92 protein-coding genes, 1 tRNA gene and 1 rRNA gene are annotated in these 99,806 nt (G+C 63.0%); 48 read left to right on the top strand and 46 right to left on the bottom strand.

Annotation, left to right across the window (positions count from 1 at the left end; translation table 11 throughout):
• The 4 genes from rrf to GYB81_RS10970 form a co-directional block, all read left to right on the top strand.
• Positions 1-85, top strand: a 5S ribosomal RNA gene (gene rrf, locus GYB81_RS25200); the annotation flags it as partial.
• Positions 86-279: 194 nt separating this feature from the next.
• Positions 280-939: a paraquat-inducible protein A gene (locus GYB81_RS10960; RefSeq protein ID WP_161867487.1), complete on the top strand. Its 660-nt coding sequence runs from the start codon at positions 280-282 to the stop codon at positions 937-939.
• The gene (locus tag GYB81_RS10965; RefSeq protein ID WP_161867488.1) at positions 926-1,543 is read left to right on the top strand and encodes a paraquat-inducible protein A; all 618 of its coding nucleotides are present in this window, start codon (positions 926-928) and stop codon (positions 1,541-1,543) included. Before GYB81_RS10960 ends, GYB81_RS10965 begins: the two co-directional genes overlap by 14 nt.
• On the top strand, positions 1,536-3,839 hold the full coding sequence (locus tag GYB81_RS10970; protein WP_161867489.1) for a PqiB family protein: 2,304 nt from the start codon (positions 1,536-1,538) through the stop codon (positions 3,837-3,839). Before GYB81_RS10965 ends, GYB81_RS10970 begins: the two co-directional genes overlap by 8 nt.
• Positions 3,840-3,964: 125 nt before the next feature.
• On the opposite strand, the gene mksF is transcribed toward GYB81_RS10970, so the two are convergent.
• The 3 genes from mksF to mksB all read right to left on the bottom strand — a co-directional run bounded on the left by mksF (position 3,965) and on the right by mksB (position 8,811).
• Positions 3,965-6,796, bottom strand: coding sequence for an Mks condensin complex protein MksF (gene mksF / locus GYB81_RS10975; RefSeq protein WP_161867490.1), 2,832 nt, complete (start codon positions 6,794-6,796; stop codon positions 3,965-3,967).
• Positions 6,793-7,485, bottom strand: coding sequence for an Mks condensin complex protein MksE (gene mksE / locus GYB81_RS10980; RefSeq protein WP_148117509.1), 693 nt, complete (start codon positions 7,483-7,485; stop codon positions 6,793-6,795). The genes mksF and mksE overlap by 4 nt, the downstream gene beginning before the upstream one ends.
• A gap of 84 nt (positions 7,486-7,569) precedes the next feature.
• Positions 7,570-8,811 (bottom strand): Mks condensin complex protein MksB, encoded by a 1,242-nt coding sequence (gene mksB, locus GYB81_RS10985; protein WP_115290849.1) that lies wholly within the window; start codon positions 8,809-8,811, stop codon positions 7,570-7,572.
• 297 nt (positions 8,812-9,108) lie between these two features.
• On the opposite strand from mksB, the gene GYB81_RS10990 reads away from it, so the two are divergent.
• From GYB81_RS10990 to GYB81_RS11015, 6 genes are all read left to right on the top strand, one after another.
• Positions 9,109-10,137 (top strand): DUF6160 family protein, encoded by a 1,029-nt coding sequence (locus GYB81_RS10990; protein ID WP_161867491.1) that lies wholly within the window; start codon positions 9,109-9,111, stop codon positions 10,135-10,137.
• 2 nt (positions 10,138-10,139) lie between these two features.
• Complete coding sequence (locus GYB81_RS10995) at positions 10,140-11,195, top strand: hypothetical protein (RefSeq protein ID WP_178101902.1); 1,056 nt, start codon at positions 10,140-10,142, stop codon at positions 11,193-11,195.
• Positions 11,182-11,772, top strand: a complete 591-nt coding sequence (locus GYB81_RS11000; RefSeq protein WP_161867492.1) for a DUF6160 family protein — start codon at positions 11,182-11,184, stop codon at positions 11,770-11,772. Before GYB81_RS10995 ends, GYB81_RS11000 begins: the two co-directional genes overlap by 14 nt.
• A gap of 11 nt (positions 11,773-11,783) precedes the next feature.
• A complete protein-coding gene (locus tag GYB81_RS11005) occupies positions 11,784-14,111 on the top strand; it encodes a DUF6160 family protein (protein WP_161867493.1) in 2,328 nt (775 codons plus the stop codon).
• 215 nt (positions 14,112-14,326) lie between these two features.
• Positions 14,327-15,424 (top strand): carboxynorspermidine decarboxylase, encoded by a 1,098-nt coding sequence (locus tag GYB81_RS11010; protein ID WP_161867494.1) that lies wholly within the window; start codon positions 14,327-14,329, stop codon positions 15,422-15,424.
• A gap of 134 nt (positions 15,425-15,558) precedes the next feature.
• Positions 15,559-16,803 (top strand): saccharopine dehydrogenase family protein, encoded by a 1,245-nt coding sequence (locus GYB81_RS11015; RefSeq protein ID WP_161867495.1) that lies wholly within the window; start codon positions 15,559-15,561, stop codon positions 16,801-16,803.
• A 61-nt stretch (positions 16,804-16,864) separates the two neighbouring features.
• On the opposite strand, the gene GYB81_RS11020 is transcribed toward GYB81_RS11015, so the two are convergent.
• The gene (locus tag GYB81_RS11020; protein ID WP_161867496.1) at positions 16,865-18,490 is read right to left on the bottom strand and encodes a methyl-accepting chemotaxis protein; all 1,626 of its coding nucleotides are present in this window, start codon (positions 18,488-18,490) and stop codon (positions 16,865-16,867) included.
• 295 nt (positions 18,491-18,785) lie between these two features.
• On the opposite strand from GYB81_RS11020, the gene GYB81_RS11025 reads away from it, so the two are divergent.
• A complete protein-coding gene (locus GYB81_RS11025) occupies positions 18,786-19,589 on the top strand; it encodes an energy transducer TonB (protein WP_161867497.1) in 804 nt (267 codons plus the stop codon).
• 31 nt (positions 19,590-19,620) lie between these two features.
• A complete protein-coding gene (gene rimI / locus GYB81_RS11030; protein WP_161867498.1) occupies positions 19,621-20,073 on the top strand; it encodes a ribosomal protein S18-alanine N-acetyltransferase in 453 nt (150 codons plus the stop codon).
• Positions 20,074-20,145: 72 nt separating this feature from the next.
• On the opposite strand, the gene GYB81_RS11035 is transcribed toward rimI, so the two are convergent.
• From GYB81_RS11035 to hmpA, 3 genes are read right to left on the bottom strand one after another with little or no spacing between them, the layout of a single operon-like run.
• On the bottom strand, positions 20,146-21,321 hold the full coding sequence (locus tag GYB81_RS11035; RefSeq protein WP_161867499.1) for an NnrS family protein: 1,176 nt from the start codon (positions 21,319-21,321) through the stop codon (positions 20,146-20,148).
• The gene (locus tag GYB81_RS11040) at positions 21,308-21,559 is read right to left on the bottom strand and encodes a transmembrane sensor/regulator PpyR (protein ID WP_161867500.1); all 252 of its coding nucleotides are present in this window, start codon (positions 21,557-21,559) and stop codon (positions 21,308-21,310) included. Before GYB81_RS11040 ends, GYB81_RS11035 begins: the two co-directional genes overlap by 14 nt.
• A gap of 20 nt (positions 21,560-21,579) precedes the next feature.
• Positions 21,580-22,761, bottom strand: coding sequence for an NO-inducible flavohemoprotein (gene hmpA, locus GYB81_RS11045; protein ID WP_161867501.1), 1,182 nt, complete (start codon positions 22,759-22,761; stop codon positions 21,580-21,582).
• A 192-nt stretch (positions 22,762-22,953) separates the two neighbouring features.
• On the opposite strand from hmpA, the gene norR reads away from it, so the two are divergent.
• The gene (norR, locus tag GYB81_RS11050) at positions 22,954-24,504 is read left to right on the top strand and encodes a nitric oxide reductase transcriptional regulator NorR (RefSeq protein ID WP_161867502.1); all 1,551 of its coding nucleotides are present in this window, start codon (positions 22,954-22,956) and stop codon (positions 24,502-24,504) included.
• A 125-nt stretch (positions 24,505-24,629) separates the two neighbouring features.
• On the opposite strand, the gene GYB81_RS11055 is transcribed toward norR, so the two are convergent.
• From GYB81_RS11055 to GYB81_RS11065, 3 genes are read right to left on the bottom strand one after another with little or no spacing between them, the layout of a single operon-like run.
• Positions 24,630-25,556, bottom strand: coding sequence for a class I SAM-dependent methyltransferase (locus GYB81_RS11055; protein ID WP_161867503.1), 927 nt, complete (start codon positions 25,554-25,556; stop codon positions 24,630-24,632).
• Positions 25,549-25,887, bottom strand: coding sequence for an FKBP-type peptidyl-prolyl cis-trans isomerase (locus tag GYB81_RS11060; RefSeq protein WP_161867504.1), 339 nt, complete (start codon positions 25,885-25,887; stop codon positions 25,549-25,551). Before GYB81_RS11060 ends, GYB81_RS11055 begins: the two co-directional genes overlap by 8 nt.
• A 1-nt stretch (position 25,888) precedes the next feature.
• On the bottom strand, positions 25,889-26,317 hold the full coding sequence (locus GYB81_RS11065) for a group II truncated hemoglobin (RefSeq protein WP_178101904.1): 429 nt from the start codon (positions 26,315-26,317) through the stop codon (positions 25,889-25,891).
• 209 nt (positions 26,318-26,526) lie between these two features.
• Between GYB81_RS11065 and GYB81_RS11070 the strand changes: the two genes are divergently transcribed.
• The 3 genes from GYB81_RS11070 to GYB81_RS11080 all read left to right on the top strand — a co-directional run bounded on the left by GYB81_RS11070 (position 26,527) and on the right by GYB81_RS11080 (position 30,435).
• Positions 26,527-28,890: a DNA polymerase II gene (locus GYB81_RS11070; RefSeq protein ID WP_178101906.1), complete on the top strand. Its 2,364-nt coding sequence runs from the start codon at positions 26,527-26,529 to the stop codon at positions 28,888-28,890.
• A 198-nt stretch (positions 28,891-29,088) separates the two neighbouring features.
• A complete protein-coding gene (locus GYB81_RS11075; protein WP_161867507.1) occupies positions 29,089-30,075 on the top strand; it encodes a TerC family protein in 987 nt (328 codons plus the stop codon).
• 63 nt (positions 30,076-30,138) lie between these two features.
• Entirely contained in the window at positions 30,139-30,435 is a 297-nt protein-coding gene (locus tag GYB81_RS11080) for a hypothetical protein (protein WP_161867508.1), read from the top strand.
• A 27-nt stretch (positions 30,436-30,462) separates the two neighbouring features.
• Here GYB81_RS11080 and GYB81_RS11085 read toward each other — a convergent pair whose 3' ends face one another.
• From GYB81_RS11085 to GYB81_RS11105, 5 genes are all read right to left on the bottom strand, one after another.
• Positions 30,463-30,903, bottom strand: coding sequence for a hypothetical protein (locus GYB81_RS11085; protein WP_233787554.1), 441 nt, complete (start codon positions 30,901-30,903; stop codon positions 30,463-30,465).
• Between the two features lie 89 nt (positions 30,904-30,992).
• On the bottom strand, positions 30,993-31,247 hold the full coding sequence (locus tag GYB81_RS11090) for a cytoplasmic protein (protein ID WP_161867509.1): 255 nt from the start codon (positions 31,245-31,247) through the stop codon (positions 30,993-30,995).
• Positions 31,248-31,298: 51 nt separating this feature from the next.
• Positions 31,299-31,577: a Rho-binding antiterminator gene (locus tag GYB81_RS11095; protein WP_161867510.1), complete on the bottom strand. Its 279-nt coding sequence runs from the start codon at positions 31,575-31,577 to the stop codon at positions 31,299-31,301.
• A gap of 10 nt (positions 31,578-31,587) precedes the next feature.
• A complete protein-coding gene (locus tag GYB81_RS11100; protein ID WP_161867511.1) occupies positions 31,588-31,842 on the bottom strand; it encodes a DUF2024 family protein in 255 nt (84 codons plus the stop codon).
• Positions 31,843-31,897: 55 nt separating this feature from the next.
• Positions 31,898-32,128, bottom strand: a complete 231-nt coding sequence (locus GYB81_RS11105) for a thioredoxin domain-containing protein (protein ID WP_161867512.1) — start codon at positions 32,126-32,128, stop codon at positions 31,898-31,900.
• Positions 32,129-32,243: 115 nt separating this feature from the next.
• Between GYB81_RS11105 and GYB81_RS11110 the strand changes: the two genes are divergently transcribed.
• From GYB81_RS11110 to GYB81_RS11120, 3 genes are all read left to right on the top strand, one after another.
• Positions 32,244-32,810, top strand: a complete 567-nt coding sequence (locus tag GYB81_RS11110; RefSeq protein ID WP_161867513.1) for a MarR family winged helix-turn-helix transcriptional regulator — start codon at positions 32,244-32,246, stop codon at positions 32,808-32,810.
• On the top strand, positions 32,807-33,511 hold the full coding sequence (locus GYB81_RS11115; RefSeq protein WP_161867514.1) for an MOSC domain-containing protein: 705 nt from the start codon (positions 32,807-32,809) through the stop codon (positions 33,509-33,511). The genes GYB81_RS11110 and GYB81_RS11115 overlap by 4 nt, the downstream gene beginning before the upstream one ends.
• Positions 33,512-33,619: 108 nt before the next feature.
• Entirely contained in the window at positions 33,620-34,573 is a 954-nt protein-coding gene (locus GYB81_RS11120) for an AraC family transcriptional regulator (RefSeq protein WP_178101908.1), read from the top strand.
• Here GYB81_RS11120 and GYB81_RS11125 read toward each other — a convergent pair.
• Positions 34,560-34,943 (bottom strand): helix-turn-helix domain-containing protein, encoded by a 384-nt coding sequence (locus GYB81_RS11125; protein WP_161867515.1) that lies wholly within the window; start codon positions 34,941-34,943, stop codon positions 34,560-34,562. The genes GYB81_RS11120 and GYB81_RS11125 overlap by 14 nt on opposite strands.
• Before the next feature lie 215 nt (positions 34,944-35,158).
• On the opposite strand from GYB81_RS11125, the gene GYB81_RS11130 reads away from it, so the two are divergent.
• The 5 genes from GYB81_RS11130 to GYB81_RS11150 all read left to right on the top strand — a co-directional run bounded on the left by GYB81_RS11130 (position 35,159) and on the right by GYB81_RS11150 (position 40,123).
• On the top strand, positions 35,159-36,274 hold the full coding sequence (locus GYB81_RS11130; protein WP_161867516.1) for an SMP-30/gluconolactonase/LRE family protein: 1,116 nt from the start codon (positions 35,159-35,161) through the stop codon (positions 36,272-36,274).
• 145 nt (positions 36,275-36,419) lie between these two features.
• Positions 36,420-37,244: an alpha/beta fold hydrolase gene (locus GYB81_RS11135; RefSeq protein WP_161867517.1), complete on the top strand. Its 825-nt coding sequence runs from the start codon at positions 36,420-36,422 to the stop codon at positions 37,242-37,244.
• A 52-nt stretch (positions 37,245-37,296) separates the two neighbouring features.
• A complete protein-coding gene (locus GYB81_RS11140; RefSeq protein WP_161867518.1) occupies positions 37,297-37,866 on the top strand; it encodes a cysteine hydrolase family protein in 570 nt (189 codons plus the stop codon).
• Complete coding sequence (locus GYB81_RS11145; protein WP_161867519.1) at positions 37,863-38,597, top strand: hypothetical protein; 735 nt, start codon at positions 37,863-37,865, stop codon at positions 38,595-38,597. Before GYB81_RS11140 ends, GYB81_RS11145 begins: the two co-directional genes overlap by 4 nt.
• Positions 38,598-38,683: 86 nt before the next feature.
• On the top strand, positions 38,684-40,123 hold the full coding sequence (locus GYB81_RS11150; RefSeq protein ID WP_161867520.1) for a catalase: 1,440 nt from the start codon (positions 38,684-38,686) through the stop codon (positions 40,121-40,123).
• Between the two features lie 57 nt (positions 40,124-40,180).
• Here the strand turns inward: GYB81_RS11150 and rhlB are convergent, their stop codons facing one another.
• The 5 genes from rhlB to GYB81_RS11175 all read right to left on the bottom strand — a co-directional run bounded on the left by rhlB (position 40,181) and on the right by GYB81_RS11175 (position 46,725).
• Entirely contained in the window at positions 40,181-41,629 is a 1,449-nt protein-coding gene (gene rhlB, locus GYB81_RS11155) for an ATP-dependent RNA helicase RhlB (protein WP_161867521.1), read from the bottom strand.
• A 111-nt stretch (positions 41,630-41,740) separates the two neighbouring features.
• Entirely contained in the window at positions 41,741-42,904 is a 1,164-nt protein-coding gene (locus GYB81_RS11160; protein WP_161867522.1) for a dipeptidase, read from the bottom strand.
• Positions 42,905-43,010: 106 nt separating this feature from the next.
• Positions 43,011-43,949: a GGDEF domain-containing protein gene (locus GYB81_RS11165; protein ID WP_161867523.1), complete on the bottom strand. Its 939-nt coding sequence runs from the start codon at positions 43,947-43,949 to the stop codon at positions 43,011-43,013.
• A 190-nt stretch (positions 43,950-44,139) separates the two neighbouring features.
• Positions 44,140-46,041, bottom strand: coding sequence for an acyl-CoA synthetase (locus GYB81_RS11170; protein ID WP_161867524.1), 1,902 nt, complete (start codon positions 46,039-46,041; stop codon positions 44,140-44,142).
• A gap of 24 nt (positions 46,042-46,065) precedes the next feature.
• On the bottom strand, positions 46,066-46,725 hold the full coding sequence (locus GYB81_RS11175; protein WP_161867525.1) for an alpha/beta hydrolase: 660 nt from the start codon (positions 46,723-46,725) through the stop codon (positions 46,066-46,068).
• A 478-nt stretch (positions 46,726-47,203) separates the two neighbouring features.
• Between GYB81_RS11175 and GYB81_RS11180 the strand changes: the two genes are divergently transcribed.
• From GYB81_RS11180 to GYB81_RS11195, 4 genes are all read left to right on the top strand, one after another.
• Positions 47,204-48,232 carry an amino acid ABC transporter substrate-binding protein gene (locus GYB81_RS11180; RefSeq protein WP_161867526.1) on the top strand — a complete coding sequence of 343 codons (1,029 nt, stop codon included), beginning with the start codon at positions 47,204-47,206 and terminating at the stop codon, positions 48,230-48,232.
• A 96-nt stretch (positions 48,233-48,328) separates the two neighbouring features.
• Positions 48,329-49,513, top strand: a complete 1,185-nt coding sequence (locus GYB81_RS11185; RefSeq protein ID WP_178101910.1) for an amino acid ABC transporter permease — start codon at positions 48,329-48,331, stop codon at positions 49,511-49,513.
• Positions 49,514-49,522: 9 nt separating this feature from the next.
• Entirely contained in the window at positions 49,523-50,620 is a 1,098-nt protein-coding gene (locus GYB81_RS11190; RefSeq protein ID WP_161867527.1) for an amino acid ABC transporter permease, read from the top strand.
• Between the two features lie 156 nt (positions 50,621-50,776).
• The gene (locus GYB81_RS11195) at positions 50,777-51,538 is read left to right on the top strand and encodes an amino acid ABC transporter ATP-binding protein (protein ID WP_161867528.1); all 762 of its coding nucleotides are present in this window, start codon (positions 50,777-50,779) and stop codon (positions 51,536-51,538) included.
• 206 nt (positions 51,539-51,744) lie between these two features.
• Here the strand turns inward: GYB81_RS11195 and GYB81_RS11200 are convergent, their stop codons facing one another.
• Entirely contained in the window at positions 51,745-52,686 is a 942-nt protein-coding gene (locus GYB81_RS11200; protein ID WP_161867529.1) for a GlxA family transcriptional regulator, read from the bottom strand.
• 151 nt (positions 52,687-52,837) lie between these two features.
• On the opposite strand from GYB81_RS11200, the gene GYB81_RS11205 reads away from it, so the two are divergent.
• The 4 genes from GYB81_RS11205 (at position 52,838) to GYB81_RS11220 (ending at position 55,408) form a co-directional block, all read left to right on the top strand.
• Entirely contained in the window at positions 52,838-53,308 is a 471-nt protein-coding gene (locus GYB81_RS11205; RefSeq protein ID WP_161867530.1) for a nuclear transport factor 2 family protein, read from the top strand.
• A gap of 101 nt (positions 53,309-53,409) precedes the next feature.
• The gene (pcsA, locus tag GYB81_RS11210) at positions 53,410-54,129 is read left to right on the top strand and encodes a phosphatidylcholine synthase (RefSeq protein ID WP_161867531.1); all 720 of its coding nucleotides are present in this window, start codon (positions 53,410-53,412) and stop codon (positions 54,127-54,129) included.
• Entirely contained in the window at positions 54,126-54,407 is a 282-nt protein-coding gene (locus tag GYB81_RS11215) for a GIY-YIG nuclease family protein (RefSeq protein WP_161867532.1), read from the top strand. The genes pcsA and GYB81_RS11215 overlap by 4 nt, the downstream gene beginning before the upstream one ends.
• A 65-nt stretch (positions 54,408-54,472) precedes the next feature.
• On the top strand, positions 54,473-55,408 hold the full coding sequence (locus tag GYB81_RS11220; RefSeq protein ID WP_161867533.1) for a glutathione S-transferase family protein: 936 nt from the start codon (positions 54,473-54,475) through the stop codon (positions 55,406-55,408).
• Positions 55,409-55,426: 18 nt separating this feature from the next.
• Here the strand turns inward: GYB81_RS11220 and GYB81_RS11225 are convergent, their stop codons facing one another.
• The 10 genes from GYB81_RS11225 to yjeH all read right to left on the bottom strand — a co-directional run bounded on the left by GYB81_RS11225 (position 55,427) and on the right by yjeH (position 65,311).
• Entirely contained in the window at positions 55,427-55,747 is a 321-nt protein-coding gene (locus GYB81_RS11225) for a glutaredoxin family protein (RefSeq protein ID WP_161867534.1), read from the bottom strand.
• A gap of 75 nt (positions 55,748-55,822) precedes the next feature.
• Positions 55,823-56,830 (bottom strand): nucleoid-associated protein YejK, encoded by a 1,008-nt coding sequence (gene yejK, locus GYB81_RS11230; protein WP_017362552.1) that lies wholly within the window; start codon positions 56,828-56,830, stop codon positions 55,823-55,825.
• A 141-nt stretch (positions 56,831-56,971) separates the two neighbouring features.
• On the bottom strand, positions 56,972-57,670 hold the full coding sequence (locus GYB81_RS11235) for a hypothetical protein (protein ID WP_161867535.1): 699 nt from the start codon (positions 57,668-57,670) through the stop codon (positions 56,972-56,974).
• A gap of 4 nt (positions 57,671-57,674) precedes the next feature.
• Entirely contained in the window at positions 57,675-58,271 is a 597-nt protein-coding gene (locus tag GYB81_RS11240; RefSeq protein ID WP_161867536.1) for a hypothetical protein, read from the bottom strand.
• Positions 58,268-58,609, bottom strand: coding sequence for a hypothetical protein (locus GYB81_RS11245; protein ID WP_161867537.1), 342 nt, complete (start codon positions 58,607-58,609; stop codon positions 58,268-58,270). The genes GYB81_RS11240 and GYB81_RS11245 overlap by 4 nt, the downstream gene beginning before the upstream one ends.
• Positions 58,602-59,906, bottom strand: coding sequence for an AAA family ATPase (locus GYB81_RS11250; RefSeq protein WP_161867538.1), 1,305 nt, complete (start codon positions 59,904-59,906; stop codon positions 58,602-58,604). Before GYB81_RS11250 ends, GYB81_RS11245 begins: the two co-directional genes overlap by 8 nt.
• A 12-nt stretch (positions 59,907-59,918) precedes the next feature.
• Complete coding sequence (locus tag GYB81_RS11255; protein ID WP_161867539.1) at positions 59,919-61,814, bottom strand: KAP family P-loop NTPase fold protein; 1,896 nt, start codon at positions 61,812-61,814, stop codon at positions 59,919-59,921.
• A gap of 13 nt (positions 61,815-61,827) precedes the next feature.
• Positions 61,828-62,493 carry a hypothetical protein gene (locus GYB81_RS11260; RefSeq protein ID WP_161867540.1) on the bottom strand — a complete coding sequence of 222 codons (666 nt, stop codon included), beginning with the start codon at positions 62,491-62,493 and terminating at the stop codon, positions 61,828-61,830.
• A 90-nt stretch (positions 62,494-62,583) separates the two neighbouring features.
• Positions 62,584-63,912, bottom strand: a complete 1,329-nt coding sequence (locus GYB81_RS11265) for a TAXI family TRAP transporter solute-binding subunit (RefSeq protein WP_161867541.1) — start codon at positions 63,910-63,912, stop codon at positions 62,584-62,586.
• 145 nt (positions 63,913-64,057) lie between these two features.
• Positions 64,058-65,311, bottom strand: coding sequence for an L-methionine/branched-chain amino acid transporter (gene yjeH / locus GYB81_RS11270; RefSeq protein ID WP_161867542.1), 1,254 nt, complete (start codon positions 65,309-65,311; stop codon positions 64,058-64,060).
• Between the two features lie 123 nt (positions 65,312-65,434).
• On the opposite strand from yjeH, the gene GYB81_RS11275 reads away from it, so the two are divergent.
• Entirely contained in the window at positions 65,435-65,854 is a 420-nt protein-coding gene (locus tag GYB81_RS11275) for an Lrp/AsnC family transcriptional regulator (protein WP_024309293.1), read from the top strand.
• A 6-nt stretch (positions 65,855-65,860) separates the two neighbouring features.
• Here the strand turns inward: GYB81_RS11275 and GYB81_RS11280 are convergent, their stop codons facing one another.
• Together GYB81_RS11280 and GYB81_RS11285 are read right to left on the bottom strand one after the other, a co-directional pair.
• Positions 65,861-67,210, bottom strand: a complete 1,350-nt coding sequence (locus tag GYB81_RS11280) for an APC family permease (RefSeq protein ID WP_161867543.1) — start codon at positions 67,208-67,210, stop codon at positions 65,861-65,863.
• Between the two features lie 3 nt (positions 67,211-67,213).
• Positions 67,214-68,014, bottom strand: a complete 801-nt coding sequence (locus GYB81_RS11285) for a 50S ribosomal protein L11 methyltransferase (protein WP_161867544.1) — start codon at positions 68,012-68,014, stop codon at positions 67,214-67,216.
• A gap of 213 nt (positions 68,015-68,227) precedes the next feature.
• Here GYB81_RS11285 and sbcD point away from each other — a divergent pair, with 213 nt between their 5' ends.
• The 6 genes from sbcD (at position 68,228) to GYB81_RS11315 (ending at position 76,578) form a co-directional block, all read left to right on the top strand.
• Positions 68,228-69,442 (top strand): exonuclease subunit SbcD, encoded by a 1,215-nt coding sequence (gene sbcD / locus GYB81_RS11290; protein ID WP_161867545.1) that lies wholly within the window; start codon positions 68,228-68,230, stop codon positions 69,440-69,442.
• Between the two features lie 355 nt (positions 69,443-69,797).
• The gene (locus GYB81_RS11295) at positions 69,798-70,757 is read left to right on the top strand and encodes a quinone oxidoreductase family protein (protein ID WP_161867546.1); all 960 of its coding nucleotides are present in this window, start codon (positions 69,798-69,800) and stop codon (positions 70,755-70,757) included.
• A gap of 250 nt (positions 70,758-71,007) precedes the next feature.
• Entirely contained in the window at positions 71,008-72,105 is a 1,098-nt protein-coding gene (locus GYB81_RS11300; RefSeq protein WP_218573841.1) for a GGDEF domain-containing protein, read from the top strand.
• A 69-nt stretch (positions 72,106-72,174) separates the two neighbouring features.
• On the top strand, positions 72,175-72,540 hold the full coding sequence (locus GYB81_RS11305; protein ID WP_161867547.1) for a hypothetical protein: 366 nt from the start codon (positions 72,175-72,177) through the stop codon (positions 72,538-72,540).
• A 58-nt stretch (positions 72,541-72,598) separates the two neighbouring features.
• Complete coding sequence (locus GYB81_RS11310) at positions 72,599-76,033, top strand: AAA family ATPase (protein ID WP_161867548.1); 3,435 nt, start codon at positions 72,599-72,601, stop codon at positions 76,031-76,033.
• A 2-nt stretch (positions 76,034-76,035) separates the two neighbouring features.
• A complete protein-coding gene (locus GYB81_RS11315; protein ID WP_161867549.1) occupies positions 76,036-76,578 on the top strand; it encodes an isochorismatase family protein in 543 nt (180 codons plus the stop codon).
• 247 nt (positions 76,579-76,825) lie between these two features.
• Here the strand turns inward: GYB81_RS11315 and rlmF are convergent, their stop codons facing one another.
• The 9 genes from rlmF to GYB81_RS11360 form a co-directional block, all read right to left on the bottom strand.
• Positions 76,826-77,824 carry a 23S rRNA (adenine(1618)-N(6))-methyltransferase RlmF gene (gene rlmF, locus GYB81_RS11320; RefSeq protein ID WP_161867550.1) on the bottom strand — a complete coding sequence of 333 codons (999 nt, stop codon included), beginning with the start codon at positions 77,822-77,824 and terminating at the stop codon, positions 76,826-76,828.
• Between the two features lie 158 nt (positions 77,825-77,982).
• Positions 77,983-79,812: an SLC13 family permease gene (locus GYB81_RS11325; protein WP_161867593.1), complete on the bottom strand. Its 1,830-nt coding sequence runs from the start codon at positions 79,810-79,812 to the stop codon at positions 77,983-77,985.
• A 263-nt stretch (positions 79,813-80,075) separates the two neighbouring features.
• A complete protein-coding gene (locus tag GYB81_RS11330) occupies positions 80,076-80,372 on the bottom strand; it encodes a winged helix-turn-helix domain-containing protein (protein WP_161897824.1) in 297 nt (98 codons plus the stop codon).
• Between the two features lie 36 nt (positions 80,373-80,408).
• Complete coding sequence (nhaD, locus tag GYB81_RS11335; RefSeq protein WP_161867552.1) at positions 80,409-81,785, bottom strand: sodium:proton antiporter NhaD; 1,377 nt, start codon at positions 81,783-81,785, stop codon at positions 80,409-80,411.
• 185 nt (positions 81,786-81,970) lie between these two features.
• On the bottom strand, positions 81,971-83,401 hold the full coding sequence (gene nhaC / locus GYB81_RS11340) for a Na+/H+ antiporter NhaC (RefSeq protein WP_161867553.1): 1,431 nt from the start codon (positions 83,399-83,401) through the stop codon (positions 81,971-81,973).
• A 141-nt stretch (positions 83,402-83,542) separates the two neighbouring features.
• The gene (locus GYB81_RS11345; protein WP_161867554.1) at positions 83,543-86,374 is read right to left on the bottom strand and encodes a valine--tRNA ligase; all 2,832 of its coding nucleotides are present in this window, start codon (positions 86,372-86,374) and stop codon (positions 83,543-83,545) included.
• Between the two features lie 137 nt (positions 86,375-86,511).
• A complete protein-coding gene (locus tag GYB81_RS11350; RefSeq protein WP_161867555.1) occupies positions 86,512-86,964 on the bottom strand; it encodes a DNA polymerase III subunit chi in 453 nt (150 codons plus the stop codon).
• 60 nt (positions 86,965-87,024) lie between these two features.
• Complete coding sequence (locus GYB81_RS11355; RefSeq protein ID WP_161867556.1) at positions 87,025-87,444, bottom strand: DNA polymerase III subunit chi; 420 nt, start codon at positions 87,442-87,444, stop codon at positions 87,025-87,027.
• Between the two features lie 120 nt (positions 87,445-87,564).
• Complete coding sequence (locus GYB81_RS11360) at positions 87,565-89,052, bottom strand: leucyl aminopeptidase (protein ID WP_161867557.1); 1,488 nt, start codon at positions 89,050-89,052, stop codon at positions 87,565-87,567.
• Between the two features lie 143 nt (positions 89,053-89,195).
• Here GYB81_RS11360 and lptF point away from each other — a divergent pair, with 143 nt between their 5' ends.
• Both lptF and lptG read left to right on the top strand, forming a co-directional pair.
• Positions 89,196-90,314, top strand: a complete 1,119-nt coding sequence (gene lptF, locus GYB81_RS11365) for an LPS export ABC transporter permease LptF (protein ID WP_161867558.1) — start codon at positions 89,196-89,198, stop codon at positions 90,312-90,314.
• Entirely contained in the window at positions 90,307-91,371 is a 1,065-nt protein-coding gene (lptG, locus tag GYB81_RS11370; protein WP_161867559.1) for an LPS export ABC transporter permease LptG, read from the top strand. The genes lptF and lptG overlap by 8 nt, the downstream gene beginning before the upstream one ends.
• Before the next feature lie 63 nt (positions 91,372-91,434).
• Here lptG and GYB81_RS11375 read toward each other — a convergent pair whose 3' ends face one another.
• The 3 genes from GYB81_RS11375 to GYB81_RS11385 all read right to left on the bottom strand — a co-directional run bounded on the left by GYB81_RS11375 (position 91,435) and on the right by GYB81_RS11385 (position 92,673).
• Positions 91,435-91,932, bottom strand: a complete 498-nt coding sequence (locus GYB81_RS11375; RefSeq protein ID WP_161867560.1) for an RDD family protein — start codon at positions 91,930-91,932, stop codon at positions 91,435-91,437.
• A 104-nt stretch (positions 91,933-92,036) separates the two neighbouring features.
• Positions 92,037-92,249 (bottom strand): cold-shock protein, encoded by a 213-nt coding sequence (locus GYB81_RS11380; protein ID WP_003246255.1) that lies wholly within the window; start codon positions 92,247-92,249, stop codon positions 92,037-92,039.
• A gap of 339 nt (positions 92,250-92,588) precedes the next feature.
• Positions 92,589-92,673, bottom strand: a tRNA-Leu gene (locus tag GYB81_RS11385).
• 205 nt (positions 92,674-92,878) lie between these two features.
• Between GYB81_RS11385 and GYB81_RS11390 the strand changes: the two genes are divergently transcribed.
• The 7 genes from GYB81_RS11390 (at position 92,879) to GYB81_RS11420 (ending at position 99,781) form a co-directional block, all read left to right on the top strand.
• Entirely contained in the window at positions 92,879-93,664 is a 786-nt protein-coding gene (locus tag GYB81_RS11390) for a substrate-binding periplasmic protein (RefSeq protein ID WP_161867561.1), read from the top strand.
• A gap of 39 nt (positions 93,665-93,703) precedes the next feature.
• The gene (queA, locus tag GYB81_RS11395) at positions 93,704-94,747 is read left to right on the top strand and encodes a tRNA preQ1(34) S-adenosylmethionine ribosyltransferase-isomerase QueA (protein ID WP_161867562.1); all 1,044 of its coding nucleotides are present in this window, start codon (positions 93,704-93,706) and stop codon (positions 94,745-94,747) included.
• Positions 94,748-94,767: 20 nt separating this feature from the next.
• Positions 94,768-95,883, top strand: coding sequence for a tRNA guanosine(34) transglycosylase Tgt (gene tgt, locus GYB81_RS11400; protein ID WP_161867594.1), 1,116 nt, complete (start codon positions 94,768-94,770; stop codon positions 95,881-95,883).
• Positions 95,884-95,924: 41 nt separating this feature from the next.
• Positions 95,925-96,254: a preprotein translocase subunit YajC gene (gene yajC, locus GYB81_RS11405; RefSeq protein ID WP_024309267.1), complete on the top strand. Its 330-nt coding sequence runs from the start codon at positions 95,925-95,927 to the stop codon at positions 96,252-96,254.
• Between the two features lie 70 nt (positions 96,255-96,324).
• The gene (gene secD / locus GYB81_RS11410; protein WP_161867563.1) at positions 96,325-98,193 is read left to right on the top strand and encodes a protein translocase subunit SecD; all 1,869 of its coding nucleotides are present in this window, start codon (positions 96,325-96,327) and stop codon (positions 98,191-98,193) included.
• A gap of 9 nt (positions 98,194-98,202) precedes the next feature.
• Positions 98,203-99,120 carry a protein translocase subunit SecF gene (gene secF, locus GYB81_RS11415; RefSeq protein ID WP_161867564.1) on the top strand — a complete coding sequence of 306 codons (918 nt, stop codon included), beginning with the start codon at positions 98,203-98,205 and terminating at the stop codon, positions 99,118-99,120.
• A 118-nt stretch (positions 99,121-99,238) separates the two neighbouring features.
• Positions 99,239-99,781: a glycine zipper 2TM domain-containing protein gene (locus GYB81_RS11420; RefSeq protein WP_161867565.1), complete on the top strand. Its 543-nt coding sequence runs from the start codon at positions 99,239-99,241 to the stop codon at positions 99,779-99,781.
• The last annotated feature ends 25 nt before the right edge of the window (positions 99,782-99,806 follow it).

Consider the following 99,806-nt stretch of genomic DNA (forward strand, 5'->3'; position numbering starts at 1 on the left):
ATCCCATCCCGAACTCAGTAGTGAAACGACGCATCGCCGATGGTAGTGTGGTGCTTCACCATGTGAGAGTAGGTCATCGTCAAGCTCCTATACGAAACCCCAGATCGCAACCGCGGTCTGGGGTTTCTTCTTTGCGCAGCAGAAAAGTTTACGGGTAGGGCCGGCTGCACTGCCTGCACTGCCAATGAGGCGCGAACAGCCGTGCGCAGGACGCAACCTACGATATGTCGGCGTTTGGTTCTGCTCGGGTAGAATGCGCGAATTCTGCTGGGGACTTTCATGTCTGACTCGCCGCCCGAATCTTCCTTGCCTGTCTTGCCGATTGAGCAATTGGTCGCCTGTCATGAGTGCGATCTATTGATGCGCAAGCCGACGCTGCAGGATGGCGAAAGTGCCGAGTGTCCGCGCTGTGGTTATGAGTTGTTCAGCCACCGCCATCATGTGGTACGGCGCAGTCTGGCTCTGGTGCTGACGGCTCTGCTGCTCTATATACCGGCTAACTTCCTGCCGATAATGCAGCTCAATCTGTTGGGCCAAACCTCGCAGGACACCGTCTGGAGTGGCGTGCTGGGCCTTTATGAGAGCGGCATGCAGGGTATCGCCGTGGTGGTATTCCTTTGCAGTATGGCCGTGCCGCTGCTCAAGCTGCTTTGTCAGTTGCTGGTCCTGTTAAGCATCCGTCTCGATTTCGGGCGAAGCTACGGCCTGTTGTTCTACCGGATCTATCACCATATGCGTGAGTGGGGGATGCTCGAGGTCTATCTGATGGGCATTCTGGTGGCCATGGTGAAGTTGATGGACCTGGCCGATCTGAGCCTGGGCCTGGGGTTGTTCTGCTTCATCGCATTGCTTCTGGTGCAGGTGTGGCTAGAGGTGACCATGTCGCCGCATCAGATCTGGGAAGCGCTGTCCGGGGAGGACATCCATGCGGGCGATTGATGCAGGGCTGCTGGTCTGCCATGAGTGCCACCAGCTCAATCCGGTCGAAGAGGGAGTCAGGCATCAGTACTGCAGTCGCTGTGGCGGCCAAATACATGCACGTCGCCCCAATAGCCTCGTGCGTACCTGGGCCTTGTTGCTGACGTCGGCGATTCTCTATATCCCGGCCAACCTGCTGCCGATCATGACGGTCAACAGTTTGGGCAAGGGGGCGCCAGCGACCATCATGGGCGGTGTAGTGGAGCTCGTTCACCTCGGTATGCTGCCGATTGCGGCGGTGGTGTTCATCGCCAGTATTCTGGTGCCCACGTTCAAGCTGGTGGGTATCGCTCTATTGCTGTATTCGGTGCAGCGGCATCAGCCGATGTCCGCTCGCCAGCGTATTCTCATGTATCGCTTCATCGAGTGGATCGGCCGCTGGTCGATGCTCGACATCTTCGTCATCGCGATTCTGGTGGCGCTGGTGAATTTCGGCAGCCTGGCCAGTATCGAGGCTGGAGCGGGCGCCGCGGCCTTTGCCAGTGTGGTGATCCTGACCATGCTGGCGGCGCTGACTTTCGACCCTCGCCTTATCTGGGACAACACGGAAACCGATCATGACTGACCTTCCCCTGGCCAAGACGCGTCCCGCTTCTAACTGGTCGGCCATTTGGGTTCTGCCTCTGATTGCCCTGCTGATCGGCGGTTGGCTGGCCTGGCGCGCGTACAGTGACGCCGGCATTCAGGTCGAACTGATCTTCGCCAGCGGCGAGGGCATCCAGGCCGGCAAGACCGAGCTGATGTACAAGGGCATGGCGGTGGGCAAGGTTACCGCCATCAGTCTCGACGATAGCGAGAAGAACCGAGGCGTCGTAGCCAGGCTGGAGGTGAACCAGGAGCTCGAACAGTACCTGCGCAGCGGTACACGTTTCTGGCTGGTCAAGCCCAATGTCAGTCTTGCAGGGATCAGTGGTCTGGAGACGCTGGTCTCAGGCAACTACATCACCTTCAGCCCGGGCGATGGCGAGCCGAGCAAGAGTTTTACCGCGTTGGCTCATGAGCCACCGATGGGCGATGACGTGCCTGGCCTGCATCTCACGCTGAAAGCAGAGCGGCTTGGTTCGCTCAACCGCGATAGCCCGGTGTTCTATCGACAGATCCAGGTTGGACGGGTGAAGAGCTACACCTTGGGAGAGGACCAGAGCACTGTCGAGGTGAAGGTGTTCATCGAGCCCGCCTACGCCAACCTGGTGCGCAAACATACGCGTTTCTGGAATGCCAGCGGTATCAGTGTCGACGCCGACTTCTCCGGCTTCAAGCTGCGCAGCGAGTCGTTGGCCAGCATCGTTGCCGGTGGCATTGCCTTCGCGACCCCCGAGCACCGCAAGGACAGCCCGCCCACTGACCCTGCGCTGCCGTTCCGTCTGTACGAGGACTACGACGAGGCCCAGGCAGGCATCAAGGTCGTGGTAACGCTGACCGATTTCGAGGGCCTGCAGGAAGGCCGCACGCCAGTGATGTACAAGGGTATCCAGGTCGGTTCGCTGAAAACCATGAAGGTGGACCGTGACCTCAACAGCGCCACCGCCGAGCTGACCATCAATCCGCTCGCCGAGGAGTATCTGGTCGAAGGGTCGGAGTTCTGGGTGGTCAAGCCATCCATTTCCCTGGCCGGTATCACCGGCCTCGAAGCCTTGGTCAAGGGGAACTACATCGCTGTGCGTCCGGGCGAGAAAGGCAAGCCGCCAGCGCGCAACTTCGTCGCACGCAGCAAGGCTCCGCCCTTGGACCTCGGGGCGCCCGGCCTGCATCTGGTGCTGTTTACCGAACAGCTGGGATCCATCGAAGTTGGCAGCCCGGTGCTCTATCGCCAGATCAAGGTGGGCTCGGTACAGAGTTACCAGCTTGGCCGCGACAACAGCCAGGTCGTACTGGGGGTGCATATCGAGCCGGACTACGTGCATCTGGTGAATACCTCTACGCGGTTCTGGAATGCCAGCGGCATCACCCTCAAGGGGGGATTGTCCGGTGTCGAGGTCAAGAGCGAGTCACTGCAGACCTTACTGGCTGGCGGAATCGCCTTCGAGACGCCGGATCTACAGGCCGTCAGGTCGAACCGCCAGGTGCAGCGCTTCGCCCTGCATGCGGACCGCGAAAGCGCCTTGCAGCTGGGGCAGCAGATCAGCATCCGCGTCGCTGACGGCGATGGCCTGCAGCCCGGTACTCTGGTGCGCTACAAGGGCCTGGAGGTCGGCAAGGTGGAGAACCTGAGCCTGACCGATGACCTGCAGGCGGTGATCCTGAATGTGCGCATCACCCAGGCGGCCGAGCAGATCGCCCGTGAGGGGACGCAGTTCTGGGTAGTGAAGCCGGAGTTGAGCCTGACCCGTGCCGCGAATCTCGGCACGCTGGTCAGCGGTCAGTATCTGGAGGTGCAGCTGTCGGCGCACAAAGGCACGCGCCGTACCGAGTTCGTCGCCCTGGCCAGTGCGCCGAATCAGGCGGTGCGCGAGGAAGGCTTACGACTGGTGCTGAGCGCACCGCGACGCGGTTCGATCAAACCGGGCGTGATCGTCAGCTATCGTGAGGTACCGGTGGGCAAGGTGGTGGATTTCGAACTGGGGCCAACCTCGGATCGGGTGCTTGTCCATGTGCTGATCGAACCGCGCTATGCGCCGCTGGTGCGTTCGGGCAGCCGTTTCTGGAATGCCAGCGGCATCGGCGTGGATGCCGGGCTGTTCAAGGGCGTGAAGGTGCGCACCGAGTCACTGGAGGCATTGCTCGAAGGCGGCATCGCCTTCGCCACGCCGAACAATCCGGAGATGGGCGGCCCAGCCCAGCCGGGGCAGACCTTTGCGCTGTTCGAAGAGCCGCAGGAAGCCTGGATGCAGTGGGCGCCGAAGATCGTGCTGGAGCAGTAAGACGATCATGAAAACAAAAGGGGCCGCAGTGAGCGGCCCCTTTCATATTTGCGGTTATAAAAGCTCGCGGCTGAAGCCGCTCCTACACAAGATTGACCGTAGGAGCGGCTTTAGCCGCGATGGTGTTAGGCCGTTTCAGCGGTCTCTTGCTGCTTCGGCACCTCGACTTTGGCACTTTCGCGTGGCTTGATGAACTTCCAGTCCGCCTCGTCGATGTAGATGCCATTGGGGCCGCTGCCGCCTTCCAGGTCGATGGCCACGTGGGCCGAGACCTGCGGCTTGACCGAAGCCAGGATGGGCACGAAACCGAGCTGCAGGCTGGTTTCGATCAGCGCCTGCTGGTTGCGTTCGTCGATGTCTGCCGCCTCGTCGAGGTAGTAGGGCAGGCGCACGCGCCCGGCCTGCTCGCGGTCCATCAGGTGCAGCAACAGGTACATGTTGGTCAGCGCCTTGATGGTCATGGTGGTGCCGTTGGAGGCCGCACCATCGATATCGGTGTGAATCACCGGCTGGCCGTGCACCTTGGTGATCTCGAAGGCCAGCTCGAACAGGTCCTTCAGGCCCAGCTGGTTGCCATTGGCCGCCACCAGGCGTGACAGGTAGTCCTTGGCCTCTTCGTTCTTGGCGTCCTGCTCGGCCGACTGCGACAGGTCGAACACCGACAGGGTTTCGCCTTCCTCGTACTGGCCGGCGCTGTGGATGATCTGGTCAATATGACGCAGGGCTTCCTTGTTCGGCGCCAGGACGATGCGGAAGCTTTGCAGGTTGGAGACCTGGCGCTTGTTGATCTCGCGGTTGAACAGGGCCAGCTGATGCTCAAGGTTGTCGTAGTCGCTGCGGATATTGCGTAGAGTCCGGGCAATGTCGGTGACTGCCGCACGGCGTGCCTTGGCCAGGGTGAGGGCTTCGTCCTGGCGGTGGGCGTAGGCGTTGACCAAGAGTTGCAGGCGGCGCTCGACGTCGTCCTCGCTGTCGAACTTGGCCACGCCTTTCAGGCGTACCTGGGCGTACAACGCCTCGATCTGGCCGTCGATACGCTGCAGCGCCTGCCAGGTGTCCTGGTAGTCGTTGAGCAGTGGCAACAGGTTGTCCAGCGAGTCGTCCACCGGATCCATGAACGGCGTGCCGAAGGGCAGGTCAGCCGGCAGCAGCTGGCGACGACGCAGGGCGTCTTCCAGGGTGCGCTCCTTGGCTTCCAGATCGGCCAGTTGGCGGCTGACCAGTTGTAGCTTGGCGGAGAGTTGCTGTACGCGCTCGGCGAAGGCATCGCTGGCGCGCTTGAGTTCGTCCTGGGCGCCTTCCAGCTCGGCCAGGCGTTCGAGTTTCTGGGGCTCCTCGGCGGCCAGGGTCTGGCTCTTGCGGAAGTCTTCGAGAGCTTTCTGCGCATCCAGCACGGCCTGGTACAGCGTTTCGGCCTGGGCCTTGCTGGCGGCGCGGTCGGCGGCCACCGACTGCTGGGTCTTGAGCTGCTTGAGCTCGCGCTCCAGGCGATCCTTCTGGTCACGCAGGGCGGCGCGGTCGGCCAGTGCCTGCAGCGCCGGGGGCTCGATATGGCTGAGGTCGATGGACAGGCCCGGCACGGCGAAAGTATCGCCCTTGAAGCGATCCAGTACCGCTTCGACCGCCTTGACCCAGTCGTCGCCCTCGGCCTGGATGCCTTTCTCGCCCAGCGGCAGGCTGAACAACTGGCCGTTGAACAGGCGCATCAGACGGTCGACGTCCTGCTGGCTGAACTCCTCGCGCAGGCGCGAGTAGCTGTTGTTGTCGGCGTGGTCGAGCTGCTGCTTGACCGACTTGAGGCGTTTTTCCAAGTCGCGCAGGCGCTCGTCCAGGTCTTCACTGGAGAACTGGCGCGACTGCGCCAGGGCGCCGGCCAGTTCGTCGTGGGCGTCCTTGGCGGCGAGCAGTTGCTCTTCCAGCACCTTGGCATTCTCCACCAGGGCGAAGCGGTTCTTCAGCACGGAAAGCTCGCCCAGCCAGCGCTGGATTTCACTGATTTCCCGCTCCAGGCGCATCAGTTCGGCCGTGCCGCCGCGCTGCTCGTTCTGCAGGCCGTCCTGCTCGTTGCGGTAATGCTCGGCCTGGATCACCAGCTCTTCCTTGCGCGCATCGGCATAGTCGTGCCAGGTGCCCAGCAGGTTGTCGAGCAGCGGCGAGAGACGGTGTAGCTTGCCGCGCAGCACTTCGCGCTGGGCCACGCCCGAGGCCAGTGCCTCGATCAAGGGGCCGGCGGTGACCAGCGCCTGGTAGTCCTGCTCCATGCGGCGCACGTCGCGGAATGCTTCCTCGGTGGCGGCGATATAATCGACGCTGCCCGAGCGCAGGCTGTGCTCGAAGGCATCGAGGAATAGCTGCTTGAGCTTGGCCGCGGTGATCTCGCGCATGTGCAGCAGGTTGATGAACAGCGCGCGGAAGGTCTTCAGACTCTGTTCGCTGGTCGAACGCAGCGGGATCAGGGTCAGGTCCAGCGGGATGCTGGTGTGGCCGCCGACCAGCAGGCGACGCAGTTCGTCGGGCTTGAGTTCGTAGGCGGTGATGCCGGCCTGGCCAAGGTTCTTGAACAGTTCGCGCTGGCGCAGGCAGGTGCCGTTCTGCTGGTAGTGCTCCAGGTCCAGCTCGCCGGCGTAGGCGAAGAACTGGTGGCCGAAGCCGCCACCCGGGCCGCGACCGGCCACGCCGATCACGTGCGGGCCATGGGGCAGGGCGACCTCGACGAGGATGTAGCTGGTGTCGCTGGCGAAGTAGAACTTGCGCGAGGCCTCCAGGCTGTACTTGCCGAAGCTCATGTCCGACATGCGTGCCAGGATGGGGAACTGCAGGGCGTTGATCGAGGCGGACTTGCCCAGGTTGTTGGCGCCATAGACCGACAGCGGGTTTTCCAGCGGGAACAGGCCGAGGCTGTAGCCGGCGGTGTTCAGCAGGGCGAAGCGGCGGATGCCGTAGCGTTCCTGGCTCATGCGTCCATCTCCTGTGCGGCGCGTTCTTCAGCCATGGCGCGGGCCAGGGCGTCTTCCTCGGATTCGTCAATGTCCACGGCTGCGACCGGATCGGCATCGCCGTCATCGTCCAGCAGCACCGGCGCCGGTAGCGGCAGATCGCTACTGTGCAGGCTGGCGGCCAGGTCGCGGTCATGCTGCACCGACAGGCAGACGTCGAGGAAACGGTGCATCGGCGGCAGGAAGCGGTACACGCCGTTGCTGTCCTCGGCGAAGCCGAGCTGTACCAGGCGGCGGATGATCTTGTCCTCCAGCTCCTCGAAGGTGGTCACCTCGGCCTGAAGGAACAGGTCGCGGTACTTCTCCAGCAGCGCCGGCAGCTCGTCACGGCCGATGCTGCCGCCGTCGAGCACGGAGAGCGGGTCGCGGCCCTGGTCGGCCAAATGCTCGACCAGGATGAAGGTGAACAGCGCCAGGCGCTGGGCGGTCTTGTTCACCTGCGGGGCGACCTGCTCGGGGACGAAGTAGTAGAAACCGCGCGGGTCGCACACCAGCTCGAAGCCGAGGGCGCGGAACAGCGCGCGGTACTGGTCCTGCATGCTGGACAGCTGGGCGTAGCACTCCGGCTCGCTACGGGAGATGTGGTAGCCCTTGAACAGATCGCGGAAGGCGGCCGCGAGCTGGGTCATTTCTTTCAGATCGATGTTCATACGCAATGCTCACGGGCAGTCGTAGGGTGCGCTGTGCGCACCAGGTCGTCGGTTGCGGTGCGCACAGCGCACCCTACGGGCAGCTCAGCCATTGGGCTGGCCTACCAGGGCAAAGGAGGCGAGGCTGACCTCATGGTCGCGGGTCAGGTACTGGCGGCGCTCCAGGCGTTCACGCTGGAAGCGCGACTCGCGCGACAGGCGCGAGAACCAGTAGAGCAGCTCGTCGGTGGCGCCTTCGGGCTCCTGTTCCAGCAACCAGGTCATCAAATCCGGCAGCGGCAGGGCCTGCTCGCAGCGTTCGATCATTTCCCGCGCGGTCTTCGGCGCCTTGGGCGCGCCGCCCTTGCGGCTGCCGCTGGCCTTGGGGAAGTGCGCCGGCTTGGCTTCGAAGCGCGCCAGAGCGTAGACGTAGGCCTCGACCTGGCTGGCTGAGCCGAGGAAGTTGCTCTGCGGCCGGGTGAACAAGGGCATCGCCGCTTGCGGCACGGCGTCGATGCCCTTCTTGCGGATCACCGACAGCGCCAGTGCCGCGCCACGGGTCACGGCGTTGTGCCGGCGGGCTTCCTCGCGCAGCGGCAGCAGCAGCTCGCGAGCCTTGCGCAGGGTCAACTGGGCGGTGGTTTGCATCTCCAGGATGCGCGCGTGGGTGCGCAGCAGCAGGTCGTCGTCGACCAGTTGGCCGAGGCGCTGCTGGTCGCCGAGCAGGCGCAGCAGCACCTGTTCGACCCGGCGCACGCCCTGCTCGAAGGCGCCGTCGGCAGCGACCAGCTGGATCATCGGCTCGACGTACTCGTCCCAGGTGGCCAGCACCTCGGCGTAGCGCTGGCGCAGGGGGATCTGCCGATCGCTGGTCTTGGCCCGGTCGGCCACGCCGACCAGCGCCTGTTCGTCGTTGGCCAGCTTCTTCAGCACGTCGCGCACGCGCATATCGAGCAGGCGCAGCTGGCGCGCCAGGTCGTTGGCGTCGCGCACCTCGAAGGCGTCCTGGATATAGCCGGCCAGGCGCTCCAGATGGCGCAGGTAGGCTTCGATCTCCAGGCACAGGCCGAGGCGGTGCTCACGGCGCAGGTAGGCGAGAAAGTCGTGGATCTGCGCGTTGAGCTCGAAGCGGTTGGGGCTCTTGGCCACCGGCACCAGGATGTCCAGGCGGATCCAGGTATCGAGCAGGGCGGTGGTGTCGCTGGGCGTGGCGTCGGGCAACTGCGTGGCGAGCTGGCTGCGCAGCTCCACCAGGCTCAGGGTGCCGGCGTCGAAACGCTCGCAGAGCGGTTCGAGCAACGTCCAGTGTTCGGCGAGGGCGCGCAAAACGCGCTTGGGATCGATCATCGAGGCGCCGGGTCCAGGCAGGTTAAAAGAGGAGATTGTACTGCAAGCTGGATGCCTGTTTTGAGTCCCAGTCGATCAGAGGCAGGTAAGCCGATAGGCGAGGTGGCAAGACGAGGAGCGGTGTTACGCAGTTGTTGCGGCTGGTAACACCCGTCTCGCTTCGATGAGCGTGCTGGCGGCGCGGTAGTGGCGCTTTCTCGACTATGGGTCGGGCCGTTCTGGCGCTGATCTCCCTATAGTTGCCATAAGGATTCGAGCCGGAGTGCTCGACGTCACTATAAGAACAGGGGTTTCGCCATGCGCCAGTCCTTCCGCTTCGCCAAACATGCTCTGGCATTGGTATGCGCCGCGGCCTTGAGCGGCCCGGTCCAGGCCAGGATGGTCGAACTGGAGGACGGGGAACTGTCGGATATCACCGGGCAGGCATTCATCAACCTGACCACCGACAATAACGCCGGCATCAACTACACCCGCGTCAATTTCGGCGTGAACGTCGATACCCAGCTGAATATCAAGAAGTTGCAGCTGGGCCAGTACAACCGGGCCGGCGAGGTGGCAGGCTCCTCCGACATTATCATCAACAACTTTGCGCTGGGTACCGTGGGCGCCAACGACAGCATCAGCCCCTTCAAGATCAGCAACCCCTTTCTGGAACTGGCCTATGACGGCAATCGTGTGGTTGGGGTACGTATCGGTTTCGGTGAGGCGAAGGGCGTGCTTTCTGGCGACATTCAGAGCCTGACCGGCAACATCCCCGTGCACATCAAGGGCACCGGCGATGCTATCTACGACAAGTCGAATTTCCTGCAGCAGAGTGCCTTGTTCCTGGCGGGTGTGTACCGCAGCAGCATTGTCGAAGCCGATGCAACATTGGTCAGCTCCGGCGGGGCGGCGGACCCGGTGCGGGGCACCATGTCCGGTATCAAGAACGGTGACGGACTGAACTGCACGTCCGGATGCGCAGGCGGCTGGACCGATGCGTTGCTGGGCGCCTTTGCCTCCAACAACTGCAGCATTCTGGGGATCCAGACCTGTTTCAACCTGTCCCAGTTCCAGTCGCTGCCGGTGGGCAATACCAGCGACATGTCGAACATGCAGAACGCGGCCAAGGGGTTCTTCATCTCTCTGCAGACCCAGGACGTTGCCTGGCGCGACATGGACAGCAACGCCTTCGTCACCGCGCTGCAGGGGGCTTTCCTGAACCTGCCCAAATACCGTGACGCCAACGGCAACCTGGTTTCGCCGATCAATATCGACTTCAACCAGGCGTTCAACGGCATTCCTCGGCAGGACACCTGCCTCGGCACGGCTACCGCGGGGTGCTGAACATGAGCCGCTACCTGCTGCTGGCGGCCGCACTGCCGGCCACCATGGCCGGGGCCATGGAGCCCCTGAGCGATGCCGAGCTGTCCGATGTGCAGGGGGCAGGCCTGGGTTTCGTGCTCGATCAGGTAATGCTCGATGGTTCCGGCGCGCAGATCGTGATCAACGACATCACCGACGGCCAGGGGCGCAACGTGCCGATCTCCGTGAAGAACCTCTACCTCGGCGCTGCCGGCAGCAACAAGGGCAGCAACCTGAGTCCGGTGACCATCGGCAGCCTCGATCATCCCTTCGAGCTGGAACTGGCCAAGGGCGAGGAACTGCGCACCCTGCGCGACGACGGGCAGTGGGTACAGACCACCCCGAACAACATCACCGTACTGTCGTTCAAGTTTCCCGAGCGGCTGGTCGCTGGTGGCAATCCCTGCGTCGATGGTTATGCGGCGGCAGGCTCCAATTGCTCGACTTCCGCCAGCGGGCGCGCCGACCTGGGCGTGCGCTTCGATTTCCAGGTGGCAGCCGGGCGTACCGAGATGCTGGCGCTGGACTTCCACCAGCTGGTGATGGACGGCTCCTACCTGCGCCTGTGGGGCGACCCCGGGCAGAACGGCAACGGCGAGCTGGTCGGCGAGGCGCGCATCAACATCTTCGCCAAGACCCTGGAAGTGATGTCCTGCGCCCAAGCCAACTGCAATACCGCAGGAGAAACCGCCGCCCAGCGCGGCGCGCGCACCCTCTACATCACCAACGGCTACGCCAATATCGCCCTGGGCTATGGCAAGTCGCAGCCGCTGCGCCTGCGCTCCAGCGCCGACGGTCAGTTCGTCCTGGAGCTGCAGAATCCAACGGCGGGCGGCACCACGGCGGCGCAGCGCCAGGCCCTGGCCAGTGATTTCTATGCCAACGCGCCGCGTACCAATCTGGTGTTCGAGAACCTGACGGTCGGGGGAACGCGCAGCAGCCCGACCGCCATTCCCACCGGCGGCTACAACTTCGGTCGCAACGAGATTTCCGGACTGAGCTTCAACTACCTGAAGGTGAGCAGCTATGACCTGCGCTAGAACGGCTGGAGCTCTGCTATCGCTGTTGCCGGCGCTGGCCCTGGCGGAAATGCAGGCGCTGGACGACAGTGCTCTCAGCGAGATGAGCGGGCAGGGCGGGGTCTATCTGTCCGGCGAGTTCAGCATCAACAAGGACGGTGGTGTGCTCTGGGACACGCCCATCACCAACGATCCGGCGCAGTGGACAGCCAACCAGCGTAGCTGCGCCCTGGCCGGTGCGGCCAGTCCGGAAAGCTGCGGCATGCGTGTTGCCGTGCGCTCCGGCGCCAACTCCGGCTGGTACGTGCTGGACAACCTCAAGGGCATCTTCAGTTTCGAAGGCCTGACCCTGGATACTCGCACGCTCACCAGCGCCAGTGGTGAGCGCGAGGTGCTGGCGCTGGGGCTGCCCAACGAGATTCGCTTCAAGGATGGCAATTTCGCCTTCGGGGTGGCCAGCCAGGGCGGCTGGAAGAACAAGGCGCTAAGCGCCGCCAATGGCGGTGATCCGAACTATCAGCAGACCAATATCTTCTCGGCCAGGATCGACGGCGCCATCCGCATGCAGGGCAGCGTCCTGGTGTTTCCCGCGAACTGAGGAGGCGGATCATGCACCGTTACGGATGGCTTGCGGCGCTTGCACTTGGCAGTTCACCGGTGTGGGCCATGCAGGCGTTGGACGATGATGGTCTGGCCAGCGTCAGTGGCCGCGGTGGTATCAGCATCGAAACCTCCGGTGGCGGTTGGTCGGCCGAAAGCCTCGAATATCGTGAGGACGGCCGGAGCCTGCGCGTCGAGGGTATTTCCAACCGGCCGCAGCAGGCCGGCAGTGTGTCTACCACGAAGATCGACGTTATCGATGATCGCCTGCATGTGGAGCACCAGGGCCGCCCGAATGAGCTGGCAGTGAACAACATCGGTTTCGCTGGCAATGACAAGAGCTTCGGCGCCTTCCGTGCCTTCTATACCCTCGGCGCCAGCCTCAAACTCAGCGGGGGCGGTGCCAGCGGCGTGGCCGGTTTCAGCGTCGACGGTAGCCGCCTGAGCCTGGATGCGGTGACCTTCTATTACCGCGACAACGGCTTCGACCTGATCGTGCGCAACGCCTCTTTCGATGCCTACCTGAACAATGCCTATCTGGATATCGTCAGCGGCGGCGATGGTTCGGCGGTGCGTCTCGACCTCGGCGATACGCGTTTCGTCGCGCATGTCGGCGGTATCGGGCTGGACCTGGCGCACGGCGATCCGGTACCCGGTGTCGCGGTAACGCCCGGCGCGCCGGATACGCGGCATCCCGATCACGCGCGCAGTTTCGGCCAGCTGGACATGGATCTGCGTCTCGGCGGCAGCATCCGCATCGCCGGTGGCGGTGCCAGTGGCGAGGGGCTGCGCTTGATCCCGCAGATCACCATCGCCAACAGCCTGTTCCAGTACAAGGATGATGGCGTGTTGCGCGCCGAGAACTTCGCCGGCGTGCTCAGCAGCCAGAACGGCATCACCCTCGATCTGGGCGAGGACGGCAGCGGGCGCTACGCCCAGCTGGCCTTTCAGGATCTGAAACTCAACGCCAGCCTCGGCGGGCTGATCATCGGCAACCCCAACAATCAGAAGATCGGCAGCCTGGCGCTGGACCTCAACTTCCAGGACCAGGGTTCCCGGCAGAACTGGTTCAAGCTGCGTCCGGGCGGCGATCCCAATTCCGGACTCAAGGGCATCACTGCAGACCTGTCATGGAACATGGTCAGCAGTTCGCTGTCGCTCACCGATAATGGCAACAGCATGTGGTTCAGCGGCCTGCGCACCCACGGTAGCGGCCAACTGACGGTCGATCTGACCAAGAGCTGCGCAGGTGGTATCAGCGCCGGCTGTTACGCCGGCAGCGCCAACACCCAGCCCGGGAGTGGCGGCTACGACGGTCATTTCGATGGCCTGCGCCTGGGCCTGAACAACGTCAAGGGCAGCTACAGCTTCGACGGCCTGCGCGTCGGGCGCGCCGATGCACCACTGCAGGGCGGTACCGAGTTGCTGGTGTTGCTGGAAATCTTCCCGGCCTACGATTTCACCCTCAATGGCCAACTGACCCTGCGCCCCGGTGGCGCCAGTGGCGATGGCGTGCGCTACAACGCCGACTTCATCGTCTCCGACGCCAATGCCGCGATCACGGTCGACGAAACCGGCAGGGGTCTGTGGCTGGCCGGCACCCGCTACGACATGCACTTTCGCGATGGCTCGCTGGACGTGACGCAAAATGGCGTGCAGCTGAGCAAGGGCACCTACTGGTCGACCCTGGATGTGCACGATGTGCGTTGGGGCGACCGCAGCACGGGGCAGAGCCTCGGCCGTATCGTGCTGCGTCGTTACGAGCAGGGCTCCACGCTCAGTCTCAGCTCCGGTGGTGCAGGGGTGTTGTGCGTCGGTGGCAGTGGCGCCAGCGCATCGGCCTGCACGGCCAGTGGCGGGCGCTGGGAGGATCGTGGCAACGAAGGGCTGACGGCAGGGCTGAAGAACGTCTTCGTGCGCGATACCTCGGGCAACCCGGCCAGCAGCGTATCGACCAGCGAGAAGCGCAACCAACTGATCATCGAGACGGACCGTGTCGGTGGCGTCAACGGCACCGGTGCGCAGCTGGTGGTCGACAACTTCCATACCTCCGATGGCAACCCGGGCGATGCCAATGCCAACACCTACGGCGTGCGCGTCGATCTCAACCTGGACGTGGCGCCGACCAGGGTCTGCGACAAGGGCGCCAGCGGTTGCCCGCCCGTCTCGCCCGACCCGCTCGGGTTCGCCGTGAACGGCCGGGTGCACTTCAAGGAAATCAACATCGACCGCATCCAGAACGTGCACCCCACGGGCGGGGCGGTTACCTCCATGTACGGCATGAAGCTGCAGAATGCCGATATCCGCGCCAACCTGACCGCCACGCCGATCAACTGAGGTACCTTGGGGAAGGGCGCAGCTGCCTCGGTCATACCGATGTAACCGCCCTGTCTTAAGGTCTGCGTGTAGGCGGGCCAATCTCCGGTCATCACCGGTTGTACAAAAAATCTCCAATGCCCTTTCGATATGCGCCGGTTATCGGCACAATTCGCGTCCACTTTTTTCCGGGGGGCTGAAAACCCTCCATTGGCCGACCTTGCTGGGGCGACGAGATGATCCAGACGCCGTACTACCTCATCGACAAACAGAAGCTTCTGGTCAACCTGGAGAAGATCGCCTACGTGCGCGAGAACTCCGGTGCCAAGGCGCTGCTGGCGCTGAAATGCTTCGCCACCTGGTCGGTGTTCGACCTGATGCAGCAATACATGGATGGCACGACCTCATCGTCCCTCTATGAGTTGAAGCTCGGCCGACAGAAGTTCGCGGGCGAAACTCACGCCTACAGCGTGGCCTGGGCCGACGACGAGATCGAAGAGATGGTCGCCAACTGCGATAAGATCATCTTCAACTCCATCGGCCAGCTCGAACGCTTCGCCGAGCGTACCCAGGGCACCATCCGCGGCCTGCGCGTCAACCCGCAGGTGAGCAGCTCCGACTACCTGTTGGCCGACCCGGCGCGTCCGTTCAGCCGCCTGGGTGAATGGGACCCGGCCAAGATCGAGCAGGTCATGGGGCAGATTTCCGGCTTCATGTTCCACAACAACTGCGAGAACGGCAGCTTCGAGCTGTTCGACAAGATGCTGACCACCATCGAGGAGCGCTTCGGCCACCTGATCGCCCAGGTCGAGTGGGTCAGCCTCGGCGGCGGCATCCACTTCACCGGCGAGGGCTATCCGATCGATGCCTTCTGCGCGCGCCTGAAAGCCTTCTCGGAAAAATACGGCGTGCAGGTGTATCTGGAGCCGGGCGAAGCGGCGATCACCCTCAGCGCCTCGCTGGAAGTGACCGTGCTCGACACCCTGTACAACGGCAAGAACCTGGCGGTGGTCGACAGCTCCATCGAAGCGCACATGCTCGATCTCTTGATCTACCGCCTCAACGCCAAGATGGCGCCGAATGACGGCGAGCACACCTACATGGTCTGCGGCAAGAGCTGCCTGGCCGGGGATATCTTCGGCGAGTACCAGTTCGACAAGCCGCTCAAGATCGGTGATCGCCTGTCGTTCATCGACGCAGCTGGTTACACCATGGTCAAGAAGAACTGGTTCAATGGCCTGAAAATGCCGTCCATCGTGGTCAAGCAGCTCGACGGCAGTGTCGAGGTGGTTCGCCAGTTCGAGTTCGACGACTACCTGTCCAGCCTCAGCTGACAGGCTCATGTAAGGTGGACGGCGTTCATCCCTCCACCATTTGCCAAGCGCTGGTGGATGAGAAAGGCGTCATCCACCCTAGAGTTTCCAACGCAACCATTGTCTAAAAACGCGGTATCCAGGAGGTGGAACAATTGAAGAAGAATGTCCTGATCATTGGTGCAGGAGGTGTTGCCAAGGTGGTGGCCCATAAGTGCGCGCAACACAACGACGAACTCGGTCGTATTGCGATTGCGTCGCGCAACATCTCCAAATGCCAGGCCATCATCGACAGCGTACAGGCCAAGGGCAGCCTGAAGCAGCCCGGCGAGATCAAGGCCTATGCACTGAACGCCCTGGACGTGGAAGCGACCAAGGCGCTGATTCGTGAAACCGAGTCGCAGATCGTCATCAATGTGGGCTCCGCCTTCCTCAACATGTCCGTGCTGCGCGCCTGTATCGATACCGGTGTGGCTTATCTGGACACCGCGATCCACGAAGACCCGAGCAAGATCTGTGAAACCCCGCCGTGGTACGGCAACTACGAGTGGAAGCACCTGGCCGAATGCCAGGAAAAGGGCGTGACCGCCATTCTCGGCGTCGGCTTCGACCCGGGCGTGGTCAACTCCTATGCCGCTCTGGCGCAACAACAGTACTTCGACAAGATCGAGTCGATCGACATCCTCGACGTCAACGCCGGTTCGCACGGCAAGTACTTCGCCACCAATTTCGACCCGGAAATCAATTTCCGCGAATTCACCGGCACGGTCTACAGCTGGCAGAACAGCCAGTGGACCAGCAACAGCATGTTCGAAGTCAAACGCACCGACGATCTGCCGGTGGTTGGCGTGCAGAACCTGTACCTGACCGGCCATGACGAGGTGCACTCGCTGTCCAAGCACCTCGACGTACCGAACGTCCGCTTCTGGATGAGCTTCGGCGACCACTACATCAACGTGTTCACCGTGCTGAAGAACCTCGGCCTGCTCTCCGAGCAACCGGTCAAGACTGCCGAAGGCCTCGAAGTGGTGCCGCTCAAGGTGGTCAAGGCCGTGCTGCCGGATCCATCCTCGCTGGCGCCGGGCTATACCGGCAAGACCTGCATCGGCGACCTGGTCAAGGGCACCAAGGACGGCCAGCCGCGCGAGCTGTTCATCTACAACGTGGCCGACCACGAAGAAGCCTTCGCCGAGACCGACAGCCAGGGTATCTCCTACACCGCCGGCGTACCGCCGGTCGCCGCCGCGCTGCTGGTCGCGCGTGGCGAGTGGGATGCCAAGCGCATGGTCAACGTCGAGGAGCTGCCGGCCGAGCCCTTCCTCAAGCTGCTGGACGCGATGGGCCTGCCGACGCGCATCAAGGATGAGCACGGCGACCGCCCTTGGGATCAGCCTGCCTGATAGTGCCCGCAGCATGAAAAAGGATCGCCTCGGCGATCCTTTTTCTTTGCCTGCCTTTGGCTCAGACCCGGAAGCGGCTCACCAGTTGGTTGAGATCGGCCGCCAGGCGCGACAGCTCATGACTCGAGGCACTGGTCTGGTGCGCGCCGGTGGCGGACTGCAGCGACAGGTCGCGGATGTTCACCAGGTTGCGGTCCACCTCGCGAGCCACCTGGGCCTGCTGTTCGGCGGCACTGGCGATCACCAGGTTGCGCTCGTACATCTCGCTGATGCCCTCGGTGATTTCATTCAGCGCGTTGCCTGCGCTCTGCGCCAGTTCGCGGGTCGTGCGCGCCCGCTCGCTGCTCGACTGCATTGAGGTCAGAGCCTGGCTGGCGCCGTTGCGCATGCTGGAAACCATCTGCTCGATTTCCTGGGTGGAGTTCTGCGTGCGGTGGGCGAGAGCACGTACCTCGTCGGCCACCACGGCGAAGCCGCGACCGGATTCCCCGGCGCGTGCGGCCTCGATGGCGGCGTTGAGCGCCAGTAGGTTGGTCTGTTCGGCGATGGCGCGGATCACGTCGAGCACCTTGCCGATCTCCTGTGATTGCTCGGCGACGCGCTGTACCAGTGACGAAGTGCCTTCCACCTCGCCGGACAGGTCGCTGATCGCAGCGATGGTTTCTGAAACACGAGCCTGTCCGGCCTGCGCGGACTGGTTGGAGTGTTTCGAAGCCTCGGAGGTGGAGACGGCGTTGCGCGCTACCTCGTCCACTGCCGCGCTCATTTCGTTGACCGCGGTGGCGGCCTGCTCGATCTCGTCATTCTGCCGCTGAATACCGCGGCCGGCCTCTTCGGTCACCGCATTGAGCTCCTCGGCGGCTGCGGCCAGTTGAGTCGAGGAACCGCTGATTTCGGCCAAAGTGTCGCGCAGGCGCTGCTGCATCCGCGCCAGCGAGGTCTGCAGCTGGCTGACCTCGTCGCTACCGGCGACCTGGATGCGCTTCGTCAGATCGCCCTCGGCAACATGCTGGGCGGCCTCGACTGCACTCCTCAGCGGTCCGACGATGCTGCGCGTCAGCAGCCAGGCCAGCAGCACGGTGACCAGGGCGGCGAGGACGATCACGGCGATCACGATCAACCGCGATCGCGCGTACTCATCCGCCGAGACCTGGCCCTCCAGGGCGATGCCCTTGCTGTATATCTCGCCAAGTTCGGCGAGCTGAGCGCCGGTGCCGTCGACCACCGGCTTCATGTCCACCAGCAGTAGCTTGTAAAGTGCGTCGCGCTCACCCTTGCGGGCAAGTACGAAGGAGTCGGCCATACCGCGCTGGTAAGCAGCGAAGTCGCGGCGGAACTGGTCGTAGATGCGCTGTTCTTCGGGCGTGTCGACGAAGGGCTCGTAGTCGCGGATGTTCTGCTCCAGCACCTTGTTGCGCGCCTCGTACTGGCCCACATAGGTGCTGACGTTGGCAGGATCGGGGTCCAACGCTACACGCAGGGAAATGGTGCGGATGCGCAGCATGTTCTCGCGAATGGAATCTACGGCGCGGATGCTCGGCACCCAGTCCGTTTCGATGTTGGTGGCACGCTCGCGGATGTTGGACATGGTGACGAGCGAGAAGATGCCGAGAAAGGCGACCATCAAAGCGATCAGGGCAAAGCCAAAGGCAGCGCGGGGCGCGATGTTCCAGTTGCGTAGCAGCATGTAAGCCTCGTAGGCGGGCAGATGTCGGTGTTGTCGGTGGTGTTTGGCTGGTCATGCGACCATGCAAAGAATAGTTACACGGTTGTGTGATGACTGACCACTCAAAGCGCAGGGCGGCGGCATTGATTTTGAGCGCCAGCAACTGCCGTCTAGCCCGAGCGACGCGCGGCTGGATTTGCAGCTGATTTGGTGCGCGCTGAGCAAGGTCGAACAGCCGCGCCGATGGGGCTATCCGACCACGCCGATTCACGCGACAATTGCCGCCCTCGAAAATCGATGTGTCGAGTACTGACGTTTGAATACAGAGCTGCGCCGCCGCGCCTATCTGGATGCCATGCAGGTTGCGACCTGGCTGCCGCGTGCCGAGCTGCCGTTCGCTGCGCCGTCGCGCCCAGAATTGCTCGAGCTGCCGCAGCCTGAAGTGGCGCCTGTCGAGGTTCCGCCGCAGCAGGCTGCCTCCGCTGCGCCGGCAGCCCGTGAAGAACCGGCGCAGGCGCCGACCGAGCGGCCGAAGATCGAAATTCCACGCCCGGGCGCCCAGCCGCGCCAGGCGGCTGTCGAGCCGGTGGCCGAGGCGGAACCTGTCGAGGAAAAACCGGCCCGGGTCAGTGTGCCGCCGCCGCGCTTCGCCCTGCAGTTGCTGCGTGCCGGCGCTTGTGCCCTGCTGGTGGAACTGCCCACCGGCCAGCCGTTCCAGAGTCGCGATCCGGCCTACATCCTGCTCAAGGATCTGCTGCGCGCCGCCGGTCTGCCGGACAGCCCGCAACTGCTCGGCGAGCCGGTGCGTTGGCCGCTGCTGGTGCGCGGCAACATGGATCAGGGGCCGGAGGCGGCGCTGGAATTCGTGCAGAGCTTCGTGGCTGCACGTCTGGAGGAGCAGCCCAGCGCCTGCCTCTGGCTGGTTGGCTTGCCGGCCATTCGCTTCGCCGGCGAGGGTGACGAGCAAAGCTATAACCGCGAGCTGCAGATCGAAGGCCTTGGCGCCTGCTGGGCCTTGCCGGGCCTGGAGCTGCTGATGGAAGAGCCGACGCGCAAGCGTGAGCTGTGGCAGGCCATGCAGCGCGTGCGCCAGCGCTGGCTGGCGCCTACACATTCTTGAGAGCCCTGTTTTTGCGCCCGAGTGACGCCCGATGAGCGATGCGATTTCCTTCCGCCCGATGACCGAGGCGGATCTCGATGCCGTGCTGAAGATCGAATACGCCGCCTTTAGCCACCCCTGGACGCGCGGCATCTTCAGCGACAGCCTCAAGTCCTATAACTGCTGGCTGATGTTCGAGGGCAATCAGCAGGTCGGTCACGGTGTGATCAACCTGATTCTCGACGAAGCGCACCTGCTCAATATCACCATCAAGCCGGAAAGCCAGGGCCGTGGCCTTGGCTTGCGCCTGCTCGAACACCTGATGAAAGAGGCCTTTGAACTGGGCGGGCGCGAGTGTTTCCTCGAAGTGCGCGCCAGCAACCAGAGCGCCTACCGCTTGTACGAGCGTTTTGGCTTCAACGAAGTGGGGCGCCGTCGCGATTACTACCCGGCAGTCGGCGGGCGTGAAGATGCGTTGGTGATGGCCTGCACGCTGGTCGATTGATGTCATTACCTTGAAAGCGTTACCCGGATTGCATCCGGGCTACGGTCTGGCTGTTTGGTTGTACCAGGCGTTTCATCCCGGATGCCCATCCACTCGCGCCCGACACAGCATTGGCGCGTAATACCAGGCGAACAGGGCGAAGGCCACGGTCCAGCAGATCGCCGCCAGCCATAGCCAGCCGCCACCAGCCGTGACCCGAATCAGCGCGCCCAGATTGAGCAGACCGAAGGCCCAGGCCATTGCCTTCGGCGGTTGCAATGCGCGGCCGGTATGACCGAGGCTGACTCGCGCCATCATCGCCAGGATCAGCCCGCCCATCGCACCCACCGCCAGCGCGTGGCTGGCCAGGCTGGGTTGCGCCAGCCAACCCAGGTGCCAGGCGGCCATGCCGAGCGTGGCGAGCAACAGCCAGGCGTAGGCCAGGTGCAGCGACCACAGCAGCGGCACGCGCCAGATGCCGCGCAGGTGCCAGCGCCACAGGCGCAGGCCGTGCAGCACGCTCAGTACGATGAAGGGCACGGCCAGCCATGGGTTGTTTTGTAGGTTGTGCCCACTGGCGAACAGTGCGGCGACCAGCACGCCGCAGGCCAGCAGCAAGCGATCCAGCCAGGGATGGGCAGCGAAGGCCTCGACCCGCGCCAGGCCGCGCTGGGTGAAGAAGGGAATCACCCGACCGCCGATCAGGCTCAGCATCACGCCGATCAACCATAGCGCGGCCAGTACGCCACGGCGTTGCAGGTCGTCGTCGCCCAGCGCCAGGCCGGCCAGGGTGAGTGACTGGCACAGCGCGAGCAGGCCCAATACCAGCAAGATGGGATAGTTGTTGCGTTGCCGTGCCGCGACCAGTTGGCGCGCCATCTGCGCGATGAACAGGCCGTTGAAGGCCAGTTGCAGCACGATCAGCACTGCCAGCGGCACAGGGATGAGCCAGACCAGACGGGCCGCCAACCACAGCCCGAACAGCACGATCAGCGGGCGGCCGCTGAGCCCCGGACGACCCGTCCAGGTCTGCACCGCAGTGAGCAGGAAGCCGGCAATGATCGCCAGGCCGAAACCGAAGGGCATTTCATGACGATGCCAGGCCAGCATGCCGCCGGACACCGCAGGGCTTATCAGTCCGTGCAGCGCCGCCGCCCAGAGGGCGACAGCGAGCAGGGCGAACAGAGCGCCAGCGACAAAGAACGGGCGAAAGCCCAGGCGCCACAAGGGCGCGATGGCCAGAGCCCGCTTGCGATCAAGCAATTGCATGAGCGCTTGCTCTCTCTTTCAGGCGTTCCTGCGCGATCAGGCGCAGCACGTAGCCGATCTTCAGCACGCTGGGACCGATCAGTGTCAGGCTGTGTGCCAGCACCAACGTCGGTACGTTCAGGTGCCTCTCCAGGCCGTAGGCCGCCAGCACGCCCAGGAACAGGAGGACGAGTCCGGCCCAGAGCAGCTGGCTGGACAGATGCAGGATCTGCATGGGTGGGAGATTGAGCGGATACATGGTTCACCTCCTCATGTTGATCAGCTGTCCAGAGCCGAGGCCGGGCCGAAGAATTCGTAGCGGCTTTGCTCGGCCGGTACGCCCAGTGCCTGCAGGTGACGCTTGACCTGGGCCATGAAGGGTTTCGGGCCGAGGAAGTAGGCGTCCAGATCACGTTCGGCCGGCAGCCACTGCTCCAGCAATTCCTGGCTGAGGTAGCCGGTGGCATCCGCCAGATCGCCCTCGCGTGGTTCGCTGTAGCAAACGTAGTGACTGATCTGCGGGTGTTCGGCTGCATGCGCGTCGACCCAGTCACGGAAAGCGTGGACATCGGCGTTGCGTGCACAGTGGATGAAATGAATCGGGCGGCCCGAGTGCCGCGCGGCATCCAGCATGGCCAGCGCCGGAGTGATGCCTACACCTGCAGTGATCAGCGCCAGCGGCTTGTCCGATGGGCTCAGGGTGAAGTCGCCTGCTGGTGGGAACAGGTCCAGCACATCGCCTTCGTGGACATTGTCGTGCAGGTGGTTGGAGACGCGGCCGCCTGCTTCGCGCTTGACGCTGATACGGTACTCGCGGCCATCGGCCAGCGCCGACAGCGAGTAGTTGCGGCGCACTTCTTCGCCGTCCAGCAGCAGGCGCATGCCGATGTACTGGCCGGGCTGGTAATCGAGCAGGGCGCCGCCATCGACCGGTACCAGATGGAAGGAAGTGATCTCTGCGCTCTCGGCCACCTTACGGGCTACGCGGAAGGCGCGCGCACCGCGCCAGCCGCCAGGCGCCGTGGCGTTTTCCTGGTAGAGCTGCTCCTCGGCACCGATGAAGATATCGGCCAGTTGCTGGTAGGCCACGGCCCAGGCATCGATCACCGCGTCAGTGGCGATCTCGGCGCCCAGCACCTCGCGGATCGCGCGCAGCAGGCAGCTGCCGACGATGGGATAGTGCTCGGGAAGGATCTGCAGAGCGACGTGCTTGTTCACCACCTGGCGCACCAGCGGCCCGAGGGCTTCGAGGCGGTCGATATGGCGGGCGTACATCAGCACGCCATTGGCCAGTGCGCGCGGCTGGTCGCCGCTGGCCTGGTGCGCCTGGTTGAACAGCGGGCGTACTTCGGGATACTCGCTGAGCATCATCCGGTAGAAATGGGTCGTCAGCGCTTCGCCGCCGCTTTCCAGCAGCGGCACGGTGGCTTTGATCAGGTCACGTTGAGCATTGGTCAGCATAAGGGTATCTCCGCAAGACAAATAAAGACGCCGGTGTGGCTCGTCTGGCCAGTTATGGCGTGCTAGCGTTAGCGGTAGATACCTATCAGAAAGCGTGCCAGTTAAATAATCCTTAAATATCAATGGATTGCTTGTTTTGTAGTATTAATGACTCGCTTTGCGTGTGGGTCATAATGACGAAGAGTAGTCTGAATGACCGCTAACCCTCTGCTGGAAACCCTGATTCCCCTGGTGGCCGATCTGTCACGCGAGCTGGATGATGGCGAGCGTTACCGCCGGCTGCTCGCCGCCTTGCGCCAGCTGTTTCCTTGCGATGCCGTGGCGCTGCTGCGACTCGATGGTGAGGTGCTGGTGCCGCTGGCGGTGGAGGGCCTGAGCCCCGACACCCTGGGGCGGCGCTTCCGCGTCAGCGAGCATCCGCGCCTGGCCGCGTTGCTGGAGCATGCCGGGCCGACTCGCTTCGCCGCCGACTGCGGCCTGCCTGATCCTTATGACGGGCTGGTAGACGGCCTGCATGGGCATCTGGAAGTGCACGATTGCCTGGGTTGCCCGCTCTATCTGGATGAGCAGCTATGGGGCCTGTTGACCCTGGATTCGCTGGACCCGGCCAGTTTCGGCCGGCTCGATCTGGACAGTCTCGATGCGTTCGCCAGCCTGGCGGCGGCCACGGTCAAGGTCAGTCAGCGCATCAGCGGTCTGGCGCAGCGGGTCGAGGCCGAGCGCCAGCTCACCGAGTTGTACAAGCAGGCGCGCCAGCAACCGCGCGAGCTGGTGGGGCAGAGCACGGCGCTGCGCAAGCTGCAGGATGAAATTCGCCTGGTCGGCGACAGCCCGCTGACCGTGCTGATCACCGGCGAAACCGGGGTCGGCAAGGAGTTGGTGGCCGAAGCCATCCACGCCGCCTCGCCACGCGCCCAGCGGCCTCTGGTCAGTATCAACTGCGCGGCGCTGCCCGATGCGCTGGTGGAGAGCGAACTGTTCGGCCACGTGCGCGGCGCCTTCTCCGGGGCGATGAGCGAGCGCAGCGGCAAGTTCGAGCTGGCCGATGGCGGCAGCCTGTTTCTCGACGAGGTGGGCGAACTGCCGCTGGCGATCCAGGCCAAGCTGCTGCGCGTGCTGCAGAGCGGCCAGTTGCAGCGGGTCGGTTCGGATCGCGAGCACCGTGTCGATGTACGGGTGATCGCCGCCACCAACCGCGACCTGGCGGCTGAAGTGCGTGCCGGACGCTTTCGCGCCGATCTCTATCACCGCCTGAGCGTCTATCCGTTGCCGGTGCCGCCGCTGCGCGAGCGCGGCCGCGATGTGCTGTTGCTGGCCGGCTACTTCCTCGAGGAGAACCGTGCCCGGCTCGGGCTGCGCAGCCTGCGCCTGAGCGCGGAGGCGCAGAAGGCGCTGCTGGGCCACGACTGGCCGGGCAACGTGCGCGAGCTGGAGCATCTGGTCGGCCGCGCGGCGATCAAGGCGTTGGCGCGCCACGGCGAGCGCCCGCGCATTCTCAGCCTGGACGTGCAGGACCTGGACTTGCCGACGGCCGAGGCGCCGCCCCTGATCGACGAAGTGCTGGCGCCCGGTGAGGCTATGCCGACGGGTGTGGAGCTGCGCACGGCGGTGGACGCCTTCCAGCGCAGGTTGATCGAACAGTGCCTGGCGCGCCACCAGGGCAAATGGGCCGACGCGGCGCGTGAGTTGGGCGTGGACCGCGCCAACCTCAGCCGCCTGGCCAGGCGCCTGGGTATTCGCTAGCCGGATTGTGGGAGGGGCTTTAGCCGAGAACTGTTCATGTCGCGGCTAAAGCCCCTCCCACATCATCGGCATCTGCCCGTAGCCCGGATGCAATCGGGGCCAGCATTTCCCGGATTTCATCCAGGCTACAGTTGGAACACCAGCGCCTTCAGGCCGCTCTCGGGGGAGATATCGGGAAACTCCGGTGGGTTGTCCAGGCGCTGCACGAAGCGCAGTTGTGGCGCTTCGGCCGCCATCCCTTCGATAAGGAAGTCCGGGCCGATATCCGGATCGTTGACGCAGGCCAGCACCATACCGTGCTCGCTGAGCAGTTCCGGCAGGCGCCGGAGAATCTTGGCGTAGTCCTGGGTGAGGGCGAAGCTGCCTTTCTGAAAGCTCGGTGGGTCGATGATCACCAGGTCGTAGGGGCCGCTCTTGCGCACCTTGCCCCAGGACTTGAACAGTTCATGACCAAGAAACTCCACTCGGGAGAGGTCATGCCCGTTCAGGCGATGGTTGTCGCGACCGCGTGACAGCGCCGCGCGCGCCATGTCCAGGTTGACCACCCGCTCGGCACCGCCGGCAATGGCCGCCACGGAGAAGCCGCAGGTGTAGGCGAACAGGTTGAGCACGCGCTTGCCGGCGGCCTGCTCGCGCACCCACTGGCGACCCAGGCGCATGTCGAGGAACAGCCCGCTGTTCTGCTTGCTGCCCAGATCCAGCAGGTAGTGCAGGCCGTCCTCGATGATCGGCCATTGCGCCTGTGGCTCGCCGGCCAGCCATTCGCTCTCGCTGCCCTGTACATAGCGGTGCTGCAGCAACAGGCCGCGCGCGCCGCTGGCCTGCCACTGCGGTGTTGCCAGCAACTCGATCAGCAGCGGTCGCAGCGCTGGCGATGGCTCGCGGAACAGCATCACCAGAACGATGCCGGACAGCCAGTCGACGGTAATCTGTTCCAGCCCCGGCCAGCAGCGGCCACGGCCATGGAACAGGCGGCGGGTCTCGCTGCCGGGGTGGTTGTCCAGCGCCTGCAGCAGGTGCTCACGCAGGGTGGCGAGGGCGGCATCAGTCATCGCGGGTCAGCACTTCCAGCAGCTCGATCTCGAAGGTCAGATCGGAGTTGGGTGGAATCGAACCGACGCTGCGCTCGCCATAACCCAGATGGGCCGGCACCTGCAGTTTGCGCTTGCCGCCCACCTGCATGCCCATCAGGCCCTGATCCCAGCCCTTGATCACGCGGCCAGTACCGATCACGCACTGGAACGGTTTGCCGCGCGAGAAGGACGAGTCGAACTCGCTGCCATCGGCCAGCCAGCCGCGATATTGGGTGGTGATCAGGGCGCCCTTGACCACGGCCTTGCCGTCGCCGGGCTCTAGGTCTTCGATGATCAGTTGATCAGTCATGTCAGGTTTCCTTGCGATGACGGTTTTGGCTGGCCTGCACCGAGCGTTCGGCGGGGACGCGCAGCTGGGTCAGCAGGTAGTCGGCGAACGCCGGTGCATAGTTCTGTAGAGCGATGGCGCCGGTCATGCAGCTCAGCCAGCTTTCCGCCAGCGCCTGATCGATCGGCCACTGGGCATGGAAGGCCGGAATGCTGATGCTGCCGTATTTCTCGGCGAACAGCCGCGGCCCGCCCAGCCAGCCGCTCAGGAAGCACGCCAGCTTGTCGCGCGAGGCGCTTAAGGAGGTCGGGTGCAAGGCGCGCAGGGCGGCGGCTTCGGGGCGTTCGTCCATCAGGCGGTAGAAGTCGTCGACCAGGCGGCGCAGGCCGTCGATACCGCCAGCGGCCTGGTAGGAAGCATCGCCGGTGCCGTAGGGAGGTGTGTCGCTCATCGCGTTGTTCCGCGGAAAAGGCGCCATTGTAACCGCTGGCGTAGAATGCTCGGCCAGTTTGGTTTGAGGTAATGGGCAACTGCAGAGGCTGTTTTCTCCCCTCTCCCATTCATGGGAGAGGGGCCGGGGGAGAGGGGAATGCTTACACCCTCTCCCCAGCCTCTCCCGCAAGCGGGAGAGGGGGCAGATCGTGCTTGCCTGAAAAGATGATGACGCAACCCCAGCAAGGCTTCGTGCTCAGCCGCCATTGGCGCGATACGCCGGAGGGCACCGAAGTGGCCTTCTGGCTGGCGACCGATGCCGGCCCGCGCCAGATACGCCTGCCGTGCCAGGAGACGGTGGCGTTCATCCCCGCCGAGCAGCGCGCCTGGGCCGAGCCGTTGTTGCGCAATGAAAAGGGCGTCGAGCTGCGCGAGCTGGCCTTGCGCGATTTCAAGCGCCGCCCGGTGCTGGGGCTGTATTGCCGCCAGTACCGCCAGTTGCTGCAGTTGGAGAAGAAGCTGCGCCAGGTCGGTGTCGACGTTTATGAGGCCGATATCCGTCCGCCGGATCGCTACCTGATGGAGCGCTTTATCACCGCATCCGTCAGCTTCGAGGGTGCCGTTCAGGAAGATGGCAGCCTGCTCTGCAAGTCGCTCAAACCCGCTGCCGATTACCGCCCGGCGCTGCGTCTCGCTTCGCTGGATATCGAGACCAGCGCCCGCGGTGAGCTCTATTCCATCGCCCTGGAAGGCTGTGGCCAGCGCCAGGTGTACATGCTCGGCCCGGCCAATGGCGACGCCAGTATCGTCGACTTCGACCTGGAGTACTGCGACAGCCGCAAGGCGCTGCTCGAGCGCCTGAATGACTGGCTGCAGCGGCATGATCCAGATGCCATCATCGGCTGGAACCTGGTGCAGTTCGACCTGCGCGTGCTGCGCGATCACGCCGAGCAACTCAAGGTGCCGCTGCTGCTGGGGCGTGGCGGCGACGTGATGGGCTGGCGCCAGCACAACAGCGGCCAGCACTACTTCGCCGAGGCGGCCGGGCGGCTGATCATCGATGGCATCGAGGCGCTGCGCTCGGCCACCTGGAGCTTTCCTTCGTTCAGCCTGGAATCGGTGGCGCAGACCCTGCTCGGCGAGGGCAAGGCGATCGACACGCCCTATGCGCGGATGGACGAGATCCAGCGCATGTTCGACGAGGACAAGCCGGCGCTGGCCCGCTACAACCTCAAGGACTGCGAGCTGGTCACGCGCATCTTCGCCCACACCGATCTGCTCGCCTTCCTGCTGGAGCGCTCCAGCGTCACCGGCCTGGCGGCCGACCGCAGCGGCGGTTCGGTGGCGGCCTTCACCCACCTGTACCTGCCGCCCATGCACCGCCTGGGTTTCGTCGCGCCGAACCTCGGCGACATTCGCGGCGAGAACAGCCCTGGCGGCTTCGTCATGGATTCGCGCCCCGGCCTGTACGACTCGGTGCTGGTGCTGGACTACAAGAGCCTGTATCCGTCGATCATCCGCAGCTTCTTGATCGACCCGCTGGGGCTGGTCGAAGGCCTGCACCAGCCGGATGACGAACATTCGGTGGAAGGCTTTCGCGGCGCGCGCTTCTCGCGTACCCGGCATTGCCTGCCGGCCATCGTCGAGCGCGTCTGGCAGGGGCGTGAGGCGGCCAAGCGCGACGGCAACAAGGCGCTGTCGCAGGCGTTGAAGATCATCATGAACGCCTTCTACGGTGTGCTCGGCTCCAGCGGCTGTCGCTTCTTCGACCCGCGTCTGGCGTCGTCCATCACCTTGCGCGGGCATCAGATCATGAAGCGCACCCGCGAGCTGATCGAGGCCGAGGGCCATGCGGTAATCTACGGCGACACCGACTCCACCTTCGTCTGGCTCGGTGGCGCCCACGACGAGGAGGAGGCAGCGCGCATCGGCCGCGCGCTGGTAGCGCGTGTCAACGCCTGGTGGCGCGAGCATCTGCAGCAGGAATACGGCCTGACCAGCGCCCTGGAACTGCAGTTCGAGACCCACTACCGGCGCTTTCTCATGCCTACCATTCGCGGCACCGAGGAGGGCAGCAAGAAGCGCTACGCCGGCCTGGTGCGCGAGGCCTGCGGCAGCGAACGCATGGTGTTCAAGGGGCTGGAGACAGTGCGCACCGACTGGTCGCCGCTGGCCCAGCGCTTCCAGCAGGAGCTCTATCGCCTGGTGTTCGACGGCCAGCCCTACGAGGACTACGTGCGCGACTACGTGAAACGCACTCTGGCTGGCGAGCTGGACGAGTTGCTGATCTATCGCAAGCGTTTGCGCCGGCGCCTCGATGACTACCAGCGCAACGTGCCGCCGCATGTGCGCGCCGCGCGCCTGGCCGACGAGCACAACCAGCGGCTGGGTCGGCCGTTGCAGTACCAGCGCGGCGGCTGGATCAGCTACCTGATCACCACCGGCGGGCCGCAACCGCTGGAGCGCCTGCTGTCGCCGGTGGACTACGAGCACTACATCAGCCGCCAGCTGAAACCGGTGGCCGACGCCATCCTGCCGTTCGTCGGCGGCGAGTTCGAACGGCTGGTGGATGGGCAGCTCGGACTGTTCTGAAATCCGTTGGCGGCCGCTCTGGGTAGAACTTCCGCGCGAGAAACGGGCTAATTGCTTTGAAATACTTTGCAAAATTCGCCCCGTTGAGCGGCGTTCAGGGCCTGAATATATTTGCGCCCGTGATGCCGGGCCCCTCTGGCGGTTAACACCGCGATGTCGGAATCACAGTCTGTTCAATCTGACTGTTAGGAGGGGCTCATGACTGCCCTCGAACCGTTTCTCTTCGCCGACTTCCTCGGCACGGCCACCTGGTTGTGGCTGGTCTTCATCGCTGTCGTCATCTCCCTCTTGGCCTTCGACCTTGGCGTGCTGCATCGCGACAATCGCGAAATCGGCGTGCGCGAGAGCCTGTTGCTGTCGGGTGGCTACATCAGCGCCGGTCTGCTCTTCGGTGTCTGGGTGTTCTTCCAGAAGGGCGGCGACGCCAGCATGGATTACCTCACCGGCTTTCTGATCGAGAAATCGCTGTCGATGGACAACGTGTTTCTCATGGCCATGATCTTCAGCTTTCTCGCCATCCCGCGGCAGTACCAGCACAAGGTACTGTTCTGGGGAATCATGGGTGTGCTGGTGCTGCGGGCGATCATGATCGGCCTGGGCGCCGCGCTGATCCATGAGTTCGCCTGGATTCTCTACGTGTTCGGCGCCTTCCTGTTCTTCACCGGTGTGAAGATGCTGTTCGCCAAACTCGACGATGCCCCCGATCTGCAGAACAACGTGCTGGTCAAGTTTTTGCGCAAACACCTGCGCGTGACCGATGAGCTGCACGGCCAGCGCTTCTTCGTGCGCCAGGACGACGGCAAGGGGCGCACCGTGCTCTGGGTGACGCCGCTGTTCCTGGCGCTGATCCTGATCGAATGTGCCGACCTGATGTTCGCCATCGACAGCGTGCCGGCGATCTTCGCCATCACCCAGGACCCGTTCATCGTCTACACCTCGAACATTTTCGCCATCCTTGGCCTGCGTGCCCTGTACTTCGCCCTGGCAGCGCTGATCCACCGTTTCGTCTACCTGAAGTACGCACTGGCGCTGGTGCTGGTGTTCATCGGCGCGAAGATCTTCCTGGTCGGCATCATCGGCAAGATTCCGGCGGCCGTGTCCCTGAGCGTGACCCTGGGCCTGCTGATCGGTGGCGTGCTGTTGTCGCTGTACAAGACCCGTGGCCAGCCGCCCGCCACTATCTGACACAAGCACCTTGCCCGGCCTCGTCAACTGGCGAGGTTGGGTCTCGAAATCGGAGAAGCACAGATGTACGAATCCTGGAACAACCGTCTTGCTGCACTTGCCCTTGGCGCGGCGTTGATCACTCTGGCTGGCTGTGAGGCGGCCGAGCAGTCCGCGCAGAAACTGGCCGAAGAGGCGAAGAAGGAGGCGCAGGCGCTGATCGAGGAGTCGGTCGGCGAGGTGGTGAATGAGGTCAATCGACAGGTTGATTCCCTGCAGGAGTCCACCAATCGGGCGCTGGGCAAGGCCGAGCAGAACGAGGAAGCCGAAGCTGCGCAGGACAAGGCCGAGAGAGCATTGGAGCAGGGCGCCGAGACTTGATGCCACGCCGGGATGCCCACTTATCTTTCAACGGCGCAGGCGGTCGAATCGCTCCAGCAATGCCGCTACCGCCAGTCCCGGTAAGGAGGCCAGGCAAAGCAGCGGTAGCTGAGTGAGAAACAGCCCGCGAGCGATTTCGCCTGTTGTCCAGGTGTTGCCATAGGCACTGGCGAGCAGATTGACCGCGCAGTAGGCGGCGAAGGTTGCGCACAGGCCGAACAGTAGCAGCATGACGAGTGGGCCATGGCGGCGCAGCAAGCCGCCAGCGCCGGCCAGCAGAAACAGCACGAATGCCGGCAGGCAGGCCAGTGCCAGCTCCATGGCGACATGCCCGTCCGGCTCTACCGGCAGCGGCCAGGCCAGCCCCAGGCCTCTGTCCTGTAAGCGGTAGGTCAGCAGACCGATGAACAGCGCCGTGGTGGGGAGCAGGAGCGATGCCTGCAGCAGCCTGAGCAGCGCACTCAGCATGTCGATAGCCGGGCGGCAATGCCGGAGTCGAGGGCCAGGTAATCGCACGGTTGCATGCTGCGTTTCATCCATCGCACAAGTTGAGTTCTTCAGGTTTTGCGGCTCAGGTACTGCGTGAGGGGCTCCGGTTGGAACAGTGGCTCACGGCCGATCAGCCTTACGCCATCCGGGCCACTTTCCAGCAGGCGCCGTTCGCTGTGCGCCACCAGCAAGGCGAGACTGTACCCTGACTGGCTGAGGCAGGCCGAGATTTTCCTGATTGCCTCCGGTGCACCAGGAACATCGGACTCGAAGTGGCCCAGCAACTGATCGTCCTGGCTAATGTTGAGTCGGAAGGTGGGCATGAGTGGTTCTCCTTGATGGTGTCACAAACGGGGTTCATGCAGGCGAGCCGCTCAGAAGGTGCAGTAATTGCCCGCCAGCTCGACCCGGCCAAAGCTGGCGCCGGCATTGAGCGGGGTGATGGCCTTCAGCTGGTCCAGGCGCAGCTCCTGCTGGCCCGCGTCGCCTTGCACCAGCAGAAACTCCTCCTTGCTGGCGGCCGTGCGCGTGGTCAGTGCCCTGGCCTCGAAGTTCGAGCCGTCGAGCCGTTCGATGTGCAGGCGGTAGCCGTGCATACAGGCGATTTCCAGATAGTCATGCAAATCGCAGTTCAGAGGCTGGTACGCGTTCATGTTCTGTCTCCTAGCAACCTTCCAGAGGAATGATGAAGTAGCCTTTGTTGTCGATGGCTGCCGCGACTTCCGGGTGCGCGGGCTGGCTGTGGCAGAACTGGCAGCGGCTCTGCTCGATGGCATCGCCATGCAGCCCGCGCTCGGCCATCCAGTCCCTGGCGAACTGGCTGGCACGCGCCTGGTCGTTGCCTTCGATCAGTACGTCGAAGTGCAGATAGCGGCCGTCATGTGTACGCACGTGGGTGTCGAAAACATTCACTTTCATGATTTCCTCCTAAGCGGTTAGCGAGACGCCGTTGGGCGCCTCGCATGTTCTGGGATTACTTCAGGTCGTCGATGGAAGCGCCGAAGTTCAGGTGCAGCACCTGACCTTCAACGACCAGTGCGGGGACCGACTTGACGCCGGCCTGTTCGGCTTCCGCTACCCGTCCGGACTGCTCGCCGAGGTGAACGATCTCCACCTTGACCTCCGGAGCCAGCAGGTTCAGCAGGGTCTGTTCGGCCGATACGCAGACGGGGCAACCGGCGTGATAGAAGCGTGCTTGAGTCATGGTCAATCTCCTGTGGGTAATTAGTATCGATTCGATACTGATGCGCAGGCTACGCTCAAATTGGTCTTTGTCAATATGGTATTTAGTCGATACTATATTTCGACAGGAGTAATACATGACCGACACGACTCTCTTCGATCTGCTCGAACGGCTGTCCAGCCTGACCCGTATCTGGTTTCGCCAGCACCCGCTGCTGGCCGAGCTGCAGCCCATCCAGCTGAGCGCGCTGATGTACCTGGCGCGCTGCAACCGTTATTCGAATACGCCGCTGGGGGTGACCGACTACCTTGGCCTGACCAAGGGCACGGTGTCGCAGTCGCTCAAGGCGCTGGAAGGCAAGGGGCTGATCGTCAAGACCCAGGACGCGCGCGACAAGCGCAGCGTGCACCTGGCGCTGACCGATCCCGCCTGGCAGTTGCTAGAGGCTCTGCTGCCACCGGACTTTCTCGCCGCTGGCGAAGCCCGCCTGGGTGCACGAGGCGAGCAGCTCAAAGCCCTGCTGACCGATCTTCTGCGGGAAATTCAGCGCGACACCGATGTGCCTGGCTTCGGCCTGTGCGGCAGTTGTCGTTTTCATCAGCAGGTCGATGGGCAGCCGTTTTGCGCTCTGACCCGGGAGCCACTGCAACCGAGCGATGCCAGCCTGATATGCCGCGAGCACCAGCCCCCGGAGGCCGCATGAACGAACTGTTACTCAATGCCCTGCTGACGGGGCGTGCCCAACCTTTCACCCGGCCCGGCTCGCGCAGCGGCATCGCCAAGGCGCCACGCCAGGAGCCTCTGGCGGTGACCGCGCTGGGGCTGGCTGGCGACGAGCAGGGCGACTTGCGGGTGCATGGCGGCGTAGAAAAGGCCATCCACCATTACCCACGCGAACACTACGCCGCCTGGCGTCGCGAGCTTGGTGAACATCCCCTTCTGGAGCAGCCGGGTGCCTTCGGCGAGAACTTCAGCACCACGGGCTGGACCGAAGGCGACGTTTGTCTGGGGGATGTCATAAGGGCCGGCAGCGCCTTGCTGCAGGTATCCCAGGGGCGCATGCCTTGCTGGAAGCTGAGCGACCGCTTCGGCATTGCCGATCTGGCGCTGCGGGTGCAGGAGTCCGGACGCACGGGCTGGTACTACCGGGTCATCGAGGAGGGCACGGTTCGGGCGGGTGATCCTCTGCAACTGGTGGAGCGCGCGCATGCTGACTGGTCACTGAGCCGCCTTTCGGCTGTGCTGTTCGACAGGCGGGTGGAGCCGGAGCTGTTGCGTGAATGTCTGGCTCTGCCACTGGTGCCGTCCTGGCGCAGAACCCTGGAGCGGCGTTTGGAGAAAGCCGAGGTCGAGGACTGGGCGCCGCGGCTGCAAGGCGCAGGCGTGGCCCAACAAGGCTCATGACCTGCGGATAATCGGCACGGCGCGCGGATACGAATGCTTCTACACTGGTTTCTCTTGTTGATTCCAGGGTGTCGACACCAAGCGCGGCGCGCTTGCTGTGAGGGCAGGATGAGCAGGTTGATCTGCGCTGATTTCGATGAGTTCGAGGAGGCCCTGTACGGTGTGGAAGGGCGCTATCTGCTACGTTCCCGTCAGCAGCGCGACTGGCGTTTGCGAGTCGTCGAGCTCGATGGCGTGGCGCTGATGTTCGGCCGTGAGGGGGCGGGCACGGTCTACAGCGGCGTTGGTCTGCCGGGCTTCTTCAATATCTTTCTACCGCTTAGCCGGCACGAATGTACGGTATTGGGTGGCAAGCGCCTTGACCGCCGGTTGATTGGCTGGATGGTGCCGGACGCCATGTTCCATATCGATGCCAGCCAGCCCGCGAGCTGGATGACGGTGGCCATGTCATGCGAGCTGGTACTGCGCTGGGCGCAGCAACATGAAGACGAGTTCGACCTGTCGATACTTTCCCGCAACCTGGTCTGCGTGGCTCAGCAGGACCTCGCGCCGCTGGTGTGGCTGGCGCTGCGTCTGCTGCGTATCGATCATTGCGCATCGCAGGACCTGCATGCTCCAGCGGCCGAGCGTGCTGCGCAGAGCGAGTTGATGGAGTTGGTATTTCGTAGCCTGTTACCCGTGACGCCAGCTCCGCGAGATCACGTCGGGCATCAGCAGATTCTCCGTCGTGCCCTGGAACTGCTGGATGCGACACCGGATGCGCCGCTGCATATCTCCGACTTGTGTCAAGCGTGCGGCACCTCCGAGCGCACATTGCGCAATCTGTTCACCCGCTACCTGGGCATGAGCCCGCACCGCTATCTCATGCAGCATCGTCTTCATGCGATCCGCCGGGCAATCCTGCATGCGCACGCCAACGAGACCATCACCGAAATCTGTGCGCGTTTCGGGGTTTGGGACTTCGGTCGCTTCGCAGGTACATACCGGCTTTATTTCGGTGAGCTGCCATCGCAATCACTGCGCAATCGCCGCTCGTTCGCGGGGCCGCTTAGCCTGCGTTGAGCGGCCGCTGCAGCGTGGTGCTGGGATACTCGCCAACAATCTTGTAGTACTCCGCAGCCATGCGCCCGCAGTCGCTATAACCGAAACGCCGTGCAATAGCCGCGACGCAGCTCCGTTGCCCGTCGGCCACTGCTAGCGCAGCGCGTAGCAGGTGCAGGCGTCGCAAGCGCAAGTAACGTGCCGGCGCCATGCCCAGCGTGTCAACGAAGGCGCTGCGCAGGGTCCGTTCACTGACGCCCAGCCGACGACATAGCTCTCCAAGACGCGGAGGCCTGCCGCTGCCGACGGGCAGCAATTCCAGCACCTGCAGCAGCAGTTTCTCTTGTGAGATCTTGCGGGCGCGTTGGCGTGGCGTGATTCGTGTGTGCATGTTGGCTTTCCGGCCGTCTGGGACGTTCAGGCTGCACCGGTTCTTGATGGGGCACTACGTAAAACAGGCAAATCTACGGCTGGGAGAAGTTTGCCGATTTTACGTAGCGGGCATGGCTGACGAGGAAGAGTATCGGCGCAACGCTCGCCAGTCGCGGTTCGATCTGACGAGCCTTCATCGGCGCTCGATCTGGATCGACGCGAGGGGGAGGCTACATGGGACTGTCGTTATGCAGTGTTGGCGTGTGTCTGGCGCTGGCTGGGGCGTTGGCTGCTGCTCAGGCGCAGCCGATCGGACCGCGGATGCTCGATGTCGAGCCATTCATCGAGCTGCCGCGTGGGGTGCGCTATCCCGAAGGTCTGGCTGCCAACCCACATAACGGTGAAATCTACGTCGGCACGTTCGATGCCAGGCAGCCCGTCTCCGAGCGTAACAACCAACTGCTTCGTTATGCAGCTGATGGCCGCCTGCTGGCGCAACGAGCCTTCGGAGATACGCCGCTGACGGGGTTGGGCTACGCCGCTGGCCAGCTGTATATCCTCAATTTTGGTGCCGGTAAGCTGCAACGCATCGTGGCGGATTTCACTGCGGACAGCCCGCTGGAGGATGTGCTCGATTTCCCGCGGCTAGACCCGCCAGCGCCGGCGGCTCGCGTGGTGAACAACCCGGACGGCAGCCAGGACCGGATCGAGTTCGCTGCCAGTGGCATGCCTGCTCCCAACGGTCTGGTATTCGCCGGCAATGGCGACCTCTATGTGTCCGACTCTTTCCAGGGCGCGCTGTATCGAATCGCTGACGCCACGCGCTGCAGACCCTGTTCGCTTGAGGTGCTCTCGCGTGATCCGCTCCTCGCGACGGCGGGTTTTCTGCCCTTTGGCGCCAATGGACTCGCCCTCGCCGATGGCGAGCGCCATCTCTATATCAACAATGCTGGCGATGGCCGCCTGCTGCGCATGCCCCTGCCTGCCGGTGAATTGCAGGTGGTCGCCGAAAGCCTGCCCGGTGCCGATGGTCTGCTATTTCACGATGGTCTGCTGTGGTTGCTGGCCAATCAGGTGGACCTGCTGCTGGGGCTCGATGAGCAAGGGCTGGTGCGTATCCGTGCCGGAGGCTTCCAGGGCCTAAGCGCCAGCGGAGCACCGCTTGGCTTGCTGTTCCCAGCCAGCAGTGTCGTGCAGGGCGAGTGGATGGTGATCAGTAATCTGGCACTGCCCCTGACTCCCGACGAGGGCGATGAGTGGGAGGAGCAGGTGCAAACCTGGAACCTGGTGCGTCTGCGCCTGCCGTCGTCTTCGACCGAGGGAGTGCTCCGCCATGCCGCAACACCCTGAACAACCTCTGAATAACGGACGTCGCCAATTGCTGATCGGTTCTGCCGCGCTGGCAACGGTGATGTTGTTACCCCTGGGCGGCTGTGTTCGGGGCAATACCCTGAGCGTCGCTCGTTCGCAAAACGACACTGGAGGGCATAGAACCATGGGCACCATCACCACACGCGACGGTACACAGATCTACTACAAGGATTGGGGCAGCGGGCCGGTCGTGGTGCTTAGCCACGGTTGGCCGCTGAATGCGGACAGCTGGGAAGCGCAGATGATGTTCCTGGCCAGCAACGGCTATCGGGTGATCGCCCATGACCGGCGTGGCCACGGTCGTTCCAGTCAACCCTGGGATGGCAATGAAATGGACACCTATGCCGATGATCTTGCCGCACTGCTCGATCATCTGGATGTACGAGACGCTTCGCTATTCGGGTTTTCCACCGGTGGGGGCGAGGTGGCACGGTATATCGGCCGGCATGGTACCGCCCGGGTGGCCAAGGCGGGGCTGATTGCCGCGGTTCCACCGCTGATGGTCAAGACCGAGGCCAATCCCGGCGGGCTGCCTATCTCGGTGTTCGATGGTATTCGCGCGGCATCGCTCGCGGATCGTTCACAGCTCTATCGGGATGTCGCAAGCGGGCCGTTCTTTGGCTACAACCGGCCAGGAGCCAAGCCTTCGCAGGGGGTGATCGATGCCTTCTGGATGCAAGGCATGATGGCGGGTCACAAGAATGCCTATGACTGCATCAAGGCTTTCTCCGAAACCGACTTCACCGAAGACCTGAAGAAGTTCGATGTGCCGACGCTAATCCTGCATGGCGACGACGACCAGATCGTGCCCGTGGACGCTGCTGCCAGAGCTTCGGCCAAGTTGGTGCCACACGCCAAGCTGGTCATCTACCCCGGTGCGCCACACGGCATCACCGACACCCACAAGGAACAGCTGAGCGCGGACATGCTGGCGTTCCTGCGCAGCTGAGCCCTAAAAGCCCTTTATCCGGTGAAGGGCTCCATGCAAAAAGGAGAACGTCATGAGTGGCAAGAAGGCTTTGATCGTGGTGGATATCCAGAATGACTACTTCCCCGGGGGCCTATGGACCCTGAGCAAGGTGGAGGCTGCTGCCGCCAAGGCGGCGCAGGTGATCGCTGCGTTTCGCGAGAGCGGTGACCTGGTGGTGCATATCCGTCATGAGTTCACCAGCCAGGACGCACCATTCTTCCGCCCTGGCAGCGAAGGCGCCCAGCTGCATGCCAGCGTGATCAACCAGCCAGACGAGCCGGTGGTGCTCAAACACTTCATCAACTCGTTTCGCGAGACCGAGCTCAAACCGATCCTCGACCAGCATGGCGTCGACGAGGTGATCATCGTCGGCAACATGAGCCACATGTGCGTTGACGGTATTACCCGTGCTGCGGTGGACTTCGACTACCGCACCACGGTGCTGCACGACGCCTGCGCCACTCTCGATCTGGAATTTGATGGCGTGAAGGTGCCGGCCGCGCAGGTGCATGCAGCGTTCATGGCAGCGTTGAAGTTCGGCTATGCACCGGTGATCTCCACGGACGAGTACCTGAGCCAGCACTTCAGGAGCGCAGCATGAAAGCCCCGCTTGCGTTCGTGCTTGCCGCCGCCGCTGGGGTGGTCGGGGCTCATGGTCCAACGGGCATTCACAGTGAAAGGACCGAGAAGGTCGAGGCGGCTTTCGACCTGGTGCAGACCCGCGTGTTCAAGCAGGGTAGCGATCTGGTCTTCGAGCAGTTGGTCGATGGTGAAGCCGGCAGCCGTCTGCCGGCAGCCAAGGGCAGCTTTGCCGGCTCCGAGGTCTACAGCTACGTCTGGCCGACCAGTCTGGATAGCGGCGCGGTGGGCTTCGAGCAGGCGTCGGGCATTCTCGCGCTGGCGCTGACCTCGCACCCGGATTTTGACGATACGCCGCAGCTCGATGAAAACGGTGATGGCGACAAGGGCAACGATGGCGGCCTGTGGCACTCGCACTGGGTGGTACTGACCAAGGAGGCCAGCTGTGGGCCCAGTGGCCTGAAGGTACGGGATATTCCCGAGGGTGCCAAACCCAAGCTGCCCGCTACCTGGCCGGGGGTACCGCTGTACATCGATTCGCCAGGCTATGACCTGAGCGTTGAGAACGACGCGGCGCAGATTCGTGTTCCGCTAGCGGCTGTAGGGTTCCCCGCAAGTTTCAACTACGACGGCGTAACCGCTGCATTGAAGGTGAATGCGGATTTGCATGACCCACTGCTGTGCGTTGCCAGCGTCTGGGATATCGCCTCGGGTGACCTGTCTTTGCCCGCGACCTGGAAGACCTCGGAGTAATCCATCGTGAACGATTGTCGGCTGCCGTCCCGCTGGCAGCTGACGTTCGCCCCTTGTTTGGCGCATTCGTTTGAGGAGTACCTGTTATGTCCAAGCAGAAGCTGACCCATGCTACCGGGGCGCCGGTGGTAGACAACCTCAACATCCAGACTGCCGGGCCGCGTGGGCCAGCCTTGCTGCAGGACATCTGGCTGATCGAGAAGCTTGCCCATTTCGACCGCGAGGTGATTCCCGAGCGACGCATGCATGCCAAGGGAGCAGGGGCCTACGGCACCTTCACCGTGACGGGCGATGTCAGCCGTTTCACCCGCGCCAGTCTGTTTGCCTCGGTCGGCAAAGAGACACCGGTGTTCGTGCGTTTCTCCACGGTGGCCGGGGAGCGCGGTGCCGCTGATGCCGAGCGTGATATCCGTGGGTTTGCCGTGAAGTTCTACACCGATGAAGGTAACTGGGATCTGGTCGGCAATAACACCCCGGTGTTCTTCTTCCGTGACCCGATGCGTTTTCCCGATCTCAATCACGCAGTCAAGCGTGATCCACGCAGCGGCCTGCGCAGTGCCAGCAACAACTGGGACTTCTGGAGTCTGCTACCCGAGGCTCTGCATCAGGTCACCATTACCATGAGTGACCGGGGCATTCCGCGCAGCTACCGGCATATGCACGGATTTGGCAGTCATACCTTCAGCCTGATTAACGCCAGCAATCAACGGGTCTGGGTCAAGTTCCACCTGCGCTGCCAGCAGGGTATCGAGAATCTGAGTGACGCCGAGGCTGCTGGTGTGATCGGCGTTGACCGCGAAAGCCATTTGCGCGACCTCTATATGAGCATCGGGCAGGGTGACTATCCACGCTGGAAACTGTGCATCCAGGTGATGACCGAGGAGCAGGCCAACCGGCACCCGCATAATCCCTTCGACCTGACCAAAGTCTGGTCGCATGCGGATTACCCCTTGATCGAGGTGGGCGTGCTGGAACTCAATCGCAACCCGGACAATCATTTCGCCGAGGTGGAGCAGGCTGCATTCTCGCCGGCCAACGTGGTGCCCGGAATTGGTTTTTCGCCGGACAAGATGCTACAGGCGCGCCTGTTCTCCTACGGCGATAGCCAGCGCTATCGGTTGGGTGTCAATTTCAACCTGATCCCGGTGAACGCTCCTCGTTGCCCGTACCACAGCTACCATCGAGACGGGCAGATGCGCACCGACGGCAATCAGGGCTCGACCATCGCTCATTACCCCAACAGCCAGGGCGAGTGGGAGGATCGGCAGGAGCTACGTGAGCCGGCGCTGGAGCTGGAGGGCGCTGCGACCAACTGGGACCACCGGGTGGACAATGATCACTATCAGCAGCCCGGGGATCTGTTCCGGCTGATGAGCCCTGCGCAGCGGCAGGCGCTGTTCGAGAACACAGCCAGGGCGATGAGCGACGCACCCGAGCAGGTCAAACGCCGTCATATCGGTAACTGCAACAAGGCCGATCCGGCTTATGGCGCCGGGGTGGCCAGGGCGTTGGGTTTGGGGGACTGAACAGGGGAACATGAAAAAGGCGAAGCCACGGGCTTCGCCTTTTTGCTTGCTGCCGGCTCAGTGCCTGCGCGGCACCGGCTTGAGCAGTTCGTCCGGTGGCATCTCGCACTGGATCTTGCGGCCGATCAGCGCTTCGATCGGCGGCAGGGCGAAGGCGTCGTCCTCGCCGGCGAAGCTGATCGAGGTGCCGCTGGTGCCGGCGCGGCCGGTACGGCCGATGCGATGCACGTAGTCGTCCGGGTCTTCCGGCAGGGTGAAGTTGATCACGTGGCTGATGCCGTCGACATGGATGCCGCGGCCGGCCACATCGGTAGCCACCAGCACACGGATATGCCCGGCGCGGAAGCCTTCGAGCACCTTGATGCGCTTGTGCTGCGGCACGTCACCGGACATCTGCGCGGCGCTGACGCCGTCGCGGGTCAGGCGTTCCTCGATGCGGCGCACTTCGTCCTTGCGGTTGGCGAAGACCATCACCCGGTCCCAGGCGTTCTGCGTGATCAGGTTATAGAGCAGCTTGTATTTGTCGCTGGAGGCCACGGCGTAGACGTGCTGTTCGACGGTGTCGCTGGCAACGTTTTCCGGCTCGATCTCGACGATGGCCGGGTTGACCGTCCACTGCTTGGCCAGGTTCATCACGTCGTCGGTGAAGGTGGCGGAGAACAGCAGGGTCTGGCGGTCGCCCTTCATCGGCGTCTGGCGGATGATCTGGCGTACCTGCGGGATGAAGCCCATGTCGAGCATGCGGTCGGCTTCATCGAGCACCATCACCTCGACCATGTCCAGGTGCACTTCGCCGCGCTGATTGAAGTCCAGCAGGCGGCCCGGGGTAGCCACGAGGATGTCGCAGAAACGCGATTCCAGCTGCTTGAGCTGCTTGTCGAAGTCCATGCCGCCGACGAAGCTCATGACGTTGAGCTTGGTGTACTTGGTCAGCTCGGCGGCGTCCTTGGCGATCTGCACCACCAGCTCGCGGGTCGGCGCGATGATTAGCGCACGCGGCTCGCCCATGTAGCGCTCTTTCGGCGGCGGGGTCTGCAGCAGCTGGGTGATGATCGAGATAAGGAAGGCGGCGGTCTTGCCGGTGCCGGTCTGGGCGCGGCCGATGGCGTCCTGGCCCTTGAGGGTGTAACCCAGCACGCCGGCCTGGATCGGCGTGCAGTAGGGGAAGCCGAGGTCGTGGATGGCGTGCATCAGCTCGGGGGCGAGCTTGAAGTCATGGAAGCGCGTCTTGCCTTCGGCCGGTTCGACCACGAAATCTTCCAGCTTCCAGGTATCGACCGGTTTGGCCGGGCGCTCGCGGCGCGGCTTGTCGGCTTTCGGCGGGCGCGGCTGTTGTGGCGCGGGGCTGTCGCTCACGGTCTCGCTGGCTGGGCGGGCGGGCTTGTTCTTGCGGGGACGCTTGTCGTCGGCGCCACGGCTCTGGGCGGGCGCTGCTGCGGGTGACGGCGCTGGTTGCGGCTGCTCGTCTTCGGCTTTGCCGAACATTTTCTTGAGTGCTTTGAGCACGGGCTTCTCATCGACTGGTTAAGGAGTGAACGCTCGCCAGTGTAATGCAAGACGCGGGCGTGGCGAAGTGCTTCGCTCGCGTCTGTCAAGCGTACTGCGCGACGAGACCACTCATCGCTCCGGCAGGCTGGTCAACAGCAGGCGCTGGACATTGCCGCCCATGATCGCGGCGATGGCAGCGTTGTCGAATCCGGCTTCTTGCAGGCCTTCGGTGATCTGCGCCAAACCGGTGACATCGAAGGGTGTATGTACGGTGCCGTTGAAGTCCGAGCCCAGGGCGACATGCTCGATGCCGACCTTGTCTGCGGTGTAGCGGATGGCCTTGACGATGGCCGCCACCGAGGTGTCGCACACTGCGGTGCTCCAGTAGCCGATGCCAATCACCCCGCCTGTGGCAGCGATGGCCTGCAGGTGCCTGTCGCTGAGGTTGCGGGTACCGGGACAGGTGCCCTCGACCCCGGTATGGGAAACCAGCACCGGACGCTTGGCCATGGCCAATACGTCGTCGATCAGCGGGCGCGAGGCGTGGGCCAGGTCCACCAGCATGGATTTTTCTTCCAGCCGGGTAATCACCTGGCGACCCAGCGGGGTCAGGCCGCCTTTCCCCAGGCCGTGGGCCGAGCCACCGACTTCGTTGTCGAAAAAGTGAGTCAGCCCGGCGATGCGAAAGCCCGCGTCGTAGAGCACGTCGACATTCTTCAACTGGTTCTCGATGGGTTGCAGGCCCTCGGTGGCGAGCAGGGCGGCGACGCGGCGCGGGTCCTTCTCCCAGGCTTCGATGAAGTGGGCAAGATCGCCGTGGCTGCGGATCAGCACCAGGCGGCCGTCGCTGCCAGCGGCGGCGTCCTGAAGTTTCTGTGCCTGATACAGCGCGCGTTGCAGCAGGCTGTTCCAGGTTTCCCGCGGCCAGCGCTGAGCCATGGCCAGCAGGGTGATGTTGTCGCTGTCGGCGCCGTTGCTTTCCATGTTCAGGCCGCGCGGGGTCTTGGTCACGGTGGAGAACACCTGCAGGCCGAGGCGGCCTTCGAGCATACGCGGCAGGTCGGAGTGGCCGTAATCGTAGCGTTTGAGCAGATCGCGTTCCCACAGCAGGGCGTCGTCGTGCAGATCGGCGACGAACAGGCCCTGGTGGAGCTTTTGCGCGCTGGCGCTGGCCGGATAGGGTGGTGGGCTGGCGACACTATTCATCTGCGCATCGATCACCCGAGGCAGGCCGAGCACGGCGAGAGCAGAGAGGGGGACCAGCAGAAGCAGGGCGATCAGCAGTTTGCGCATGAGTAGCCATCCGGGCATGTTGTTATGCCGCGCACTCTAGCAGGGAAACGCGGCATTCTGCGCACCCAGCGCCGGGTTTTGCCTGGCGCCGCGACTTCAGGACGGCTCAGCCGCAGAGGCAGTTTCGCCCTTGCTGCTTGGCCTGGTAGAGCGCCGCATCGGCACGTGCGATCAGGCCCTGCAGGCTGTCCTGGCGCTGTATCTGTGCCATGCCGATGGAGATGGTGACGCCGGGCAACACGCCAACCGGTGAGTAGAACGAGGCGATCTGTTCCATGCTGACGCGCAGGCGTTCGCCAATGCCACGTGCGGCCTCGGCGGCAATCTCCGGGAGAAGGATGACGAACTCTTCGCCGCCGAAACGGATCAGGCTGTCCTTGGGTCTGAGCTGGCTGCTCAGGGTGTGCGCCACCATGCACAGCGCGTAATCGCCGGCGAGGTGACCATGCTGATCGTTGTAGGCCTTGAAGTGGTCGACATCCAGCATCAACAGCGACATGGGTTCATCGTTGAAGGCGCAGCGGGTACTTTCTCGCTCGAACACGTGTTCCAGCCAGCGCCGGTTGAAGCAGCCGGTCAGCGTATCGACGTTGGCGTTCTGCTCGCTGTCAAGAATCTTTCGATTGCCCTTGCGCACACGGTCGCAGAGCAGCTCCAGCAGGTTCTGCATCATCTGTGGGGATCGCTGAAACAGCGCCACCAGAGACTCCCGATGCAGGCGCAGCACGATGGAGGCGCGCTCCGCCACCACATAGGCAGAGGGATGTTCGTTATCGATGAAGCTGATTTCGCCGGCGCAGTCTCCGACTTCGAGAGTGCTGACGGCCTGGTTGTCCAGGGAGCCCAGATAGACGCGCAGCTGGCCCTCTATCAATAGATAAAGGTGCTGGTTGCGGTTGAATGGGGAGAGCAAGACTTCGCCTGCTTCCAGCTCGCAGGCGCGAAATTCCCGCAGCAACTGATCGAGGCTGCTGGTGGCGACGTTCTGAAAGAGTCGCAACTGCTGAACTTGCTGCAGGTCTGCCTGCCAGTGCGCCGGTTTCATCGCAATCTCGTCGGGCCTGGTCGGGCGAATGCGCCGGAGGGCACCACCGACGCTCCTTGTCGTGTCTACGGATGGCCTCGACATTATTCCCACGCTCAAGGCGTGGCAATGCCTCCCTGGAATCGGACCGACCAGTGGCGGCACGAAAGTGCAAAGTTGTTAACTGGTGCGCGTCCCTGCGCGCTCTGGATCACGTTGCGAAATGGATGCGATGGCCTACCGCGTAGCCTGCCAGGCGCTCACCGATGGCCTCAGCCAATGCCCGATCCTGGCTTGGCAGATGAATGTGAGCCAGTTGACCGGCCTTGTCGTCGCTCAGCACTTCGACCCGTGCGCCAGGATGCAGCTCGCCGACGGCGGCCTGGTAGACACGGGCGATGGCGTCGAAGCGCAACGCCGGTTTGAAGGTCTTGCCCACCGCGGTGAGCGGAATGGCGTCGATGATCCATGCATTCTTGGGGATTGCGGCGCGCTCGGGAATGTGTGCGGCGGCATGCTCCAGCAGTTCCGCTTCGCTGGCCTGGCTGCCTGGTTTGAGCTGCACGTAGACCACCGGCAGCTCGCCGGCCTTTTCGTCCGGCTTGCCGACGGCCGCCGCCATGGCCACGGCCGGGTGCTTGTGCAGGGCTTCCTCGATCATCTGCGGATCGATGTTGTGGCCGCCACGGATGATCAGATCCTTGCTGCGACCGGTCAGCCAGATATAGCCATCGGCATCGACGCGGCCGAGATCACCTGTGTTGAACCAGTCGCCATCGACCCAGATGCCGGCATTCTTGCTGGCCTGCAGATAACCTCTGAATACCGTGGCGCCACGGATGCACAGGTTGCCGATCTCGTTGGGCGCGGCGTCGCGCTGATAGCGACCCTGATCGTCGAGCATCTTGATGCGCACTTCACAGTAAGGCATCGGCAGGCCGATCGAGCCCGGACGGCGCTCACCGGCCGGCGGGTTGGCGCAGCTGCCGCAGGTACCTTCGGTCAGGCCGTAGCCCTCGATCAGGGTCAGGCCGGTCTTGGCCTCGAACTGGCGGATCAGCTCGACAGGCATCGGCGCGGCGCCGCACAGCGCGTATTTCAGCGAGGACAGGTCATGGCCCTCGCTGGGCACCTGCAGCAGGCCGGCATAGATGGTGGGCACGCCGCTGAAGAAGCTGACCTTGTGGCGTTCGATCACCTTCCAGAAATTGCCGATCAGCGTGGTGTTGCGGTAGCCCTGTGGGGTGGCCAGCAGCACCTCGGCGCCGCCGATGAAGGCCGCCAGGCCGGTGACGATCACGCCGTTGACGTGAAACAGCGGCAGGCCGCAGAGCGTCACGTCACCGACGCCGAAGCGGGTCACCAGGTTCATGCTGTAGGCCATGGCCACTTCGTTGCCGTGGCTGTGTGGCGCCAGTTTCGGCGTGCCGGTGGTGCCTCCGGTATGGAAGTAGCTGGCGATGTCCTCGGGCAGGATGTTACGGCCACTTTCCAGGCGGTCGGCGGGGCAGGCCGCGATGGCCTCGTCGAAGTCCAGCACGCCGTCGGGCAGGGGGCCGCGCTGGGCCTTGAGTGCACTGCGCTGGGGTTCCGGCAGCAGGTTGGCCAGGTCCACGCAGAGAATCGCCTTGAGCGCCGGTAACCGATCACGCAAGGCATCGACCTTGTCCCACAGGTCGGTGCCGGGGAAGGGGGCCAGGGTTACCAGCAGTTCGGAGTCGGAGGCGTGGATCAGTTCGGCGATGTGCTCGGGATCGAGCAGCGGGTTGATTGCATTGACGATCCCGGCCGCTTCGCCGCCCCAGATGGTGTAGTGGGTCTGCGGCAGGTTTGGCAGCAGGAAGGACACCGCCTTGCCCGGGCGCAAGCCCAGACGATGGAAGGCGTTGGCGGTTTGAGTGACCTTGCCGAGCAGCTCGGCATAGCTCAGGCGCAGCGGTGTTTCTTCCCCCGTACCCTGGAGGATGAACGACAGTGCCGGTGCATCCGGATAGGTCTGTGCCGTGCGGCGGATCAGCTCGAAGGTGCTGCTGGGTAGATCGCGCTCGCTCAACGGCGTGCTTTCGATCTGCTCGATATCCTGCAGGGTACGAATCAGGGGCGCTGTGCTCATTTATCGTGCATCTCTTCGGTTCGGTCAGTCGGCCAGCAATTGGCCCAACCATTCGGCGATGTCGCGAATCTCTTCCGGAATGACCTCATGGGCCATGGGGTAGTCGCGCCACTGTACCGGTACAGATTGGGCATGCAGGCGGTCGAAGGCGGCGCGGCCCATGTCGGGCGACACCACGTCGTCGAATCTGCCATGCAAACAAAGCACCGGCAGTTGTCTTTTTGTATCCGCAAGCGGCATGTCATCGCTGAAGGTCGGTGCGTAGGTCGACAGCGCCAGCACGCCACCGAGAGTCTGTGGATAGCGCAGGAAGGCGGTGTGCAGCACCACCGCGCCACCCTGGGAGAACCCGGCCAGAACAACGCGTTGAGCGGCAATGGCGCTTTCGCGCTCGGCTTCGATCAGCGCGATTACCTGGTCGGCGGACTCCTCCAGTTGCGCCTGGTCGATGGCGCGTGCCGGGCTCATGGCGAGGATGTCGTACCAGCTCGGCATGCTCCAGCCGCCGTTGATGGTCACCGGGCGGGTCGGTGCCTGCGGCAGGATGAAGCGCGTGGTGGGCAGGCGTTCCTGCAGCATCTCGGCGACCGGCAGAAAATCGTAGCGGTCAGCCCCCAGTCCGTGCAGCCAGATGACACTGGCGTCGGCGGTTTGCGGGGGCTGCAGAATCATGGGTGCGGTCATTGGTAGCTCCAGTGTGGTGCGGGCGCATCGATTTGGGGCGCGCCCCTGCTCAATGCTTGGCTAATCTGTGAATAAGTTGTCGCACGGGTGAATCTTTTGCTCTTGACCCTGCCGCATACGGCACTTCGCCATGTGCTGGTACGAGGCTTGCTATGGCTCATCCGAACTGACGACGCGGTGCGCCAACGGTAACACTGTGCCATTGCACGCCGCTCAACAGGCGGGAATCTGCTGTGTGGGGTTCCTAACCAGACCGTCGGGGCGATCCACGCCCAGACGGGTGACGATCCGTCTCAGGCCCGTTCAACCGATGGGCAGGGTAGGAGCAGTTGGCCAGCAGAGGGTAATGCCGACTAGACTCCTGCCTGACGTTCGCACTTCTCGTCGATACCGTTGCTGCCAGCGGATCGCGTGCCTCAAAAGGGTAGGGAAGGCGGACGGAGACTCCAACACAACAAGAGCAAACTGGAGGTTTTTGATGAAGATGGTGAAATCCACCCTGGCTGTGCTGACCACCGCAGCTGTGCTCGGTGTCAGTGGCTTCGCTCAGGCAGGCGCCACCCTGGATGCGGTGCAGAAGAAAGGCTTCGTGCAGTGCGGTATCAGCGACGGTCTGCCAGGTTTTTCCTACGCCGATGCAAAAGGCAATTACATGGGCCTCGACGTCGACGTCTGCCGCGCTGTTGCAGCCGCGGTTTTCGGTGATGCCAGCAAGGTCAAGTACAGCCCGCTGACCGCCAAGGAGCGCTTTACCGCGCTGCAGTCCGGCGAAGTCGACATCCTGTCGCGTAACACCACCTGGACCAGCTCGCGCGATGCGGCCCTGGGCCTGAACTTCACCGGCGTGACCTACTACGACGGTCAGGGCTTTCTGGTGAACAAGAAGCTGGGGGTTTCCAGCGCCAAGGAACTGGACGGCGCTACCGTGTGCATCCAGGCCGGTACCACCACCGAGCTGAACCTCTCCGACTACTTCCGTGCCAACGGCATGAAGTACACGCCCATTACCTACGATACCTCCGACGAGAGCGCCAAGTCGGTCGAAGCCGGTCGTTGCGACGTGCTGACCTCCGACCAGTCGCAGTTGTACGCACAGCGCATCAAGCTGGCCAACCCGGACGACTACGTCGTGCTGCCGGAAGTCATCTCCAAGGAGCCGCTCGGCCCGTCCGTTCGTCAGGGTGACGAGGAGTGGTTCGACATCGTGCGCTGGACCCTGTTTGCCATGGTCAATGCCGAAGAACTGGGCGTGACCTCGGCCAACGTCGAGGAAACCGCCAAGAACACCAAGAACCCGGACGTAGCCCGTCTGCTGGGTACCGAAGGTGAGTTCGGCAAAGACCTCAAGCTGCCGAAAGACTGGGCAGTGCAGATCGTCAAGCAAGTCGGTAACTACGGCGAGACTTTCGACCGCAACGTCGGTGCCGGCAGCGAGCTGAAGATCGAGCGTGGTCTCAACGCCCTCTGGAACAAGGGTGGTCTGCAATACGCACCGCCGGTGCGTTGACCGTCCACAGCGGCAGACCTAGGTCTGCCGCTGTCGTTTCCGATTAAGTGAACTCCGGCCTGATTGTGTGCGGCCGGGGCTTCCGTGAGGGTTGTCATGCATACGACTGCTAATGCCCCGCGCCCGCGAGGATCGCTTCTCAACGATCCGCAGGTGCGCGCCTGGGCTTTCCAGATCATTGCCGTTGTCGCTGTCGTGGCGCTCGGCTGGTTTCTCTTCCAGAACACCCAGGCCAACCTGGAGAAGCGCGGGATCATTTCCGGCTTCGCTTTCCTCAACAACAGCGCCGGTTTCGGTATCGCCCAGCACCTGATCGACTACAGCGAAAGCGATAGTTACGGGCGCGTGTTCCTGATCGGCCTGCTCAATACCCTGCTGGTGTCCTTCATTGGCATTGTGCTGGCCTCCATTCTCGGCTTCGCGCTGGGCGTGGCACGGCTGTCGCCGAACTGGCTGATCAGCAAGCTGGCCACCGTCTATATCGAGATCTTCCGCAACATTCCGCCGCTGCTGCAGATCCTCTTCTGGTACTTCGCGGTCTTCCTGGCCCTGCCTGGGCCGCGGCAGAGCCTGGATGTCGGTGAAACCTTCTTCCTCAACAGCCGCGGTCTGTACATGCCGGCGCCGAGTCCTTCGGAGAGCTTCGGGCTGTTCACCCTGGTCCTGCTGGCCACCATCGTCGGCATCATCGCCCTGGGGCGCTGGGCCAAGCAGCGCCGCGAAGCCACCGGCAAGATATTCCCGCTGCTGTGGACGTCGCTGGCGCTGATCGTCGTCGTTCCCGGTCTGACCGTGCTCGTCGCCGGCAACCCGCTGGTGTGGAGCGTGCCGGAACTGACCGGTTTCAACTTCCGCGGCGGCTGGGTGATGATCCCGGAGCTCATGGCGCTGACCCTGGCGTTGACCATCTATACCGCGGCCTTCATCGCCGAGAACGTGCGCTCGGGGATCATGGCGGTCAGCCATGGCCAGACCGAAGCCGCGCGCTCGTTGGGGCTGCGCTCGGGCGTCACCCTGCGCCTGGTGATCATCCCGCAGGCACTGCGCGTGATCATCCCGCCGCTGACCAGCCAGTACCTCAATCTGACGAAGAACTCCTCGCTGGCTGCCGGTATTGGCTACCCCGACATGGTCTCGCTGTTCGCCGGCACGGTGCTCAACCAGACCGGCCAGGCGATCGAGGTGATCGCCATCACCATGAGCGTCTATCTGGCCATTAGCATCAGCATTTCCCTGCTGATGAACTGGTACAACAAGCGCATCGCGCTGACCGAGCGGTAAGGAGCAGCCATGCAGACTCATACATTCAAACCGGACCTGCCACCGCCGCGCATGAGCGTTGGCGTGCTGGGCTGGCTCAAGGCCAATCTGTTCTCCAGCTGGTTCAACAGCCTGTTGACCCTGTTCGCGCTTTACCTGATCTGGCTGGTTGTGCCGCCGCTACTGCAGTGGGCGATCATCGATGCCGACTGGGTCGGCAGTACCCGCGCCGACTGTACCCAGTCAGGCGCCTGCTGGGTGTTCATTCAGCAGCGCTTCGGCCAGTTCATGTATGGCTTCTATCCTGGCGAGCTGCGCTGGCGGGTGGATGCTACCTTGTGGTTGGCCATTATCGGTGCGGCCCCGCTGTTCGTTCCGCAAATGCCGCGCAAGGCGCTCTACGGCTTGGCATTCTTGGTGATCTATCCGGTAATCGCCTGGTGCCTGCTGCATGGCGGCGTGTTCGGCCTCAGCGTGGTGCCCACCAGCCGCTGGGGGGGCCTGATGCTGACGTTGGTGATCGCCTACGTCGGTATCACCGGCGCCTTGCCGCTGGGTATCCTGCTGGCGCTGGGGCGACGTTCGAACCTGCCGGCGATCAAGGTCATCTGCGTCACCTTCATCGAGTTCTGGCGCGGTGTGCCACTGATCACCGTGCTGTTCATGTCGTCGGTGATGCTGCCGTTGTTCCTGCCCGAAGGCATGCACTTCGACAAGCTGATGCGTGCACTGATTGGAGTGATCCTGTTCCAGTCCGCCTATATCGCCGAGGTGGTGCGCGGCGGTCTGCAGGCCATTCCCAAGGGCCAGTACGAGGCGGCTGCGGCGATGGGCCTGGGCTACTGGCGGATGATGGGCCTGGTGATCCTGCCGCAGGCGCTCAAGCTGGTGATCCCGGGCATCGTCAACGTCTTCATCGCCCTGTTCAAGGACACCAGTCTGGTGATCATCATCGGCCTGTTCGATCTGCTCAACAGCATCAAACAGGCGACCACCGACCCGGCCTGGCTGGGTATGGCCACCGAGGGCTACGTGTTCGCGGCGCTGGTCTTCTGGATTTTCTGTTTCGGCATGTCCCGCTATTCGCTCCATCTGGAGCGGAAGCTGGATACCGGCCACAAGCGTTAGGAGTTGATCAGTATTTGCTGCGCGTCGGCCAGGCGGCGTTGAAAACATTCTCGGAATGCTCACGTACAACAGTACGCCCCGCTCCCTCGAATGTTTTCGCCTTGCCTGGCTCTAGCTCGCTAAATCCTGAATCGAGCCCTCGAGAGGAATGAATTTATGAGTGAAGCAATCAAGCAGCCCAGCGCCGAGCCGATGATCCTGCTGCAGGGCGTGAACAAGTGGTACGGCCAGTTCCACGTGCTCAAGGACATCAATCTCAGCGTGCAACCGGGTGAGCGCATCGTGTTGTGCGGGCCGTCCGGCTCGGGCAAGTCCACCACCATTCGCTGCATCAACCGTCTGGAAGAGCACCAGCAGGGGCGCATCGTGGTCGATGGCACCGAGCTGACCAGCGACCTCAAGCACATCGAGGCGATCCGCCGCGAAGTGGGCATGGTGTTCCAGCACTTCAACCTGTTCCCGCACCTGACCGTGCTGCAGAACTGCACCCTGGCGCCGATGTGGGTGCGCAAGATGCCCAGGCGTCAGGCCGAGGAAATCGCCATGCACTTTCTCGAGCGTGTGCGCATTCCCGAGCAGGCCCACAAGTTTCCCGGGCAGCTCTCCGGTGGTCAGCAGCAGCGTGTGGCGATTGCCCGTGCGCTGTGCATGAAACCGAAGATCATGCTGTTCGACGAGCCGACCTCGGCTCTCGACCCGGAGATGGTGAAAGAGGTGCTCGACACCATGATCGGTCTGGCCGAAGACGGCATGACCATGCTCTGCGTGACCCACGAGATGGGCTTCGCCCGGACCGTGGCCAACCGGGTGATCTTCATGGACAAGGGCGAAATCGTCGAGCAGGCCGAGCCCAACACCTTCTTCACCAACCCGCAGAACGAGCGCACCAAGCTGTTCCTCAGCCAGATCCTGCACTGAGTCGGCGTTGCGTTGTGGATCGGGGAGCCTTCGGGCTCCCTTTTTCTTTGCAGGTGCGGCTCTATCCGGCGGCTATGCCGCCAATCTGTAGGAGCGGCGCCCCCGCCGCGAACCGGGGCGGCGCTGACAGGAAAAGCTTCGCCCCGAGGCGGGGCTCCTACGAAAAGTCGCTTTGATTGGCATCAGCCTTCGGACACCTTGGGTGCCTAGTGGCGTCGCATGCGCTTGCGAAAGGCGCCGGGCGTCTCGCCGCACAGCTGTTTGAAACGCTTGGCGAAGGTGGCGCGGTCGGCGAACCCGACTTCGCTGGCAATCTGCTCCAGCGACTGCGTCGAGTCGGCCAGCGCCTGTTGCGCGACGCTGACGCGCAGGCGCTGCAGATAGTCGCCTGGCGTCAGCCCGGTGGCCTGCTTGAAACGGCGCAGCAGGGTGCGCGCCGAGCAATGGGCCTGCTGCGCCAGGCGATTGAGGTCGATGGCCTCGGCATGGTGCTCGCGTAGCCAGGCCAGCAGCGGTGCCAGTGTCTTGTCTTCGCTGCTGGGTAGCAGCGGAGCGAAGCGTGTCTGCGTGCCGCGCTGGCGCTCGATCACCATGGTGCTGGCCACCTGTTGCGCCAGCCATTCGCCGGCATGCCGGGCGATCAGGTGCAGGCACAGGTCGAGCCCGGCCTGGGCGCCACCGGAGCAGAACAGCGGCCCATCTTCGGTCAGCAGCAGGTCGCTGCGCAGTTTCACCTGGGGAAAATGGCGGGAGAAGGCCTCGGCCAGTGCCCAGTGGGTGGTCGCCTGGCGACCATCGAGCAGGCCGGCGGCGGCGAGCAGGAAGGCGCTGCTACACAGGCTCGCTACCTGTTGCCGGTCGCGTCGGGCCAGCCAGGGCAGGAGCTCGGCGTTGCTTTCGAGGGTCTTGCTGATGGCGCTGCCGGTGGCCGGCACGATCAGCAGGTCGGCCTGTTCGGCCAACTGCAGACCGCCGTCGACCCGGATCTGGGCGAACTCCAACTGCACCGGCTGGCCATCGAGGCTGAAGCGCTCCAGCCTGAAGCAGGCTGTGCCGGCCAGGCGATTGGCCAGGCTGAAGGCGTCCTGCGCCATGCTCAGGCTGGAGCAGACGGTTTGCGGGCAAACGTAAAGGGCGATGCGCAGCATGGAAATGGCTCTTACATGGATTGGCGATTATTGACACAAAGTTGTCTTTGTAGCCAATCGCCATCGTACCCTCCGGCGCACACACTAGGCGGCATTCACCGACGCAGCGCAGTCACTGCCGTCATCACCGACAGTCACGCAGGAGCGAATCATGAACCACCCCAACGCCGATCTACTCCAGCGTTTCTACAGCGCCTTCCAGAAGCTCGATGCCGAAACCATGGCGGCCTGTTACGCCGAGGATGTGCGTTTCTCCGACCCGGTCTTCACCGGCCTGCGCGGCGACGAGGCAGGGGATATGTGGCGCATGCTCTGCAGCCGTGCCGAAGACTTTTCGCTGACGTTCGACTCGGTGCACGCAGACGGCCATGCCGGCAGCGCGCGTTGGATCGCTCGCTACCGTTTCAGCGCCACTGGTCGTCAGGTGATCAATCACATTCAGGCACGCTTCGTGTTTCGCGACGGGCTGATCGTCGAGCACCGCGACCACTTCGATCTGTGGCGCTGGGCGCGTCAGGCGCTCGGTGGCAAAGGGCTGCTATTGGGCTGGGCGCCACCGGTTCAGGCGGCCATTCGTCGACAGGCGGCACGCGCTCTGGCCCAATTCCGCGCTTCGCGCTGAGGCGGGCGAAGGAACGCAGTGGTAGGCTACTCGGTCTTAGCCTTCAATAACGAGAGTGCGCACATGGGGTGCCGCACCTCCACTGCCAATCGAGACCTGCCGTGACCGAACTGATCGTTGCCGTAAAACAGGCCAAGGCCTGGGGGGTCCATGCCGTTACAGCCAGCGGCGTGATCCTTGCGCTGCTGGCATTGCTGGCTGTACTCGACGGCCAACCCAAGCAGTGCCTGATGTGGCTCGGCCTGGCGCTGCTGGTCGATGGCCTGGACGGATCGCTGGCGCGACGCTATGACGTCAAGGGCGTGCTGCCGCATTTCGATGGTTCGACACTCGATCTGGTGATCGACTACCTCACCTACGTGTTCATCCCCGCCATCTTCCTCTACCGCTTCATTCCATTACCGGATTACACGCCGCTGTTCGCCGTAGGGCTGATTCTGCTGTCCTCGCTGTTCTGCTTCTGCAATCTGAACATGAAGAGCAAGGACAACTACTTCGTCGGCTTCCCGGCGGCCTGGAACGTGGTGGTGCTGTATTTCTACATACTCGATGTCCATCCCTGGATCACCCTGGGCATGATCGTGCTGCTGGCCGGCCTGACCCTGACCAAGATGAAATTCCTGCACCCGTTCCGCGTACGTCAGTTCATGCCGCTGAACATCCTGGTGACCTTCGTCTGGATGTTTTCCAGTGCGCTGCTGATTTTGCAGTACCCGGCCAACCCGTTCTGGCTGCTGGCGCTGTGGTGGCTGGCTTCGGCCTATTTCGTCGGCATGTGCCTGTGGCGCTCGGCGCGTGAGTGGTTCCCTGCACGCGGATGAACGCGGCCGTCGAAAAGGCCTGGTTCGTCTATCTGGTGCGTGCGGCCAATGGCGCCCTGTATTGCGGTATCAGTGATGACCCGCAGCGGCGTTTCGCCCAGCACCAGAGCGGCAAGGGCGCCCGTTTTTTCCACACCAGCCCCGCGCTGGCGCTGGCCTATGTCGAGGCCTGTGCCGGCAAGGGCGATGCGTTGCGGCGTGAGCGGGCGATCAAACGCCTGAGCAAAAGCGCCAAAGAAGCGCTCATTCTGGCCGTTGATGGCGTCGCATCACCCTGAGACGGTGGGCGTAGCGAGGCGCTGCGGTTAAGCTGAGGTCTTTCGATCCTGCCACGGAGCGCGCCATGCACGAGCTGATCCTGCACCATTACCCGACCTCGCCGTTCGCCGAGAAGGCCCGCCTGATGCTGGGCTTCAAGCAGCTGTCCTGGCGTTCGGTGATGATTCCTCCGGTGATGCCCAAGCCTGATCTCACCGCACTGACCGGTGGCTACCGCAAGACACCGGTGCTGCAGATCGGCGCCGACATCTACTGCGATACCGCGCTGATCGCTCGCCGTCTGGAGGCCGAGAAGGCCACCCCGGCGCTGTTCCCCGAAGGTCAGGAATTCAACGTCGGCCTGCTCTCGCAATGGGCCGACTCGGTACTGTTCCAGCACGTCGTGGCGCTGGTGTTCCAGCCCGAGTCGATGGCGCTGCGCTTCGCCAAGGTGCCGCCCGAGTTCGCCAAGGCCTTCGCCGCCGACCGCAGTGCGCTGTTTTCCGGTGGCAGCGCGACCCGTCTGCCGCTGGAGCAGGCCAAGCACCAGTGGCCGGCGCTGATGGGGGCATTGCAGCGCCAGCTGCAGCGCGAGCAGGGCGATTTCCTCTTCGGTGAGCCATCACACGCCGATTTCTCCGTGGCCCATTGCCTGTGGTTCCTGCGCGGCACGCCGGTGACCTCGCCGCTGGTCGATGATTATCCCGAGGTCGCTGCCTGGCTCGCCCGGGTGCTGGGCTTCGGCCATGGCTCGTTGAGCGAAATGAGCAGCGAGCAGGCGATCACCGTGGCGCGTGAGGCGGCGCCGGCAGCGCTGCCGGACGAAGCCTTCGTCGACCCCAACGGCTTCGAGGCCGGCCAGGCGGTGAGCATTGCGGCGGTGGACTACGGCGTCGACCCGGTGCAGGGTGAATTGGTGCATGCCGGGCATGATGAGCTGATCCTGCGTCGCGAGGACGATCGCGCCGGCATCGTGCACGTGCACGTCCCGCGCCTGGGCTTCCGGATCGAGGCGCGTTGAGGCCCGCTGCGCCGCCTGTCAGTAGGCGGCGCGGATGGCGCGCACGTCGTAGCCATGGATGACCTGCCCGCGCAGGTCGATCACCGGCACACCGCGGCCGCCAAGCGCCTGGTATCGGGCGCGGCCGGCGGCATCGGTCTCGATATTCACTTCGCGATAGGCGATGCCGTCCTCGGCGAACAGCTCGCGCGTCTTCGCGCAATAGCCGCACCATTGCGTGGCGTAGAGCACCACTTCACCGCTGGCGTTGCCGGCCTGTGGCGGGGCGATCCAGCGCTCGATCTTGTCCCAGTGTTGCCACAGGGCTAGGGCGGCGAGCAGCAGCACAAGCGTCTTCATCGTGTCGCGTCCTTGTGTGATGGCACGGTCGTGTCAGGGTAAACCGCGCCGGGTCATCCCGCCAGCCGTGCGCTATCAGTCCTGGCGACGCTTGAGCTGGTCCTTGAGCTGGGTCGGCAGCTGGCGAATGATCAGCATGTCACGGCCCTCGTCGTACTCGACCTTGGAGCCCAGCAGGTGTGCTTCGAAGCTGATCGACAGCCCCTCGGCGCGGCCGGTGAAGCGCTGGAACTGGTTGAGGGTGCGTTTGTCCGCCGGAAATTCCGGGGCCATGCCGTAGTCCTTGTTGCGAATGTGCTCGTAGAACGCGCGCGGACGGTCTTCGTCGATCAGCCCGGAAAGTTCGTCGAGGGTGATCGGCTCGCCCAGCTTGGCCTGGCTGGTGGCGTAGCCGACCAGCGTCTTGGTTTTCTCGCGGGCCTGCTCTTCGGGCAGGTCCTCGCTTTCCACGAAATCGCTGAAGGCCTTGAGCAGGGTGCGTGTCTCGCCCGGGCCGTCGACACCTTCCTGGCAGCCGATGAAATCGCGGAAGTAATCCGAGACCTTCTTGCCGTTCTTGCCCTTGATGAAGGAGATGTACTGCTTGGACTGCTTGTTGTTCTGCCACTCGCTGATGTTGATGCGCGCAGCCAGGTGCAGTTGGCCCAGGTCAAGGTGCTTGGCCGGAGTCACGTCCAGTGCGTCGGTCACCGCCACGCCTTCGCTGTGGTGCAGCAGGGCGATGGCCAGGTAGTCGGTCATGCCCTGCTGATAGTGAGCGAACAGCACATGGCCGCCAGTGGACAGGTTGGACTCTTCCATCAGCTTCTGCAGCTGCTCCACGGCCTGGCGGCTGAAGGCGGTGAAGTCCTGCTCGCCATCGAGATAGGCCTTGAGCCAGCCGCTGAAAGGGTAGGCGCCGGATTCCTCGTGGAACAGGCCCCAGGCCTTGCCCTGCTTGGCGTTGTAGCTCTCGTTGAGGTCGGCCAGCAGGTTTTCCATGGCTTGCGACGTGGCCAGCTCGCTGTCGCGGGCGTGCAGCACGGCCGGGCTGCCGTCGGGCTTCTTGTCGATCAGGTGGACGATGCAGTGACGGATCGGCATGGCGGTCTCGTGGGCAATGAAACAGGAGGCGAAGTTTACCCGAAGGTGGCGGATACGCCTTATTCGACCTCGGTAAGCCGCTTCTAAACACGGTTTGGTTCAAGCGCAGATCTGAAGTCTATCTTCAAAGAAGCCTTGTCTTCAGGCGGCCTCCAGCTGGAGTGAATAGTGACCGTGGATATACCGGCTGTAGAACAAATAGGCTCCACCGCCCAGGCAAATTGCCACGGCGCTGGCTAGTGCCATGGCTCCGTAGAGCGGGAAAGACACGGCAGGCAGATAATCACCCAAATTTCGCAGTACCACTCCATGCAAGGTTATAGCGGAGGATGGCATCAGAATCGAACCGTAAGCCAGGCACGTTACATAAGTAGAAATAGCCCAGCGGAAACCAAGCAGACGTGACAATGGAGCAGACCACTCCCGCAGGCGTTGTTCGGGGAGTTGCCAAAGCTCATGACAGATGGATTGGCAATCACTGCGCTCCTCTGACAGTGCGGCGATTTCCGTGTTCAGCCGGGCACCTAGTGCGCTACCCGCATGGAACAGGCCATCCTTACGACGTCGCAATTTTCGTCCCTCTATTTCTATCTGTTCTAGTCGAGCGTCTATTGCGCGGGTGCGGGCCTGATTTTCGGACAGTTCCTGTTGTTCCTCCTCGTCGAGTAGTATTTCCGCCTCGTCTGGAGTACGGGGATGTTTTGCATAGAGAAACTCGCATATCAGCCAGCCCAGCCAGATGAAGGAGGTGGCGAGAATGGTTAGTAGAAATACTATCCAGCCCAGTAGCCACAGCAACAGCCCTGCCGGATTACCTTCCTGTTTCTTCTTTCTGCTCATGGGATTAATACTCGGGGAAGGCGATATTGGCGTCGCGTGATGGCGCTCGACCTTTGACTCGACTCATGACTTGCACGAGCAATGCCCGACACTCGTCACGCTTCTGTTTGTGGCTGAACATCAGTTGATAGGAGCCGAAGTCGCCGGACAGATTCAGCCCGTATTGTCTGCGGTTGCTCTTACCACGTCGGATGCGCTGGGTATCGTTATCCAGTCGTTCTATATCGTTGATGGCGACCCGAATACGTCTGGCATGATCGAAAAAGCGCCGGAGGCTGAGAATGTCATGCAGGCTGTTTTCTAGGTCGTCGGCGCTGAAGGTAAGAGTATTAGATACCGGATCGATTCGGATGCCGGCGGACTGCGCCTTCCAGACTCGCCAGGCAAACAAGCTGGCCGAAAACAGACTGCCGTAGAGACACAGAGAGACCCATATCTCCGGGCGAAAATCGCTCAGCAGCAGCCAGATCAGCAGACCTCCCGATAGTAGGAGGCTGAAGAACATACTCAGCCAGCAGGCGGCAGTGACTCTTATGGCGTGCCAGATGTCCACGATCATATAGGCTTTGCGATGCAGTGAGCGGCGATGTCTGTTACTCATGAAAGCCAGCCTCGAAATAAAATTACCGCAACAGCTACGCCGCCGAGGATAGCCGGCAGATAAAAATGCCAGTTGGCGAGTGTTTCTAGGGCGTTTTCTTGAATTATGGGGCGCTCCTCGTGTGGCGGTTGCGCTGCTTGAAAGAGGCTTGGAGGCGGTTCGGCAGGCGCGTCGAAGTGGATCGCGACATCTGCCTGCGTGCTTTCCGTGGGGGCCTCATCAACTTGATCCAGAGCCTGGCGGAATAAACCTTCCACATCTGCTAGCAATTCAACGTCATAGGCTTCTATGTAGGCGTGGGTGTGGCGCAGGCTGGTTTTCAACTGCTCGCTACTCACTTGGGATGTCCTCCACGGTCAGCGTGCGCAGTTGGTCGCGGCTGGGATTGTCGATTTGTGCCAACCGGTTGGCGTGGGCCTGCATTACCTCCTCGAAGAAAGTGCGGACTTCCCGCGCGTTGCCGAAATGCTCGCCGCGCCTAATCCAACGGTTCTTGATGACCTGTGCGCTCTTTTGCCAAGCCTCGGCACGAAAGCGCAGTTCGTGTCTGTCGCATAGGCGGCGGAAAATCCGCAAGAGATCCGCAGGTTCGTAGTCGTCAAAATGTATATAACGTGTGAAGCGCGACTTAAGACCGGGATTGGACTCGATGAACGTCCGCATCTCCTCGGTGTAGCCGGCAACTATCACGATCAGGTCGTCGCGGTGGTCTTCCATCAATTTGAGCAGAACGTCCACTGCTTCATAGCCGTAGTCACTATCGGTTCGGCCTTTCACTAGGGCATAGGCTTCGTCGATGAACAACACGCCGCCGAAGGCGCCTTCGACGACTTCGCGAACTAACCCAGGCGTCTCGCCCAAAAACTTACCGACCATTCCCGAGCGATCTGTTTCTACTAGATGGCCTTTGCGCAACAGGCCGATATCGCGGTAAATATCGGCGATCAGTCGCGCCACAGTGGTCTTGCCCGTACCGGGGTTGCCGGTGAAGACCATATGCATGGAGATCGGTGGTACCGGCAGACCATTTTCTTTGCGATTGAGGGTGTAGCGAACGAAGTTGACGCTGTTACGCACCTCGCGTTTGACGCTATCCAGCCCCACCAGAGTTTCCAGTTCCTTCAACGCTTCGCCGGGCGCTAGAGGCGAGTGGCTGGAACGAGGCCCGGTTTCGAGCTCGAAGTGCTTGCGAATCGGCTGCAGTACCTGTTCCGCTCGATCCATGTCATCCGGTGTTTTTTCGCCGTCCCAGGCAATGGCCGCCTGGATCAACTCGTCCAAGCAGGGATAGGCTTCTTCGCAAAAGCCCGGCTGTAGGCGCTCGGCTATCAGCAGGAAGGCCGGCAGTACCTGTGGGTCGAACGCCATGTTACGGTCGCGCAGGGCGCCATCGGCCAGGTTCAGCGTCCTTGCACTGAGGCTGTTGACCAAGATGGTGTTGATGAACTCTCGATGCTGCGAGCCGATCTGGCGGTCGCCGGTCATCACAAAGTCGAGCATCGGGAACAGCCAACCCAAGGTAAGCCGCACTAGCGAGTGCGGCAGCTTGGGATTGGCACGGGTAAATCGCTCATCCAGCCCGCCTGCAATCAGTAAGTTGAGCAGGTGCATCATGGCAATTTTGGCTTGGTTCAAATGCATGCACGTTCAGCCCAGAATATCCAATAGTTTGCGGATGCGTGGCAGGGTTTCGTTGTGAAAGCCCTCTATATTGGGCTCCAAGCCACTTGATGGATTTTGGGGGAGGTTGATGCCAAACCATCCAGCCAAACCTGGTTCATAAAAACCTGCGTCGGATATGTGCTTGAGCAGAGTGGGATTGAGTTTGGCCTTTGGGATAAGGAAATAAATTGTAAAGCGAGGTAGGGTATTCTCCGTATGTAGAACGATATCTATTTGTTCAAGACCGTCTGGACGAATTGGATAGTTTACTTTCCCGGTATGTTCGAGTGTCCATTCATCTTCGTTCTCTTTAGTGGTTTTGCGGCCGTGTATGCGGCCCAAACGGTCCTCGCCGATATGTTCTAGTAGTGTATCTAGTATATTTCGGCAATGCTTGTGAGCGTCTTCCTTGGTTATTTCAGGACTCGGGACTTGGTTGTCGGCGCTGTCGGTCTCGGTGATGTTGGTTGAACGTAAAGTTTTTCGCAGCGCTTGCAGGCCACCAGGTTCGGCAGCTAGATCGTTCAGCTCCCAGATGATGTCCCGAATTTCAATAGCTTTCGCCGTCAGTTCATAATGAAGTATCAATTCCAGAAGTGGTGACTGCCAGCTACATTCATCGTAGTTGAATTCGTCTTCCAAAATTTCACGCTGCTGGTCGTGCTCTTCCATCGTAGATAGTTGCCAAATAGTACGAGGTGCCTCGTCGTCCCACATCTCTATGTTTGGCAGTCTGGATAAGGCTTTGTGAATATCGGGGAAGGAAACCTGCAAGCAGACGACAGCCAGTAATATCTTGAACTGTAATTCTTTTGAGGCCGTTGCAGTATGTGAAGTCTTGTCTGTGTCTTCTTGTGGGCTGCTGTCGATGATGCTCAGTAACGAAACGGTATTGACGATACGCTTGATACTTCTTGGGACGCCATCGGTTGCTGATACGACTATATCAGTTACGCTTTTTATGAAAAGCTCTCGGTTAGCGGTTTCAACTGTACCTGGTAGCACCGTTTCGATCAGTCGTTCGAGTAGATGCGGTATATTGCGGTGGTAGTTGCCGACCGGCATAGAAAATGGAATCTGGATGATTTTGTCGAAATATTGACGGAATTCTCGTTGGTTTTTACCTTGTTCTCCAAATTTTTTGCGCAGCCCCTTGATCACGACGTCATAGTCGATGGCTAGGACGGAAATGCAATGTTCAATGTCAAATACATTTTTGAGTACATCTAGAACCTCCACTGCCGTTTCAGGTTGAATCCTGTCAAGATCGTCAACGAAGATAACTATTCTTTCGAGTCTGTTTGATTTATCTGAGATCAACGAGCGAATGGCATCACTCATATCCTGCCTGAGGCGTTTGAACGCCCTTGATGGGCGTTGTTGTGTTTTTTCAGCACTTTCACCGCTGGCGGGTAATGGTATACCGGCAAACGCAGCCGTTAGGCGGACGACGGTAGAGCCCAAGCGTATGATATTTTGTTTTTGTTCTTCGTTTATTTTTAGCTTTCCACTTTTTCCTTTTTCAATAATCTGCTCTTTGAGTTCTTCGTATGCACTGTCAAGCAGGGATAGTGCAATTTCTCCACTTTTTCCGGAGTTTGCAAAAAGTGACTGCTGCCAAGCATTGACGTTTATACAAAGGCTATCGCCACTTTTCTCAAGTTCATGTTGCAGTAGGTTTATCAGGCTGGTCTTGCCGCTTCCCCAACCACCTTGGATGCCAATAGTGATGGGTGCATCGGCAATCTTGATAAACTGCAACAGTCCTTTAGCGTATTGGTTATTTTTAAGGTGATCATCTTTGTGAGACGTAATGGGTTGGTCGTTAAAGCAACTGCGTTTTTGGGGTTCATTATGTGGGGCTAATATGTTTTGAGTCATTTTCTAGATTTTTCTAATTGGCCCAGGCCTTTTCGATTAATGCCTGGGTAATATTTTCTGGGAACCGTTTGTACTTGGCACGTTGAATCAGGCTGATACAGTCGGATAGGGACTCGCCATTTTCACCGACCGGCGTCATCGGATTGAATTTGTTCAGTGCGTGGGCGAATAGCTTCAGCAATTCTTCCCGGTCATCCGCATAGTTCTCGGGGGCTAGGGCCAGTTCTTCGAGGATGGCCAATTCAATCAACTGGGTGGTCAGCCAGTCGACGGAATGACGATAGGCGAATGCCCAGCGGGTCTTGTTGACCAGCAGGGGAAACCAGAGGTTGGAGTCACGCGCGCCGACTAGGCAACTGCTGACGATGACGCCTTCGATCTTGTCGCCATACAACGCGACCTTTTCCAGAATGGTGCTGGCTCGGCCATTGGCGATTCGGTTTTCGGTGCCATGGGCGCCAATATAGAGAAGTTGGCGTTTCTCCTCTGTATGAATCAGGTCTTCCGCCAAGGCTCTTTCGAACCCTGCTGTGTCATAGAAGGTTGAGTAGTAGATATTGAAGTAGTCGTGCAGGCGCTCCAGGCTCTGAAAGAAAGGAAGCGCAGAAGCACGAGTGGGGTTCGACTTCGGAGTCCACCATGGGGACTCGAGCAGCAGAAGGGCAAAATCTTCCGACATGGCAATCCTGGCCTTTTGTAAATCCAAGCAGCTTGATAGCACATTGCCCTTTGGACGTCACTACTATGACCAAGCTTGTCCCTCTTTAACTCACTTTGTGATACGCCGCTGCTGTAACTCGCGCAGTCGCTCGATCACGTAGCGTACGTGAAGGTGCAACTCGTACAGCTGGTTGGAATACGACAGCGGCACTTCCACGGATGCCAGCTCGTCCTCCAGGTGCTCAAGGCGGGCGATCTCGTTATCCAGCTCGTCGGGCAGCGAGCCTGCGTGCAGCTTGCGGTCGATCTCGCGCAGGTATTTGTACCAGCGATAGATGCGCGCGCGGATGCGCCACTGGTAGAGCGGCCCGACGGCCTTGAGCAGCGGGATCATCACGACGATCAGCGGGATCAGCAGGATGATGTAGCGGTCGGCCAGCGAGGCAATGCGAAACGGTACATAGCGCTGCAGAATCGGCAGGCCTTTGTCGTAGTAGTGCCTGGCGTCCTTGTGCAGGTCGAAGGTGCGCGGTTCGGCGCTGGGGAAAGTGCCGGCAGCGTCGAGCAGCGTACCCTTTCTCATCACTTCGCGGCTGGCCTCGAGGAACAGCGGCACCAGACCGGGGTTGAACTCATCGTTGACCACCAGCGTCGCGACCGGAGCCAGGGTGACGATGTCGCGATCCGGCGCGTTGCTGGCCAGGTCGAGCAGGCCTTCGCCGACCTCTACCCGATTGAAGAACGGCAGGCGCGCCTCATAGGCGGCAGCACGGCGAAAATGCGCCAGGACGATATCCGGGCTAGCTGCCAGTTGCTGCACCAGGGCGTTCTCAGCCGGACCGACGAAGAACGCGGCGTCCAGTTCGCCGGCCAGCAGTGCGCGGGCCGCCTTGCCGCCGCCGATGCTTTGCCAGCTGTCCGGATACTGCTCGGGGGCAATGGCATTGGCGCCTAGGATGGCATCGCTGGCGGCGCGGGTGCCACTGCCGTCGCCGCCCAGACCAAGGCGCAGTGAGAGCAGGTCGGCAATGCGATCAAGCTCCACATCGCGTCGGTAGAACAGCCACAGCGGCTCCTGATAGATCGCTCCCAGGCTCTCCAGCTGGCGCTGCTCTTCGGCCGTCAGTTGGCGCTCCAGGCCGCTCTGTACCAGGGCGATCTCCACTTGCGGGTTCCTGGCCAGCAAACGCTGCAGGTTGTCACGCGAGCCGGAGGTCGGTACGAGATGGAGTTCGAAACCTTCCTTGGCCAGCTCTTCCTTCAGGCGCTCGGCGAACTGCTGGTAGGCCCCGGTCGGAGTGCCGGTGGCCATGCTCGCGCTCATCGGCGGCGGTGGCGGGACGAATTGGAACAAGGCCCAGACGAGTGCCCCGACCACCGGGACTATCCACAGGTTGGTCAGGATCATGATTTTCAGGTCGTTCAGTACGCGGCGCATTGGGCATCCTTTCGGCGTTATCGATTCAAGGATAGAACCCCTGAGCGACGAAGGTCACGCCCGACTGCGACGCTACATGGGTTACGCCGTTTTTGACCCTGAACTGCCGCGCAGGTGCAGGTTGCGTGGCGCGCGGGCCGCTGCGCTAGGTTATGGCCTTGTGCATGACGCGCAGGCGATCGAGCAGCAGCAACGCGCCGAGCAGCGCCACGGCATACAGCGCATCGCTGCCGAGCGTCAGTAACAGACCGGCGCAGAGCACCGCACTGAGCCCGGCCAGCAGGCGCCAGATACCTCGTAGCAGCACCCAGCCGGCCGCCATGCTCAGCAGATAGATCAGCACGAAGTTGCCGTTGGCATAGCGAATCAGGTCGTCCACCGACAGGTTCAACGCCGCCGAAAGCGTGGTGCACAGTGCGCAGCTGATCACAACCAGTAGCAACGCTCTGCCGGGAACGCCATGGCGATTGCGCGCAGCCATTCTGGCCGGCAGGCGGCCCTCGTCGGCCAGGCTCCAGATCAGCCGGGCAAAACCCTGGATATAGACGTTCATCGAGGCGAAGCAGGCCAGATAGCCGAGCACCGCCACCAGTACGCGCGCCTGCTCGCCAAGCAGCAGGGAGAACAGGCGGGGCAGGGCAGTGGTGTCGCTGTGCACGTCGCCATAGGTGGCAAAGCTCAGTACAGCCACCGAACAGGCCCAGTACACCAGGCCGGCCAGCAGCACGCCGAGCAGCAGTGCCAGCGGGAAGTCACGCTCGGGGCGCTTGAACTCCTCGCCCAGATGGGTGAATGCCTCGATGCCGACGAAACACCAGAACATCACCCCCAGCGCCATCGGCAACAGGTGCCATTGGCCGTCCATCACCGGCAGCAGCGGTTGGCTGGCGTGCGGCAGATCACCGACCCACCAGATCAGCGCCACGCTGGCGACGATGGCCACGGCGATCAGCCCCTGCAGCATGCCCGAAGCTTTCGGCGGGCGCTGGCCAAGCAGGAGGATGGCGCCCAGCGTAGCCAGTTCGATCAGCAGCAGGCCGCTGCGATCAAGGTCGAACAGGGCCAGCCAGAAACCGCTGGCGATATGCAGGGCAGCCGGCAGGCCGACCGGCAGCACGGCGAGAAACAGCAGGGCGCTCACGCCCTCCATGCGCAGACCGAAGGCGCGACCGATCAGGTGCGGCGCGCCACCGGCGTGCGGGAAGCGCTTGCCCAACTGAGCGAAGGTGAAGGCCACCGGCAGCACCAGGGCGATCAACAGCAACCAGGCCCACAGCGAGGCCGCACCGGCAGCGGTGGCAGCCAATGCCGGCACGACGAAGATGCCGGTGCCGAGCAGCGAAGTGCTGAGCAGGGCGATGCCCTGCAGCAGGCCCAATTCCTTGTTCAAGCGACTCATGGGGTATGCTCATCCTTTTTGCGATACCGCCATGGTAGAGCGCCGGCCGCTTGCAGGCTGTCGCCTTTTGCCGACGAATTGGCGGTTTTCTCCGTCAAACTGATTGCCGCCCGAGAAGCCCCCGTGGACAAGTTCGATCGCCAGATCCTCGCCCTGCTGCGCAGCGATGCGCGCACCTCCGTCAGCCAGATCGCGCGTGAGGTGAATCTGTCACGTTCGGCGGTCAGCGAGCGGATTCGCCATCTGGAAAGCAGCGGGGTGATTCGCGGTTACCACGCGCAGGTGGCCGAGGCTGGCGAGACGGGGGTCAAGGCATTCCTCGAGCTCTTCTATCAGGGCCGGCGCTGCGAGGAGTACGTCGAGCACATGCGCGCGCTGCCCGAGGTGCGCCATTGCAGCGGTATCAGCGGGGAAACCGACATGCTGGTGTTCATCGAAGCGCCGAGCATGACGCGCCTGAGTGAGGTGCGCAGTGTTATCGAGGCGTTCCCCGGCATGCAGAAGGTCAAGACCCACGTGGTGGTCAAGGACTGGGCGATGTAGCGCAGCTCATTCGGCATGCTCGCCTTGCCGGGCCGGTAGTGGGCGCTGCAGGACCAGCAACGGCAGGCCGGCCCCCAGTACCAGCAGCCCCAGCAACGCGCCACTGCCGGCATAGAGCGTGCTGGAATAGAGCAGGCCGAGGCAGGTGGCGGCGAACAGAATGGGCGTCAGCGGATACAGCGGCACGCTGAACGGCCGGCGTACCCAGGGGTGGCGCTGGCGCAGGCGAATCAGCGCCAGGGCGACGAGGAACATGAACAGCCAGAACACCGGAGCGGTATAGGCGACCATGGTCTCCACGCCGTTCGCGCTCAGCGCGCCGAACAGAATCAGCGGCAGGGTCAGCACGCATTGCAGCAGCAAGGCGCGCACCGGCGTGGCGCCGCGCTCGTTCCAGCGGCCGATGAAGGCCAGCAGCGGCACGTCGCGGCCCAGGGCGTAATACACCCGTGCGCCGGTGAACAGGGTGGCGTTCAGCGTGCTCAGGGCGGTCAGACAGACGAACACCGCCAGCAGTGCCTCGGCCCTCGGCCCGGCGACGATGCTCATCAGATCCGCTGCCACGGCGTCGCTCTGGCGCAACCCGTCGAGGCCGAAAATGTTCAGGAAGACCAGGTTCGCCAGCAGGTAGATGGCGGTCACCAGCGCCGTACCGATCAGCAGTACGCGGCTCATGTTGCGCGCCGGGTTGCGCAACTCGCCGGACAGGTAGGCCGCCTCGTTCCAGCCGCCATAGGTGAGCAGCACGAAGACCATGCCCATGCCCAGCATCCCTGCCAGGCTGCCGCCGGCAGGGGCGCTGCTGGCACTGGTCTGTTGCGGTTCGGCCAACGCCAGACCGGCGAGCACCACCGACAGCAGCGCCAGCACCGTCACCCCGGTGAAGAACACCTGAGCGCGTCGTGATTCGCGTGTGCCGAGCACATTGAGCAGGGTCAGCGCCACCACCACCGAGGCTGCATGCCAGGCGCTGCCATGCTCGCCGAGCGGCAGCAGGCGCTGGGCGTAGTCGCCGTAGATGAAGGCGACCACGGCGATGGCGCCGGTCTGGATCACCGTACCGCGCGCCCAGGCGAACAGCAGGGCGATCTGCGGGCCCCAGGCCAGGCTCAGATAATGGTATTCGCCGCCCTGATCCGGGTGCGCTGCGCCCAGCTCGCCATAGCACAGGGCGCCGATCAGCATCACCAGACCGCCCACCAGCCACAACGCCAGGTACAGCTCGGCGCTGCCGGCGTGCTGCGCCACCAGCGGCGGCAGACCGAAGATGCCGACGCCGATGACCACACCGACCAGCATGGCCACTGCATCGACGACCGACAGCCCGGCACGCCGGGAGGGGGCTGGCGAGGTCATGGTTCAGCTCCTGTATGCGACCCAACCCTGCTGCGCGCCGTCCGCCGGCACGGCCTCGATGCGGTCGCCATTGAGCTGGCCGACATACAGCCGGTCGTCGAGGGTGAAGTGCAGTTCGTTGCCCTTCAGCTGGCCCCTGAGCCCGGCGGGATGACCTTCGACCGTACCCGTGACTCTCTGAAAGCGCTGATCGAGTTCGACCTGATAACGTTTGCCGTCGAGTTCGAGGGTCCACTGACCCGCCACCTTGGCCGGCACGATCCACAGAAATACCGAGCTGCCGTTGATCACGTCGCTCTGATCGGGCTCCCAGTCACCGAGGCTGAAGGCGTGCGACACCACTCGGGTGCCGGGTTTGAGGGTGTCTAGAATCACCGGGCGCAGGCGCATGTTGACCGTGGAAAGCAGGTACATGGTCAGCACGTCGGCCTCGGAAATATCCTTCTGGAACAGGTCGCCCTGCTCGAAGGTGACCTTGTCGGTCACGCCCTCGCGCTCGGCGTTTTCCCTGGCTTCTCTGACGCGCTCGGGGTCCAGATCGATGCCGAGTGCGGCCTTGGCGCCGTGATCCTGCACTGCAGAGATGGCAATGCGACCATCGCCCGAACCCAGATCGATGAGGTAGTCGTCCGGGCCGACTTCCGCCAGCTTGAGCATGTGCGCGACGACAGGCTCCGGCGTCGGTACGTAGGGCACGTCGAGACGCGGTGGTTGCTGGGCCTGCGCGGGGCCGATCAGCAGACCGGCCAGCAATCCGGCGGGCAGGGTGAGGGAGGCGAGGCTGCGTAGGGATGGAACGCTCATCGGGAAGGGCTCCTCACGGGTGGCGGTTTTTTTCCGACTGGCGAGTGGGGCCTAGGTTCGTCTCGAGATGCGGCAGGATCGGGCAAGAATGCCCTTCAGGCCCGTAGCCGCAACGCCTGCGGCTGTGTAACGGGATGTAATGCCGCGCTCGGCATTGCCAGTATCTGGCCGTGCAGGCACTGTAGGCGGGTTTTTCGCTTTGGTTGTTTTCGCATGCGCATCCTGCACACTTCCGACTGGCATCTGGGCCAGCATTTCATGGGCAAGACCCGTCAGGCCGAGCATCAGGCCTTCTGCGCCTGGTTGCTGGAACAGGTGCGCGGGCATGAAGTGGATGTGCTGCTGATTGCCGGCGACGTGTTCGACACCGGGGCGCCGCCCAGCTACGCCCGCGAGCAGTACTACCGGCTGGTCGTCGACCTGCGCGATGCCGGCTGTGCCCTGGTGGTGCTCGGCGGCAACCACGATTCGCCGGCCATGCTCGGCGAGAGCCGCAGCCTGTTGGCGCAACTGGGTACCCAGGTGGTGCCAGGCGTGGGTGTCGATCCGGCCGAGCAGGTGCTGGTGCTGCGTGATCGCACAGGCGTGCCGGGCGCGATTCTATGTGCCATCCCCTTCATCCGCCCGCGCGAGGTCATGGCCAGCCAGGCCGGGCAGAGCGCGCAGGACAAGCAGCAGTCGCTGCAGCAGGCCATTGCCGAGCATTATCAGGCCTTGTACCAGCTGGCCCTGAGCCAGCGCGAGGCGCTTGGTTCGGCGTTGCCGATCATCGCTACCGGCCACCTCACCACGGTGGGCGCCAGTGCCAGCGAATCGGTGCGGGAAATCTACGTCGGCAGCCTGGAGGCCTTCCCCACCAGCGCCTTCCCGCCTGCGGATTACATCGCCCTCGGCCATATCCATCGCCCGCAGAAGGTCGGCGGCCTGGAGCACATCCGCTACAGCGGCTCGCCGATCGCGTTGTCCTTCGACGAGGCGCGCCAGCAGAAGGAGGTGCTGCTGCTGGACTTCGGTGCTGCCGCGCTGCAATCGATCACGCCATTGCCCGTGCCGGTGTTCCAGCCCATGGCCAGTCTGCGCGGTTCGCTCAAGGAGCTGACCGGTGCCATCGCCACGGCCGCAGAGCAGGGTACTCCCGAGTGTCCGGTCTGGCTGGAAGTGCAGGTGAGCACCGACGACTACCTGAGTGACCTGCAAAGCCGCATCAACGCGCTCTGCGAGGGGCTGCCAGTGGACGTGCTGCGCATTCGCCGCGAGCGTGGCACGGCGACCGCCAGCCTGGCCAGCGAAGCGCGGGAGACGCTGGACGAACTGTCCGTGGAAGATGTCTTCTCCCGCAGACTGCAACAGGAAACGCTGGATGAGGACGATAGCCAGCGGTTGCAAGAACTGTATCGGCAGGTACTGGAAGCGCTGCCGCAGGCTTAGAGGCCTGGCGCGCTTGCTCGCTGGCGCGCGACCTGTGCCGACACGCTCCTGACCCGGTTCATCCGCCACTCAACGCCAAGCGCAAGATGGCGAACCTGTTCCGATCAAATCGTCGCCTGAAAGCGGCACGGGAAGTCGGGCCAGAATGACGGGCCAGTTTCCTGCGTAGGCTCACTTATCCAAATCCGATGGAACAACGTCGAGAAGTCGACGTTCTGAATCAGTGTCGTTTCGTTACCGGAATACGGTAGCCGGAGCGGATCTTGAGGCCGACTTGATGCCGACAACTTGCTCCAGTCGAAGCAGGTTGAGCGCAGTCATCCACAGCTTGATTCGGACGAGGAGTAGATAAATTGTGAAAGCAGCAGTCTACGATACACCCGGCGCCCCTAGTGTTCTGAAATACATCGATCTTCCAACACCCGCAATTGGACCCGGCGATGTGCTGATTTCCGTTGAGGCCATTTCGCTCGAGGGTGGTGACCTGATCAACCGTCGCTCTACACCGCCGCCCCATCCATCCTGGGTGGTCGGTTATGCGGCATCCGGCACTGTGATCGAGATCGGTGCGCAGGTCAGAAACCGCAAGGTCGGGGACAGGGTAGTCGCCTTCAGTATGCAGGGTTCGCATGCGGAACTCTGGTCTGTGCCGGAGTCACGAACCTGGCGCATACCCGATGAGTTGGATGCCTCGGATGCTGCAGTTGTCCCGATCTCCTTTGGAACCGCTTACCACTGTCTGTTCACGCGAGGCGCACTTGAACCGGGAGAGACGGTTCTCATCCACGCGGCTGCCGGTGGAGTAGGGGTTGCAGCTCTTCAGCTCGCAGCACGATCGGGCGCGAGGGTTATCGCGGTAGCAAGCGGGGTACAGCGCCAGGATCGCCTGATCGAACTCGGCGCTGACCACGTAATAGACCGCGCTAACTGTGACGTGGTGGAAACCGTTCAGAAACTCACGGAGGGCGCAGGCGTCGACCTGGTGATCGATCCGGTTGGAAAGACTCTGCAGGCCTCCCTTTCCTGTCTCGCGCATGAGGGCCGTCTTGTCTTTGTCGGTAATGCGGGGGGCGGCAGCCTGACAGCTGACCTGTGGCCACCGATGCAGGCCAACCAGAGCCTCCTGGGCGTGTTCATGGGGACCCTTTTCGAGAGACCCTCCGTACGTTCGAGTGTTGACGACATGTTGAAAGCCATCGCTACGGGCAGTCTTCGCAGCGTCATCGAGCGAACTTTCAAGTTATCGGAGGTTGCCGCAGCCCATGAATATGCCGAGAAGGAGAAGCCGCTCGGGCGCATCGTCATCACACCGTGAAACCCGTTCTGAGCAGGAATTCGAACGCTCATTCACAGCGGTGAACCGCGCTTCTCCCAGTTTTGCCCTGTCTGGCCAGTGCCGAAGCCGCTTCGTTGTGACCAATTGGGTTGGCCGTTCCAGTTGCCGAGGCGTGGATTCGGCCCACCTGCGCTCCTCCCTCCCCGCAGCCCTCAGGCCTCGTCTTGTGGTCTGTTCCGCTGCAGGCGTTCTATGCTGTGGATGATGGCCATTTGGCAGAGGTGCAAAGGTGCCGTTGTTGAATTCCTTGATACGTGCGCTGAACCCCCTGCACGGGGCGCCCGAGACGACTCGGCAGGCGTTCGTCAGCTGGTATCTGCAGGCGAAGATTCCGCAGATTCGCTACGTCGCATTCCTGACGATGGCGCTGTACCTGATCTATGCCGCCATCGAGCAGAACGTGGCGAGCGAGCAGGTATGGGCTCGTTTCATCGTGCACGGGCTGATGGTGCCCGGAGCGCTGCTGGCAGTTGGGTTGTTGAGTTTTCAGCCGAACCGCCAGCGCACCATGTTCGCCATTCTCATGGTGGCGCCAGTGTGTACGGCGGCAGCCAATCTCTATTTCAATTACGGCACACCGCTGTTCGTCCATTACGCACCGGAGATCTACCTCAATCTGATGTGGACCTTCGCCGTTTCCGGGCTCACCCTGCGTCAGGCCAGCGCAACGGCCTCGGCGTCGGTGCTGGTGATTCTCCTCGTCACTCTCGGCGATTCGCTGCAGCCGGGCATGCAGCGCCTGCACCTGATCTGGATTCTCGCCTCGTTCTCCTTCGGCCTGCTCAGCGCATTTCTGCTGGAAAAGGCATACAAACGCATGTTCCTGCATCAGGACAGCCTGGTCCTGAGCGCCAGCATCGACAGCCTGACCGGGTTGTGGAATCGCGCGCGTACCCTGCACTTTCTCGTCGAAGAAGCTGCACGGGCCAATCGCTACGGCACGCCATTCTCGGTGGTGCTGATCGATATCGACCACTTCAAGACGGTCAACGACACGCACGGTCATGCGATCGGAGACAGCGTGCTGCGTCAATTCGCCGGATTGCTGCGCGACGGTGTGCGGGTCGTGGATAAAGTCGGCCGACTCGGCGGCGAAGAGTTTCTCATCGTCCTCCCCGAGACCGATGCAGAGCATGCGATGCGGGCCGTGCAGGCGCTGCAGAAGCGTATCAACGGCTTCTCGTTCGACCGCGTTGAGCGCAACAGCGCAAGCTTCGGCATTGCCGAATACCGCACGGGTGAAAGCCTCGACAGCCTGATGGAGCGTGCGGATCAGGCCATGTACCGGGCCAAGGCCAATGGCCGCGACCGTATCGAGATCCTTTGAGTACAGACCTGAACCGGCCATGAGCCGCTCTGGTCGAAAGCGACTACCCCCATTGCTGTGGAGACCCTCATGCAAAGACCTGCGCATTTTCTTCTCGCGACTGCTGCCGTTTCCCTCTTGCTCACTGGCTGCGCCAAAGGCTCCAGCGAGCAGGACGCCAGGCTGACCGAGCAATGGCTGGGGCGCTGGAACGGCCCGGAGGGCACCTATCTGGAGATCAGCGGTACGCCCGCCGACTACCGGCTGACCATCGCCAACCTCGACGGCCCGCGACGCTTCGTTGGCCGTGCGCAGGGAGCGAAGATCGTCTTCGTTCGCGATGGCGTAGTGGAGAGCATTCGTGCCACCGACGGTGAGGCCACTGGCATGAAATGGCTGCTGGACAAACAGAACTGCCTGACCGTACGCAGCGGCGAGGGTTACTGCCGCGATTGAGCCGTTACGCCACACGGATATGCCAGAATGAACGCCTTCAACGGCTTACGACCTGTGCATGAAAATCCTCAGCCTGCGCCTCAAGAATCTCAACTCGCTCAAGGGCGAATGGAAGATCGATTTTGCCGCCGAGCCCTTCGCCGGCAGCGGCCTGTTCGCCATCACCGGGCCGACCGGCGCGGGCAAGACCACCTTGCTCGATGCCATATGCCTGGCCCTGTACCACCGCACACCGCGCATGAGCACGCTGTCGGCCAGCGGCAACGAGCTGATGACCCGGCACACCGCCGACTGCCTGGCCGAGGTGGAATTCGAGGTGAAAGGGCAGGGCTATCGCGCCTTCTGGAGCCAGCGCCGCGCGCGGGACAAGGTTGAAGGCGCGCTGCAGGCGCCCAAGGTCGAGCTGGCGCGCATTGCCGACGGTGAAATCCTCACCGACAAGATTCGCGAGAAGGAACACCTTACCGCCGAGCTGACCGGCCTGGACTTCGAGCGGTTCACCAAATCCATGCTGCTGGCCCAGGGCGGCTTCGCGGCCTTCCTCGAGGCCAACGCCAACCAGCGTGCCGAGCTGCTGGAGGAACTGACCGGTACCGAGGTGTATGGACTGATCTCGCAGCAGGTCTACGAGCGCACCAAGGCGTCCGAGCAGGCGCTGAACCTGCTGAAAAGCCGTGCTCAGGGCATGGAGCTGCTGGACGAGGCGCAGCGCGCCGAATTGCAGGCCGAGCATCAGCGCCTGAATCAGGAGGAGGCGCCGCTGTTGGCGCAGCAACAGGCCCTGCAGGGCCAGCGCCGCTGGCGCGAAGCTCTGCAACAGGCCGAGCAGCAATGCGAGCGGGCGCGGCTGAGACTGGAGCAGGCGCAGCAGGCACGCAATGACGCTGCCGATGATTTACAGCGCCTGGCCGCCAGTGAACCGGCCGCTCGCCTGCAGCCGTTGTATCAGAGCTGGCAACAGCTGCAGCAGGACCAGCAGCAGGCGCAGCAGGAGCTGGACGACCTGCAGGCGCAGCAGCGCCACAGCAGCGAGCGCGAACACCAGCAACTCTGGCTGGCCAGCCGCTACGCCCGGCAATGCCTGAGCCTGCACCAGAACGAACAGCAGCGTCTGACCGAGCAGCGTGAAGCGCTGCAAGCGCGCCTGAGCGATGCGCCACAGCGAGCGCGGTTGGGCGAGTTGCTAGGCGGCTGGCGTGCTCAGTTCGATCAGCGCGGGCAGCTGCTCATGCGGCAGCAGACGCTGCGCGAGGGCATGGCGCGGGAGCGCGAGCAGCTCGCTACCTTGCAACAGCAGCGTGATCAGCTCGCCGCGCAGCAGACGGACGCGGCGACGCGGCTGGAGCAGGCGCAAGCCCGCGAAGCCGGACAACACAGCGAGCTGCAGGCGTTGCTCGGCGCGGACGACGAGGCCGGGCTGCGGCAGCGCTGGCAGCAGCTGCAAGTGCAGGGACGGGCGCTGGATCGCCTGGAACAACTGGCGCAGAGCCGCGAGCAGACGGCCGAACAGATCGCCGAGCTGACCCCGCGCCTGGCGCAGCTGCAAACGCAGCACGCCGCCAAGAGCGATGAAATCACCGGTCTGCGCGAGCGCTACAAGGTGTTCAAGCAGCAGGCCGCCGACAAGGAAAAGCTGCTGGAGCAGGAGCAGCGCATTCAGGATCTGGAAGCCTATCGTGCTCAGTTGCAGGCAGGTGAAGCCTGCCCGCTGTGCGGCTCGCACGAGCATCCGGCGGTCAGCCAGTATCAGGCGCTCAACGTCTCCGCCACGCGCCAGGCGCTGGAGCAGTGCCGCAGCGAGCTGGCGCAGCTGGAAAGCCAGGGCGGCACCCTGCGCGATGAACTAACCCGTCTGGCCACGCAGATCGCCCAGCTGCAGCAGCAACTGGAGCAGGCCCAACAACTGGCCACTCAGCAGGAGGCGCAGTGGCGGCAGCAACTGGCCGAACAGGCCTTGCAGGTCGCCGATGGCGCCGCGCTGCGTCAGTTGCAGCATGAGCATGAGCAGCATCTCGGGCAGCTGCAGCAGCGTCTCGCCCAGGTCGAAACCCGCCAGGCCGAGCTGACGCAGGCGCGTAGTGCCCGCGAGATTGCCGAACGGGCGCTGGCCGATATGCAGCAACGCCAGGCGTTGCTGGCGCGCGATGAAGAAAACCTGCAGGCGCGTCAACGCGAACAGGGCGAGCGTCTGCAGGGGCTGGAGCAGGAACTGCGGCATCACGATCAGGCGCTGCTGGCCAGTCTCGAGGGCTTTGCCCCGGAGTTGCCGGCGCACGCCGACACCTGGCTGGCCGAGCAGGCCAGCGCCTGGCGCGACTGGCAGCAGGCCCAGGTGCAAGACCAACAGCTGCAGGAGCAGCTGCGCGAAATCCAGCGTCTGCTCGTTGAAGCCGAGGCCCGGGCCGAGCAATGGCAACAACGCTGGCAGGGCGAACAGGCGCAGGCGCTGATCGAGCCCGAGCCAGTTGCGCAGCCCGAGCAGGCCCTGCAAGGTGCCATCGACAGCCTGGCCAGCGCGCAGCGCGAAAGCGATGCCCTGCGTGGCCGGCAGCAGAGCCAGCAGAGCCTGCTGCAGCAATTGCAGCAGCGCCTGAGCGAAGCCGAGCAGCGCTGGCAGCAGGCGCTGGCGGCCAGCCCCTTTGTCGATCTGCAGGCTTTTCTCGCTGCACTGCTGGACGAGGACGAGCGCGAGCGTCTGACGAGTTTGCAGGCGCGTCTGCAGCAAGCCCTCGCCGAGGCGACGACGCTGCTGGCTGCCGCCGATGTGCAGCTGCAACAACTGAGTACGACACCGCAGACCGAGCTGACGCTGGCCGAGCTGGACGAGCAGCTGCAGGCGCTGCAGCTGGCCTTGCGTGAGCTGAGCCAGCGCCAGGGCGAGCTGCGCGCCCAGTTGCAGGCTGACGATGCGCGGCGCAGCAGCCAGCAGGCGCTGTTCGCCGAGATCGCTGCCCAGGAGAGCGAGCACGCGTTGTGGCAGCAGCTCAACGGCCTGATCGGTTCGGCCGATGGCGCCAAGTTCCGCAAGTTCGCCCAGGGCCTGACCCTCGATCACCTGATCCACTTGGCCAATCGCCAACTGACCCGCCTGCACGGTCGCTATCAGCTGGCGCGCAAGAGCAGCGGCGAACTGGAGCTGGAGGTGTGCGACACCTGGCAGGCCGACGTGGCGCGCGACTGCCGCACGCTGTCCGGCGGTGAAAGCTTCCTGGTCAGCCTGGCGTTGGCCCTGGCGCTGTCGGATCTGGTCAGCCACAAGACCAGTATCGACTCGCTGTTTCTCGACGAGGGCTTCGGTACGCTCGATGGCGAAACCCTGGAAGTGGCGCTCGATGCCCTCGACAACCTCAACGCCAGCGGCAAGACCATCGGCGTGATCAGTCACGTCGAGGCGATGAAAGAACGCATCCCCGTACAGCTGCGGGTGCACAAGGGCGTCGGCCTCGGCTACAGCCGGCTCGACGCGCGTTTTGCAGTGAAGGAAGGAGCGTAGCGATGCTGATGCGAGCGAAGGATTCCACCCTGCTGGTGATCGACCTGCAGGAGCGGCTGCTGCCGGCCATCGACGACGGCGCGGCGGTGGTCGAGCAGGCCGCCTGGCTGGTGCAGGTGGCGCAGCACCTGCAGGTGCCGGTGATTGCCACCGAGCAATATCCCAAGGGCCTCGGCGCGACCGAGGCCGGTCTGCGTGCGCTGCTGCCGGGCGAGGGGCTGCGCGAGAAGATTCATTTCTCGGCGACTGGCGGGGCCGGGCTGTTCGATCTGCCGGGCGGCGAGCGCCGGCAGTTCATCGTCTGTGGCACGGAAACCCATGTCTGCGTGCTGCAGACCGTGCTCGGTCTGCTGGCGGCCGGGCGCGAGGTGTTCGTGGTGGACGAGGCCGTCGGCTCGCGCCGGCTGCGCGACAAGGCGTTGGGCCTGGCGCGCATGGAGCGCGCCGGGGCGGTTATCGTCTCGCGCGAAATGGTCGCCTTCGAGTGGCTCGAGCAGGCGGGGACGGAGGTGTTCCGCGAGGTCAGCAAGGGGTTTATTCGCTGAGCGGGCGGGGAATTTCGCGGCTGAAGCCGCTCCTACGGAACCATAGCCCGGATGCAAGCCGGGACTCGCGGCGGCAGGCCCCGGATTGCATCCGGGCTACGAGGTTTGCGGAGTCAACTGTCGTGGGAGGCGCTTTAGCGGCGGTGGTTTGTCGCGGCTAAAGCCCCTCCCACGGTTTGCGGCGGTTTTCTAGGCTGGGCATATCGCGGCTGAAGCCGCTCCTGCAGAACAACGCTGTAGGGCGGACTCAGGCGCCTGCCTGGCGCCAGGCGCAGCGCTGCCCGGCATCCTTGAAGGTCCAGGCCACCAGGCGGCTCTGCTTCTGTCCCTGGGACATGCCGAGGATGCGTACCTCCGCCGCGCCAGCACTGGCCAGCCAGCCTTGCAGCAACTCCACGTTGCTGCCCTTGGATACCAGGCTGCTGAACCACAGCACCTGCCCGGCTACCTGGGCGCTCTCGCTGGCCATGCGCTTGAGAAAGGTGGCCTCGCCGCCCGGGCACCACAGTTCGGCGGCCTGACCTCCGAAGTTGAGCACCGGCAGTTTGCGTCTGGGGTCGAGCTTGCCGAGGTTGCGCCATTTGCGTGTGCTGCCGCGAGTCGCCTCCTCGGCACTGGCATGGAAGGGCGGGTTGCACAAGGTCACATCGATGCGTTCGTCCGCCTGCAGCAGACCGAGGAAGATATGCTCGGCATTGGCCTGCTGGCGCAGCTCGATGCCCCCCGTCAGTTGCGGGTTGGCCGCCACGATGGCGCGCGCCGAGGCCAGCGCGGCCGGGGCGATATCGGCGCCGATGAAACGCCAGCCGTATTCACAGTGGCCGATCAATGGGTAGATACAGTTGGCACCGACGCCGATGTCCAGCGCACGAATACCGGCACCACGGGGAATCTGCCCGTCATTGTCGGTTGCCAGCAAATCGGCGAGGTTGTGCAGGTAGTCGGCGCGGCCGGGAATGGGCGGGCACAGGTAGCCATCGGGAATGTCCCAGTGGCGAATGCCATAGTACTGCGCCAGCAGTGCGCGATTGAACACCTTGACCGCCGCCGGATTGGCGAAGTCGATGCTCGGCTTGCCATAGGGATTGGTGATGACAAACCGGCCCAGCTCGGGGCTGGCCTCGATCAGCGCAGGAAAGTCGTAGCGGCCCTGGTGACGGTTGCGTGGATGCAGCTCGCCCTTGGCCGGAGCGGTTTTCACGGCGGCGGAGGAGGGCTTGCGCGGGCGTTTCGGCGGCTGGGGCATGAACGGGTATCGGTGAGTCGGGCGCGGGATTTTCCCATAGTCGGGCCGGGCTTTGTAGGAGCGAGCTCTGCTCGCGAATTCGTTGACCTTCAGCGAAGCTGGCCGGCGGCAAAAGCTTCGCGAGCAGAGCTCGCTCCTACACTTGATGATCTTCCGCGTTACAGCGGAAAGATCAGCGGCACCAGCAGCACGCTGATCATCATCACCAGCAGGGTAAAGGGCACACCGATGCGCACGAAGTCGCCGAAGCGGTATTGGCCGGGGCCGAGTACCAGGGTGTTCACCGGCGAGGAGATCGGCGTCATGAACGCTGCCGACGCCGCCAGTGCCACGGTCATGGCGAAGGGCAGCGGCGAGGCGCCCAGCGCCTGCGCCGTGGCGATGGCCACCGGGGCCATCAGCACCGCCGTGGCGGTGTTGGAGATGAACAGGCCGATCACCGCGGTGAGGACGAACAGGCTGGCCAGGATCAGATGCGGCCCGGCATCGCCCAGGCCGCCGACCAGGCCCTGCACGGCCAGCTCGACGCCGCCGGTCTGCTGCAGCGCCTGGGCGAAGGGCAGCATGCCGACGATCAGGATCAGCGTCGGCCAGTGAATGGCGCGGTAGGCGCTGTCCAGATCGATGCAGCGAAACGCGCCCAGCAGCAGGCAGGCGATCAGAGCGGCCTGTACGTTGGGCACCAGGCCGCTGACCATCAGCCCCACCATCACCGCCAGGCTCAGTAGCGCGTACGGCGCCTTGCGCGCGGCTGGCGCCACCTCGGCTACTTCCGCCGGCAGGCTGAGCACCAGAAAATCGCGGCTCAGCCCCTGCAAACGGTGGATGTCGCGCCAGGCACCGGCCACCAGCAGGGTGTCGGAGGCCTTGAGTTTCTCGTCCACCAGCACGCCTTCCAGCGCCTGGCCCTGGCGGCGCAGGCCGACCACGTTGAGCTTGTGCCGCGAGCGAAAGCCCAGTTCCTGAATGGTCTTGCCGGGTAACTGCGATTCCGGCGGCAGCGCCACCTCGGCCAGGCCCAGTTCGTGGGCATGCAGGCTGAAATACGAATGCGGCAGCGGCATGGGCTCCAGCCCCAATGCCTGGTAGCTGCCGAGCAGGCCGATGGTCGGGCTGGCGATATCCACCAGCAGCACGTCGCCCGGCTCCAGCAGGGTATTGCCGCTCGCCATCAGCAGCAGGGTGCGCAGGCGCTGGCGGCGTTCGATGGCGATGACATTGATGCCGTGGTCGCGGCGCAGTTGCAACTCGTTGAGCACCTGATTGGCCAGGGGCGAGTCGGTGCGCACCCGCAGGCGCCGCTCGCGTTCGCTCAGGCGATAGCGCTCCGCCAGGTCGGCCAGTGTCAGGCGCGGCGGCTCGGCGTTGCCGTCGGCCTCATTGCGCACCAGCCAGCGGCGAGCGACCAGCATATAGCCGACGCCGAGCACCAGCACGGCCAGGCCGATGGGGGTAAAGGCGAAAAAGTCGAAGCCGTCCAGGCCGGCGCGACGCAGCTCGGCGTGCACCACCAGATTTGGCGGGGTGGCGACCAGCGTGAGCATGCCGCTGATCAGCCCGGCGAAAGCCAGCGGCATCATCAGCCGGCCTGGGGCGATGCGCAGGCGCGCAGCCACGCCCAGCACCACCGGGATGAAGATCGCCACCACGCCGGTCGAACTCATCACCGAACCCAGCCCGGCCACTGCCAGCATCAGCAGAACCAGCAGCCGCGTCTCGCTGCTGCCAGCCTTGGCCACCAACCAGTCGCCCAGGCGGTAGGCGATGCCGGTGCGCACCAGGCCATCGCCAATAATGAACAGCGCGGCAATCAGGATGACGTTGGGGTCGCTGAAACCGGCCAGGGTCTGCTGCAGGTCGAGCACGCCGGTCAGCGGCAGGGCGACCAGCACCAGCAGGGCCACCACGTCCATGCGCGGCTTGCCGATGATGAAGAGAGTGATGGCGCCGGCCAGCAGGCCGAGCACCCAGAGCAGGTCCGGATTCATCGCATATCCCATGAAGGGCGCCTCTAAAAACTACCGGCGTTGTCATCACTGCGTTAAAAACAAGCTCGTGCGCGAGTCCGATCAAAATGCTCATTTACAGCTCGTAAAGTCGAGCGCGACTCCGACCGTTTTTCGCTTGCTTGACTCGCTGGCGCTCGCCCTTCGGGCCAGCCTTCGGCTGTTACTCCCGCTGGTCGTTGCGCCTTGTCCTGACTGCCTCGCCTAGGTTTTTAGAAGCGCCCTGAAGTAAAGGCGCGATTATCTCAGGGATAACCGAGCGTCGCCTTGATCTGCTGCAGGTTGGCGGCGATCCAGCGTTTGTCGATCGGCCCCCAGTCGTGAATCCGGTAGTGGCCGGCGTTGTTGCGCTCACCTTGGTTATGCTCGAACTGGCAGTCGATATCCAGCTCGGCGAGTGCGGCGAGGGTGTCCTGCGCGGTGCGCCGCGGCATGCCGGTGGCCTCCATCAGCGCGGGGACGCTGACGGCCTGGCCGCTGTCGATCAGCCAGGCTACGTAAAGGCGACGATAAAAGCTGGTGCGGGTCTTGCTCGTCTGCATGGCGACTCCCTGTACCTGTTGGTGTGCCGCCGCGGGTCAGGCGGCGAACAGCAGCATGTAGGTGGCAGCACCGGCCAGGTAGCCGGCGAAGGCCAGGCCGGTGATCTTCTTCAGATACCAGATGAAGTTGATCTTCTCCATGCCCATGGCCGCCACACCTGCGGCCGAGCCGATGATCAGGCAGCTGCCGCCCGTGCCGGCGCAGTAGGCGAGCATTTCCCAGAAGTTGCCGTTGACCACGAAGTTGCGCAGCCAGGGCAGTTCTTCCGCCGCAGCGGTAGCCAGCGTTTCGGGGCTGATCAGGGGATACATCTTCATGGCGCCGGCGACCATCGGCACGTTGTCCACCACGGCCGAGAGCATGCCGATGGAAATGGCGATGCTGTAGACGCTGCCCAGGCTGTCCTTGAGCAGCGTCGCCACCTGGATCAGGTGACCGGCGCTGGACAGTGCCGAGACCGCGAGCAGGATGCCAAGGAAGAACAGCACGCTGGTGATGTCGATTCGGCGCAGCACGCCGACCACCGACAGCGGGTCCTTCTCTTCGCTGTTCTTGCTGCGGTGGATGATTTCGGTGGTGATCCACAGCAGGCTGAGGCCGAACAGGATGCCCATGTACGGCGGCAGATGAGTGATGGTCTTGAAGATCGGCACGAAGACCAGCGCCCCCAGTCCGAGAGCGAACACCAGGTTGCGTTCGAATGGAGTGGTCGGGTCACGGCGGCTCTCGGCGCTTTCCTTGATGCGCGGTTCGGCTACGTCACCCTTGAGGACGAAGCTCATGATCAGCAGCGGCACCAGCAGGCAAACCAGGCTGGGCAGGAACAGGGCAGCGCTGATGCCGGTGGCGGTCACCTGATTGCCGATCCACAGCATGGTGGTGGTGACGTCGCCAATCGGCGACCAGGCGCCGCCAGCGTTGGCGGCGATGACCACGATTCCGGCGTAGAACCAACGCTCGTGTCGGTCGGCGATCAGCTTGCGCAGCAGCGAGATCATCACGATGGTGGTGGCCAGGTTGTCCAGTGCGGCGGACAGGAAGAAGGTGATCAGCCCCACCAGCCACAGCAGGTGCACGCGCTTGTGCGTGCGAATGCGGTCGGTAATGACCTTGAAACCTTCGTGGGCGTCGATCAGCTCGACGATGGTCATGGCGCCCATGAGGAAGAACAGGATTTCGGAGATTTCACCCAGGTGGTGGCGCAGTTCCTCGACCACGTGATGAGTGTTGGTGCTGGCCCCGGCCGTGCCGGTTCCGAGCATCGGCAGAATGCTGTCCGCACCGAGCACCAGCAGGGTCCAGGCGATCACGGCCGTGAGCAGGGCTGAGGCTGCCTTGTCGATCTTTAACGGGTGCTCGAGTGCAATGCACAGGTAGCCGAGAACGAAGACGAGTGCCATCAACGCATACATGTTCGGAGTTCCGCTCTGATTCTTATTGGGGGGACATGCCGGGGGGATGCTGCCAGGCGGGTGAAGATGCCTGAAACAATTGGAAAAAGGGAAGATTTTTATAGCGAAAGGGGCAAAGAGATGAACGCTTTGCTACCTATTGAGGAGGTTCGGGCCGGCGCACCGGCCGGCCCGAGGGTACAAGGTCAGAGTGCGGTTTGCCGCTTGGGTGGCAACAGGTAGGCGAGGGCGATGGCCAGCACCGGCATGATCAGGTTGAAGAAGCAGTACGGCAGGTAGCTCAGCGTGGCCACGCCCAGGGTGGCGGCCATGTAGGCGCCGCAGGTGTTCCAGGGCACCAGTACCGAGGTCAGGGTGCCGCCGTCTTCCAGTGCGCGCGACAGGCTGGTCGGCGCCAGGCCGCGATTCTCGTACTCGGCGCGATACATACGGCCCGGCAGAACCAGGGCGATGTATTGATCGGCGGTGATGATGTTGGCGCCGATGGTGGTGGTGATGGTGCTGGCAACCAGGCCGCTGTCACTGCGCACCATGCGCAGCGCGCTCTGCAACAGGCGTTGCAGCAGGCCGAGGCGCTCCAGCACGCCGCCGAAGCACATGGCGCAGATGATCAGCCACACGGTGGTGAGCATGCTGCCCATGCCGCCCTTGGACAGCAGGCCATCGAGTTCGGCGTTGCCGCTGGCCGACTCGTAGCCGGCGAACAGCGCACTCCAGACGGTTTTCAACGGGGCCAGGGCGCCAGCTTGTGGGTCAGCCAGGCGCGCCATCACCTCCGGCTGAAACGCCACGGCGAATACCGCGCCGAGCAGGGCGGCGAGAAATACTGCAGGGAAGGCGGCCCACTGGCGCACCGCGAGCAGCAGCAGGAAGGCCACCGGCAGCAGCAGATGCCAGCCCAGGCGGAACTGTGCTTCCAGGGCCGCCAGTACCTCGGCGATACGCCCGGTATCGTGGCTCGCGCCGGCCTGCTGGCCAAGTACGAAGAAGATCACCAGTGCGATCAGCAGCGCCGGCGTGGTGGTACGCAGCATATTGCGGATATGCGCGAACAGGTCGGCGCCGGCAGACGCCGGAGCCAGATTGGTGGTGTCCGACAGCGGCGACAACTTGTCGCCGAAGTAAGCGCCGGAAATGATCGCCCCGGCGGTGATCGCCGGATCCAGACCCAGGCCCGCCGCCACGCCCATCAGGCCGATGCCGAGGGTGCCGGCCACCGTCCACGAGCTGCCGATCGACAGCGCGGTGAGTGCGCAGATCAGGCAGCTGGTGACGTAGAAATACTCGGCGCTGATCAGTTTCAGGCCCAGCCAGATCATGGTCGGCACGGTGCCGGCGAGAATCCAGGCACCGATCAACGCACCGACCGCCAGCAGGATCAGGTTGGCCTTCATGGCCATATGGATGCCGGCGAGTATGCCTTCCTCGATCTCGGCCCAGCGCAGGCCGTTCTTCAGCCCGACCAGGCCGGCGACGAAGGCGGCGCTCATCAGGGCGATCTGGTTCGGGCCACTGGAGGAGCCATCGCCGAACAGGTAGACGGAGAGGCTGAGGAGCACGACCAGCACGCCAATCGGCAGCAGCGCGTCGAGCAGGGAAGGGGAGCGGGTGGTCATGGGGAATACCGGAAAATCAGATGAACCGTGGGAGGGGCTTCAGCCGCGACTTTGCGGTTGAAGCTCGCGGCTGAAGCCCCTCCCACAAAAAAACAAAACCCGCGCCGGTCAGGACGCGGGTCTTTCTGTGGCGCGCTGTGATCAGAGAGCCGCGATCTTGCCGCGCTGCTCGACCATCTTGCTCAGGGCCTGCTCGGCCTCGGCCAGCTTGGCGCGTTCCTTCTCCAGCACTTCGGCCGGGGCCTTGGCGACGAAGCCTTCATTGGCCAGCTTGCCGCCGACGCGCTTGACCTCGCCATCGAGGCGGGCGATCTCCTTGTCCAGGCGCGCCAGTTCGGCGTCCTTGTCAATCAGCCCGGCCATCGGCACCAGCACCTCCATCTCACCGACCAGGGTGGTGGCGGACATCGGCGCTTCCTCACCGGCAGCCAGCACGCGTACCGATTCGAGCTTGGCCAGCTTGTTCAGCAGCGGCTCGAAGTCGGCCAGGCGACGCTGATCCTCGGCACTGGCGTTGGCGACGATGATGTCGATGCGCTTGGCCATGGAGATCTTCATCTCGCCACGGATCTGCCGTACGCCGAGCATCAGCTGCTTGACCCACTCGATGTCGCCCTCGGCGGCGGCGTCGATGCGGCTTTCATTGGCCACCGGCCAGGGTTGCAGCATCAGGGTGTCGCCCTGCACGCCGGCCTGGCCCTTGATGCGCTGCCAGATTTCTTCGGTGATGAAGGGCATGAACGGGTGAGCCAGGCGCAGGATGACTTCCAGCACCCGTACCAGGGTGCGACGGGTGCCGCGCTGGCGCTCGATCGGCGCGTTTTCGTCCCACAGCACCGGCTTGACCAGCTCCAGGTACCAGGCGCAGTACTGATCCCAGACGAACTCGTAGAGCGCCTGGGTGGCCAGGTCGAAGCGGAAGGCGTCGAGCTGGCGGGTGACCTCGGCCTCGGTGCGCTGCAGCTGGCTGATGATCCAGCGGTCCACCGAGGACAGCTCGACTTCTTCGCCCTTCACGCCGGTGTCCTGGCCATCGGTGTTCTCGATGACGAAGTTGGCGGCGTTCCACAGCTTGTTGCAGAAGTTGCGGTAACCCTCGACGCGGCCCATGTCGAACTTCACGTCGCGGCCGGTGGTGGCCAGCGAGCAGAAGGTGAAGCGCAGCGCGTCGGTGCCGTAGCTGGCGATGCCCTCGGGGAACTCGGCCTTGGTCTGCTTGGCGATCTTCTCGGCCAGTTTGGGCTGCATCATGCCGCTGGTGCGTTTTTCCAGCAGCGCGTCCAGGGTGATGCCGTCGACGATATCCAGCGGGTCGAGCACGTTGCCCTTGGACTTGGACATCTTCTGGCCCTGGCCGTCGCGCACCAGGCCATGCACGTAGACGGTCTTGAACGGAATCTGCCCGGTCAGGTGAGTCGACAGCATGATCATCCGCGCGACCCAGAAGAAGATGATGTCGAAGCCGGTGACCAGCACGTCGGTGGGGTGGAAGGTCTTGAGGAAATCGGTCTGCTCGGGCCAGCCGAGGGTGGAGAAGGTCCACAGGCCGGAGCTGAACCAGGTGTCCAGCACGTCTTCGTCCTGGCGCAGGGCGACACCTTCGAGGTTGTGCTTGGCGCGCACTTCCGCTTCGTCACGGCCGACATAGACGTTGCCCGCCTCGTCGTACCAGGCCGGGATGCGGTGGCCCCACCACAGCTGGCGGCTGATGCACCAATCCTGAATGTCACGCATCCAGCTGAAGTACATGTTCTCGTACTGCTTGGGCACGAACTGGATCTCGCCGCTCTCGACCACGGCGATGGCTTTCTCGGCCAGCGGCTTGGTGGAGACGTACCACTGGTCGGTCAGCCAGGGTTCGATCACGGTGCCGGAACGGTCGCCCTTCGGCACCTTCAGCGCGTGATCTTCGATCTTTTCCAGCAGGCCGGCAGCCTCGAAGGCGGCAACGATCTGCTTGCGCGCCTCGAAGCGATCCAGCCCGGCGAACTGCGCCGGAATGCTCGCCTCGATCTGCTCGTTGACGCTGCCGTCGAGGTTGAACACCTGGGCAGTGGCCAGCACCGCGGCGTTCTTGTCGAAGATGTTGATCAGCGGCAGGTCGTGGCGCTTGCCCACTTCGTAGTCGTTGAAGTCGTGCGCCGGGGTGATCTTCACGCAGCCGGTGCCGAACTCGGGGTCGCAGTAGTCGTCGGCGATGATCGGGATGCGCCGGCCCAGCAGCGGCAGTTCGACGTAGCTGCCGATCAGCGCCTTGTAGCGCTCGTCTTCCGGGTGCACGGCCACGGCGCTGTCGCCGAGCATGGTTTCCGGGCGGGTGGTGGCGACGATCAGGTAGTCGTTGCCTTCGGCGGTCTTCTTGCCGTCGGCCAGCGGGTAGCGCAGGTTCCACAGCGAGCCTTTCTCGTCGTGGCTCTCGACCTCCAGATCAGAGATGGCGGTGTGGAACTTGGTGTCCCAGTTGACCAGGCGCTTGCCGCGGTAGATCAGGCCGTCTTCATGCAGGCGTACGAAGGCTTCCTTGACCGCTTCGGACAGGCCGTCGTCCATGGTGAAGCGCTCGCGCGACCAGTCCACCGAGCTGCCCAGGCGGCGGATCTGCCGGGTAATGGTGCCGCCGGACTGGTTCTTCCACTCCCAGACCTTCTCCAGAAACTTCTCGCGGCCCAGGTCGTGACGACCGATACCCTGTGCGGCGAGCTGACGCTCCACCACCATCTGGGTGGCGATACCGGCGTGGTCGGTGCCCGGCTGCCACAGAGTGTTGCGGCCCTGCATGCGGCGGAAGCGGATCAGCGCATCCATGATCGCGTTGTTGAAGCCGTGACCCATGTGCAGGCTGCCGGTGACGTTCGGCGGCGGGATCATGATGGTGTAAGGCTCACCGCTACCTTGTGGGGCGAAGTAGTTGTTCTGCTCCCAGGTCTGGTACCAGTTGGATTCGATGGCGTGCGGCTGGTAGGTCTTGTCCATGCGCGGCGGGACCCTTGTGACGGCTGATCGGAAAAGCCGGCAAGTATAACGGGGATGGAGCTTGCGGCGTAAGGGCTGCGCGTCAGAGGGCGATGGCGCGGCGCTGGGTGCAGACGCGCCGCGTGGGTTGGCGCGCGTCAGGGTTTGCGCGGCGGCAGCAGGCGCGGCAGGCGGGCTTCGAGGCGGCGTTTGAGTTCGGCCTCGATCTGCGGCACGAAGTCATCGATCACATCCTGCAGGATCAGTTGCGCCGCTGCGCGCAGTTCTCCATTGAGGTGCTGCAGCTCGCGTGCGCTGTCATGCAGGCGCGGCTCGATACGCTCGCGCAGCGGGCTCGCGGACGGAGCCGTGCTGGCTGCGGGTGCCGTCGGTCCGGGAGCCTGCGAGGTCCTGGCAGCCTGCGTGGCGTGGAAGGGCGGTGGTGGGCCGGGCGGCGCGCTGACGATGTCGGACAGCACCGGAATGCTGTCCGGGTCGAGCGAGTCGATCAGCAGCGGCGGTTCGGAACTGTCGTCACCCAGCAGCTCGCGAATCGACTCCAGGTCGTGCAGCAACTGAGCAGGTTTTTGCGGAGGCTTGGGAGTGTCCATGGCGGTCGGTGCGGCGGGCAAAAGGGCAGAAGTAGCCTGAATTGTGAGCGCCGACGGCCACTAAAGTTCGACGCGCTGCGGATCATACCCGCGCTGGCGGTAAGTGCGGAAATTCTCGCGACAGGCGCTGAGTAACTCGGGTTGCTGGTTGACGATCTCGATGATGCGGGAGAAGCGCTCGACGTGTGGCGACAGGCTGCTGCCGAGGTTGATCAATACCCCTTGATCGGCGCTCGGGGCTTCGTCGATGCCCAGCACCACGGGCGACAGCGGTGCATCCTGGTGCAGATCGTGGGGCACGAAACGCTCGCCCTTGAAGCTCCAGAGCAGTTCATCGAGCTCGCCACACTGGGTCTCGTCACTGGCGCGTACGAACACCGGCAAACCAGCGTTCCAGGCCTTGAGCGCCAGTTGGCAGGCGGCGCGCAGGCGCCCCAGGGCGTCAGCGGAAGAGAGGACGTAGAACTCGATTCTGGGCATCAGGGGTTTCAATAGGTCAGGGAGTGATGGCTGGATGCTGTAGGAGCGGATTCATCCGCGATAACTCGCGAATTATCGCGGCTGAAGCCGCTCCTACACAGGCATGGCCCGGATGCCGGATCAGGCTTTAGCGCGATCCAGCAGGTACTGGGTCAGCAGCGGGACCGGCCGGCCACTGCCACCTTTGTCCTTGCCGCCGCTGATCCAGGCGGTGCCGGCGACGTCCAGGTGCGCCCAGTGGAAGTTCTTGGCGAAGCGCGACAGGAAGCAGCCGGCGGTGATGGTGCCGGCCTTTGGCCCGCCGATGTTGGCGATGTCGGCGAAGGGGCTGTCCAGCTGTTCCTGGTACTCGTCGTACAGCGGCAGTTGCCAGGCACGGTCGTCGGCGGTTTCGCCGGCCTTGAGGATCTGCTTGATCAGCGTGTCGTTGTTGCCCATCAGGCCGGAGACGTTGCTGCCCAGGGCGACAATACAGGCACCGGTGAGGGTGGCCACGTCGATCACTGCCTGCGGTTTGAAACGCTCGGCGTAGGTCAGGGTGTCGCACAGCACCAGACGGCCTTCGGCGTCGGTGTTGAGAATCTCCACGGTCTGCCCACTCATGGTGGTGACGATGTCACCCGGGCGGGTGGCGCGGCCGCTGGGCATGTTCTCGGCGCAGGCCAGCAGACACACCAGGTTGATCGGCAGCTGCAGTTCGAGCACGGCCTTGAGGGTGCCGAACACGCTAGCGGCACCGCACATGTCGTACTTCATCTCGTCCATGCCGGCAGCAGGCTTGATGCTGATACCGCCGGTGTCGAAGGTGATGCCCTTGCCGACCAGGGCGAAGGGTTTATCGTCCTTCTTGCCGCCCTGGTAGTGCATGACGATCATCCGCGGCGGCTGCTCGCTGCCCTGAGCCACGGCGAGGAAAGCCCCGGCGCCAAGCTCCTTGAGCTTCTTCTCGTCAAGAATGTCGACCTTGAGGTTCTTGTGCGCCTTGCCCAGGGCTCTGGCCTCGTCCGCCAGATAGCTGGGGTGGCAGAGGTTCGGCGGCAGGTTGCCCAGATCCTTGGTGAAGGCGACGCCCGTAGCGATGGCACGTGCATGCTGCAGAGCGCGCTCGGCATCGGCCAGCTCCGCTTTGTCGACGGCCAGGGTGATCTTCTTCAGCGCGCGCGGATCGGCCTTCTGGCTCTTGAACTGCTCGAACAGGTAGGTGCCGTCGGCCAGGGTTTCAACGATCAGGCGGGTCTTGCCGTAGGCGTCACGGCCCTTGACCTTGAGTTCACCCAGGGCGAGCAGCGCGTCGCTGCCGCCCAGGCCCTTGAGCACGCCGTGCACGCTTGCAACCAACTTGCGCAGTTGGCGGTCGGATAGGTCGCCCTTGCCGCAGCCCACCAGCAGCACACGTTCTGCCTTGAGTCCCGGCAGGCTGTGCAGCAGCAGGGTCTGACCCGGCTTGCCGGCAATGTCACCACGTTTGAGCACCGCGCTCAATGCGCCATTGCTGGCCTGGTCCACGGCCTTGGCCGCAATGCCGAGCTTGCGGCCCTCACCGATGGCGACCACCAGGGTGGCGGTTTTCAGGGTTTCCGGACGGGTGCTTTTGACGAGGAATTCCATAGTGAGCTGTCCCCAAGACAAAGAGTCGGGTTTGACGGATAATGGCCGCCATTTTTCGAGGGTCCACCCTAGGGTGGGCCGGCAAGTAGGTGCGGCTAGTTTGAGCGCTCGCGCCTGAGCCTGACAACCCTGGAGCGTCCGGTTTGATCGTCTTCCGTTATCTGTCCCGCGAAGTGCTGGTGACCCTCAGTGCGGTGAGTGCCGTACTGCTGGTGATCATCATGAGCGGTCGTTTCATCAAGTATCTGGCCCAGGCGGCGCAGGGCGTGCTCGACCCAGGTGTGCTGTTTCTGATCATGGGCTACCGGATTCCCGGTTTCCTGCAGCTGATCCTGCCGCTGGGCCTGTTCCTCGGTTTCCTGCTGGCCTACGGGCGCCTGTATCTGGACAGCGAGATGACCGTGCTCTCGGCCACTGGTGTTAGTCAGCAGCGCCTGACGGCCTACAGTATGGCGCCGGCATTGGTCATCGCATTGCTGGTGGGTTGGCTGAGCCTGGGGCTGGCGCCGCAAGGCGTGGCCGGTGTAGCGCGCATCCTCAACGAGCAGGATGCGCTGACCGAGCTCGATACCCTGGTGCCCGGGCGTTTCCAGTCGCTGCGCGATGGTTCGCGCGTGACTTATTCGCAGGAGCTATCGGCGGATCGCAGCGAGTTGCGTGGTGTGTTCATGTCGGAGAAGCGCTTCTCCAGCGATGGCGCGTCCGAGCGTGGCATCACCGTGCTGGTGGCCGAGAGCGGGCGCCAGGAAATCCAGGAAGATGGCAGCCGCTATCTGATTCTGGAAAATGGCTACCGCTATGACGGCGAGCCGGGCGAGGCGGATTATCGCGCCATCCAGTACGACACCTACGGCGTGCTGCTGCCCAAACCGGAGGTGGCCATCGAAGCCAGTGAGCGCGAGGCGACGCCGACCCGTGAGCTGCTGGGCAGCAGCGACCCGCGCATGCAGGCCGAGCTGCAGTGGCGTCTATCGCTGCCCTTGCTGGTATTCATCGTCACCTTGCTGGCCGTGCCGCTGTCGAAGGTCAACCCGCGTCAGGGGCGCTTCCTCAAGCTGTTGCCGGCGATCTTCCTTTATATGGCTTATCTGGGGCTGCTGATCGCCGCGCGTGGCGCACTGGACAAGGGGCGTTTGCCCGCCGCGTTGGGGTTGTGGTGGGTACACGGCATTTTCCTCGCCATCGGCCTTGCGTTGCTGTACTGGGAGCGTCTGAGTCTGTGGTGGGCCAGCCGTCGTGCGTCGGAGGTGGCTCATGGCTAAGCTGGATCGCTACATCGGCGCCCAGGTGTTCTATGCCATTCTGGCGGTGCTGGGCGTCATCCTGGGCCTGGCGCTGCTGTTCGCCTTCATCGACGAGTTGGGCGACCTGAACAAGGGCGACTACGGTCTTGCCCAGGCGCTCTGGTACGTATTGCTGACGGCGCCGCGCCGCGCCTACGAGATGCTGCCGATGGCGGCGCTGATCGGCTGCCTGATCGGTCTCGGCACCCTGGCCAGCAACAGCGAGCTGACCATCATGCGCGCCGCTGGCGTGTCCATCGGGCGTATCGTCTGGGCGGTGATGAAACCCATGCTGGTGCTGATGCTGGCCGGCATTCTGATCGGCGAGTACGTTGCGCCGCTGACCGAGAACCAGGCCCAGGCCGACCGTGCGCTGGCGCAGGGCGGCGGTGCAGCGCAGAGTTCCAAGCGCGGCATGTGGCATCGTCAGGGGCAGGAGTACGTGCATATCAACGCCGTACAGCCAGGCGGTGTTCTGCTGGGGGTCACGCGCTACCGTTTCGACGGCGAGCGTCGCCTGCTTTCGGCCAGTTTCGCTCGTCGTGCCGAGTACCGCGACAATCACTGGATGCTGAGCAACGTGCAGACCACGCTGCTGCATGAAGACCGGTCCGAGGTGGTCAATCAGCGTGAGGAGCGCTGGGACATCGAACTCAATCCGGAGCTGCTCGGCACTGTGGTGATGGAGCCCGAGGCGCTGTCGGTGACCGGGCTGTGGCAGTACATCCACTATCTGGGTGAGCAGGGGTTGAACAACGCCCGCTACTGGCTGGCGTTCTGGACCAAGGTGTTGCAGCCGCTGGTGACCGCTGCCCTGGTGCTGATGGCGATCTCCTTCATCTTCGGCCCGCTGCGCTCGGTGACCCTGGGGCAGCGCGTGTTCACCGGTGTATTGGTCGGCTTCATTTTCCGTATCGCCCAGGACCTGCTGGGACCGTCCAGTCTGGTGTTCGGCTTTTCGCCGCTGCTGGCGGTGCTGGTGCCGGCTGGCATCTGCGCGCTGGCCGGCTTCTGGCTGCTACGGCGTGCCGGCTGAGCAAGATGTTGCGCCTATGAAAAAGCCGGTTCGATGAGCCGGCTTTTTTGCATCTGCCGCGCGTTACTTCTTGTGGATGTTCTTCGGTAGTTGCACCACGCGGCTGTCGGAATAGATGTCATGCCAGGTACGGCCCTGCTTGTCCCACAGCAGCCAGAGAAATCCCAGGCCGGCGAACAGCCAGGAACCGATGGCGACCACGAAGCGCAGCAAGGCCTGCCACAGATCGATGGCGCTGCCGTCGGCGTTCTGAATGCGCAATCCCCAGGCCTGCATGCCCAGCGTCTGGCCGTTATGCGTCCAGAACTTGGCGAAGAAGGCGAACAGCGACAGCAGCACCAGGCTGGCGAGAATCGGGTCATGGTCCAGGGCGCCGGCTTCGGCCATCGCCAGCAGCGTATCGCCGCCATGAATCAGGCGCAGAATGCCCTGCTGGTAGATCAGGGTGACGACCATGATCAGTGCCACGCAGAGCAGGAAATCGTAGAAGAGGGCCGCCAGGCGACGAATCAGCCCGGCTGTGGGGAAGTCTCCCTGCGGGCGTAGCTGGTGTTTCGGCATGATGGGCTCGCTGTGACGAAAGTGCGCGCCATTCTAACCGTGACTTTTCCTCAGGCATAAAAAAACCCCTGATCGAGATCAGGGGTTCTTCAAAGCAGCGGCAATCAGCCCAGGATCTGAACCTGGTCGGCCTGCATGCCTTTTTGACCTTGCACAGCGATGAAGCTGACTTTCTGGCCTTCTTTCAGGCTCTTGAAGCCGTTACCTTCGATCGCGCGGAAGTGCACGAACAGATCCGGACCGCTTTCGGGAGTGATAAAACCAAAACCTTTCTCGTCGTTAAACCACTTGACGGTACCGTTCTGACGATTCGACATGTCTTTTTCCTTGAAACTAGAGTTGATGACAGCCTCCAAATAATAGAGGGCTGAGACTGGTTGCAAGGAGTAATAGAAGTCGAGCGGGATGTAGCGGATCTAGATGATCTGCTGCACCAGAGTCACGATTCACAGCGACCCATGCAAACAGTTCGATCACTCTACGCTAACTTTTGCGCAATTGCCAACCCCCGCCAGCAAGGTCGCCAGCCAGGTTTTACGGGGCCTGCCGCGGTGCCGGAAAAGTGTGTCGGCAACATGCAATTGCAACAATTGCCCAAGTTGCTAATGCCAATACGAAAAAGCCCGCAAGACCAATGTCTTGCGGGCTTCGAATCGTGGTGCCCCGGGGGAGACTCGAACTCCCACTCCTTTCGAAAACGGATTTTGAATCCGCCGCGTCTACCGATTCCGCCACCGGGGCATGATGGCGGCGCAGTATAGGGATGCACCTTGCGCCGGTCAATCGGCGACAGTGCCGTAAACGGCTATCGGCGCGTTCCTGTACTAACGGCCAATGGCAGCGATGATGGCATCGGGCTTTTATATCGCGGTTGCGGCTAGAATCGCGGCTGTCATCTGGATTGCCGAATATGGCGCTTATATAAATGCCCCGGGGTGATGCGGTCATGGGGAAAGGTGTGATCAATGGGTTATGCCGGGCGCTCGTTGCCGGCCTGCTACTTGTGCCGGTCGCTCGGGCCGAGACCTTGACCTATGCCGTTACCGACGAAAGCTGGGCGCCCTACTGGATAGTCGAGGAGGCGCGCGTCGGCGGCATCCTCCATGAGTTCATGCGTGCTCTGGATGAGCGCTTGCCGGAGCAGTTGCACGCCAGTCATCCATTGCCGCCGTTACGCACGCAGAAGCTTTTCCGCGAGGGGCAGTTGCAGATCGAGTGTTGCGTCAGCAAGAGCTGGCGCGGTGAGGCGGAGCAAGCGCAGGTCTCGTCGTGGACGGTACCGGTGCTGGAAACCGAGGAGATGCTGATCTTCCCGCCGGGCCGGGCATTTCCCTACAGCCGTATCGAGGATTTGCGCGGTCGTGCCATCGCCACGGTGCGTGGCTATGGCTATGCCGGTAGCGAGCACTTTCAGCGCAACGATGGTGCCGATGTGCGGGCGCTGATCTACAGCGTCGCTCAGGGGCGCAGTGAGGCTGGCATCCTCGATCGCCGCGAGTGGCGTTATCTGCAGCTTGTGGACGAGCAACTTCGGGCCCCTAGCTGGCAGGTGGAGGAAGGCCCGACGATCCATCGCTCTCAGTTGCGTTTGCGGTTGCATCGAGATCAATTGGGGCGGCTGGAGGCGTTCAACGTCGCCATTCGCTCGTTGCGAAGAGATGGCACGCTGGCGCGTATCGTCGCCAAGTATGCGCCGCAGGCTCACGTGGTCGGACCAGGGGAAATCCGGTAAGCTTTGCCGCCCTGCAAAAATACCCCTCCGAATCGAATCATGCGTGTTGCCGATTTCCACTTCGATCTTCCCGAGTCGCTGATCGCCCGTCATCCCCTGGCCGAGCGCCGGGCCAGTCGTCTTTTGCAGCTGGACGGGCCAAGCGGGGCGCTGCGTCATGGCCAGTTCACCGATGTGCTGGAGCAACTGCGCCCCGGTGACCTGATGGTGTTCAACAACACCCGGGTGATTCCGGCGCGGCTGTTCGGCCAGAAGGCGTCCGGCGGCAAGCTGGAAGTGCTGGTGGAGCGCGTGCTCGATCAGCACCGGGTACTGGCTCATGTGCGCTCGAGCAAATCGCCCAAGCCGGGCTCGCAGATTCTTATCGAGGGCGGTGGCGAAGCCGAGATGGTCGCGCGCCACGATGCCCTGTTCGAGCTACGCTTCGCCGAACCGGTGCTGCCGCTGCTGGAGCGGGTCGGGCATATGCCGCTGCCGCCTTATATAGACAGACCGGATGACGAGGCCGACCGCGAGCGTTATCAGACCGTCTACGCCGAAAAGGCGGGCGCGGTAGCGGCCCCCACCGCCGGTCTGCACTTCGATGACGAGCTGCTCGCGGCGATCCGCGCCAAAGGTGTGGAAACTGCGTTCGTGACGCTTCATGTCGGTGCCGGCACCTTCCAGCCGGTGCGGGTCGAGCGCATCGAAGACCACCACATGCACAGCGAGTGGCTGGAGGTCAGCCAGGACGTGGTCGATGCCGTGGCGGCCTGTCGCGCCCGTGGCGGTCGTGTGGTCGCCGTTGGCACCACCAGCGTGCGCTCCCTGGAAACCGCGGCGCAGAGTGGCGAGTTGAAGCCGTTCAGCGGCGATACCGACATCTTCATCTACCCGGGCCGACCCTTCCATGTGGTCGACGCCCTGGTTACCAACTTCCACCTGCCCGAGTCGACCCTGCTGATGCTGGTGTCGGCCTTCGCCGGCTACGCCGAGACCATGGCCGCCTATCGCGCGGCGGTGGAGCAGGGCTATCGCTTCTTCAGTTACGGTGATGCCATGTTCATCACCCGCAACCCCGCCGCGCGCGGGCCCGAGGTTTGAGTATGTCGCGCACCTGTCGCATGTCCTTCGAGTTGCTGGCTACCGACGGCAAGGCCCGTCGCGGCCGCCTGACCTTCCCGCGTGGCGTGGTGGAAACGCCGGCCTTCATGCCGGTGGGCACCTACGGCACGGTCAAGGGCATGTTGCCGCGCGATGTCGAAGACATCGGCGCGCAGATCATCCTCGGCAACACCTTCCACCTGTGGCTGCGGCCGGGCATGGAGGTGATCAGGAAACATGGCGACCTGCATGACTTCATGCAGTGGCAGGGGCCGATTCTCACCGACTCCGGCGGTTTCCAGGTGTTCAGCCTGGGGGCGATGCGTAAGATCAAGGAAGAGGGTGTGTACTTCGCCTCGCCGGTAGACGGCGCCAAGGTGTTCATGGGCCCGGAAGAATCGATGCAGGTGCAGCGTGACCTGGGCTCGGACATCGTGATGATCTTCGACGAATGCACGCCGTACCCGGCCGAGTTCGATGTGGCCAAGCGCTCTATGGAGCTGTCTTTGCGCTGGGCCAAGCGCTCCAAGACCGCCCATGGCGAGAGTACGGCGGCGCTGTTCGGTATCGTCCAGGGTGGCATGCACGAAGAGCTGCGCATGCGCTCGCTGGAGGGCTTGTGCGAGATCGGTTTCGACGGCCTGGCCATCGGCGGGTTGTCAGTCGGTGAGCCGAAGGAAGAGATGATCCGCGTGCTCGACTTCCTGCCGCCGCAGATGCCGGCCGACAAGCCGCGCTATCTGATGGGCGTGGGCAAGCCGGAAGACCTGGTCGAGGGCGTGCGCCGCGGCGTGGACATGTTCGACTGCGTGATGCCGACGCGTAATGCGCGCAACGGTCACCTGTTCGTCGATACCGGCGTGGTGAAGATCCGCAACGCGGTGCACAAGCTCGATGATTCGCCGCTGGACCCGACCTGCGACTGTTACACCTGCAAACACTTCTCGCGCGCTTACCTGCATCATCTGGACAAGTGCGGCGAAATGCTCGGTAGCATGCTCAATACCATCCATAACTTGCGGCATTATCAGCGGGTTATGGCTGGTTTGCGCGAGGCTATCGGACAGGGTACATTGGCCGCCTTTGTCGAAGCCTTCTATGCCAAACGCGGCCTTCCTGTGCCGCCTCTGGACTGATTTCCCGTACGTTTGAAGATCCTTTCCATTAGGAGTGTTACATGAGCTTTTTCATTCCCGCCGCCTACGCTGACACCGCGGCTGCCGGTCCTGCCGGCAGCGGTTTCGAGTGGGTTTTCCTGATCGGCTTCCTGGTCATCTTCTATCTGATGATCTGGCGTCCGCAGGCCAAGCGTGCCAAAGAGCACAAGAACCTGCTCGGCAGCCTGCAGAAGGGCGACGAAGTGGTCACCAGCGGTGGCATCGCTGGCAAGGTGTCCAAGGTTACCGACGATTTCGTGGTGATCGAGGTGTCCGACACTGTCGAGCTGAAGTTCCAGAAACAGGCCATCGCCGCCACCCTGCCCAAGGGCACGCTGAAAGCCATCTGATTCGGTTCTTTCTAGTTTTCATTCGACGGGGCGCTTTTAGCGCCCCGCGTCATAAGCGGGCGGCTCGTTCATGCTCAATAAATATCCTCTGTGGAAGTACCTGCTGATTCTGTCCGTACTGGCGATCGGCCTGGTCTACTCCATTCCCAATCTCTATCCAGATGATCCTGCCGTACAGATCAGCGGTGCCAGTTCGGCGCTGAGCATCGAGCAGACGGACGTCGACCGCGCCAGCAAGGCGCTGACCGATGCCGGCATTGCCGTCAAGGCTGCCAGCATCGACGAGCGTGGCCGTGGCGGCCTGATTCGTCTGACCAAGCAGGATGACCAGTTGCCGGCCAAGGACATCGTCCGCCGCACGCTGGGCGATGACTACGTAGTGGCGCTGAACCTGGCGCAAACCACCCCTGACTGGCTGCGCAGCCTGGGTGCGAGCCCGATGAAGCTCGGCCTGGACCTGTCCGGCGGTGTGCACTTCCTGCTGGAAGTCGACATGGACAAGGCGCTGGATGTGCGCCGCAAGGTCTACGAAGGCGAGATCAAGAGCCTGCTGCGCAAGGAGCGCGTACGCTACCGCAGCATGCCGGAAAGCAACGGTCGCATTCAGCTCGGCTTTGCCGACAGCGACACGCTGGAAAAAGCCCAGCGTCTGATCCGCAAGGATTACAACGATTTCGAGCTGACCACCGTCGAGCGCAATGGTCAGCAGATTCTGCAACTGGGTCTGACCCAGGCGAAGATTGCCGAGATTCGCGAATACTCCATTCGCCAGAACCTCACCACGGTACGTAACCGCGTCAACGAGCTTGGCGTGGCCGAGCCGCTGGTGCAGCGCCAGGGCGCCAACCGCATCGTGGTCGAGCTGCCGGGTGTGCAGGACACCGCCGAGGCCAAGCGTATCCTCGGCAAGACCGCCAACCTGGAGTTCCGTCTGCAGGCCGATCTCGATGCGCCGCGCGGTGCGACCGAGGCCTTTGGTTTCCGCGAGGAGGGCCGTCCGCCGGTGCAGCTCGAGCGTGAGCTGATCATCACCGGTGACCAGGTCACCGATGCGCAGGCCAGCTTCGACGAGAATGGCCGTCCGCAGGTGAACATTCGCCTCGACGGTCACGGTGGCGATCTGATGAACCGCGCTACGCGCAACAACGTCGGTCGCAGCATGGCGGTGATCTTCATCGAGCAGAAGCCGGTCACCCGCTACGTGCGGCAGACCGTCGACGGTGTCGAGCAGGAAGTCGCCGTTTCCTCGTTCGTCGAAGAGAAGAAAATCATCAGCCTGGCCACCATTCAGTCGGCACTGGGCAGCCAGTTCCGCATCACTGGCCTGAACGGCCAGGGTGAGTCCTCGGAACTGGCGCTGCTGCTGCGCGCCGGTGGCCTGGCGGCGCCGATGTACTTCGCCGAGGAACGCACCATCGGTCCGAGCCTGGGTGCCGAAAACATCGCCAAGGGTATCGCTTCGACCGAGTGGGCGATGCTCTTCGTGGCCGTCTTCATCATCGCCATCTATCGCTTCTTCGGGGTGCTGGCGACCGTTGCTCTGGCGTTCAATCTGGTGCTGCTGGTGGGCCTGATGTCGGCCATCGGCGCGACCCTGACCCTGCCAGGTATCGCCGGTATCGTGCTGACGCTGGGGATGGCGGTGGACGCCAACGTGCTGATCTTCTCGCGGATACGTGAAGAACTGGCCAATGGTTTGCCCGTGCAGCGCGCCTTGCATGAAGGCTTCGATCGTGCCTACTCGGCGATTCTCGACAGTAACCTGACCACCTTGCTGGTGGGCGGCATCCTGTTCGCCATGGGCACCGGACCGGTCAAAGGCTTCGCGGTGACCATGTCTCTGGGCATCATCACTTCGATGTTCACAGCCATCATGTTCACCCGAGGTCTGGTCAACCTGATCTTCGGTGGCCGCAACGTCAAGAAGCTGTGGATCTGAGGTGCAGCCATGATCAAATCAACCATTCGTTTCATGGCGATCCGCAATATCGCCTTCTCCATTACGGTCGTGCTGACGCTGATCGGTCTCGGGGCGCTGTTCACCAAGGGGCTTAATTTCGGCCTGGATTTCACTGGTGGCACCCTGATCGAGCTGCAGTACGAGCAGCCAGCCAATCTCGATCTGATCAAGACCGAGCTGGGCCAGGCGGGTTACAACGATGCCGTGGTGCAGAGTTTCGGCGCCAGCACCGATGTGCTGGTACGCCTGGCTGGCGACGATCCCGACCTCGGCAATCAGGTCGCAACTGCGCTGCGCAAAGTCGATGAGGCGATGCGCTTTGAGGTCAAGCGCGTCGAGTTCGTCGGCCCGCAGGTAGGTGAGGAGCTGCGTGACCAGGGCGGTATCGCCATGCTCCTGGCACTCGGCGGCATCCTGCTGTACCTGGCGTTCCGCTTCCAGTGGAAGTTCGGCGTTGGTGCCATCGCATCCTTGGTGCATGACGTGGTGATCACCCTGGGCGTGCTGGCATTCTTTCAGATTCCGTTCGATCTGACCGTGCTGGCTGCCATCCTGGCGATGATCGGCTACTCGCTCAACGACACCATCATCATCTACGACCGTATCCGTGAGAACTTCCGTGTGCTGCGCAAGACCTCGCTGATCGACAACGTAGACATTTCAATCACCCAGACCTTGCTGCGTACCATCGCTACATCGTTGTCCACCGCCCTGGCGTTGTTGGCACTGCTGTTCTTCGGTGGTGACGTGCTGGCAGCCTTCGCCCTGACCTTGCTGGTGGGTGTTGTGGTGGGAACCTACTCGTCGGTCTATATCGGCGCCACGGTGCTGGTATGGCTTAAGCTCAGCGTGGAGGATCTGATTCCTCCGGTGGCGGAAGCCGAGGCGGACGACGGTCGCCCCTGATGATGTGACCGGCTTCAAGAAAGTCAGCGAAAGCCGCGGCAAGACGAACTTGTCGCGGCTTTTTGCTGTCCTAGGCGAGGAGAAGGGCGCGAGTCGCCGAGCCTAGGAGACACATAAAATGAACAAGTCAATGTTGGTAGGTGCCGTACTGGGTGCTGTGGGTGTGACCGCTGGTGGTGCTGTGGCCACTTACAGTCTGGTTGATCGCGGTCCCGACTATGCCGAGGTGCTGGCGGTAACGCCGATCAACGAAACCGTGAAAACACCGCGTGAGGTGTGCAAGGACGTGACCGTTACCCGTCAGCGTCCGGTGCAGGATCAGCACCAGATCGCCGGCACTGCTATCGGCGCCATCGCCGGTGGTCTGCTGGGTAATCAGGTTGGCGGCGGCTCTGGCAAGAAGATCGCCACCGTGGCCGGCGCGGTCGGCGGTGGTTACGCCGGCAACAAGATTCAGGAAGGCATGCAGCAGCGTGACACCTACACCACCACTGAAACCCGCTGCAACACCGTGACCGATACCAGCGAGAAGCTGGTGGGCTACGACGTGAAGTATCAACTGGGCGAGAAGGTCGGCACCGTTCGCATGGACCGTGATCCGGGCAGCCGTATTCCGGTCAACAAGCAGGGCGAGCTGGTGCTGGTGCAGCAGACTCAGTGATAAATTCGAGTAATAAAAAAACGCC

Origin of the sequence: Pseudomonas yangonensis, assembly GCF_009932725.1 — a bacterium.
Classification (GTDB): Bacteria; Pseudomonadota; Gammaproteobacteria; order Pseudomonadales; family Pseudomonadaceae; genus Aquipseudomonas; species Aquipseudomonas yangonensis.

Bases quoted from the DNA above. Each gene is read 5' to 3' on its own strand.
- GYB81_RS10960 (WP_161867487.1), top strand. From the start codon at position 280: ATGTCTGACTCGCCGCCCGAATCTTCCTTGCCTGTCTTGCCGATTGAG.
- GYB81_RS10965 (WP_161867488.1), top strand. From the start codon at position 926: ATGCGGGCGATTGATGCAGGGCTGCTGGTCTGCCATGAGTGCCACCAG.
- GYB81_RS10970 (WP_161867489.1), top strand. From the start codon at position 1,536: ATGACTGACCTTCCCCTGGCCAAGACGCGTCCCGCTTCTAACTGGTCG.
- mksF (WP_161867490.1), bottom strand. From the start codon at position 6,796: ATGAGCCAGGAACGCTACGGCATCCGCCGCTTCGCCCTGCTGAACACC.
- mksE (WP_148117509.1), bottom strand. From the start codon at position 7,485: ATGAACATCGATCTGAAAGAAATGACCCAGCTCGCGGCCGCCTTCCGC.
- mksB (WP_115290849.1), bottom strand. From the start codon at position 8,811: ATGATCGATCCCAAGCGCGTTTTGCGCGCCCTCGCCGAACACTGGACG.
- GYB81_RS10990 (WP_161867491.1), top strand. From the start codon at position 9,109: ATGCGCCAGTCCTTCCGCTTCGCCAAACATGCTCTGGCATTGGTATGC.
- GYB81_RS10995 (WP_178101902.1), top strand. From the start codon at position 10,140: ATGAGCCGCTACCTGCTGCTGGCGGCCGCACTGCCGGCCACCATGGCC.
- GYB81_RS11000 (WP_161867492.1), top strand. From the start codon at position 11,182: ATGACCTGCGCTAGAACGGCTGGAGCTCTGCTATCGCTGTTGCCGGCG.
- GYB81_RS11005 (WP_161867493.1), top strand. From the start codon at position 11,784: ATGCACCGTTACGGATGGCTTGCGGCGCTTGCACTTGGCAGTTCACCG.
- GYB81_RS11010 (WP_161867494.1), top strand. From the start codon at position 14,327: ATGATCCAGACGCCGTACTACCTCATCGACAAACAGAAGCTTCTGGTC.
- GYB81_RS11020 (WP_161867496.1), bottom strand. From the start codon at position 18,490: ATGCTGCTACGCAACTGGAACATCGCGCCCCGCGCTGCCTTTGGCTTT.
- rimI (WP_161867498.1), top strand. From the start codon at position 19,621: ATGAGCGATGCGATTTCCTTCCGCCCGATGACCGAGGCGGATCTCGAT.
- GYB81_RS11035 (WP_161867499.1), bottom strand. From the start codon at position 21,321: ATGCAATTGCTTGATCGCAAGCGGGCTCTGGCCATCGCGCCCTTGTGG.
- GYB81_RS11040 (WP_161867500.1), bottom strand. From the start codon at position 21,559: ATGTATCCGCTCAATCTCCCACCCATGCAGATCCTGCATCTGTCCAGC.
- hmpA (WP_161867501.1), bottom strand. From the start codon at position 22,761: ATGCTGACCAATGCTCAACGTGACCTGATCAAAGCCACCGTGCCGCTG.
- norR (WP_161867502.1), top strand. From the start codon at position 22,954: ATGACCGCTAACCCTCTGCTGGAAACCCTGATTCCCCTGGTGGCCGAT.
- GYB81_RS11055 (WP_161867503.1), bottom strand. From the start codon at position 25,556: ATGACTGATGCCGCCCTCGCCACCCTGCGTGAGCACCTGCTGCAGGCG.
- GYB81_RS11060 (WP_161867504.1), bottom strand. From the start codon at position 25,887: ATGACTGATCAACTGATCATCGAAGACCTAGAGCCCGGCGACGGCAAG.
- GYB81_RS11065 (WP_178101904.1), bottom strand. From the start codon at position 26,317: ATGAGCGACACACCTCCCTACGGCACCGGCGATGCTTCCTACCAGGCC.
- GYB81_RS11070 (WP_178101906.1), top strand. From the start codon at position 26,527: ATGACGCAACCCCAGCAAGGCTTCGTGCTCAGCCGCCATTGGCGCGAT.
- GYB81_RS11075 (WP_161867507.1), top strand. From the start codon at position 29,089: ATGACTGCCCTCGAACCGTTTCTCTTCGCCGACTTCCTCGGCACGGCC.
- GYB81_RS11080 (WP_161867508.1), top strand. From the start codon at position 30,139: ATGTACGAATCCTGGAACAACCGTCTTGCTGCACTTGCCCTTGGCGCG.
- GYB81_RS11085 (WP_233787554.1), bottom strand. From the start codon at position 30,903: ATGCTGAGTGCGCTGCTCAGGCTGCTGCAGGCATCGCTCCTGCTCCCC.
- GYB81_RS11090 (WP_161867509.1), bottom strand. From the start codon at position 31,247: ATGCCCACCTTCCGACTCAACATTAGCCAGGACGATCAGTTGCTGGGC.
- GYB81_RS11095 (WP_161867510.1), bottom strand. From the start codon at position 31,577: ATGAACGCGTACCAGCCTCTGAACTGCGATTTGCATGACTATCTGGAA.
- GYB81_RS11100 (WP_161867511.1), bottom strand. From the start codon at position 31,842: ATGAAAGTGAATGTTTTCGACACCCACGTGCGTACACATGACGGCCGC.
- GYB81_RS11105 (WP_161867512.1), bottom strand. From the start codon at position 32,128: ATGACTCAAGCACGCTTCTATCACGCCGGTTGCCCCGTCTGCGTATCG.
- GYB81_RS11110 (WP_161867513.1), top strand. From the start codon at position 32,244: ATGACCGACACGACTCTCTTCGATCTGCTCGAACGGCTGTCCAGCCTG.
- GYB81_RS11115 (WP_161867514.1), top strand. From the start codon at position 32,807: ATGAACGAACTGTTACTCAATGCCCTGCTGACGGGGCGTGCCCAACCT.
- GYB81_RS11120 (WP_178101908.1), top strand. From the start codon at position 33,620: ATGAGCAGGTTGATCTGCGCTGATTTCGATGAGTTCGAGGAGGCCCTG.
- GYB81_RS11125 (WP_161867515.1), bottom strand. From the start codon at position 34,943: ATGCACACACGAATCACGCCACGCCAACGCGCCCGCAAGATCTCACAA.
- GYB81_RS11130 (WP_161867516.1), top strand. From the start codon at position 35,159: ATGGGACTGTCGTTATGCAGTGTTGGCGTGTGTCTGGCGCTGGCTGGG.
- GYB81_RS11135 (WP_161867517.1), top strand. From the start codon at position 36,420: ATGGGCACCATCACCACACGCGACGGTACACAGATCTACTACAAGGAT.
- GYB81_RS11140 (WP_161867518.1), top strand. From the start codon at position 37,297: ATGAGTGGCAAGAAGGCTTTGATCGTGGTGGATATCCAGAATGACTAC.
- GYB81_RS11145 (WP_161867519.1), top strand. From the start codon at position 37,863: ATGAAAGCCCCGCTTGCGTTCGTGCTTGCCGCCGCCGCTGGGGTGGTC.
- GYB81_RS11150 (WP_161867520.1), top strand. From the start codon at position 38,684: ATGTCCAAGCAGAAGCTGACCCATGCTACCGGGGCGCCGGTGGTAGAC.
- GYB81_RS11160 (WP_161867522.1), bottom strand. From the start codon at position 42,904: ATGCGCAAACTGCTGATCGCCCTGCTTCTGCTGGTCCCCCTCTCTGCT.
- GYB81_RS11165 (WP_161867523.1), bottom strand. From the start codon at position 43,949: ATGAAACCGGCGCACTGGCAGGCAGACCTGCAGCAAGTTCAGCAGTTG.
- GYB81_RS11170 (WP_161867524.1), bottom strand. From the start codon at position 46,041: ATGAGCACAGCGCCCCTGATTCGTACCCTGCAGGATATCGAGCAGATC.
- GYB81_RS11175 (WP_161867525.1), bottom strand. From the start codon at position 46,725: ATGACCGCACCCATGATTCTGCAGCCCCCGCAAACCGCCGACGCCAGT.
- GYB81_RS11180 (WP_161867526.1), top strand. From the start codon at position 47,204: ATGAAGATGGTGAAATCCACCCTGGCTGTGCTGACCACCGCAGCTGTG.
- GYB81_RS11185 (WP_178101910.1), top strand. From the start codon at position 48,329: ATGCATACGACTGCTAATGCCCCGCGCCCGCGAGGATCGCTTCTCAAC.
- GYB81_RS11190 (WP_161867527.1), top strand. From the start codon at position 49,523: ATGCAGACTCATACATTCAAACCGGACCTGCCACCGCCGCGCATGAGC.
- GYB81_RS11195 (WP_161867528.1), top strand. From the start codon at position 50,777: ATGAGTGAAGCAATCAAGCAGCCCAGCGCCGAGCCGATGATCCTGCTG.
- GYB81_RS11200 (WP_161867529.1), bottom strand. From the start codon at position 52,686: ATGCTGCGCATCGCCCTTTACGTTTGCCCGCAAACCGTCTGCTCCAGC.
- GYB81_RS11205 (WP_161867530.1), top strand. From the start codon at position 52,838: ATGAACCACCCCAACGCCGATCTACTCCAGCGTTTCTACAGCGCCTTC.
- GYB81_RS11215 (WP_161867532.1), top strand. From the start codon at position 54,126: ATGAACGCGGCCGTCGAAAAGGCCTGGTTCGTCTATCTGGTGCGTGCG.
- GYB81_RS11220 (WP_161867533.1), top strand. From the start codon at position 54,473: ATGCACGAGCTGATCCTGCACCATTACCCGACCTCGCCGTTCGCCGAG.
- GYB81_RS11225 (WP_161867534.1), bottom strand. From the start codon at position 55,747: ATGAAGACGCTTGTGCTGCTGCTCGCCGCCCTAGCCCTGTGGCAACAC.
- yejK (WP_017362552.1), bottom strand. From the start codon at position 56,830: ATGCCGATCCGTCACTGCATCGTCCACCTGATCGACAAGAAGCCCGAC.
- GYB81_RS11235 (WP_161867535.1), bottom strand. From the start codon at position 57,670: ATGAGCAGAAAGAAGAAACAGGAAGGTAATCCGGCAGGGCTGTTGCTG.
- GYB81_RS11240 (WP_161867536.1), bottom strand. From the start codon at position 58,271: ATGAGTAACAGACATCGCCGCTCACTGCATCGCAAAGCCTATATGATC.
- GYB81_RS11255 (WP_161867539.1), bottom strand. From the start codon at position 61,814: ATGACTCAAAACATATTAGCCCCACATAATGAACCCCAAAAACGCAGT.
- GYB81_RS11260 (WP_161867540.1), bottom strand. From the start codon at position 62,493: ATGTCGGAAGATTTTGCCCTTCTGCTGCTCGAGTCCCCATGGTGGACT.
- GYB81_RS11265 (WP_161867541.1), bottom strand. From the start codon at position 63,912: ATGCGCCGCGTACTGAACGACCTGAAAATCATGATCCTGACCAACCTG.
- yjeH (WP_161867542.1), bottom strand. From the start codon at position 65,311: ATGAGTCGCTTGAACAAGGAATTGGGCCTGCTGCAGGGCATCGCCCTG.
- GYB81_RS11280 (WP_161867543.1), bottom strand. From the start codon at position 67,210: ATGACCTCGCCAGCCCCCTCCCGGCGTGCCGGGCTGTCGGTCGTCGAT.
- GYB81_RS11285 (WP_161867544.1), bottom strand. From the start codon at position 68,014: ATGAGCGTTCCATCCCTACGCAGCCTCGCCTCCCTCACCCTGCCCGCC.
- sbcD (WP_161867545.1), top strand. From the start codon at position 68,228: ATGCGCATCCTGCACACTTCCGACTGGCATCTGGGCCAGCATTTCATG.
- GYB81_RS11305 (WP_161867547.1), top strand. From the start codon at position 72,175: ATGCAAAGACCTGCGCATTTTCTTCTCGCGACTGCTGCCGTTTCCCTC.
- GYB81_RS11310 (WP_161867548.1), top strand. From the start codon at position 72,599: ATGAAAATCCTCAGCCTGCGCCTCAAGAATCTCAACTCGCTCAAGGGC.
- GYB81_RS11315 (WP_161867549.1), top strand. From the start codon at position 76,036: ATGCTGATGCGAGCGAAGGATTCCACCCTGCTGGTGATCGACCTGCAG.
- rlmF (WP_161867550.1), bottom strand. From the start codon at position 77,824: ATGCCCCAGCCGCCGAAACGCCCGCGCAAGCCCTCCTCCGCCGCCGTG.
- GYB81_RS11325 (WP_161867593.1), bottom strand. From the start codon at position 79,812: ATGAATCCGGACCTGCTCTGGGTGCTCGGCCTGCTGGCCGGCGCCATC.
- GYB81_RS11330 (WP_161897824.1), bottom strand. From the start codon at position 80,372: ATGCAGACGAGCAAGACCCGCACCAGCTTTTATCGTCGCCTTTACGTA.
- nhaD (WP_161867552.1), bottom strand. From the start codon at position 81,785: ATGTATGCGTTGATGGCACTCGTCTTCGTTCTCGGCTACCTGTGCATT.
- nhaC (WP_161867553.1), bottom strand. From the start codon at position 83,401: ATGACCACCCGCTCCCCTTCCCTGCTCGACGCGCTGCTGCCGATTGGC.
- GYB81_RS11345 (WP_161867554.1), bottom strand. From the start codon at position 86,374: ATGGACAAGACCTACCAGCCGCACGCCATCGAATCCAACTGGTACCAG.
- GYB81_RS11350 (WP_161867555.1), bottom strand. From the start codon at position 86,964: ATGGACACTCCCAAGCCTCCGCAAAAACCTGCTCAGTTGCTGCACGAC.
- GYB81_RS11355 (WP_161867556.1), bottom strand. From the start codon at position 87,444: ATGCCCAGAATCGAGTTCTACGTCCTCTCTTCCGCTGACGCCCTGGGG.
- GYB81_RS11360 (WP_161867557.1), bottom strand. From the start codon at position 89,052: ATGGAATTCCTCGTCAAAAGCACCCGTCCGGAAACCCTGAAAACCGCC.
- lptG (WP_161867559.1), top strand. From the start codon at position 90,307: ATGGCTAAGCTGGATCGCTACATCGGCGCCCAGGTGTTCTATGCCATT.
- GYB81_RS11375 (WP_161867560.1), bottom strand. From the start codon at position 91,932: ATGCCGAAACACCAGCTACGCCCGCAGGGAGACTTCCCCACAGCCGGG.
- GYB81_RS11380 (WP_003246255.1), bottom strand. From the start codon at position 92,249: ATGTCGAATCGTCAGAACGGTACCGTCAAGTGGTTTAACGACGAGAAA.
- GYB81_RS11390 (WP_161867561.1), top strand. From the start codon at position 92,879: ATGGGGAAAGGTGTGATCAATGGGTTATGCCGGGCGCTCGTTGCCGGC.
- queA (WP_161867562.1), top strand. From the start codon at position 93,704: ATGCGTGTTGCCGATTTCCACTTCGATCTTCCCGAGTCGCTGATCGCC.
- tgt (WP_161867594.1), top strand. From the start codon at position 94,768: ATGTCCTTCGAGTTGCTGGCTACCGACGGCAAGGCCCGTCGCGGCCGC.
- yajC (WP_024309267.1), top strand. From the start codon at position 95,925: ATGAGCTTTTTCATTCCCGCCGCCTACGCTGACACCGCGGCTGCCGGT.
- secD (WP_161867563.1), top strand. From the start codon at position 96,325: ATGCTCAATAAATATCCTCTGTGGAAGTACCTGCTGATTCTGTCCGTA.
- secF (WP_161867564.1), top strand. From the start codon at position 98,203: ATGATCAAATCAACCATTCGTTTCATGGCGATCCGCAATATCGCCTTC.
- GYB81_RS11420 (WP_161867565.1), top strand. From the start codon at position 99,239: ATGAACAAGTCAATGTTGGTAGGTGCCGTACTGGGTGCTGTGGGTGTG.